This window comes from Micromonospora yongxingensis (assembly GCF_052601155.1).
In genome coordinates this window covers 1-113457 of the sequence record NZ_JBQXEO010000019.1, presented here as the reverse complement: position 1 = coordinate 113457, position 113457 = coordinate 1, and the positions used below count along the sequence as shown (strand labels likewise).

Annotated in this window: 108 protein-coding genes and 1 riboswitch (1 of these 109 only partly in view); of the genes, 48 read left to right on the top strand and 60 right to left on the bottom strand. The window is 72.5% G+C overall.

Annotated elements, in window-relative coordinates:
• Together ACTWLT_RS22235 and ACTWLT_RS22230 are read left to right on the top strand one after the other, a co-directional pair.
• Window positions 1-138: the final stretch of an SMP-30/gluconolactonase/LRE family protein gene (locus ACTWLT_RS22235; RefSeq protein ID WP_445320050.1), read on the top strand. It extends 747 nt beyond the left edge of the window; only the last 138 of its 885 coding nucleotides appear in the window; its start codon lies off the left edge, out of view; its stop codon occupies window positions 136-138.
• A gap of 191 nt (window positions 139-329) precedes the next feature.
• A complete protein-coding gene (locus tag ACTWLT_RS22230; protein WP_445320049.1) occupies window positions 330-779 on the top strand; it encodes an STAS domain-containing protein in 450 nt (149 codons plus the stop codon).
• On the opposite strand, the gene ACTWLT_RS22225 is transcribed toward ACTWLT_RS22230, so the two are convergent.
• The gene (locus tag ACTWLT_RS22225; RefSeq protein WP_445320048.1) at window positions 763-1455 is read right to left on the bottom strand and encodes a GAF and ANTAR domain-containing protein; all 693 of its coding nucleotides are present in this window, start codon (window positions 1453-1455) and stop codon (window positions 763-765) included. The genes ACTWLT_RS22230 and ACTWLT_RS22225 overlap by 17 nt on opposite strands.
• A gap of 242 nt (window positions 1456-1697) precedes the next feature.
• Window positions 1698-2093: an ATP-binding protein gene (locus ACTWLT_RS22220; RefSeq protein WP_445320047.1), complete on the bottom strand. Its 396-nt coding sequence runs from the start codon at window positions 2091-2093 to the stop codon at window positions 1698-1700.
• Between the two features lie 395 nt (window positions 2094-2488).
• Here ACTWLT_RS22220 and ACTWLT_RS22215 point away from each other — a divergent pair, with 395 nt between their 5' ends.
• The 3 genes from ACTWLT_RS22215 to ACTWLT_RS22205 all read left to right on the top strand — a co-directional run bounded on the left by ACTWLT_RS22215 (window position 2489) and on the right by ACTWLT_RS22205 (window position 5013).
• Window positions 2489-3214 (top strand): GAF and ANTAR domain-containing protein, encoded by a 726-nt coding sequence (locus ACTWLT_RS22215; protein ID WP_445320046.1) that lies wholly within the window; start codon window positions 2489-2491, stop codon window positions 3212-3214.
• Window positions 3215-3320: 106 nt separating this feature from the next.
• Window positions 3321-4424, top strand: coding sequence for an L-dopachrome tautomerase-related protein (locus ACTWLT_RS22210; protein ID WP_445320045.1), 1104 nt, complete (start codon window positions 3321-3323; stop codon window positions 4422-4424).
• Between the two features lie 70 nt (window positions 4425-4494).
• Entirely contained in the window at window positions 4495-5013 is a 519-nt protein-coding gene (locus tag ACTWLT_RS22205) for a DUF421 domain-containing protein (protein WP_445320044.1), read from the top strand.
• A 21-nt stretch (window positions 5014-5034) separates the two neighbouring features.
• Here the strand turns inward: ACTWLT_RS22205 and ACTWLT_RS22200 are convergent, their stop codons facing one another.
• A complete protein-coding gene (locus ACTWLT_RS22200; RefSeq protein ID WP_445320043.1) occupies window positions 5035-5790 on the bottom strand; it encodes a dienelactone hydrolase family protein in 756 nt (251 codons plus the stop codon).
• A gap of 162 nt (window positions 5791-5952) precedes the next feature.
• On the opposite strand from ACTWLT_RS22200, the gene ACTWLT_RS22195 reads away from it, so the two are divergent.
• Both ACTWLT_RS22195 and ACTWLT_RS22190 read left to right on the top strand, forming a co-directional pair.
• Entirely contained in the window at window positions 5953-6363 is a 411-nt protein-coding gene (locus tag ACTWLT_RS22195) for a hypothetical protein (RefSeq protein ID WP_445320042.1), read from the top strand.
• Between the two features lie 67 nt (window positions 6364-6430).
• Window positions 6431-6814 carry an SAV_915 family protein gene (locus ACTWLT_RS22190; protein ID WP_445320041.1) on the top strand — a complete coding sequence of 128 codons (384 nt, stop codon included), beginning with the start codon at window positions 6431-6433 and terminating at the stop codon, window positions 6812-6814.
• On the opposite strand, the gene ACTWLT_RS22185 is transcribed toward ACTWLT_RS22190, so the two are convergent.
• The 8 genes from ACTWLT_RS22185 to ACTWLT_RS22150 all read right to left on the bottom strand — a co-directional run bounded on the left by ACTWLT_RS22185 (window position 6715) and on the right by ACTWLT_RS22150 (window position 18343).
• Window positions 6715-8724 (bottom strand): FAD-dependent oxidoreductase, encoded by a 2010-nt coding sequence (locus ACTWLT_RS22185; RefSeq protein WP_445320040.1) that lies wholly within the window; start codon window positions 8722-8724, stop codon window positions 6715-6717. The two genes, ACTWLT_RS22190 and ACTWLT_RS22185, sit on opposite strands and share 100 nt — an antisense overlap.
• A 102-nt stretch (window positions 8725-8826) precedes the next feature.
• Window positions 8827-9507: a response regulator gene (locus tag ACTWLT_RS22180; protein WP_252416017.1), complete on the bottom strand. Its 681-nt coding sequence runs from the start codon at window positions 9505-9507 to the stop codon at window positions 8827-8829.
• Window positions 9504-12056 (bottom strand): sensor histidine kinase, encoded by a 2553-nt coding sequence (locus tag ACTWLT_RS22175; RefSeq protein WP_445320039.1) that lies wholly within the window; start codon window positions 12054-12056, stop codon window positions 9504-9506. The genes ACTWLT_RS22180 and ACTWLT_RS22175 overlap by 4 nt, the downstream gene beginning before the upstream one ends.
• Before the next feature lie 72 nt (window positions 12057-12128).
• On the bottom strand, window positions 12129-13010 hold the full coding sequence (locus ACTWLT_RS22170; protein WP_445320038.1) for a potassium-transporting ATPase subunit C: 882 nt from the start codon (window positions 13008-13010) through the stop codon (window positions 12129-12131).
• Window positions 13010-15205 (bottom strand): potassium-transporting ATPase subunit KdpB, encoded by a 2196-nt coding sequence (gene kdpB / locus ACTWLT_RS22165; RefSeq protein WP_445320037.1) that lies wholly within the window; start codon window positions 15203-15205, stop codon window positions 13010-13012. Before kdpB ends, ACTWLT_RS22170 begins: the two co-directional genes overlap by 1 nt.
• 20 nt (window positions 15206-15225) lie before the next feature.
• Window positions 15226-16881 (bottom strand): potassium-transporting ATPase subunit KdpA, encoded by a 1656-nt coding sequence (gene kdpA, locus ACTWLT_RS22160; protein ID WP_445320036.1) that lies wholly within the window; start codon window positions 16879-16881, stop codon window positions 15226-15228.
• Window positions 16881-16970 carry a K(+)-transporting ATPase subunit F gene (gene kdpF / locus ACTWLT_RS22155; protein ID WP_036390805.1) on the bottom strand — a complete coding sequence of 30 codons (90 nt, stop codon included), beginning with the start codon at window positions 16968-16970 and terminating at the stop codon, window positions 16881-16883. The genes kdpA and kdpF overlap by 1 nt, the downstream gene beginning before the upstream one ends.
• Before the next feature lie 332 nt (window positions 16971-17302).
• Window positions 17303-18343, bottom strand: coding sequence for a TRM11 family SAM-dependent methyltransferase (locus tag ACTWLT_RS22150; protein ID WP_445320035.1), 1041 nt, complete (start codon window positions 18341-18343; stop codon window positions 17303-17305).
• 72 nt (window positions 18344-18415) lie between these two features.
• Between ACTWLT_RS22150 and ACTWLT_RS22145 the strand changes: the two genes are divergently transcribed.
• Window positions 18416-19222, top strand: coding sequence for a zf-HC2 domain-containing protein (locus tag ACTWLT_RS22145; RefSeq protein WP_445320034.1), 807 nt, complete (start codon window positions 18416-18418; stop codon window positions 19220-19222).
• Window positions 19223-19232: 10 nt separating this feature from the next.
• On the opposite strand, the gene ACTWLT_RS22140 is transcribed toward ACTWLT_RS22145, so the two are convergent.
• Window positions 19233-19877 (bottom strand): TetR/AcrR family transcriptional regulator, encoded by a 645-nt coding sequence (locus ACTWLT_RS22140; RefSeq protein ID WP_445320033.1) that lies wholly within the window; start codon window positions 19875-19877, stop codon window positions 19233-19235.
• Window positions 19878-20261: 384 nt separating this feature from the next.
• Here ACTWLT_RS22140 and ACTWLT_RS22135 point away from each other — a divergent pair, with 384 nt between their 5' ends.
• The 8 genes from ACTWLT_RS22135 to ACTWLT_RS22100 all read left to right on the top strand — a co-directional run bounded on the left by ACTWLT_RS22135 (window position 20262) and on the right by ACTWLT_RS22100 (window position 28240).
• Entirely contained in the window at window positions 20262-21428 is a 1167-nt protein-coding gene (locus tag ACTWLT_RS22135; RefSeq protein WP_445320032.1) for an acyl-CoA dehydrogenase family protein, read from the top strand.
• On the top strand, window positions 21418-22632 hold the full coding sequence (locus ACTWLT_RS22130; protein WP_445320031.1) for an acetyl-CoA C-acetyltransferase: 1215 nt from the start codon (window positions 21418-21420) through the stop codon (window positions 22630-22632). Before ACTWLT_RS22135 ends, ACTWLT_RS22130 begins: the two co-directional genes overlap by 11 nt.
• A gap of 14 nt (window positions 22633-22646) precedes the next feature.
• The gene (locus tag ACTWLT_RS22125) at window positions 22647-24806 is read left to right on the top strand and encodes a 3-hydroxyacyl-CoA dehydrogenase NAD-binding domain-containing protein (RefSeq protein WP_445320030.1); all 2160 of its coding nucleotides are present in this window, start codon (window positions 22647-22649) and stop codon (window positions 24804-24806) included.
• Window positions 24803-25933, top strand: a complete 1131-nt coding sequence (locus ACTWLT_RS22120; protein WP_445320029.1) for a CaiB/BaiF CoA transferase family protein — start codon at window positions 24803-24805, stop codon at window positions 25931-25933. The genes ACTWLT_RS22125 and ACTWLT_RS22120 overlap by 4 nt, the downstream gene beginning before the upstream one ends.
• 154 nt (window positions 25934-26087) lie before the next feature.
• Entirely contained in the window at window positions 26088-26546 is a 459-nt protein-coding gene (locus ACTWLT_RS22115) for a hypothetical protein (RefSeq protein WP_445320028.1), read from the top strand.
• Between the two features lie 4 nt (window positions 26547-26550).
• Complete coding sequence (locus ACTWLT_RS22110; RefSeq protein ID WP_445320027.1) at window positions 26551-26892, top strand: WXG100 family type VII secretion target; 342 nt, start codon at window positions 26551-26553, stop codon at window positions 26890-26892.
• Window positions 26876-27955, top strand: a complete 1080-nt coding sequence (locus ACTWLT_RS22105; protein WP_445320088.1) for an IQM protein middle domain-containing protein — start codon at window positions 26876-26878, stop codon at window positions 27953-27955. Before ACTWLT_RS22110 ends, ACTWLT_RS22105 begins: the two co-directional genes overlap by 17 nt.
• A gap of 15 nt (window positions 27956-27970) precedes the next feature.
• Window positions 27971-28240, top strand: a complete 270-nt coding sequence (locus ACTWLT_RS22100; protein ID WP_445320026.1) for a hypothetical protein — start codon at window positions 27971-27973, stop codon at window positions 28238-28240.
• A 34-nt stretch (window positions 28241-28274) separates the two neighbouring features.
• Here ACTWLT_RS22100 and ACTWLT_RS22095 read toward each other — a convergent pair whose 3' ends face one another.
• Window positions 28275-29024, bottom strand: coding sequence for a cytochrome c oxidase assembly protein (locus tag ACTWLT_RS22095; protein ID WP_445320025.1), 750 nt, complete (start codon window positions 29022-29024; stop codon window positions 28275-28277).
• Window positions 29025-29152: 128 nt separating this feature from the next.
• Window positions 29153-29644: a DUF2243 domain-containing protein gene (locus ACTWLT_RS22090; RefSeq protein WP_445320024.1), complete on the bottom strand. Its 492-nt coding sequence runs from the start codon at window positions 29642-29644 to the stop codon at window positions 29153-29155.
• A gap of 199 nt (window positions 29645-29843) precedes the next feature.
• On the opposite strand from ACTWLT_RS22090, the gene ACTWLT_RS22085 reads away from it, so the two are divergent.
• The 4 genes from ACTWLT_RS22085 to ACTWLT_RS22070 all read left to right on the top strand — a co-directional run bounded on the left by ACTWLT_RS22085 (window position 29844) and on the right by ACTWLT_RS22070 (window position 33085).
• On the top strand, window positions 29844-31106 hold the full coding sequence (locus ACTWLT_RS22085) for a DUF2786 domain-containing protein (protein WP_445320023.1): 1263 nt from the start codon (window positions 29844-29846) through the stop codon (window positions 31104-31106).
• Window positions 31107-31255: 149 nt separating this feature from the next.
• Entirely contained in the window at window positions 31256-31612 is a 357-nt protein-coding gene (locus ACTWLT_RS22080; RefSeq protein WP_445320087.1) for a YciI family protein, read from the top strand.
• Window positions 31609-32862: an RNA polymerase sigma factor gene (locus ACTWLT_RS22075; protein ID WP_445320022.1), complete on the top strand. Its 1254-nt coding sequence runs from the start codon at window positions 31609-31611 to the stop codon at window positions 32860-32862. Before ACTWLT_RS22080 ends, ACTWLT_RS22075 begins: the two co-directional genes overlap by 4 nt.
• Entirely contained in the window at window positions 32822-33085 is a 264-nt protein-coding gene (locus tag ACTWLT_RS22070; RefSeq protein ID WP_445320086.1) for a dihydrofolate reductase family protein, read from the top strand. Before ACTWLT_RS22075 ends, ACTWLT_RS22070 begins: the two co-directional genes overlap by 41 nt.
• Before the next feature lie 60 nt (window positions 33086-33145).
• Here ACTWLT_RS22070 and ACTWLT_RS22065 read toward each other — a convergent pair whose 3' ends face one another.
• The 7 genes from ACTWLT_RS22065 to ACTWLT_RS22035 all read right to left on the bottom strand — a co-directional run bounded on the left by ACTWLT_RS22065 (window position 33146) and on the right by ACTWLT_RS22035 (window position 39309).
• Entirely contained in the window at window positions 33146-34615 is a 1470-nt protein-coding gene (locus ACTWLT_RS22065; RefSeq protein WP_445320021.1) for an alpha/beta hydrolase, read from the bottom strand.
• 124 nt (window positions 34616-34739) lie between these two features.
• Entirely contained in the window at window positions 34740-35009 is a 270-nt protein-coding gene (locus ACTWLT_RS22060; RefSeq protein ID WP_252416038.1) for a hypothetical protein, read from the bottom strand.
• A gap of 5 nt (window positions 35010-35014) precedes the next feature.
• Entirely contained in the window at window positions 35015-35362 is a 348-nt protein-coding gene (locus ACTWLT_RS22055) for an ArsR/SmtB family transcription factor (RefSeq protein ID WP_445320020.1), read from the bottom strand.
• A gap of 162 nt (window positions 35363-35524) precedes the next feature.
• The gene (locus ACTWLT_RS22050; protein WP_252416040.1) at window positions 35525-35698 is read right to left on the bottom strand and encodes a CsbD family protein; all 174 of its coding nucleotides are present in this window, start codon (window positions 35696-35698) and stop codon (window positions 35525-35527) included.
• A gap of 155 nt (window positions 35699-35853) precedes the next feature.
• Window positions 35854-38097 carry a heavy metal translocating P-type ATPase gene (locus ACTWLT_RS22045; protein ID WP_445320019.1) on the bottom strand — a complete coding sequence of 748 codons (2244 nt, stop codon included), beginning with the start codon at window positions 38095-38097 and terminating at the stop codon, window positions 35854-35856.
• A 12-nt stretch (window positions 38098-38109) separates the two neighbouring features.
• Window positions 38110-39084, bottom strand: coding sequence for a DUF8832 domain-containing protein (locus tag ACTWLT_RS22040; RefSeq protein WP_445320018.1), 975 nt, complete (start codon window positions 39082-39084; stop codon window positions 38110-38112).
• A 15-nt stretch (window positions 39085-39099) separates the two neighbouring features.
• A complete protein-coding gene (locus ACTWLT_RS22035; RefSeq protein ID WP_445320017.1) occupies window positions 39100-39309 on the bottom strand; it encodes a heavy-metal-associated domain-containing protein in 210 nt (69 codons plus the stop codon).
• A 154-nt stretch (window positions 39310-39463) separates the two neighbouring features.
• Here ACTWLT_RS22035 and ACTWLT_RS22030 point away from each other — a divergent pair, with 154 nt between their 5' ends.
• Complete coding sequence (locus ACTWLT_RS22030; RefSeq protein ID WP_088951268.1) at window positions 39464-39760, top strand: metal-sensitive transcriptional regulator; 297 nt, start codon at window positions 39464-39466, stop codon at window positions 39758-39760.
• Window positions 39761-39766: 6 nt separating this feature from the next.
• Here ACTWLT_RS22030 and ACTWLT_RS22025 read toward each other — a convergent pair whose 3' ends face one another.
• Entirely contained in the window at window positions 39767-41863 is a 2097-nt protein-coding gene (locus tag ACTWLT_RS22025; protein WP_445320016.1) for a copper-translocating P-type ATPase, read from the bottom strand.
• Window positions 41864-42174: 311 nt separating this feature from the next.
• Between ACTWLT_RS22025 and ACTWLT_RS22020 the strand changes: the two genes are divergently transcribed.
• Window positions 42175-43551: a YibE/F family protein gene (locus ACTWLT_RS22020; RefSeq protein ID WP_445320015.1), complete on the top strand. Its 1377-nt coding sequence runs from the start codon at window positions 42175-42177 to the stop codon at window positions 43549-43551.
• Between the two features lie 166 nt (window positions 43552-43717).
• Window positions 43718-43849: riboswitch (cyclic di-AMP (ydaO/yuaA leader) on the top strand.
• 3 nt (window positions 43850-43852) lie between these two features.
• Complete coding sequence (locus ACTWLT_RS22015) at window positions 43853-44872, top strand: coiled-coil domain-containing protein (protein ID WP_445320014.1); 1020 nt, start codon at window positions 43853-43855, stop codon at window positions 44870-44872.
• A 55-nt stretch (window positions 44873-44927) separates the two neighbouring features.
• Here ACTWLT_RS22015 and ACTWLT_RS22010 read toward each other — a convergent pair whose 3' ends face one another.
• Window positions 44928-45644, bottom strand: a complete 717-nt coding sequence (locus ACTWLT_RS22010; protein ID WP_445320013.1) for a carbonic anhydrase — start codon at window positions 45642-45644, stop codon at window positions 44928-44930.
• Between the two features lie 192 nt (window positions 45645-45836).
• On the opposite strand from ACTWLT_RS22010, the gene ACTWLT_RS22005 reads away from it, so the two are divergent.
• Together ACTWLT_RS22005 and mycP are read left to right on the top strand one after the other, a co-directional pair.
• Window positions 45837-46172: a helix-turn-helix transcriptional regulator gene (locus ACTWLT_RS22005; protein WP_445320012.1), complete on the top strand. Its 336-nt coding sequence runs from the start codon at window positions 45837-45839 to the stop codon at window positions 46170-46172.
• A 49-nt stretch (window positions 46173-46221) separates the two neighbouring features.
• A complete protein-coding gene (gene mycP / locus ACTWLT_RS22000; RefSeq protein ID WP_445320011.1) occupies window positions 46222-47463 on the top strand; it encodes a type VII secretion-associated serine protease mycosin in 1242 nt (413 codons plus the stop codon).
• A 72-nt stretch (window positions 47464-47535) separates the two neighbouring features.
• Here mycP and ACTWLT_RS21995 read toward each other — a convergent pair whose 3' ends face one another.
• From ACTWLT_RS21995 to eccCa, 3 genes are all read right to left on the bottom strand, one after another.
• Window positions 47536-47814 carry a WXG100 family type VII secretion target gene (locus ACTWLT_RS21995; RefSeq protein WP_252416051.1) on the bottom strand — a complete coding sequence of 93 codons (279 nt, stop codon included), beginning with the start codon at window positions 47812-47814 and terminating at the stop codon, window positions 47536-47538.
• Window positions 47815-47839: 25 nt separating this feature from the next.
• Window positions 47840-48148 (bottom strand): WXG100 family type VII secretion target, encoded by a 309-nt coding sequence (locus tag ACTWLT_RS21990; RefSeq protein ID WP_074316322.1) that lies wholly within the window; start codon window positions 48146-48148, stop codon window positions 47840-47842.
• A 334-nt stretch (window positions 48149-48482) separates the two neighbouring features.
• The gene (eccCa, locus tag ACTWLT_RS21985) at window positions 48483-52448 is read right to left on the bottom strand and encodes a type VII secretion protein EccCa (protein ID WP_445320010.1); all 3966 of its coding nucleotides are present in this window, start codon (window positions 52446-52448) and stop codon (window positions 48483-48485) included.
• Between the two features lie 166 nt (window positions 52449-52614).
• Between eccCa and eccD the strand changes: the two genes are divergently transcribed.
• Window positions 52615-54012 (top strand): type VII secretion integral membrane protein EccD, encoded by a 1398-nt coding sequence (gene eccD / locus ACTWLT_RS21980; protein WP_252416053.1) that lies wholly within the window; start codon window positions 52615-52617, stop codon window positions 54010-54012.
• 60 nt (window positions 54013-54072) lie between these two features.
• On the opposite strand, the gene ACTWLT_RS21975 is transcribed toward eccD, so the two are convergent.
• Complete coding sequence (locus ACTWLT_RS21975; RefSeq protein ID WP_445320009.1) at window positions 54073-55260, bottom strand: type VII secretion protein EccE; 1188 nt, start codon at window positions 55258-55260, stop codon at window positions 54073-54075.
• Window positions 55261-55421: 161 nt separating this feature from the next.
• On the opposite strand from ACTWLT_RS21975, the gene eccB reads away from it, so the two are divergent.
• From eccB to ACTWLT_RS21935, 8 genes are all read left to right on the top strand, one after another.
• On the top strand, window positions 55422-56948 hold the full coding sequence (eccB, locus tag ACTWLT_RS21970; RefSeq protein WP_445320008.1) for a type VII secretion protein EccB: 1527 nt from the start codon (window positions 55422-55424) through the stop codon (window positions 56946-56948).
• An 88-nt stretch (window positions 56949-57036) separates the two neighbouring features.
• Entirely contained in the window at window positions 57037-57405 is a 369-nt protein-coding gene (locus tag ACTWLT_RS21965; protein WP_252416056.1) for a hypothetical protein, read from the top strand.
• Window positions 57398-58672 carry a WXG100 family type VII secretion target gene (locus ACTWLT_RS21960; RefSeq protein WP_445320007.1) on the top strand — a complete coding sequence of 425 codons (1275 nt, stop codon included), beginning with the start codon at window positions 57398-57400 and terminating at the stop codon, window positions 58670-58672. Before ACTWLT_RS21965 ends, ACTWLT_RS21960 begins: the two co-directional genes overlap by 8 nt.
• A 198-nt stretch (window positions 58673-58870) precedes the next feature.
• Window positions 58871-59227, top strand: a complete 357-nt coding sequence (locus tag ACTWLT_RS21955) for a hypothetical protein (protein ID WP_445320006.1) — start codon at window positions 58871-58873, stop codon at window positions 59225-59227.
• Between the two features lie 232 nt (window positions 59228-59459).
• On the top strand, window positions 59460-60257 hold the full coding sequence (locus ACTWLT_RS21950; RefSeq protein ID WP_445320005.1) for a hypothetical protein: 798 nt from the start codon (window positions 59460-59462) through the stop codon (window positions 60255-60257).
• A 51-nt stretch (window positions 60258-60308) separates the two neighbouring features.
• Complete coding sequence (locus ACTWLT_RS21945; protein ID WP_252416060.1) at window positions 60309-60644, top strand: YkvA family protein; 336 nt, start codon at window positions 60309-60311, stop codon at window positions 60642-60644.
• A 31-nt stretch (window positions 60645-60675) separates the two neighbouring features.
• Window positions 60676-61083 carry a pyridoxamine 5'-phosphate oxidase family protein gene (locus ACTWLT_RS21940; RefSeq protein WP_445320004.1) on the top strand — a complete coding sequence of 136 codons (408 nt, stop codon included), beginning with the start codon at window positions 60676-60678 and terminating at the stop codon, window positions 61081-61083.
• Window positions 61084-61413: 330 nt separating this feature from the next.
• Complete coding sequence (locus ACTWLT_RS21935; protein ID WP_445320003.1) at window positions 61414-62076, top strand: C39 family peptidase; 663 nt, start codon at window positions 61414-61416, stop codon at window positions 62074-62076.
• Between the two features lie 12 nt (window positions 62077-62088).
• On the opposite strand, the gene ACTWLT_RS21930 is transcribed toward ACTWLT_RS21935, so the two are convergent.
• Window positions 62089-63414 (bottom strand): FUSC family protein, encoded by a 1326-nt coding sequence (locus ACTWLT_RS21930; protein ID WP_445320002.1) that lies wholly within the window; start codon window positions 63412-63414, stop codon window positions 62089-62091.
• A 151-nt stretch (window positions 63415-63565) separates the two neighbouring features.
• Here ACTWLT_RS21930 and ACTWLT_RS21925 point away from each other — a divergent pair, with 151 nt between their 5' ends.
• Entirely contained in the window at window positions 63566-64171 is a 606-nt protein-coding gene (locus ACTWLT_RS21925; protein ID WP_445320001.1) for a hemerythrin domain-containing protein, read from the top strand.
• Window positions 64172-64270: 99 nt separating this feature from the next.
• Here ACTWLT_RS21925 and ACTWLT_RS21920 read toward each other — a convergent pair whose 3' ends face one another.
• On the bottom strand, window positions 64271-64441 hold the full coding sequence (locus ACTWLT_RS21920; RefSeq protein WP_256482448.1) for an antitoxin: 171 nt from the start codon (window positions 64439-64441) through the stop codon (window positions 64271-64273).
• A 195-nt stretch (window positions 64442-64636) separates the two neighbouring features.
• On the opposite strand from ACTWLT_RS21920, the gene ACTWLT_RS21915 reads away from it, so the two are divergent.
• Window positions 64637-65770, top strand: coding sequence for an AI-2E family transporter (locus tag ACTWLT_RS21915; RefSeq protein ID WP_445320000.1), 1134 nt, complete (start codon window positions 64637-64639; stop codon window positions 65768-65770).
• Here ACTWLT_RS21915 and ACTWLT_RS21910 read toward each other — a convergent pair.
• Complete coding sequence (locus ACTWLT_RS21910; RefSeq protein WP_445319999.1) at window positions 65765-66442, bottom strand: dienelactone hydrolase family protein; 678 nt, start codon at window positions 66440-66442, stop codon at window positions 65765-65767. The two genes, ACTWLT_RS21915 and ACTWLT_RS21910, sit on opposite strands and share 6 nt — an antisense overlap.
• Before the next feature lie 171 nt (window positions 66443-66613).
• Between ACTWLT_RS21910 and ACTWLT_RS21905 the strand changes: the two genes are divergently transcribed.
• Window positions 66614-66793 carry a hypothetical protein gene (locus ACTWLT_RS21905; RefSeq protein ID WP_252416067.1) on the top strand — a complete coding sequence of 60 codons (180 nt, stop codon included), beginning with the start codon at window positions 66614-66616 and terminating at the stop codon, window positions 66791-66793.
• Between the two features lie 76 nt (window positions 66794-66869).
• Here the strand turns inward: ACTWLT_RS21905 and ACTWLT_RS21900 are convergent, their stop codons facing one another.
• The 10 genes from ACTWLT_RS21900 to ACTWLT_RS21855 all read right to left on the bottom strand — a co-directional run bounded on the left by ACTWLT_RS21900 (window position 66870) and on the right by ACTWLT_RS21855 (window position 80445).
• Entirely contained in the window at window positions 66870-69242 is a 2373-nt protein-coding gene (locus ACTWLT_RS21900; RefSeq protein WP_445319998.1) for a glycoside hydrolase family 65 protein, read from the bottom strand.
• Complete coding sequence (locus ACTWLT_RS21895) at window positions 69239-70030, bottom strand: beta-phosphoglucomutase family hydrolase (protein WP_445319997.1); 792 nt, start codon at window positions 70028-70030, stop codon at window positions 69239-69241. Before ACTWLT_RS21895 ends, ACTWLT_RS21900 begins: the two co-directional genes overlap by 4 nt.
• Before the next feature lie 61 nt (window positions 70031-70091).
• Window positions 70092-70556, bottom strand: coding sequence for a DUF4442 domain-containing protein (locus tag ACTWLT_RS21890; RefSeq protein WP_252416070.1), 465 nt, complete (start codon window positions 70554-70556; stop codon window positions 70092-70094).
• A gap of 65 nt (window positions 70557-70621) precedes the next feature.
• Entirely contained in the window at window positions 70622-71620 is a 999-nt protein-coding gene (locus tag ACTWLT_RS21885; RefSeq protein WP_445319996.1) for a hypothetical protein, read from the bottom strand.
• Between the two features lie 93 nt (window positions 71621-71713).
• Window positions 71714-73066, bottom strand: a complete 1353-nt coding sequence (locus tag ACTWLT_RS21880; RefSeq protein WP_445319995.1) for an ABC transporter ATP-binding protein — start codon at window positions 73064-73066, stop codon at window positions 71714-71716.
• Window positions 73067-73146: 80 nt separating this feature from the next.
• Complete coding sequence (locus ACTWLT_RS21875; RefSeq protein ID WP_445319994.1) at window positions 73147-75357, bottom strand: bifunctional glycosyltransferase/CDP-glycerol:glycerophosphate glycerophosphotransferase; 2211 nt, start codon at window positions 75355-75357, stop codon at window positions 73147-73149.
• Window positions 75358-75372: 15 nt separating this feature from the next.
• Window positions 75373-77433 carry a DUF5941 domain-containing protein gene (locus ACTWLT_RS21870; RefSeq protein WP_445319993.1) on the bottom strand — a complete coding sequence of 687 codons (2061 nt, stop codon included), beginning with the start codon at window positions 77431-77433 and terminating at the stop codon, window positions 75373-75375.
• Window positions 77430-78176: an ABC transporter ATP-binding protein gene (locus tag ACTWLT_RS21865; RefSeq protein ID WP_252416073.1), complete on the bottom strand. Its 747-nt coding sequence runs from the start codon at window positions 78174-78176 to the stop codon at window positions 77430-77432. Before ACTWLT_RS21865 ends, ACTWLT_RS21870 begins: the two co-directional genes overlap by 4 nt.
• Window positions 78176-79003 carry an ABC transporter permease gene (locus tag ACTWLT_RS21860; RefSeq protein WP_445319992.1) on the bottom strand — a complete coding sequence of 276 codons (828 nt, stop codon included), beginning with the start codon at window positions 79001-79003 and terminating at the stop codon, window positions 78176-78178. The genes ACTWLT_RS21865 and ACTWLT_RS21860 overlap by 1 nt, the downstream gene beginning before the upstream one ends.
• A 71-nt stretch (window positions 79004-79074) precedes the next feature.
• On the bottom strand, window positions 79075-80445 hold the full coding sequence (locus tag ACTWLT_RS21855; RefSeq protein ID WP_445319991.1) for an L-serine ammonia-lyase: 1371 nt from the start codon (window positions 80443-80445) through the stop codon (window positions 79075-79077).
• 442 nt (window positions 80446-80887) lie between these two features.
• Here ACTWLT_RS21855 and ACTWLT_RS21850 point away from each other — a divergent pair, with 442 nt between their 5' ends.
• Window positions 80888-81097, top strand: coding sequence for a PspC domain-containing protein (locus ACTWLT_RS21850; protein ID WP_445319990.1), 210 nt, complete (start codon window positions 80888-80890; stop codon window positions 81095-81097).
• 182 nt (window positions 81098-81279) lie between these two features.
• Here the strand turns inward: ACTWLT_RS21850 and ACTWLT_RS21845 are convergent, their stop codons facing one another.
• The 7 genes from ACTWLT_RS21845 to pdxH form a co-directional block, all read right to left on the bottom strand.
• Window positions 81280-82071, bottom strand: a complete 792-nt coding sequence (locus tag ACTWLT_RS21845; protein ID WP_445319989.1) for a DUF4230 domain-containing protein — start codon at window positions 82069-82071, stop codon at window positions 81280-81282.
• A 96-nt stretch (window positions 82072-82167) separates the two neighbouring features.
• Window positions 82168-83331, bottom strand: a complete 1164-nt coding sequence (locus ACTWLT_RS21840) for an acyl-CoA dehydrogenase family protein (RefSeq protein WP_445319988.1) — start codon at window positions 83329-83331, stop codon at window positions 82168-82170.
• Window positions 83332-83375: 44 nt separating this feature from the next.
• Complete coding sequence (locus ACTWLT_RS21835) at window positions 83376-83681, bottom strand: type II toxin-antitoxin system VapB family antitoxin (RefSeq protein ID WP_076470742.1); 306 nt, start codon at window positions 83679-83681, stop codon at window positions 83376-83378.
• A gap of 187 nt (window positions 83682-83868) precedes the next feature.
• On the bottom strand, window positions 83869-84471 hold the full coding sequence (locus ACTWLT_RS21830) for a nitroreductase family protein (RefSeq protein WP_445319987.1): 603 nt from the start codon (window positions 84469-84471) through the stop codon (window positions 83869-83871).
• A gap of 22 nt (window positions 84472-84493) precedes the next feature.
• Window positions 84494-85423 carry an aldose 1-epimerase family protein gene (locus tag ACTWLT_RS21825; RefSeq protein WP_445319986.1) on the bottom strand — a complete coding sequence of 310 codons (930 nt, stop codon included), beginning with the start codon at window positions 85421-85423 and terminating at the stop codon, window positions 84494-84496.
• 18 nt (window positions 85424-85441) lie between these two features.
• Window positions 85442-86740, bottom strand: coding sequence for an MFS transporter (locus ACTWLT_RS21820; protein WP_445319985.1), 1299 nt, complete (start codon window positions 86738-86740; stop codon window positions 85442-85444).
• Window positions 86737-87411, bottom strand: a complete 675-nt coding sequence (pdxH, locus tag ACTWLT_RS21815; protein ID WP_445320085.1) for a pyridoxamine 5'-phosphate oxidase — start codon at window positions 87409-87411, stop codon at window positions 86737-86739. The genes ACTWLT_RS21820 and pdxH overlap by 4 nt, the downstream gene beginning before the upstream one ends.
• A 280-nt stretch (window positions 87412-87691) precedes the next feature.
• Between pdxH and ACTWLT_RS21810 the strand changes: the two genes are divergently transcribed.
• From ACTWLT_RS21810 to sepH, 3 genes are all read left to right on the top strand, one after another.
• Window positions 87692-88798, top strand: a complete 1107-nt coding sequence (locus ACTWLT_RS21810) for a citrate synthase 2 (protein ID WP_234589034.1) — start codon at window positions 87692-87694, stop codon at window positions 88796-88798.
• Window positions 88799-89067: 269 nt separating this feature from the next.
• Window positions 89068-90195 carry a phosphoserine transaminase gene (serC, locus tag ACTWLT_RS21805; protein WP_445319984.1) on the top strand — a complete coding sequence of 376 codons (1128 nt, stop codon included), beginning with the start codon at window positions 89068-89070 and terminating at the stop codon, window positions 90193-90195.
• A 185-nt stretch (window positions 90196-90380) separates the two neighbouring features.
• On the top strand, window positions 90381-91463 hold the full coding sequence (gene sepH / locus ACTWLT_RS21800; RefSeq protein ID WP_445319983.1) for a septation protein SepH: 1083 nt from the start codon (window positions 90381-90383) through the stop codon (window positions 91461-91463).
• A 105-nt stretch (window positions 91464-91568) separates the two neighbouring features.
• On the opposite strand, the gene thpR is transcribed toward sepH, so the two are convergent.
• The 5 genes from thpR to ACTWLT_RS21775 all read right to left on the bottom strand — a co-directional run bounded on the left by thpR (window position 91569) and on the right by ACTWLT_RS21775 (window position 96204).
• A complete protein-coding gene (gene thpR / locus ACTWLT_RS21795; RefSeq protein ID WP_445319982.1) occupies window positions 91569-92147 on the bottom strand; it encodes an RNA 2',3'-cyclic phosphodiesterase in 579 nt (192 codons plus the stop codon).
• 12 nt (window positions 92148-92159) lie between these two features.
• The gene (locus ACTWLT_RS21790) at window positions 92160-92669 is read right to left on the bottom strand and encodes a hypothetical protein (protein ID WP_252416085.1); all 510 of its coding nucleotides are present in this window, start codon (window positions 92667-92669) and stop codon (window positions 92160-92162) included.
• 135 nt (window positions 92670-92804) lie between these two features.
• The gene (locus ACTWLT_RS21785) at window positions 92805-94088 is read right to left on the bottom strand and encodes an MFS transporter (protein WP_252416086.1); all 1284 of its coding nucleotides are present in this window, start codon (window positions 94086-94088) and stop codon (window positions 92805-92807) included.
• Window positions 94089-94159: 71 nt separating this feature from the next.
• Window positions 94160-94609 carry a MarR family winged helix-turn-helix transcriptional regulator gene (locus ACTWLT_RS21780; RefSeq protein ID WP_252416087.1) on the bottom strand — a complete coding sequence of 150 codons (450 nt, stop codon included), beginning with the start codon at window positions 94607-94609 and terminating at the stop codon, window positions 94160-94162.
• A gap of 116 nt (window positions 94610-94725) precedes the next feature.
• Window positions 94726-96204 (bottom strand): NCS2 family permease, encoded by a 1479-nt coding sequence (locus ACTWLT_RS21775; RefSeq protein WP_252416338.1) that lies wholly within the window; start codon window positions 96202-96204, stop codon window positions 94726-94728.
• An 89-nt stretch (window positions 96205-96293) separates the two neighbouring features.
• On the opposite strand from ACTWLT_RS21775, the gene ACTWLT_RS21770 reads away from it, so the two are divergent.
• Entirely contained in the window at window positions 96294-96539 is a 246-nt protein-coding gene (locus tag ACTWLT_RS21770; protein ID WP_252416088.1) for a DUF2530 domain-containing protein, read from the top strand.
• Between the two features lie 36 nt (window positions 96540-96575).
• Here the strand turns inward: ACTWLT_RS21770 and ACTWLT_RS21765 are convergent, their stop codons facing one another.
• The gene (locus ACTWLT_RS21765; RefSeq protein WP_252416089.1) at window positions 96576-97415 is read right to left on the bottom strand and encodes a DUF3027 domain-containing protein; all 840 of its coding nucleotides are present in this window, start codon (window positions 97413-97415) and stop codon (window positions 96576-96578) included.
• 87 nt (window positions 97416-97502) lie between these two features.
• Between ACTWLT_RS21765 and ACTWLT_RS21760 the strand changes: the two genes are divergently transcribed.
• Together ACTWLT_RS21760 and ACTWLT_RS21755 are read left to right on the top strand one after the other, a co-directional pair.
• Window positions 97503-99104, top strand: coding sequence for an MFS transporter (locus ACTWLT_RS21760; protein ID WP_252416090.1), 1602 nt, complete (start codon window positions 97503-97505; stop codon window positions 99102-99104).
• Entirely contained in the window at window positions 99101-99751 is a 651-nt protein-coding gene (locus ACTWLT_RS21755; RefSeq protein ID WP_445319981.1) for a futalosine hydrolase, read from the top strand. The genes ACTWLT_RS21760 and ACTWLT_RS21755 overlap by 4 nt, the downstream gene beginning before the upstream one ends.
• A gap of 47 nt (window positions 99752-99798) precedes the next feature.
• Here the strand turns inward: ACTWLT_RS21755 and ACTWLT_RS21750 are convergent, their stop codons facing one another.
• Window positions 99799-100719, bottom strand: a complete 921-nt coding sequence (locus tag ACTWLT_RS21750) for a helix-turn-helix domain-containing protein (RefSeq protein ID WP_445319980.1) — start codon at window positions 100717-100719, stop codon at window positions 99799-99801.
• 652 nt (window positions 100720-101371) lie between these two features.
• Between ACTWLT_RS21750 and ACTWLT_RS21745 the strand changes: the two genes are divergently transcribed.
• Window positions 101372-102220: a 1,4-dihydroxy-6-naphtoate synthase gene (locus tag ACTWLT_RS21745; protein ID WP_445320084.1), complete on the top strand. Its 849-nt coding sequence runs from the start codon at window positions 101372-101374 to the stop codon at window positions 102218-102220.
• Here ACTWLT_RS21745 and ACTWLT_RS21740 read toward each other — a convergent pair.
• A complete protein-coding gene (locus ACTWLT_RS21740) occupies window positions 102181-102567 on the bottom strand; it encodes a cold-shock protein (RefSeq protein WP_252416093.1) in 387 nt (128 codons plus the stop codon). The two genes, ACTWLT_RS21745 and ACTWLT_RS21740, sit on opposite strands and share 40 nt — an antisense overlap.
• Window positions 102568-102595: 28 nt before the next feature.
• Entirely contained in the window at window positions 102596-103219 is a 624-nt protein-coding gene (locus tag ACTWLT_RS21735) for an HAD family hydrolase (protein ID WP_445319979.1), read from the bottom strand.
• Window positions 103220-103302: 83 nt separating this feature from the next.
• Between ACTWLT_RS21735 and ACTWLT_RS21730 the strand changes: the two genes are divergently transcribed.
• A complete protein-coding gene (locus tag ACTWLT_RS21730; RefSeq protein WP_252416095.1) occupies window positions 103303-105789 on the top strand; it encodes a helicase-associated domain-containing protein in 2487 nt (828 codons plus the stop codon).
• 33 nt (window positions 105790-105822) lie between these two features.
• On the opposite strand, the gene ACTWLT_RS21725 is transcribed toward ACTWLT_RS21730, so the two are convergent.
• Both ACTWLT_RS21725 and ACTWLT_RS21720 read right to left on the bottom strand, forming a co-directional pair.
• Entirely contained in the window at window positions 105823-106059 is a 237-nt protein-coding gene (locus tag ACTWLT_RS21725; RefSeq protein WP_445319978.1) for a hypothetical protein, read from the bottom strand.
• A 95-nt stretch (window positions 106060-106154) separates the two neighbouring features.
• Window positions 106155-107057, bottom strand: a complete 903-nt coding sequence (locus ACTWLT_RS21720) for a L,D-transpeptidase family protein (protein WP_445319977.1) — start codon at window positions 107055-107057, stop codon at window positions 106155-106157.
• 173 nt (window positions 107058-107230) lie between these two features.
• Here ACTWLT_RS21720 and ACTWLT_RS21715 point away from each other — a divergent pair, with 173 nt between their 5' ends.
• Complete coding sequence (locus ACTWLT_RS21715; RefSeq protein ID WP_445319976.1) at window positions 107231-108910, top strand: DNA repair helicase XPB; 1680 nt, start codon at window positions 107231-107233, stop codon at window positions 108908-108910.
• 64 nt (window positions 108911-108974) lie between these two features.
• Here ACTWLT_RS21715 and ACTWLT_RS21710 read toward each other — a convergent pair whose 3' ends face one another.
• Window positions 108975-111845: a hypothetical protein gene (locus ACTWLT_RS21710; protein WP_445319975.1), complete on the bottom strand. Its 2871-nt coding sequence runs from the start codon at window positions 111843-111845 to the stop codon at window positions 108975-108977.
• 414 nt (window positions 111846-112259) lie between these two features.
• Between ACTWLT_RS21710 and ACTWLT_RS21705 the strand changes: the two genes are divergently transcribed.
• Window positions 112260-112562, top strand: a complete 303-nt coding sequence (locus ACTWLT_RS21705) for a hypothetical protein (protein ID WP_445319974.1) — start codon at window positions 112260-112262, stop codon at window positions 112560-112562.
• A 17-nt stretch (window positions 112563-112579) separates the two neighbouring features.
• Here ACTWLT_RS21705 and ACTWLT_RS21700 read toward each other — a convergent pair whose 3' ends face one another.
• Window positions 112580-113263, bottom strand: coding sequence for a hypothetical protein (locus ACTWLT_RS21700; RefSeq protein WP_445319973.1), 684 nt, complete (start codon window positions 113261-113263; stop codon window positions 112580-112582).
• Window positions 113264-113457 lie beyond the last annotated feature (194 nt).

Genomic DNA, 113457 nt, shown 5'->3' with positions numbered 1-113457 from the left:
GACCTGCGCCGGCTCTTCGTCGGCACCGCCCGGCACGGGCTGACGCCGGCAGGACCGGCGGACGGCGCCCTGCTCGCCGTGGACGTCCCGGTCCCCGGTCTGCCCACCGCGTCAGCCGCCGCCGACCCCGCGACCTGACGAGCGGTGCGGCCCCGTCGGGCCCGGCACCCACCGTGGTCCCATCGACGGGACGAAACCCGCGCGAATGGTGCGGCGACCGAAGCAGCGGAGTACGGTCGGGACGGGTCAAGACATGCGCCCTCCGCCGGCCGTCCCGCCACAGCCTCGCTGAGGTCGGGAAAGCCGTCCGTCGTCATGCGGGAGGCGCGATGTCACCCCACCAGCTTCCGTGCGGATCTCCCCACCAGGGGACAGGGCCGGAGGCGACCTCGTCCATCATGTCGCTGACCTGCGCCAGACAAGGTCCGACCACCCAGATCCGCGTCGCCGGCGAAATCGACATGAGCAACGCCCACCTGCTCGTCGAGTTGGTCGGCCGCCTGCCGGGCAGGCCGCCGCCCCGGATCGCACTGGACCTCTCGGAGGTCACCTACTTCGGCGCCCACGGGATCACCGCGCTGCTCCGTGCCCGTCACCTGGCGCTGCACCGGGGCGGTCAGTTCACCCTGCGGGACCTGTCGCCGACCGTGCGTCACATCCTGGCCCTGGCCGGAGTGCGGCAGGAGCTCGGTGTCGCCGACCCGCCCGCCGCACGCGACGGGCGGCGGGCACGCGAGGCCGGAGTCGTCGCAGGGTCGGCTCTCAGCTACCCGGGCTGACCCGCCGGACGAGCGATGCCGCCACGTCCCGTAGCTTCGAATTGGTCTCCTGCGACGTCTTCGCGAGCATCGCGAACGCCTCGTCGGCGCTGCATCGCCGCTGGCCCATGATGATCCCCTTGGCCTGCTCGATGACGGCCCTGCTCGACATCGCCGCCTGCATCTGTCGAGCCAGCGCGGCGGTGCTGTCGTACAGGTGGGCGTTGGCCAGCGCGACGGCCGCGTAGCCGGCGAACGTCCCCGCGAGGCTGACGGCCTCGTCGTCGAACGCGTGCGGGCGTTCGGCGTAGAGATTGAGGGCGCCGACCACCGCCTGCTGGATCGGCAGGCCCACGGAGAGCGAGCTGCCCACCCCGGCGGCCCGGGCGCGGTCGGCCCACACCGGCCAGCGCTCCTCGACGGTCACGTCGGGCACCCGCAGGTTGCCTCCACTGGTGGCAGCGTCGAGGCAGGGACCCCGATCCTGTGCGTACTGCCACTCGTCGAGTTCGCGGGCCAGCTCCCCGGTGAAGGCGGCGGTCTGCGCCCCGTCGACACGCACCAGGGTGACCGACACCTCCAGGGCGTCCGGCACGGTCTGCTTCGCAAGGTCGGCCACCCGCTGGAGCACGTCGGCCAGGTCGACCTCGCCGAGACGGATCCGGCCCAGTTCGGCGAACGCGTCAGCGGGGTCCATCGGCGGATGCGCCACGGCGTCGAGGTCCTTTGCGGAGCGGCGTTCCCGACCATGCCGGGGCACACGCGCGTTGGCAGCCCACGGTCGCGGACCGCTGCACGGGCCACCACCGGCGGCACCGGGACCGGCGCCCCACTCCGGCGTCGGCTCGCCACGCCCCGCGCGGGTGTGGGCTACAGGGGCCCCACCCTACGCTCCGGATCGAGATCGGCGTCGGCCGTGCGGCACGAGGTGCGGCCGGCTCAGGGCGCCTCGGGGAGGAGCTGGTCGGCGATCGAGATCTCACACCAGACGACCTTGCCGGGTGGGCGACCGAACCATCCCCACTTCGCGGCCAACGTGTCGATCAGCCACAGGCCCCGTCCGCCCAGTTCCCGGGCTTGCGGGCGCCGCAGCACGGGCGGCACCAGGCTGGAGTCGGTGACCTCCAGCCGGACCCGGTCCGGGTGCAGGCTGAGTTCGAGGCACACCGGCGGCGGGCCGTGTCGCACCGCGTTGGCGATGATCTCACTGACCAGCAGCACCAAGGTGTCCGCAGCCTGGATCGGCACCCGCCACCGCCACAGCTGCTCCTCGGCGAACTGCCGGCCCTCGGCGCAGGCGGTACCGGCGTTGGGTAGATCGTTCAGGACTGCCACACGACCACCCGACGGTGGCCGGGACATCGGCTGCGAAGGATCTGGCGACAACGTCGGTCCAGAGGCGGGACACCGCGGTGAGCGGCTAGCCTCGGGGGCGCCCACCGGCCTGCCGCCGAACGGCGGCACACCCGGCAAGTGTGGCACGCGGGGCGAACGGCCGCCGGAGACCGGCAGGCGGCCCGCCCTGTCATCCCGCGCACCGGTCGGGTCGTAGAGTATTGCTCCTGTAGCTGACGCCCCGATCGGGGCGTCTGGAGCGAGCGTCAAGCAGCGGCGCCGGTTCCCGATCCCCCGGATCGGCACAGCGGTCCGCGAACGCAGGCCGCCCCGCCCCGCGCTGTCCAGCTCCACCGGAGGTCGACCGCGCCGGTTCCGCAAGGATGTCAGACCGCATGCCGCAGACACCCCTGGACCTCACCGAAGCCCTGATCAGGCTCGGTGGGATCAAGCTCGACGAAGCTGATCTGGACACCGTGCTCACCAACGTCGTCGAGGTCGCCAAGCAGACCGTCCCCGGTGCCGAGCAGGTGTCGGTGACCCTGGTCCAAGGCAGCGAGGCCTACACCGCCGCGTACACCGGCGAGCTGGCGCTCGCCCTGGACACCTGGCAGTACGAGCAGGGACGCGGTCCCTGCCTCGACGCGGCCACCACCGGTACGGCCATGCTGGCGCCGGACCTGACGGTCGAGGGGCGCTGGCCGGAGTGGGCCAGCCGGGCCAGCGGAGCCGGGGTGGCCAGCTCGCTTTCGATCGGGCTGCCGATCCAGGACGCCGTGGTCGGGGCGTTGAACTTCTACGGCACCGACCGGTCGGCGTTCGATGAGGTGGTCGGCCTCGCGCAGGCACTGGCCGGGTACGCCGCCGTCGCGCTGGCCAACGCCCACCTCTACGAGAGCACCGCCACCCTCGCCCAGCAGATGCAGGCGGCGCTGCGCAGCCGGGCGGTGATCGAGCAGGCCAAGGGCATCATCATGGGCCAGCAGCGGTGCACCGCCGACGAGGCGTTCGCCATCCTGGCCCGGGTCTCCCAGGATTCCAACCGCAAGCTCCGCGAGGTCGCCGAGTCGCTCGTCGAGCGGGCCGCGTACGGCCCCGGGGTCGGGCGCCCGCACACCTGACAGGCGTACCGGGCGTCCGGGTGGGAATAGCGACACCGACGGTCACCCGCGACAGGCGCGGGGCAGACCGAGCGGCGGGAGGCGAGACGATGCGGGTGCGGGCGTCATGAACGGGCCGGTCGGCGACGAGCCGCTCGGCGAGCTGGAGCTGGTGCACACCTTCACCGGCCCGATGCCGACCGGGGTGAGCGTCTCGCACCGGGGCCGGATCTTCGTCAATTTCCCCAAGTGGGGCGACGAGGTGCCGGCGACCGTCGTCGAGCTGCGCGACGGCCGGGAAGTGCCCTACCCGGACCAGGCGTGGAACGACCCGTCGGGCGACGACGACGCCGGAGCGTTCGTCTCGGTGCAGAGCATCGTGGTGGACCCGGCCGACCGGCTGTGGGTGCTGGACACCGGGAGCCCCATGTTCCAGCCGACGAAGCCGGGCGGGCCGAAACTGGTCCGGGTCGACCTGGACACCGACACGGTCGCCCAGGTGATCACCTTTCCGGCGGACGTGGCGCTGCCGACGACGTACCTCAACGACGTCCGCTTCGACCTCCGGCGAGGCGAGGCGGGTGTCGCGTACATCACCGACTCGGCGGACTCGGGGCCGAACGGGATCATCGTGGTGGACCTGGCCAGTGGGGCGTCCTGGCGGCGGCTGCACGACCACCCGTCCACGAAGGCGGAGCCGCTGACGACGTTCCGCCCGGTGGTCGAGGGCCGACCGTTCCTGGAGCGGCCGGCGGACGGGCCGCCGAAGCCGGTGTCGATGGGCTCCGACGGCATCGCCATCTCCGCCGACGGCACCCGGCTGCACTACTGCCCGCTGGCGTCCCGCCGCTGGTACAGCGTCTCCACCGAGGCGCTGGCCGACCCGGCGGTCACCCAGGAGGCGGTCGCGGCGACCGTCGTCGACGAGGGGGACAAGGGCACCGCGTCGGACGGGCTGGAGTCCGACGACGCCGGGCGGCTCTACCTCACCGCCTACGAGCACAACGCGGTGCTGCGTCGGCGGCCGGACGGCGAGTACGAGACGGTGGTCCACGACCCGCGGCTGCTCTGGCCGGACACCATGTCGGTGGCGACCGACGGGTACCTCTACGTGACCGCCAACCAGCTGCACCGGCAGTCGCAGTACCAGCGGGGTCAGGACCTGCGGCGCAAGCCGTACGCGCTGTTCCGCACCCGGATCGACGCCGGGCCGGTGCTGCTGCGCCGCTGACCCGCACCCGAGTGCCGACCGTGGCGCGGATCGGCAGGCATGGTGGGGCGACCGGCGGGTAGCCCCACAGGTGGCCGACTGGGAGAAGCTGTTCGTCCCGGACACCCCGCTGTTGGAGATCGTGGTCCGGGGAAGCGTCATGTACCTGGCGCTCTTCGCGCTGTTGCGGGTCATCCTCAAGCGGGAGAGCGGCACCACCGGCGTCACCGACCTGCTGGTGATCGTGCTGCTCGCGGACGCCGCCCAGAACGGCATGTCGGGCGGGTACACCACGATCACCGACGGGGTGCTGCTGGTCGCGGTCATCATCGGCTGGTCGTACGTGCTGAACGCCGTCGCCTACCGCTGGTCGGTCGCCGCCCGGCTGATCCGGCCCGGGTCGCTGGTGCTGGTGCGCGACGGGCGGATCCTGCGGCGCAACATGCGTCGCGAGCTGATCACCGACGAGGAACTGCACACCCAGCTCAGGGAGCAGGGCATCAGCAGTCTCGAGGACGTCCACGAAGTGCGGATGGAGTCCGACGGTCGGTTCAGTGTCACCACCCGCACGCCCGGCCGGTCCCGCAACGGCGGCAGCTCGCCGGGCTGACGACCGGCCCGACGGGTTTCCTCAGCTCGCCGGCAGGGTCCGGTCCAGCAGGTCGAACAGGGCGGCCCAGTGTCGTTCGGTGGCCCGCTCGTCGTAGACGGCCGAGTCGGCCATGGTGAAGCCGTGGTGCGCGCCCGCGTACACCTCGGAGCGGTAGCGCACACCGGCCGCGTCGAGCGCCTTCTCCAGCGTCGCGATCTGCTCGGGCGTCATCGACTGGTCCTCGTCGGCGTGCCCGACGTACACCTCGCCGGTGATCGAGCCGACGCCCAGGTGCGGGCTGTCCGGAGCGTCGGTGACGATCCGCCCGCCGTGGAAGCTGGCCACCGCGGCGATCCGGTCCGGGTGCGCCTCGATGGCCCGCAGCGCGTTCGTACCGCCCATGCAGTAGCCGGTGATCACGACCGGACCCGGCCGGACGTCGTCACGGGCCGCCAGGAAGTCGAGGTACGCGGCGGTGTCCCGGCTGACCACGTCGGCCGTCAGCGAGGCGACCAGCGGCATGATCTTCTGGAGGATCGCGCCGCGCTGGTCGGCCTCGCCGAGTCGGGACAGGTCGAACAGGGGTGCCCGGCCGGCCCGGTAGAACAGGTGGGGCGTGAGCACGAGGTAGCCCCGGGCGGCGATCCGCTCGGCCATCTCCACGAGGCGGGGACGCGGGCCGAAGGCGTCCTGGAAGAGCAGCACCGCCGGGAACGGGCCGTCCCCGTCGGGCCGGGTGAGGGAGGCGTCCGCCACTCCGTCACTGGTCGGGATGTCCACCGTCGTCGTCTGCACCGGAGCCTCCTCGTACGCCGATCTTGGTCCGTCCGGAACGTTACCCGCCGTGTCGGCGCGCAGGCCGGCGCCGCGTGAACGCGGCGTCAAGAATTGGTGGTGGCCCGTCGAAACGGCGTATCAACGGGTGCACCGCCGTCGTCAGGTGATGACGATGGGCCCATGAGTCCTTGGCGGATGACACGCTGGGAACGCGGAAACCTGCCGCCCGGCACCGATACAGACAGCGACCCCGGCGAGCCCGCGACGGGGGCCGACGAGCCGGAGCGGCGACACGAGGCGCTGGTCAGCGTCCGGCTCGGCCCGTCCGCGCCGGGCAGTCACCTGGTGGAGTACCTGCGGCACGAGCCGTGCGCCGTCGCCGCGTGGTGGATCGCCGCCGAAGTCGACGCCGTGGTGCGGCTCTCCGCCGACAGCATGACCGTGCTGCACCGCGCCGTGGCCGACCTACGCCTGCGCGCCGGAGTGGAGGTGGCCGTGGCCAACTACGTCCTCCGGGCGCTCGACCTGACCTCGCCGGCGGACCCGCGTACCGCGAAGGACGCCCCGGCGTGGGTGGTGTCCGTCGCATGAGCCGCACAGCGGGTGCCCCACAGCAGACAAATGTCGCCTCCGCGGCAGGAATGAAGAGGACGAACCCATGGACGAGGCCCCGAGAATCTATGCCGTTCCGGTGCGCGATCTGCCGGGACGGCTGGTGCGGACGGTGCGGACCGGCCGTTCGCCGCAGGGGTTGCGGCTGGGCATCGCCTTCACGCGACCCGAGCTGCTGGTCGCCGCCATGGGTGCCGAGCAGCCCTGGGAGGAGCTCTGCGAGTCGGCACTGCGCGGCATGCTGCGCCCGCTCGGCATCGACGTGATCCAGGTCGACCCGCTGCTGGTGGCGCCGCCACTCGCGCGGGTCGACCCGGCACCCGCCCTCGGTCAGGCACGGACGAAGCGCACCGCGTCCGCGACCACGTGGCCGTCGGTGTCCTCGGTACGGATCAGCACGCTTCCGTCGCTGCCCGCCGTGAAGGGGTAGGTGCCCAGCGGCACCCACTGGCCCCCGGACTGTCGCTGGTTGACCGTCCGAGTGATCAACCCCCCGGAGTACGCGATGTCCACCGGCACGTTCGTCGCGCGGTTCGGATCGGCGGTCCAGCGCAACTGCACGGTCCACGACCCGGCGGCGGGCAGTGTCGGGCGGAACCGCAGCCGGTTGACGCCCTTGGCGACGTTGCCGTCGTGCTCGTAGTCGGAGCCGTAGTAGCCGCCGATGCTGGTGCTACGCAACCACGTCCCGGCCCGGGTGATCCCGCTGGCCGCCGCGTTGTCCAGGATCACCTCGCCGGCGGGCGCCCAGTCCAGCACCGCGCCGTCCTGGCGCAGCCGACCCTGCAGGGCGGGTACGGACACCGCCTGCACGGCGACGTTCCCGGTCAGCGCCAGCGACGCGGCGGTGGCGGCGGCCTGCCCGAGGATCATGAACACCGGTTCCATCCGGATCGAGCCGTACGCGATGTGGCTCGCCGAGAGACAGACCGGCACCAGCAGGTTCGCGCACTGGGCCTGGTGCGGCACGATCGCGCGATAGCTCACCGGGTACGGCGCGGGCACCCCGATCTGCACGTCCCCCTCGTTGCGCACCCGGCCGTCGACCACCACCCGCTGGCAGTTGTGCGAGTCCATCGTGTAGCTGGCCAGCCCCACCGAGTCGGCGGCGCGTACCCGGCCGCGGCAGTCGTGCTCGGTCATCACGTACGCGGAGACCATCCGGCGCGCCTCACGGATGTAGAGCATCGGCGGCCATCCACCGGTGGTGGTGAACTCGTCGACCGGCAGCCCCCACCGGGCGGTCGACTCGCGTACCGACGTCGGCAGGCGGGGGTCGTTGGCCAGGAACCACATCAGCCCCTGCTGGTAGGTGCGGTGCTCGGCGATGATGCCCTCCCGCGCCGCCCAGCTCGCCGTCGGGTACGAGTGGTTGGACCCGATGTGGTCGGTGGAGACCGCCCCGTTGTTGTTGGAGTCGGTCTTGCCGCCGCCGATGGAGTGGGTGGTGAAGTACGGCCCGGTGTAGCCGGCCTGGATGTGCCGCAGCAGCAGCTCGTACCGGATCGGGTCGTAGCCGGTCGGCCTGGCGAACGGGATACGGTTGGACGCCTGGGTCAGGCACATCCGGAAGCAGTACGCCTGGATCCGGTCGTCACCGCTGCCCTGCGGGGCGAGCGGCGTGGCGGAGATCCCCGGCAGCAGACCGCTGGCGGGCGAACCGGCCGTCACGTACGGGTCGACCGGGTAGGCGAACTGGTGGGTGTTGCGGGACTGCACCCCGTTGATCGTCTCGCCGTAGGTGTCGTTGGACTCCCGTCCGACGGTGAACCCCACCCCGGCCATGGCCAGCAGGTCACCCTCGTAGGTGGCGTCGACGAACACGCCACCGCGGTAGATCGACCCGTCCTCGGTGCGCAGCTCGGTGATGCGGTTGCCGCTGCGGCCGAGGCCGGACAGCCGGGCGTTGACGACCACCGGGACGCCCGCCTCGGCCAGCAGGTCGGCGAAGACGTCGGCGGCGACGTGCGGTTCGAACGTCATCCGCAGCGGCGAGGTCGGCGTGAGGATTCCGCCGTGGTACTTGACGTACACCCGGCGGTAGAACTCGGCGGCCAGGCCGCCGATGGACGCCTGGACTCCGGTGTCGGTGGCGCCCAGCCCGGCGGTGCTCAACCCGCCGACGTGGTTGGTGGGCTCGACCACCACGGCGGTGCGGCCGAGACGGCGCATGGTGATCGCGGCGGCCAACCCGCCGGAGGTGGCGCCGTAGACGACCAGGTCGGCGGTGGTGACGGCGGCGAGGGCGGGGCCGGCACGGAACGGGTCGGCGAGACCGGCCAGGACGAGGCCGGCACCGCCGGCGGTCAGCAGGCGGCGGCGGGACAGGGGCAGGGACACGGCGGGCTCCCGAGGGGTAACCGGTGAGGGGGACGGTTACAGAAGCACGCCGCTGCCGCTGCGAACGAAATTCTTCAATCTCTGCCGGCGGGTGTCAACGGGTCAGGGGCGGTAGCGGTAACCCATTCCCGGCTCGGTGATGAGGTGCCGGGGGCGGGCCGGGTCGTCCTCCAGCTTGCGCCGGAGCTGCGCCAGGTACTGGCGCAGGTAGTTGGTCTCGTTCTGGTACTCCGGGCCCCACACGTCCTGGAGGAGCTGACGCTGGCTGACCAGCTTGCCGGGGTGGCGCAGCAGCTTCTCCAGCACACTCCACTGGGTGGGGGTCAGCTTGACCTCGGTGCCGTCGTCCCGCCGCACGCTGTGGTCGGCCAGGTCGACCGTGTGCTGGCCGATCCGCAGCGCGGGCACCGCCTCGCTGGGCGTGCCGAGGCGCCGGGTGACCGCCCGGATGCGGGCCAGCAGTTCCTCCACCCCGAACGGCTTGGTGACGTAGTCGTCCGCGCCGGCGTCGAGCGCGGCGACCTTGTCCTCGCTGCCGGCCCGCCCGGAGAGCACGATGATCGGTACGTCCGTCCAGCCGCGCAGGCCGCGGATGACCTCCACCCCGTCGATGTCCGGCAGGCCGAGGTCGAGCACCACCAGATCGGGTGGGTGGCTGGCGGCGGCCTTCAGCGCGGCGGCCCCGGTGCCGGCGACGTCCACGTCGTACCGGCGGGCGCGCAGGTTGATCCGCAGGGCACGCAGGATCTGCGGCTCGTCGTCGACGACCAGGATGCGGGTCATTCCTGCGGCCCTTCCGAGCTGCTCTGCGTCGCGGCAGGCAGCCGCAGCACCATCGTGAGCCCACCGCCGGGGGTGGTCTCGGGGGTGATGCTGCCACCCATCGCCTCGGCCAGACCCCGGGACAGGGCAAGCCCGAGGCCGACGCCGGTCTGGTTGTCCCGGTCGCCGAGGCGCTGGAACGGCAGGAAGACGTGCTCCCACTGGTCCTCCGGGATACCCGGTCCACGGTCGATGATCCGCAGCTCCACCTGGCCGGCGTGGGCGCTCGCGGTGACCGTGGGCGGCTGCCCCGGCGGGCTGTAGCGCAGCGCGTTCGCGATGACGTTGACCAGGACCCGTTCCAGCAGGCCCGGGTCGGCGGTGGCGGCGGGCAGGTCGGCCGGGATGTCGGTGCCGACGGCGGCGGCGGGTGGCCCGATCTCGTCCAGCGCCCGGGGTACGGCGTCCTCCAGGCCGACCGCGGTCGCCGCGATGCCCAGGACGCCGGCCTGGAGCCGACTCATGTCCAGCAGGTTGCCGACCAACCGGGCGAGCCGGTCCAACGACTCCTCGGCGGTCTCCAGCAGCTCCTCGCGGTCCTGCTCGTCGAACTCGATGTCGTGGCTGCGCAGGCTGGTCACGGCCGCCTTCGCCGAGGCCAGCGGGGTACGCAGGTCGTGGCTGACCGCGGCGAGCAGCGCGGTACGCATCCGGTCCGCCGCGGCGAGGGGCCGGGCGGTGGCCGCCTCCTCGGCGAGCCGTTCCTGGCGCAGCGCGACGGCGGCCTGAGCGGCGAACGCCTCGACGATCCGCCGGTCGGCGGCCTCCAGCCGGCGGCCGCTGAGCACGACGGTGATCCGTTCGTCGACCGGCACCGCCGTCTCGCCCTCGTCAGGGGTGCAGGCCGGACGGTCACCGACGCTGGCGACCACGCACCAGGCGTGCTCCTCGCGGGCCCGCTCCGGGCGCCCACTGGCCTCCTCGGCCAGCTCCAGCACGCTCACCGCGCGCAGCCCGAAGGTCTCCCGGAGCTGATCCAGCAGGGCGGGCAGGGGACGTTCGCCGCGCAGCACGCCACCGGCGACGGCGGCGAGGGTCTGCGCGTCCGCGGCGGCACGGGCGGCCTCCCGGGTCCGCCGGGCGGCCACGTCGACGATCCAGCTCACCGCCAGCGCCACGCCGACGAAGACGGCCAGGGCGAGCAGGTTGTCCGCCTCGGCGATGGTCAACGTGCGGTACGGCGGGGTGAAGAACCAGTTGAGCAGCAGCGAGCCGCCGAGCGCGGCGACCAGGGCCGGCCAGAGCCCGCCGACCAGCGCGACGCCGACGACCCCGGCGAGGAAGAGCAGGATGTCGTTGGTCAGCGTCAGGTCGGGCAGCGTCCTCAGCAGCAGGGTGAGCAGTGGCATGCCGAGCACGGCCAGGCCGAACCCGAGCAGCCGCCGGCGCCGGGACAGGGCCGCCGGCACCGCCGCCGCCCGGCGACCCTTGCCGGCCTGCTTGTGGGTGACCAGGTGCACGTCGATCGACCCGGAGAGCGCGGTGGTGGTCACCCCGACGCCCCGGGCGAAGATCTGCGCGAGGCGGCCCCGCCGGCTGGCGCCGAGCACCAACTGGGTGGCGTTCACCCCCTGGGCGAAGTCCAGCAGCGCGGCCGGCACGTCGGTGCCGAGCACCTGGTGGTACGTGCCGCCCAGACTCTCGACCAGCACCCGCTGGCGGGCCAGTTGGGCCGGGTCGGCGCCGGCCAGGCCGTCGCTGCGCGCCACGTGCACGGCGAGCAGGTCGGCGCCCTTGCTGCGGGCCGCGACCCGGGCCGCGCGCCGGATCAGCGTCTCGCCCTCCGGGCCACCGGTCAGTGCCACCACGACCCGTTCCCGGGCCTCCCAGGTGGCGGCGATGCCCTGCTGGCTGCGGTACCGGTCGAGCTGCTCGTCGACCTTGTCGGCCAACCAGAGCAGCGCCAGCTCGCGCAGCGCGGTGAGGTTGCCGACCCGGAAGTAGTTGCCCAGCGCGGCGTCGATCTTGTCGGGGCGGTAGATGTTGCCGTGCGCCATCCGTCGGCGCAGCGCCTCGGGGGTCATGTCGACCAGCTCGACCTGCTCGGCCGCGCGGACGATCTCGTCCGGCAGGGTCTCCCGCTGGGTGGTGCCGGTGATCTGGGCAACCACGTCGTTGACCGATTCCAGGTGCTGCACGTTGACCGTGGACAGCACGTCGATTCCCGCGTCGAGCAGCTCCTGGACGTCCTGCCAGCGCTTGTCGTGCCGGGACCCGGGCACGTTGGTGTGCGCCAGCTCGTCGACCACCGCGATCTCCGGCCGGCGGGCCAGCACCGCGTCCAGGTCCATCTCGGTGAACTCGACGCCGCGGTAGGTCATCGTGCGGCGAGGCACCTGCTCCAGGTCGCCGAGCATGGCCGCGGTGTGCTGGCGGCCGTGGGTCTCGACGAAACCGATCACCACGTCGGCGCCGCGCGCGGCCCGCCGCTGGGCCTCCTCCAACATGGCGTACGTCTTACCGACGCCGGGGGCGGCCCCGAGGTAGATGCGCAGTTCTCCGCGTGGCACGGGGACCATCCTCCCTGGTCAGATCGGCGGGCGGGGCCGCGCCCGGATGGCACGGCCCCGCCCGAGGTGCGCTCAGCGTGCGGCGAACTGCTTGTCGAGGGCGATGTTGAGTTCCAACACGTTGACCCCGGGCTCGCCCATGAAGCCGAGCCCGCGCCCGTCGGTGTGCTCCTCGACCAGCTTGCGGACCGCCGCCGGGTCCGCGCCGCGCTCGCGCGCGACCCGGTTCACCTGCAACTCGGCGTACGCCGGGCTGATCTGCGGGTCGAGGCCGCTGCCGCTGGCGGTGACCGCGTCGGCGGGCACGGCCGGCTCGGCGGGCGCGCCGCCGCGGATCGGGGTGACCACCCCGCCGGCGGCCACGTAGTCCTCACCGGGCTGGGCCAGCTCCACCGGCACCCCCTGGTACTCGGTGACGAACGGCGTGGCCGGGGCGGCCTGGTTGACGCTGACCACCCGGGTGACCGGGCCGGTCAGACCGCCGGCGCGGAAGACGGCGAGCACGGCGCCCACACCGTCGTCGGTGCAGTAGGGGCGTCGGCCGTCGACGCCGTTGAGCTCGCCGACCTCCCTGCTTCGCCCGCACACCTGGGTGAGCAGGCTCTCGCTGGATTCCTCCGGGTCGGTGGCGAGGGTGTCGACCACACTCTCCGGTCCCAGGTTGCTGGCCGAGGTGGAGGTCGGGTCGTAGCCGTCGCCGGCGGCGGACGGGCGGGACTGGAAGTACCGCGGGACGGGGTTGCCGTCGGCGTCGGTGAAGGACTGGCCGATCAGCGCGCTGCCGACCGTCGTGCCGCCGGCGTCGATCAGCGAGCCGTCGGCCTTGTGGTTGAGGCCGGGCAGCTGGCCGACGGCGACCAGGGCCAGCGGGTAGACCAGCCCGAGCAGCACCGTGAAGACGAGCAGGGCGCGCAGGGCGGCGAGGTGTTGGGCGAGCCAGGTGGGTAGGCGCATCACGAAATCCCCGGGATGAACTGGATGAGCAGGTCGATGATCTTGATCCCGATGAACGGCACGATGATGCCGCCCAGTCCGTACAGCAACAGGTTGCGGCTGAGCAGCTTCGACGCGGCCGCCGGCCGGTACCGCACGCCGCGCAGGGCGAGCGGGATCAGCGCGATGATCACCAGGGCGTTGAAGATGACGGCGGCCAGGATCGCCGACTCCGGGCTGGACAGCCGCATGATGTTCAGCGCGTCCAGGCTCGGGTAGAGGCCGGCGAACATGGCCGGGATGATCGCGAAATACTTCGCGATGTCGTTGGAGATGCTGAACGTCGTCAGGGCACCACGGGTGATCAGCAACTGCTTGCCGATCTCCACGATCTCGATCAGCTTGGTCGGGTCGGAGTCGAGGTCGACCATGTTGCCGGCCTCCTTGGCGGCCGACGTGCCGGTGTTCATCGCCACGCCGACGTCGGCCTGCGCGAGCGCCGGAGCGTCGTTGGTGCCGTCGCCGGTCATCGCGACCAGCCGGCCACCCTCCTGCTCCCGCTTGATCAGCGCGAGCTTGTCCTCCGGCGTCGCCTCGGCCAGGAAGTCGTCCACCCCGGCCTCGTCGGCGATCGCCTTCGCGGTACGCGGGTTGTCACCGGTGATCATCACGGTCCGGATGCCCATCCGGCGCATCTCGTCGAACCGCTCCCGCATGCCGGACTTGACGACGTCCTTGAGGTGGATGACGCCGAGCGCACGGGCCGGTTCGCCGTCGACGTGCTCGGCGACGACCAGCGGGGTGCCGCCGGTGCCACTGATCGCGTCCACGATCTCGCCGACCTGCTCGGTCGGGTGGCCGCCGTTCTCCCGTACCCACTTCATCACGGCGGCGGCGGCGCCCTTGCGGACCCGGCGTGCCGTGTCGACCGCGCCGCCGTCCACGCTGGCGTCCGGGGCCATGTCGACGCCGCTCATCCGCGTCTGCGCGGTGAACGGTACGAAGGTGGCGTGCGGCATCACGCCGGGCTCGCGCTCGCGCAGCCCGAACTCGTTCTTCGCCAGTACCACCACCGAGCGCCCCTCGGGGGTCTCGTCGGCGAGGCTGGACAGTTGAGCGGCGTCGGCCAGGGTCGCGGCGGTGACCCCTTCGACGGGTACGAACTCGGCGGCCTGCCGGTTGCCCAGTGTGATGGTGCCGGTCTTGTCCAACAGGAGGGTGTTCACGTCACCGGCCGCCTCGACGGCCCGGCCGCTCATGGCCAGCACGTTGCGCTGCACGAGCCGGTCCATACCGGCGATGCCGATGGCGGAGAGCAACGCGCCGATAGTGGTGGGGATGAGACACACCAGCAGCGAGATCAGCACGATCCCGCTGACACCGGCGTCGGTGATCGCACCGCTGTCGGGCGCCGCGGCCTGATACGCCTTGGAGAAGATGGCCAGCGGCTGAAGGGTGACCACGGCCAGCAGGAAGATGATCGTGAGCGCGGCGAGCAGGATGTTCAGCGCGATCTCGTTCGGCGTCTTCTGCCGGTTGGCACCCTCGACCAGGGCGATCATCCGGTCGATGAAGCTCTCCCCCGGCTTCTGGGTGATCTTCACGACGATCCGGTCGGAGAGCACCTTCGTGCCACCCGTGACCGCGCTGCGGTCGCCGCCGGACTCCCGGATGACCGGGGCCGACTCGCCGGTGATGGCCGACTCGTCGACGCTGGCGATGCCCTCGACGATGTCGCCGTCACCGGGGATGATGCCGCCGGCCTCGACCAGCACGATGTCGCCCTGGCGCAGTTGCGGCGCCGGCACCGCCTCGTCGGTGTAGGCGTTGGCCCGGGCACCCGGCGTCCAGCCGATCAGCCGGGTGGCGATGGTGTCCTGCTTGGCCTGCCGCAACGCGGCGGCCTGGGCCTTGCCCCGGCCCTCCGCGACCGCCTCGGCCAGGTTGGCGAAGAGCACGGTCAGCCACAGCCAGATGGTGATCGCCCAGGCGAACACCGACGGGTCGGTCACCGCCAGGACGGTGGTGAAGGCCGCTCCGACCTCCACGATCAGCATCACCGGGTTGCGCCACAGGGTGGTCGGGTTGAGCTTGCGCAGGGCGTCCGGCAGGGACCGGATCAGCTGCTGGGGGTCGAGCAGTCCCCCACCGACCCGGTTGCCGTGGGTGGCTGGGGTACCGGGGAGTTGCTCTGTTGGGGCGGACGTGACGGACATGTCCTCGTTCCTCATGGTGGTCAGAGCCCTTCTGCCAGCGGGCCGAGCGCGAGTGCGGGCAGGAAGGTCAGCGCGACGAGGACCACCGTGACGCCGACGACCATGCCGATGAACAGCGGTCGGTGGGTCGGCAGGGTGCCCTCGGACGCGGGGGTGGGTGCCTGGCGGGCCAGTGAGCCGGCCAACGCGAGCACGAAGATGATCGGGAGGAATCGGCCGAACAGCATGCACAACCCGAGCGCGGTGTCCCACCAGGTGGTGTTGACCGTGATTCCGCCGAAGGCGGAGCCGTTGTTGTTGCTGGCCGAGGTGAACGCGTAGAGCACCTCGGAGAGGCCGTGCGGCCCGACGTTGAGCGCGGTGGAGTTGTTGCCGGTGGCGAACGCGGCCGCCGTACCGACGAGCACCAGGATCGGCGTGATCAGGAAGTAGAGCGAGGCGAACTTGATCTCTCGCGAGCCGATCTTCTTGCCCAGGTACTCCGGGGTCCGGCCGACCATCAGGCCGGCCACGAAGACGGTGATCACCGCGAGGATGAGCAGGCCGTAGAGACCAGAACCCGTACCGCCCGGGGCGACCTCGCCGAGCATCATGTTGACCATCGTCATCATGCCGCCGAGCGGGGTGAACGAGTCGTGGAACGAGTTCACCGCCCCGGTCGAGGTCAGCGTCGTGGCGGCGGCGAAGGTGGCCGAGTTCGACACGTCGAACCGCACCTCCTTGCCCTCCAGGGCGGCGCCGACCGCCTGCGGCACGGTGCCGTGGCCGGCCAACTCGAAGACGTTGGTGATGACCACACTGGCGAACGCGAGAATGCCCATCACCGCGGCGATGGCGTAGCCCTGGCGGTTCTGCCCGACCATCCGGCCGAAGACCCGGGGCATGCTGAACGGGATCAGGAAGATCAGGAAGATCTCCAGCCAGTTCGTCCACGTGGTCGGGTTCTCGAACGGGTGGGCGCTGTTGACGTTGTAGAAGCCGCCACCGTTGGTACCCAGCTCCTTGATCACTTCCTGGCTGGCCACCGGACCACCGGTGACGGTCTGTGAGCCACCGGTCAGCGTGGTCACGTCGGTGCCGCCGGAAAGGTTCTGCACCACCCCGCCGAGCATCAGCGCGAGGGCGCCGAGCACCGCGATCGGCAGCAGGATCCGCAGCGTGATCCGGATCAGGTCGACCCAGAAGTTGCCCAACTGCCCGGTGCGGCTGCGGGCGAAGCCACGCACCAGCGCGACCGCCACCGCGATGCCGACCGCCGCGGAGACGAAGTTCTGCACCGCCAGGCCGGCCATCTGCACCAGGTGACCCATGGTCGACTCACCCGAGTACGACTGCCAGTTGGTGTTGGTCACGAACGAGACGGCGGTGTTCCACGCGCCGTGCGGCACGACCGGGTCGAAGCCCAGCGACAGCCAGAGGTGGTTCTGCACCCGCTGGAACAGGTAGAGGAACAGGATCGAGACCGCGGAGAACGCCAGCACGCTGCGGGCGTACACACCCCAGGTCTGCTCGGCGGCCGGGTTGACCCCCACCAGGCGGAAGATTCCCCGCTCGACCCGGGACTGCCGGGTGCCGGAGACCGCCCGGAACATGTAGTCACCGAACGGCTTGTAGACGGCTACCAGGGCCGCCACCAGCGTCAACACGAAGATGACGCCCGCTGTCGTCATGGTCATCAGAAGCGCTCCGGAAACAACAGGGCGAACACCAGGAACGCGCCCAGGACGATCGCGAGCACCAGGCCGACGGCATTGACCGCGTTCACAGCTTCTCCACCGCCCGGACCACCAGGGCGAGCACTGCGAACAGCGCCACCGTCAGGATCACGAACACCACGTCAGACACGCTGACTCCTCATACCGGAAAGGTTCGTCGCGACCGCCTCCCGGTCGCGCCGGGCAATCAAAGCCCCGTCACCCAGCCAGCGACAGGGGTCATAACGCGACCATGACGGCGGCGGACCTTTTCTTGACGTGGTTTTCACACCTGCCCCCTGAACAGGTGAAATGCGGCACAGAGCAGGGCTGAGGGCACGCGGAAGTGACCGTCGGCGACCCAGCTGGGATGGCTGCCGCGGAGTGGTACGGGTGGGAGGCGCTAGGCCGGGCGGCGGGCCACCAGCACGTCCCGCATGATCGACTGGTCCACCCGGTGCCGCAGCGCCTGGTAGGGCTCCGCGTCGACCACGGTCAGGCCGGCCGCGGTCAGCGCCTCGGCGGCGTCGTCCCGGCTGGCGACGTGGGTGTTCCAGGAGATACCGAGCGCGCCGCCGGGGCGCAACAACCGGGCCCAGACCGGCACTGCGTCCGCGAGCAACGCCAGCGGGTCGCGGGCCAACCCATGGTCGGCGGTACGACTGCCGTGCTGGACGCCGTACGGGGCGTCGGCGACGACCAGGTCGACGGTCTCCGGCCGGAAGAACTCCCCGGCCCGCGTGGTGTCGGCGTTGACCACGTCCAGCAGTTGCAGGTTGCCGGCCTTGTGCTCCTCGCGGGTCGGCGCCAGCTCAATCCGTACCCGCCGGCCGACCACCTTGCGCTCCCGACGCACCGGCCCCGACTCCAGCACCCGGTGCTTGATCCGCTTCTGCTTCAGCCAGGTGGTGACGAACGCCCGGTACGCCTCGACGTCCTTCTGGTCACGCTCGATCCCGGCGGCGTCGAAGCCGTACATCAGCGCCTGGTTCAGGCTGGTGCCCCGACCGCAGAGCGGGTCGAGCACCCGGAACCGGCGGCTGGTCATCTCGGCGGCCCAGTCCGAGGCGAGCAGCGTGACGTTGAGCAGCAGCTTGGTGAACTGCTCGTTGGTCTTGCCCGGGTACTTCTGAATGGTGATCAGGTCGTCGTCGTAGCGGTCCAGCTGGCTCCACTCGATAGGCCGCAGCAGCTCGCCGACGATCTCGAACAGCGCGTACCCGGCGGAGAGATTGCCCAGGACGCCCAGGTCCCGCTCGGTCAGCCCGTCGCCCGTGAAGGTGAGGTAGGTGGCCCCACCGACGGTCGTCGTGTCCAGCTCGCCGACCCGGCCGTCGAGCGCGGACCGACCGAAGATCTCCAGCTCGGCCCGGGTGAGGTCGATGGCGGAGCGGGCGTACACCCGGTTGGTGGAGGGCAGGATGAGCAGGCCGTAGCGGTTCATGATCGGCCGAGTATTCCACAACCGGCCGCTGCCGCCGGGAACCGGAGTGGCGGCCGGACCGACTACCCGTACATGGGGTGTGAGCAGTGGCGGGAGGTCCTGTCGGCGCAGTTGGACGGCGAGGAGACCGCCGAGGAACGGGCGGCGGCGCAGGGGCACCTCGACGGGTGCGCCGAGTGCCGAGGCTGGTTCACGGCGGCGGCCGCGGTGACGCGCCGGGCGCGTACCCGGTTGGTCACCGAACCGCCCGACCGGACCGAGACGATCCTCGCGGCCGTCGCTACCGCGCCGCCGGCCCCCAGGTCACGGTGGCGGTGGCGGCCGGGGGCGGCCCAGCGCAGCCGGCTGGTCGTCGGGCTGCGCGCGGCGCTCGGCCTGCTCGGCGCCGTGCAGCTGGTTCTCGGCCTGGCTCAGGTGGGCCGTGGCGCGGCCTCCGATCACCTGCACCCGGCCGGCCAGCACCTGTGGCACGAGTCGGCCGCCTGGAACGTGGCGGTGGGTGCCGGCTTCCTCTTCGTGGCGGTACGCCGCAGCCCGCCGGCCGGCCTGCTGCCGATGCTCAGCGCGTTCGTCGGCACGCTGCTGCTGCTCTCGGTCAACGACCTGGCCACCGGGACGGTGAGCGGGGAACGACTGGTCAGCCACGGGTTCCTGGTGGTCGGCTATCTGATCACCGTGCTGCTGTCCCGGCCCGGCCTGCGTCCCGGAGGCCCCGCTCCACAGCGGCAGTCGACGCCGTCGCGCTGGCGGTTCCGCGCCGACGAGGTCGACCCGCCTCTGCGGGTGGTCCGTTCCGAGCCCCACCCGGCGCAGGCCGCCGATCGCCACGCCGCCCCGGCAGCGCGTACCGGTCCTGCCGGCAACCGCCGCGCCGCCTGAGCGGGCTCCCTCAGCCCTGCGGCCGACTCGTGTCGTCGCCGGCGATGACCTGCGGGATGACCTGTTCGACGATGGTCAGCAGGGTGGTGGTGAGCAGCAGGTGCACCTGGGCTCGGGTCAGCGCGCCACGCTGGAGCCACTCGCGGGCGGTCGACGTGGCCAGCCCGCCGTACGCCCGGACCATGCCGCGCAGCTCCTCGCGGTGCTCCGCCTCGTCGGCCAGGCCGACGGCGACCAGCATCCGGTCCGCGGCCACCTCCTCGGCCTCGGCGAGCACCCGCTCCACGTCGGCGTCGCCGCCCATCCCGCGCGCGGTGACGGCCGCCAGCCAGGAGGTGCTGTGCCGGGACACCACGTCGAGGAACCAGGTGACGCTGGCGTCGACCCGGGTCCGTAGATCACCCTTGGGCAACCGCTCGAGGGCGACCTCGGGGATGGTCACCATGACCCGGACGACCTCCAGGTAGAGGTCCTTCTTGGTGCCGAAGTAGTGGTTGACCAGGCCGCGCGCGACGCCGGCCTCCCGGGCGATGTCGGTGGTCGAGACGTCCGGGTACGCGCCCTCGCCGAACAGCCGGACCGCGCAGGCCAGGATCTGCCCACGCCGCGCATCCGGCTCCAGCCGGCGGCGGCGCGGCGCGGTCTCGACACTCATCTGCTCGACCCTATCGGCAGCTCACCGTCGCGGCCCAGGCTCGGGCACCGGCACAGGGCGTCGACCTGCCCACACGCAGAGTTGGACCCATTCGTCGTCACGAGCCCTCACCATGGGTCACCTCCGCGCCGAGGCCCCTGACCTCCACCTTCCCTTTGCTCTGCTTCACCCCGCGCAACACCGGCCGTGAGCAGGTGTTGTGCCGCCGCCGGCAGGTGAGTCGCCAGGTTGCCAGGATGAGCGCACGGTAACTGTTGCATCCGTTGAAGCAGAGCAAAGGACGGGAGGGTGGGAGGGGCCGGCATAGGGAATCGTCACGTTGTGTCACAGGCTGTTGATCGAGACTTATTGACATGCCGTCAACAGCGCGCCAGGGTGGTGCACATGCCGACGCTCCCATCCGACGGTCCCCCCTCGCCCTGGCGCGAACCGGAGCACGACGACCTGGCCGACCTGGCCCGCACCTTCTTCACCAAGGAGGTGCTGCCGCACGCCGAACGCCTGCTGGCGCAGGGCCACCCGGACCGCGAGCACTACCGGCGCGCCGGGGAACTGGGCCTGCTCGGCCTGTCCGTCCCGGAGGAGTACGGCGGCGGTGGCGGCGGGTTCACCCACGAGGCGGTGATGCTGCACGAGCAGGCGTACACCGGGGAGAGCAGCCTCGGACTGGCCGTCCACAGTGGCATCGTCACCGGCTACCTGGTGGCGTACGGCAGCGAGGAGCAGAAGCGGCGCTGGCTGCCCGGCCTGTGCAGCGGTGAGCTGGTCGGCGCGATCGCGATGACCGAGCCGGACGGCGGCTCGGACCTCCAGGCGATGCGCACCCGGGCGGTCCGCGACGGCGACGACTACGTGGTCACCGGCGCGAAGACGTTCATCACCAACGGCGGTCTGGCCGACCTCATCATCGTGGCCGTGAAGACCGACCCCGAGCAGCGGGCGGCCGGTGTCTCGTTGCTGGTCTGCGAGGTGGGCGACGACCCGGAGGGCTTCCGCCGGGGCCGACTGCTGTCCAAGATCGGGCTGCACGCCAACGACACGGCCGAGCTGTTCTTCGACGAGTTCCGGGTGCCGGCGGCAAACCTGCTCGGCGGGGCCGAAGGGCTGGGTTTCATCCAGCTCATGCAGCAACTCCCCCAGGAACGGCTGGTGATCGGCGTCGGCGCGGTCGCCGCCATGGAACGGGCGGTCGAGCTGACCGTCGCGTACGCCAAGGAGCGCACCGCCTTCGGCAAGCCGCTGATGGGCCACCAGAACACCCGGATGGTGCTCGCCGAGTGCGCCACCCGCACCCGGGTCAGCCGGGTCTTCCTGGACGACTGCATCGTCCGGCACACGCGCGGCGACCTGGACGTGGCCACCGCGGCGATGGCGAAGTCGTGGCTCACCGACGGGCAGTGCGAGGTCGTCGACCGGTGCCTGCAACTCTTCGGCGGCTACGGCTACACCACCGAGTACCCGATCGCCCGGATGTACGCCGACGCCCGCGTCCAGAAGATCTACGGCGGCACCAACGAGATCATGAAGGAGCTGATCGCCCGTGCCCTCTGAGGCGTACGTCTATGACGCGGTCCGCACCCCGCGCGGACGCGGCCGGGACACCGGCGCGCTGCACGGGGTCAAGCCGATCTCCCTGGTGGTCGGCCTGATCGACGCGCTGCGCGAGCGCAACCCCGGCCTGGACGTCAACCGGCTGGAGGACCTGTTGCTCGGCATCGTCACCCCGGTCGGCGAGCAGGGCGGCGACCTGGCACGCGCGGCGGCACTGCTGGCCGGGCTGCCCGACCAGGTGGGCGGGGTGCAGCTCAACCGGTTCTGCGCCTCCGGGTTGGAGGCGGTCAACTCCGCCGCCGCACGGATCCGCTCCGGTTGGGAGCACCTGCTGCTGGCCGGCGGGGTCGAGTCGATGTCCCGGGTGCCGATGGGCTCCGACGGCGCGGCCTGGGCCACCGACCCGCAGACCGCCCTGGCCACGTCGTTCGTGCCGCAGGGCGTCAGCGCCGACCTGATCGCGACCTTGGAGGGGTTCACCCGCGACGACGTGGACGGCTATGCCCTGCGCTCGCAGGAGCGGGCCGCCAAGGCGTGGGCCGGCGGGCACTTCGCCCGCTCGGTGGTGCCGGTCCGCGACGGGAACGGGCTGGACATCCTCACGGTGGACGAGCACCCCCGCCCGGAGACCACCCGGAAGGCGCTGGCCCGGCTCACCCCGTCCTTCGCCACCATGGGCGAGGCCGCCGGGTTCGACGCCGTCGCGTTGCAGAAGTTCCACTGGCTGGAGGCGATCGAGCACGTCCACCACGCCGGCAACTCGTCCGGCATCGTGGACGGCGCCGCGCTGGTGCTGATCGGCTCGGCTGACGTCGGCCGGGACCTCGGCCTCACCCCGCGCGCCCGCATCGTCGGCGCGGCGGTCACCGGTGCCGACCCGACACTGATGCTGACCGGCCCGATCCCCGCCACCCACAAGGCCCTCGCCGTCGCAGGGCTGACCCTCGCCGACATCGACCTGTTCGAGATCAACGAGGCGTTCGCCGCGGTGGTGCTCAAGTACGTCCGTGACCTGGGCCTGGACCCGGACCGGGTGAACGTCAACGGCGGCGCGATCGCTCTCGGCCACCCGCTCGGCGCCACCGGCGCCATGCTGCTCGGCACCGCGTTGGACGAGTTGGAGCGGCGCGACCTGCGCCGCGCCGTGGTGACCCTCTGCATCGGCGGCGGCATGGGCGTCGCCACCGTCATCGAGCGCTGCTGACCCGGAGGACGATCATGACCACCACCATCCGGTACGACCGCGGCGCCGACGGCATCGTCACGCTCACCCTGGACGACCCCGACCAGTCCGCCAACACCATGAACCGAGCGTACGCCGCGTCGATGAGTGCCGTACTCGATCGGTTGGAAGCCGAGCGCGACGACCTGACCGGTGTCATCGTGACCAGCGCGAAGTCCACCTTCTTCGCGGGCGGCGACCTGTCGGAGATGGCCCGGGCGACCCGCGAGGACGCTCCCGCGCTGGCCGAGCTGCTCGGCACCATCAAACGGGACCTGCGCCGTCTGGAGACGCTCGGCCGGCCGGTGGTCGCCGCGGTCAACGGCTCGGCGCTCGGAGGCGGCCTGGAGATCGCACTCGCCTGCCACCACCGGATCGCGCTGGACGCGCCCGGCAGCCGCCTCGGCCTGCCCGAGGTGACCCTGGGCCTGCTGCCCGGTGCCGGCGGCGTCACCCGGACCGTACGGATGCTCGGCCTTGCCGGGGCGCTGACCACGGTGCTGCTCACCGGCCGGCGGATGCGCCCGGCCGACGCCCTGGCCGCCGGACTGGTCGACGAGGTGGTGGCCACCCCGACGGAGCTGCTGGACCGGGCCCGGGCCTGGATCGCTGCCAACCCGCGCCCGACCCAGCCGTGGGACCGGCCGGACTACCGGATGCCCGGGGGCACCCCGGCCAGCCGGTCACTGGCCGCTCAACTGCCGGCCTTCCCGGCGACCCTGCGCAAGCAGCTCAAGGGTGCCCGGCTGCCCGCGCCGGAGGCGATCCTGGCGACCGCCGTCGAGGGTGCCCAGGTCGACCTGGAGACCGCGTTCACCGTGGAGACCCGGCACCTGATCGGCCTGCTCACCGGACAGGTCGCCAAGAACATGATCGGCGCGTTCTTCTTCGACCTGAAGGCCGTCAACGGCGGTGCCGCCCGACCGTCAGGAGTGGACGTGGCGCCGGTGCGCCGGGTGGCGGTGCTCGGCGCCGGCATGATGGGCGCGGGCATCGCGTACGCCTGCGCCAGCGCCGGTCTGGACGTGGTGGTCAGGGACGTCTCGCCGGAGGCCGCGGGCCGGGCCCGGGAGCACGCCCAGCGGCTGCTGGCCCGCAAGGTCCGCAAGGGCCGCGCGACGGAGTCGGACGCCCGGGCCGTGCTCGACCGGATCACCACCACCGACCAGGTGGACGCGCTGGCCGGCTGCGACGCGGTGATCGAGGCGGTCTTCGAGGACCCGGACCTGAAGCGGACCGTCTTCGCCGAGGTGCTGCCGGTGCTGGCGCCGGACGCGCTGCTCGCCTCCAACACCTCCACCCTGCCGATCACCGGGCTGGCCGCCGGGGTGGACCGGCCGGCCGATGTCATCGGCATGCACTTCTTCTCCCCCGTGGACCGGATGCCGCTGCTGGAGATCGTGGTCGGCGAACAGACCAGCGACGCCGCGCTGGCCCGGGCGTTCGACCTGGGTCGGCGGATCGGCAAGACCCCGATCGTGGTCAACGACGGGCGGGGCTTCTTCACCAGCCGGGTCATCGGCCGGTTCATCGACGAGGCGGTCGGCATGGTCGCCGAGGGTGTGCCGGCCGCGTCGGTGGAGCAGGCCGCCCTGCAGGCCGGCTACCCGACCGGGCCGCTCGCGCTGGCCGACGAGGTGAGCCTCACCCTGATCCAGCGGATCCGCCGGCAGTTCGAGGCCGCCGGCGAGGGCTTCGTGCCACTGCCCGCGCACCGGCTGGTGGACGAGCTGGTCGACGCGTACGACCGGACGGGGCGTGCCGTCGGGCGCGGCTTCTACTCCTACGACGACGGCACCCGGGGCCGGCTGTGGACCGGTCTGGCCGACCTGGTCACCGACGCGGGCCGCGCGGTGCCGTTCACCGATCTGCAGGAGCGGATGCTCTTCGCCGAGGCCCTCGACGCGCTGCGCTGCCTGGACGAGGGGGTGCTGCGCACCGAGACCGACGCGAACATCGGCTCGATCTTCGGCATCGGCTTCCCGGCCTGGACCGGCGGGGTGATCCGCTACGTCCGGCAGTACGCGGGCGGCCCGGCCGGGTTCGCGGCCCGCGCCACCGAGCTGGCCGCCCGCTACGGCGACCGGTTCACGCCCCCCGCCGACCTCGCCGACCGGCTCGCCCCCCGCACCACCGAGCCGGCGAGCGCCGCGTGACGGCCGACGAGCCGGCGCGCGGCGGGCCGCTGGCCGGGGTACGCGTGGTCGAGCTGGCCAGCCTCGCCCCCGCGCCGTTCGGCTGCATGGTCCTCGCCGACCTCGGCGCGGAGGTGGTGCGGGTGGACCGGCCGGGTGGCCCGGGTGCGGGGCGGTTGGCCGCGCCGACCGGCGGTCCGTTGCAGCGCGGCCGGCGGGTCACCACGCTGGACCTGAAGTCCCCGACCGGGGTGGCCGACCTGCTGCGCCTGGTCGACCGGGCGGACGTGCTGGTCGAGGCGTACCGGCCGGGCGTTGCCGAGCGGTTGGGATTCGGGCCGGAGGTCTGCCGTGCCCGCAACCCCCGGCTGGTGTACGCGCGGATGACCGGCTGGGGTCAGGACGGGCCGCTGGCACACCGGGCCGGGCACGACATCGACTACATCGCGGTCGCCGGTGCGCTGGAGCCCCTGGGCCGCGCCGGCGAACGCCCGTACGCGCCGATGAACCTGCTCGGCGACTTCGGCGGAGGTGGAATGCTGCTCGCCGTGGGAGTGCTGGCCGCGCTGTTGGAACGGGAACGCTCCGGCGCCGGTCAGGTCGTCGACGCGGCGATGGTGGACGGCTCCGCGCTGCTCACCTCGTTCCTGCACGGGCTGCTCGGCACCGGCCTGTGGGCCGCCCCGCGCGGGGGCAACATGTTCGACGGCGGTGCGCCGTTCTACGACACGTACCGCACGGCCGACGGCGGCTTCATGGCCGTCGGCGCGATGGAACCGGCCTTCTACGCCGTGCTGCTGTCCGGCCTCGGCCTCGCCGACGAGCCGGATCTGCCCGCCCAGTACGACCCGAGCGGCTGGGACGAGCTGCGCCGCCGGTTCACCGAGCGCTTCGCCGAACGGAGCCGGGACGAGTGGACGGCCGTCTTCGCCGACCTGGACGCCTGCGTCGCGCCGGTGCTCGCCCCCCGCGAGGCACACCGGCATCCGCACAACGCCGCTCGGGGCACCTTCGTCGACGTGGGCGGCGAGATCCAGCCGGCCCCGGCACCCCGCTTCGACCGGACACCCACCGGCCGACCAGCCCCGGCGCCGGACCCGGAGCGGGACGTCCTGCCGGTCGACACGATCCTCGACGACTGGCAGTGACCCGCAGCGGGGATGGCCGTCACCCGCCATCCCCATTCGAGGCGCGACGGCCGTCGGTTTGGTCCACACAGGACTTCGGGGGCCGCGACGGCGGGTGCGGCGTTGGTACTGTCGCTCACCCGGGAAGAGGACTGCGACTCGTAGGGGGACGAACATGGCGAGCGGGATCGATCCGTCGGGCCTGAGTCGCTCGCTGGAAGAGGCGATGCGACTGCTGAGCCAGGCCACGGGTTCCGCGGTGGCACAGCCGGGCGGGGCCGACGAGCAGAGCGGGCCCGCCGTGCCGGTTGCCGAGCAGATGGTGGGGCGGGGCACCGGGGGTGACGGTCTCGTCGAGGCCGAGGTGTCCGCCTTCGGCGGCCTGGAGACTCTGGTGATCGACGCGAGCCTGTCCCGCGCCGGCACCAGAGCGATCGCCGAGTACGTCCTGGAGGCGGTCAGGGCGGCACAGGCCGACGAGCGCGCCCGGCGTGCCGAGCTGACGGCCGCCGCCGGCGCCGACAGCGTGGCCCTGACCCGGCAGCTCGAACGTGTCTCGGCGGACGCGTTCCGCGGGTTCGAGCAGATGATCGGCGACCTGGACGCAGTCACCCGCCGGATGGACCGACGCTGAGCTTATGTCCGACGGGATTGAGGTCGACGTCGATGCCCTCCATGCCGCTGCGGGGTCGCTCGCGGCCATCGGCCAGCAGTTGGGCGCGGAGATCGCCAGCCTCGAGTCGACGGTGAACGGCGCGGGTAATCCGTGGGGCGCCGACGAGGCGGGCTCGCTCTTCGGAGCCGTGTACGTCGAGGTCCTGACGCACGCGCTCGACGTCTACCGGTCGATGGCGGATCAGTTGCTGGAGGCCGCCGGGAACCTCGACCTCAGTGCCGACGCACACGAGGCGACCGAGACGGCCAACGCGGAACTCTTCACGAGGATGGAGCTGCCCGGTGGGTATGCAGCTACCTCCTGAACTCGTCGAGGCTCTGGGCTGGGTCGGCTTCACCTGGCCGACCGCCGACGAGGAGTTGCTGTTCGAGGCGTCGCAGTTGTGGTTCGCGTTCGCCGGCCGGCTGCGTACGACGCTCGCGGAGGCGGATGCCGGCGCGGCGAAGGTCGGCGCGACCAACAGTGGGGACGACGTCCGCGCCTTCGAGCAGGTGTGGCGTAGCGAGGAGGGTGCGCCGCGCCGGATGGAGGACGGCGCGCAGGCGGCCGAGCTGATCGGCATGGCGTTACTGGTGATGGCCATCATCACCCTCACGCAGAAGATCCTCGTCATCGTCCAGCTGACGATCCTCGTGGTGCAGGTGGCGATCGCGCTGGCGGCGGCGGCTCCCACCCTCGGCGCCTCGCTGGCCCAGATCCCCGTCTCGATCGGCCTGGCCCGGATGGCGATCCAACGGATCATCAAGGAGGTCGTCGAACGGGTCGTCAAGGAGATCGTTCCCCGGTTGCTGAAGCGGGCGAAGACGCTGTTGCGCCGGTTCACCCGCAAGGGCCCGGGACGGGGCGGCCCGGCACGACCGGGGGTGCCCGGCCCGCACACCACGCCCCGCTACCACAACACGAAGCCGATGCTCGACAAGTACCGGAACGAGCACCTGCCGGGAGGGCACTTCCCGACGGCGGTGCGCCGGCTCAGTCCCGAGGAGCTGGAACAGCACCGGGTGTTCTTCGACGGCAACGGCGTCCTGCGCAGCGCACGCAACGGCGAGCCGTTCGACACCTCGAGCGCCCAGACCGTGTTCAGCGGCAACGGCCAGGCGATCTTCGTGATGGACCGGAACGGCAACCTGTACGCGTCGAACTACCAGAAGGTCGGCGACTTCCACCACTCGACGCTGGGCAACGGGCAGCCGGTCGCGGCGGCGGGCGAGCTGGTCGTCAAGGACGGTAGGGTCCAGTACGCGACGGCGCGCAGCGGTCATTACCAGCCCGACGTGAGCCACATGGGCAACCTCGACGCCGAGTTCAAGCGCAACGGCCTCAGTGGCGTCCCGATCCACGCCTGGGACGGGAGCCAGATCTTCTAGGGGAGTCGAACGAGCATGGGTACGGACAGCTGGAAGGGCCACGTCAACGGGATCCTCTACGGGGTCCAGTTCGACCGGACGCTCGACGACACGGTGGTGACCCGGGTCGCCGACGGGGTGGTCGGCGGGCTCTACCCGGGGGACCGGGCCGAGACGCTGGACGCGCTCGACCAGGCGCTGCGCTACTCGGGCCCCCTCAACGACCAGGCCGAGACGCACCACAGCGAGGAGAGCATCCGCGCCTTCCTCGGTCGGCTCTCCACCGCCCTCGCGGCGCGCGGCTGAGCGACGAGCGCACCGGTCCCCGAGTCGAGCGGGATCAGGCCCGCGTGGGCGGGGATGGGGTCGGCGCCGGGCCGAGCGTGCGGGACCTCGTGGCCGGGCGGAGGGTGCGCGGTGTCCGGCGGTGGTACCAGGTGGCGAAGAGGGCAACGGCGAGCAGCAGCTCGGCGACGTCGCCGCCGTAGTACATGAGCTGGGCGGCGGACCGAAACGCCGCCGGGTCGGGGTCGGTCAGCCCGGGCGGCAGGGTGCCGGCGTGCGCGTAGAGGTACTTGGCGAGCGCGGCGTGCCCGGCCGCGGCGCCCAGCAGCGCGCCGACCCGCACGGCCAGCCCGGGGCGTCGTGGCGCCGGGTCCGGCCCGGCCAGCGACCAGGCGAACAGGTACCCGGCGGCCAGGTAGTGCAGGTGCAGCGCGTGGTGCAGGGCGGGCTGGCGCTCCGCCGCCGCGTACAGCGGGGTGAGCAGCACCAGCGCCAGCCCACCGGTGCTCAGCAGGGCCGCCATGATCGGATGCGCGAGCAGGTGCACCGGGCGCGCGCGCAGCAGCCGGCCGATCAACCGGCGCGTGGGCGTGGTCGAGATCCGCAGCAGCAGGGTCACCGGGGCGCCGAGCACCAGCCCGAGCGGGGCCAGCATGCCGAGCAGCAGGTGCTGCACCATGTGTCCGCGCGGGTCGTCGGGGAGCTGTGCGAGCGGCCCGACCCCGACCGCCAGCACGGCACACCCGGCCAGCCAGGCGGCGCTGCGCCGATGGTCCCAGCCGCGGGTGTCTCGCGCGGCGGCCACGAGATAGCCACCGGCCAGCAGGCCGACCGCCGCGAGTGGGAACCAGCCCGGGCCATCGGCCGCCGCGTGCCCATGCTTCCCGTGAGCGACCACTGGCGACGCAAGCCACGCCGGGGCGAGCGTCGCTGTCACCGCTGGCCGTCGCGTGACCGTCGGGACCGCGCCCGCCACACCAGAGCAGCGCCCGCCAGCAGCAACACCGCGCCCCCCACGTTCCAGAGCACGTCGTACGGCACCAGGTGCACGCCGTAGCGGATCTGGTGCAGCCGGAGCACCTTGTGGTCGACCAGCCCGTCGAAGACCTGGAATCCCCCGGCGCCGAGCAGGAAGCCGCCCCAGGCGTGCCGGGTCGCCAGAGCCGCCCTCCGGCGCAGGTCGGCGAACCAGACGAACCCGGCGACCAGGCCGATCAGCTCGGCGGCGTGCAGCAGCCCGTCGGAGAGCAGTGCCACCGACGGGGTAGACCGGTCGTAGAAGTGGTGCCAGGCCAGTAGCTGGTGGAAGACGATCTCGTCCACCGCGGCCATCACCGCGACCCCGATCAGGGCACCGGCGAGGAGGGAGGAGCGGACGTCCGGCACGGCGGCGGTGCGCGCGTCCGGCGGGCGGGGACCGGCCATCTCACACCTCCCATCGCCTGGGCCTGTTCCGAAACTACCCTGATAGGAACGAAAGGTGCACATGGTGCGACGACATCCCCGTTCGGCGCCCCGGAGGCGGCTACCGGCATGATCATGGAACGGGGGCGGCCGGAGCCACGCCCGGTAGCGGGATCCGCCCGACCCACGCCGGCAGCGGAAGCCACAGGAGGAGGTGCCCGTGCCGGACGCGGACGAACTGGTCGCCGAGGCGCTCGCGGCGGTGCGCGGCACCGACGTACGCCAGGCCGAACGGCAGCTGGACCGTCTGATGGTCGGCACCGGGACGGCGGACGGCACGGCGGCGGTGGACCTGGCGCTGCTGCGTCGCCTGGTCCGCGGCGTGGGCCGGCTCTGGCCACGCGGCTGGCAACCCGCCGACCTGGACCGTCTCACCACCCGGCGGCTCGGCCCCCGCCACGCCCGGCTGGTCCGAGACGCGATGGCCGGCCAGCGGCGCGAGCAGCCCGGGCCGGTCCCGGCCTGGTGGGACGAGCAGCTACGCGAGCTGGCCGCCGAGGTCTGGTGGGACGACGACCGGGGCGTGCTGGCCGGCTGGTCCGCCCGGGAAGGGCTGGACCGGGTCGACGCGCTGCGCGCGGCGGTGGACGCCCTCGTGCTGGTGGAGAGCCTGCCGCCGATCGCGGTGCTGCGCCCGCCACCCGGCACGACCGGTGCGGCGACCGCCCGCCGACCGGCCGGCGGTGCCAGTCGCAGCGGGTCGGGGATGCTCGACCGCGTACGGGCGCTGCTGGCCAAGGCCGAGTCGACGACCTTCCCGGCCGAGGCGGAGGCGTTGACCGGCAAGGCACAGGAGCTGATCGCCCGGCACAGCATCGACGAGGCGCTGCTCGCCGCCGGGGCTGAGCGCGGCGACGTGCCCGGCGGGGTGCGCCTGGGCACCGACGCCCCGTACGCGGGGGCCAAGGCCCTCCTGGTGCAGGAGGTGGCGGCGGCGAACCGGTGCGAGGCGGTCTGGTCCGACGACCTCGGTTTCGCCACCGTGCTGGGCTGGCCGGCCGACCTGGTGGCCGTGGAGCTGCTGTACACCTCTCTGCTGGTCCAGGCCACCGCCGCGATGCTGCGCGGACGCGCCGAGCGGCGGCCGGGGGCCGGCCGGCGGACCCGGGTCTGGGACGAGTCGTTCCTCAACGCGTTCGCGCTGCGGATCGGCGAGCGGCTGCGGGCGGCCACCGAGGCGGCGGACCAGGCGGCGGCCGAGACGGCCGGTCCCGAGCGGCTGCTGCCGGTGCTCGCGGCGCGCGGCGAGGCGGTCCGGGAGCGGCTGGACACGCTCTTTCCCGGTGTCACCCGGCACCGGCTCAGCGTCCGCGACGCCGAGGGCTGGTCGTCCGGCACCTCGGCGGCGGACCGGGCGTCACTGGACGTCGGCGGGAAGCGGCCGCCACCCCGACAGGTGCCCGGCCGGCCCGACCCGCGCTGACCGACCCGGCGTGGGACCGCCACGACCCGGGAATTTCTGCGATTTTCTTCGGTACGCGGTAGGGAACGGGGTTCTGGCTCCGACCCTCCGGTGGAACCGCACCCCGACCGGGGTGCGACCAGGACCCGAGGAGCATCGCCGTGAAGTACATGCTGCTGATCTGGAACCGCCCGGGCTTCACCGAGGAGCTGACCGAGCGGGAGCGCACCGCCCTGTTCGGCGAGGTCGACGAGATCATGAAGGAGCTGACCGAGACCGGCGAGCTGGTCGGCGGCCAGGCACTGGCCAACCCGTCGCAGACGCTGACTGTCCGGCTCGCGGGCGGCCACCCGGAGGTCATCGACGGGCCGTTCATGGAGAGCAAGGAGCAGTTCGCCGGCTATCTGACCGTCGACTGCGCCAGCCCGCAGCGGGCCGCGGAGATCGCCGCCCGCTGGCCCGACGTGCGCTTCGGCGGTGCCATGGAGGTCCGCCCGATCATGGATGACGCCGGGACGGAGATGTGACCGACGACCGGACGGTCGAGGACCTGCTGCGCACACTCGCGCCGCAGGTCCTCGGCCTGCTGGTCCGCCGGCACGGGCAGTTCGACCGGTGCGAGGACGCCGTCCAGGAGGCCCTGCTGGCAGCCGCGACGCAGTGGCCCGGGCAGAGCGTGCCGGACAACCCCCGCGCGTGGCTGCTCACCGTCGCCACCCGCCGCCTCACCGACGAGTGGCGCAGCGAGCGCGCCCGCCGGGACCGCGAGGTGGCGGTGGCGCTGCGCGAGCCGGCGTACGCCGGGGTGGCACCGGCGGCCGACGCGGAGCCGGCGGTGGCGGACGCCGACGACACGCTCACCCTGCTCTTCCTCTGCTGCCACCCGGCGCTGGCCCCCGAGGCGCAGGTGGCGCTCACCCTGCGCGCGGTCGGCGGTCTCAGCACCGCCCAGATCGCCCGGGCCCACCTGGTGCCGGAGGCGACGATGAGCCAGCGGATCCGCCGGGCCAAACAGCGGATCGAGGTCGCCGGCGCCCGGTTCACCATGCCCGCCCCCGGCGAGCGCAACGAGCGGTTGCGGACGGTGCTCCGGGTGCTCTACCTGATCTTCAACGAGGGGTACACCGCGTCCAGCGGTCCGGACCTGCACCGGGCGGAGCTGACCGGCGAGGCGATCCGACTGGCCCGCATCCTGCACGGACTGCTGCCCGACGAGGGCGAGGTCGCCGGGCTGCTGGCGCTGATGCTGCTCACCGACGCCCACCGGGCCGCCCGGGTGGGTGCGGACGGCGAGTTGGTGCCGCTGACCGAGCAGGACCGCGGCCGGTGGGACCGGACGGCCATCGCGGCCGGGATCACGCTGATCACCGAGGCGCTGACCTGGTCGCCGCCCGGCCCGTACCAGCTCCAGGCGGCGATCGCCGCGGTGCACGCCGAGGCCCCGACGGCGGCGGCCACGGACTGGCCGCAGATCGTCGCGCTGTACCGGCTGCTCGCCCGGATCGCGCCGAACCCGATGGTCACCCTCAACCAGGCGGTGGCGGTCGCCATGGTGGACGGGCCACGGGCCGGGCTCGCCCTCCTCACGCCCCTGGACGCCGACGAACGCACCGCCGGGCACCATCGCCTCGCCGCGGTCCGGGCCCACCTGCTGGAGCTGGCCGGGGAGTTCGGGGCGGCGCGGGACGCGTACCTGGCGGCGGCGCGGGGCACCACCAGCCTGCCCGAGCAGCGGTATCTGGAGTTGCGGGCCGCCCGACTGGCGGCGCAGCGATGAGTTCGGGCGGTCACCGGAGTCGACCTGGCATGGGAATGGCGGCGCGAGCACGGTCCGGCAGTACCTGGCCGCCGGGCTGATCGACACCCTGGATCTGCACCTGGTGCCTGTCGTGCTCGGGGCCGGTGAACGGCTCTTCGACGGGATCGCGCCGCGGCTGGAGCAGGTGGCGGTGGTGGCCGGACCGACCGTGGCCCACCTGCGCTACCGCGTCCTGCGCTGACCGGGTCACCGGCCCCGGTCGCCGTGAGACGACCGGGGCCGGCAGTGGGCCAACGGTCGGTCAGACCGGCGGGTCGACGGCCGCGCAGGTGGTGCCCGGGCGGGGCACCACCACGCTGGTCAGGTAGCGGTCGACGGCGCCGCCCACGCACGGGCTGGTGGTGTAGCTGCCGTGCCCCCATCCCTCGTAAGTGAGCAGCAGGCCGTGGTCGCCCAACTGCCGCGCCACGTTCGTGGCCCAGTTGTAGCCGCTGGCCGGGTCGTGCCGGGTGGCCGCGAGCAGCAGCGGCACATCGGTGCGGACCCGGAGGCGGTGCTGCGGGTTGGCGACCGGCGTCGGGGTGCCCAGGCAGGTGACGAGAGCGAACAGGGCCGGTGCGTAGCGCAGGTCGGGCGCGAGGCGGGCCACTCGGCGCAGGTGTCCGGCGTACTCACGGTAGTCGCGGACGGGCAGGCTCCAGTCCTGGCAGAAGACCGCGAACGGGTACGGCGCCACGGCGTCGCCCGTTGACCGTCCGACCGGTGCGACGGCGCTCGGCGTGGTGGAGGCGTCCAGGGAGGCGATCCACCCCGCCAGCTTCGACCACCGCGGACCGTAGAGCTCCCGGTGGGCGAGCCGACTCAGCTCGAAGGGCGTCAGCACGACCCCGGGTCGGGCCGGGTCGGTGAGCACGCCACGCTCGGCGCGGGCGTGCAGCCCGGCCCACACGGAACGAACGTCCCGCCCGTGCAGCGCGCAGGCGGCGGCCCGGTCGCACCACGCGACGAACTCGTCGAACGAGTCCTCGCCGGTGACGGCCTGGGTGTCCAGGAAGGCGCTGGTGCCGAGGCTGTGGTCCACCGTCGACTCCAGCACCATGGCCCGGACGCGGTGCGGGTACAGCTCGGCGTACCGGGTGCCGAGCAGCGTCCCGTACGAGCTGCCGTGGAAGGTCAGCCGCCGCTCACCGAGCGCGGCGCGGACCGCGTCGAGGTCGCGGGCGGCGCTGGTCGTGTCGACGTGGTCGTAGAGCGGGCCGGTGCGGGCCCGGCAGTCGGCCCGCAGCAGCGCGTTGCCGGCCAGCGTGGTGTCGAACTGGGCCTGGTCGGTCAGCAGTTGTGGTTGCCGGGCGAGCAGGTCCTTCGAGCAGACCACGGGGTGGCTGCGGCCGGTGCCGCGCGGGTCGAAGCTGACGATGTCGAACCGTCGGCGCAGGTCGGCGCTGAACCGGGAACTGCCGGTCACCACCCGGTCGACGCCGCTGTCGCCCGGCCCGCCGGGGCCGAACACCAGCGTTCCGGTGCGGGCGGACGGGTCGGTGGCGACCCGGCGGGCCAGCGCCAGGTCGAACCGCTCACCGCCGGGCCGTCGCCAGTCGACCGGGAGCGACAGGGTGCCGCACTCGGCGGTGGCGTCGCCGGTGCAGGGCTGCCAGTCGATGCTCGGGAGCGGTCGTGGTCGGGCGGTGGCCGGGCTCGCCGGCGTCAGGCCGGTGGCCGCGACGGCCAGGGCGACCGCCCATCCGACGGCGGATTTGCGTACGCGCAGCATGAGGTGCTGTCCTCTCCTCGAAGGAGCGTCACGGGAGAAACTCGCCCATCGGGCGAGGTGGTGCTGCTTCCACCCGGGCCGTCGAGTAGCCGCTCGACGGCCCGGGGCCTCTGGCACACAGGGATCAGTCGACCTCGCGCAGGACGCGTTCGAGCGTGGTCATCCGGGTCTCCATTCCGCCGAGCCGGCCGTCGAGCGCGGCGAGCAGGCGGGCGTTCTCCGCCTGCGCCTGCGCGGCCGTCTCGGCGAGCCGGCGGTAGTCGTCGGCGCGGGCTCCGTCGAACCGGGCCCGTCGGGTCTTGGCCAGCTGGACGACGGTCACCGCGAACACGGTGATCAGCAGGGCGAAGATGCCGATCGCGCCGACCACCTCGGTCCAGTCGTGTTCGCTCATTCCGGTCACCGGTCCGCTCGGGGCTGCTCGGCCGAGTCGGGGACGGTCAGTGTCTCGACCGCCGCCGCGATGACCTGGGGCGTGAGTGTGAGCACGAACGGCTCCACCTCGTAGTAGTTCATGGCCTTTCCGTCCTCCGACAACTCCAGGCGGGCGGTGACCAGCCCGGCCGCCGCCAGCTTCCGTAGGTGGACCTGCAACAGCGCCCGGCTGATGCCCAGTTGCCGGGCCAGCCCGCTGACGTAGGCACGCTCCCGGGCCAGCGCGGCGACGACCCTCAGCCGGTGCGGGTTGGCCAGGGTGGCCAGCACCCGGACCAGGTCGTCGCCGGTCGGCGGCGGAGCGCCACTCATAACCAGCCCTTGCACATGCCAACAGAAATTAGCGGGTGGCGCACACGGAGGCCAGGGATGCCGGGCGGGATCAGGGGGATCTCAGGGTCGCCGACGGAGGCGGACAGACAGCACGCCGGGCCGGTGATCGATCACCGGCCCGGCGTGGGAGTGCGTCGTACGTCAGCTCTTGAAGGCGTCCTTGATCTTCTCGCCCGCCTGCTTGAGCTTGGCGCCAGCCTGGTCGTTGCGACCCTCGGCCTCCAGGCGCTCGTTGTCGGTGGCCCGACCGGCGCCTTCCTTGATCTTGCCGGCCGCGTCCTCGCTGGCATTGTTGATCTTGTCGTCGATACCCATGTGCCAACCTCCATTGCGAGTGTCGCTACAGGATCAGCAGTACCCCCACGGTCGCCCGCTCAACCATTCCAGTGGACTCCGACCTCACCGAGGGTCACCGTCTCCACACCAGGCCGGTTGTTGGCCGTACCGACCAGGGCGAGAGTTCGGGCAGGTCAGGCGGCCGGGCGGAACCGGCGCAGGCGCAGGCTGTTGGCCACCACGAAGACCGAGGAGAGGGCCATCGTGGCGCCGGCGATCATCGGGTTGAGCAGCCCGGCGGCGGCCAGCGGCAGGGCCGCCACGTTGTATCCGAACGCCCAGAACAGGTTGCCCCGGATGATGCCGAGCGTGCGTCGGGACAACCGGATGGCGTCCACCGCGGCGTCCAGATCGCCGCGGACCAGCGTGAGGTCGGACGCCTCGATCGCCACGTCGGTGCCGGTGCCCATGGCGAGACCCAGGTCGGCCTGGGCCAGCGCCGGAGCGTCGTTGACCCCGTCGCCGACCATCGCCACCGACCGGCCCTCGGCCTGGAGCCGCTTGACCACGTCGACCTTGCCGGCCGGCAGGACCTCGGCGATCACCTCGTCCACGCCCACCTCGGCGGCGACCGCCCGGGCCACGGTGGTGTTGTCCCCGGTCAGCAGGACCGGTGTGAGCCCCAGGGCGCGCAGCCGGGCCACGGCCGCCCGGCTGGTCGGCCGAACCACGTCGGCGACCGCGAGCACGCCCCGTGCCCGCCCGTCCCAGCCGGCGACGATCGCCGTCCGGCCGCCGGCCTCCGCGTCGGCGACGGCCCGCTGGACCTCCGGCGGCACGTCGAGCCCGCGCTCCCTCAGCAGCCGGAGCCGGCCGACCAGCACGGACCGTCCCTCGACCGTGCCGGTGACACCCAGCCCTTCGAGGTTGGCGAAGCCGGTCACCGGGGGCAACGTCTCCGCGTCGGCGGCGCCCGCGGCGACCGCCCGGGCGATCGGGTGCTCGGAGGCGGCCTCCACCGCCCCGGCGAGCCGGAGCAGCTCGGCGCGGTCCGCACCGGCCGCCGGCAGCACGTCCACCAGCGTCATCCGGCCCGTCGTCACGGTGCCGGTCTTGTCCAGCACCACCGTGTCCACCCGGCGGGTCGACTCCAGCACCTCCGGTCCCTTGATCAGCACACCGAGCTGGGCGCCCCGGCCGGTCCCGACGAGCAGCGCGGTCGGCGTGGCCAGGCCGAGTGCGCACGGGCAGGCGATGATCAGCACGGCCACCGCGGCGGTGAACGCGGCGGTCGGCCCGGCACCGGTGCCGAGCCACCAGCCGAGGGTGCCCACGGCCAGCGTGATGACGATCGGCACGAAGACGCCCGAGATCCGGTCCGCCAGCCGCTGCACGGCCGCCTTGCCGCTCTGCGCCTGCTCGACCAGGTCGGCCATCCGGGCGAGCTGGGTGTCCGCGCCGACCCGGGTGGCGGTGACGACCAGCCGGCCACCCGCGTTGATCGTGGCGCCCACCACCCCGTCGCCCGGGCCGACCTCGACCGGCACCGACTCGCCGGTGAGCATGCTGGCGTCGACGGCCGAGGTGCCCTCGTCCACCACCCCGTCGGTCGCGATCTTCTCGCCGGGGCGGACCACGAACCGGTCACCGACGGCGAGCCGGTCCACCGGGATCCGGGTCTCCACCCCGTCACGCAGCACCGCCACCTCCTTGGCGCCGAGTTCGAGCAGGGCGCGCAGGGCGGCGCCGGCCGTCCGCTTGGATCGGGCCTCGAAGTAGCGGCCGGCCAGGATGAACACCGTCACCCCGGCGGCCGCCTCCAGGTAGATGTTGCCGGCGCCGTCGGTGCGGGTGATGTCGAAGCGGAACGGGTGCGTCATCCCGGGCATCCCGGCGTCGCCGAGGAAGAGCGCCCAGAGTGACCACCCGAAGGCGGCGAGCGTGCCCAGCGACACGAGGGTGTCCATGGTCGCCGCGCCGTGCCGCAGGTTGGTCCAGGCCGCCCGGTGGAAGGGCAGCCCGCCCCAGACCACCACCGGGGCGGCCAGGGTCAGCGACAGCCACTGCCAGTAGTCGAACTGCCAGGCCGGCACCATGGCCAGCAGGACCACCGGCACGCTGAGCGCCACCGACACCCAGAGCCGGGTACGCGGCCCGCGCAGCACGTCCACCGGCTCCTCGGCGGCGGCCGGCGGGGACGGCAGCGCGGCCGTGTAGCCGGTCTTCTGCACAGTGTCGATCAGGTCGTCCGGCGTGACGCCGTCGTCGTACCGGACGGTGGCCTTCTCGGTGGCGTAGTTGACCGTGGCGCTGACCCCGTCCATCCGGTTCAGCTTCTTCTCGATCCGGGCGGCACAGGCGGCGCAGGTCATACCGCTGATCGCCAGCTCGATGCGGTTCGGTGCCTCGGGCAGCGGTCTGCTGCTGGTGGTGGTCATCGTCATGTCCCGTCAGTTGTGCCCGTGCCCGGGCGTGCCGTGGTCGGCGCCGCCGGTCGGTGCGGGTCCGCTCGGGGTGGGCGCGGTCGTCGGCGTACCGGCCGTTGGCGTGCCGGCCACGACGGTGAACTCGGCGGTGTGCACCGCTCCGCCGTGCCGGAAGTCGAGATAGAGCCGGTAGCTGCCGGCCGAGGGCACCTCGGCGAGGAAGGTGACGGCCGGACCGGGGCGGGTGCGTCCGTCGCCGGGTGTCCCGTCCGGGTGCACGTGCAGGTACGCGAGGTCGCCCCGGCGCAGCGCCACCAGGTGCCCGTACGCGCCCAGGTAGGGCTCCAGGTCGGTGACCGGCTGCCCGTCGCGGCTGATGGTCAGGGTGAGCGGTGAGGTGCGGCCGGGCTGCGGCGTGCCGGTCAGGGTGACCGTGTAGCCGTCGACGGTGGTGCTGCTCGCCGGGGCGGGCAGCGGTCGCTCGGTCAGTGCTCCGGGAACGGTCACGTCCACCCCGAGGGTCAGCGGCTCAGCCCCGGTCGGGGTGAAGTCGGCGAACGCCCGCCACTGCCCGGGGCCGGCCAGCGGGCTGGCGACCCGCCAGGTGCCGTCCGGGGCGAGGTCGGGGTGCACGTGCCGGAAACCGGAGAGGTCCCGCCGGGCGACGATGAGGTGCATCCGCTTGTCGTGCGCCACGTCGTAGCGGGTCACCGGGCGGCCGTCCGGCCCGCCGATCCGGAAGGCGAACTCGCCGGCCGGCGCGGTGAGCGGTTCGAGGGTGTAGCCCCGGTCGGAGACGAGCAGGCCACCGGGGATCCGGTCGACCGACTCGTCGTGCTCCCCGGGGTCGCTCGCGCCCGGCTCGTGGGCGGCTCCGCCGTCGTGCCGGCTCTCGGCGACCGGGGCGGCGGGACCGGCCACCTGGCCGATCCCGTACGCCGCGCCGAAGACCGCCGCGAGGCCGAGGGCGAACCCGCTGAGTCTGGTCACCGTGTTCATGCCGGCCTCCCGCGATCAGGCGTCGACGAGGTCGTAGCCGGCCTCGTCGACGGCGGCCCGGACGCTGTCCACGTCCAGTGGCTGGTCGCTGGTGACGGTGACCCGGCCGCTGGCCAGGTCGACCTGGACGTCGCTGACCCCGGCGATGGCGCCCACCTCGGCGCTGACCGCGCTGACGCAGTGCCCACAGGTCATGCCCCGCACCTGGTACGTCGTGTTGACCATCGGACTGATCTCCCCTCTGCCACCTCCGAGCCTATACCCCCGGGGGGTAACTCGGAGACGAACCTCTGCCCATGTCACTTACCGGTACCCGGTGGGGGTATCCCGGCAGAGACGACCGTACCATACCCCCCAGGGGTACGCTATCCTGGTTCTCATGACCGCACCCACCCCGATCCGCGGGTACACCGCCAGCAAGGACCAGCTGCTCACGCGGCTCCGCCGTGTCGAGGGGCAGGTCCGGGGCATCGAGAAGATGGTCGACGACGACCGCTACTGCATCGACGTGCTCACCCAGATCTCCGCGATCCAGGCCGCACTCGACAAGGTGGCGTTGGGCCTGCTCGACGGGCACGCCCGGCACTGCATGCACGAGGGAGCGGCCGAGGGCCGGGCCGACGAGATGGCCACTGAGATGATGGCGGCGGTCGGCCGGCTGATGAAGCGCGGCTGAGGGCTCTCAGTCGCGCCCCGGGTCGAGGCGCACCCGGCGCAGCAACTGGGCGTTGAGCGCCACCACGATGGTCGACGCGGACATCAGCACGGCCGCCAGCGCCGGGCTCAACGCCACCCCGGCCCAGGCGAACACCCCGGCGGCCAGCGGCAGGGCCACCACGTTGTAGCCCGCCGCCCAGGCCAGGTTCTGCCGCATCTTGCCGTACGACGCCCGCGACAGCCGGACCACGGCGGCGACCCCGCGCGGATCCGACGACGCCAGCACCACCCCGGCGGACTCGATCGCCACATCGGTGCCCGCCCCGATCGCGACACCCACGTCGGCGCGGGCCAACGCCGGCGCGTCGTTCACCCCGTCGCCGACCATCGCCACCGACAGCCCGCGCCGCTGCAGTTCGGTTACCCGGTCGTCCTTCTCCGCCGGCAGCACCTCGGCGAAGACCTCGTCGACGCCCGCACGGAAGCCGAGGTCGGCGGCGACCGACTCCGCCACCGAGCGGGCGTCCCCGGTGATCATGGCGATGGTCCGGACGCCCTCGGCGCGCAGCTCGACGATCGCCTGGCGAGCCTCCGGACGCACCTCGTCGGTCAGCGCGAACGCGGCGAGCACCGCATCCGGCAGCCGCACCAGGTGCAGCACGGCGGCACCCCGCGCCGACCACGGCCCGGTCGCCGCGTCCAACCCGGCCGGCAGCGGCAGGTCCAACTCCCGTAGCAGCGCCGGCCCGCCCACCGCGTACTCCCTACCGTCGACGGTGGCCCGCACACCCCGGCCCGGCATCGACCGGAACCCGGCGGCCCGGGCCGGGCCGGCGTCCCCGGCCGCCGTCACGATCGCCCGTGCCAGGGGATGCTCGCTGTCGGACTCCACGCCGGCCGCGATCCGCAGCACCTCGTCCCGCTCGACGCCGGGCACCGTCGCCACGTCGGTGACCACGTGCTCGCCCCGGGTCAGGGTGCCGGTCTTGTCGAAGAGCACGGCGGCCACGGTCCGCATCCGCTCCAGCGCCAGCCGGTCCTTGACCAGGATCCCGGACCGCGCGGCCAGCGCGGTGGAGAGCGCCACGACCAGCGGGATGGCCAGGCCCAGCGCGTGCGGGCAGGCGATCACCAGGACGGTCACCGCACGGACCACGGCCTCGTCCGGCTCGCCCAGCGCGGTCCAGACCAGCACGGTCAGCACCGCGGTGCCCGTGGCCAGGTAGAACAGCGCGGCGGCGAACCGGTCGGCCAGCAACTGCGCCCGCCCGCCGGAGCGCTGCGCCTGCGCGACCATCCGCTGGATGCCGGCGAGCGCGGTCTGCTCACCGAGCGCCTCGACGCGGACCCGGACCGCCGAGTCGGTGACCACGGTGCCGGCCACCACCCGGTCCCCGGCCGATCGGGCGACCGGACGCGACTCCCCAGTGATCATCGACTCGTCCAGCTCGGCGCTGCCGTCGACGATCCGACCGTCGGCCGGCACCCGGCCCCCCGGCCGGACCAGCACCACATCGCCGACCCTCAGTCCGGTCACCGGTACGGCCTCGACCCGCCCCTCCGCCGTCACCCGCTCCGCCTCGTCCGGCAGCAGCGCGGCGAGCGCCGCAAGCGCACCGCGGGCCTGCCCGATGGCCTTCATCTCCTGCCAGTGCCCGAGCAGCATGATGGTGACCAGCGCGGCCAGCTCCCACCAGAAGTCCAGGTCGAAGGCACCCAGGCTGGTGGCCAGCGACGCGGCGTAGGCGACGGATATCGCCATCGCGACCAGCAGCATCATCCCCGGCGCGCGGTCCCGCACCTCGCGGACAGCACCGACCAGGAACGGCCAACCGCCCCACCAGAACACCACCGATCCGAGTACCGGCCCGACCCAGGAGCGCCCCGGAGCGTCCAGCCGGAGGCCGATCCGGTCCAGCACCAGGTGGCTCGTCAGCACCACCGGCACGGTGAGCACCAGGCAGACCCAGAACCGACGGCGGAACATCGCCGGGTCGTGCCCGGCGTGCTTGTCGTGCCCGGCGTGCCCGTCGTGCTCCGCGTCCGCCTTCGGGCCGGCGGAGTCGGTGTGCTGCCGGTGGCCGCCGTGGCGGTCGGGGTCGGGCGGTGACGGAGCGGACATGACTCCAACATGCCGGTCCGGTCACCGCCGCGCGGGCGGTTCGACCGCGCGACACTCCGCCACGACCTGCGTCCACGGGTCGGGCTGGTTAGCATCTCCCACGATGGCCCTCCGGACCTCGCCGCGCAGTCGGGCATCGGTGTCGCCGAGACATGGCGTCGCCGCCAACCGGCCGAGCCCGGCACTCACCGTCGGTGATCAGGCCGTCGCGCTCCAGCGATCCGTCGTGTCCGTCGCCGCGTTCCCGCGGCGACGGTGAACCGACCGGCCCGCCGGCACGTACCCCGCACCGGATCGTTGGGAGTCACACATTGGGTTCCGACCACAGCCGTTCGGCTCCGTCCGCCCCGCCCCGGGTGCGACGGATCCTCATCGCGACGGTGGTACCGCTCTTCGTCGCCACCGTGCTCGCCGCGGTGGTGCTCTGGCCACGCGACGGGTCACCGCAGACCTCCGCCGGCACCGACGTGCCGCGCTACCACGGCACCGTCACCCGCGTGGTGACCGAGCCGTGCCCGCCGGCGGCACCGGGCCCGGAGGGCACCCCGGATGTCGGGGACGGGCCGTGCGGCACGGTCGATATCCGGGTGGCCGACGGGCCGGCCGCCGGCCAGCAGGTCCAGACCCCGGTGCCGGACGGACCGGGCGCACCGCGCGTCGAGGTCGGCGACGAGATCGTCCTGGTCGAGCTGACCGATCCCACCGATCCGACCGCCAGCAGTTGGAACATCGCCGAGCACCAGCGCGGCACGTCACTGATCTGGCTGGCGGTGGTGTTCGCCGCCGCGATCGTCGCGTTCGGCAGGTGGCGGGGCCTGGCCGCGCTGGGCGGGCTGGCCGCCAGCTTCGCCATCCTGCTCACCTTCGTGCTGCCGGGGATCGGCGCCGGCCGATCACCCCTGCTGGTGGCGGTGGTCGGTGCCGCCCTGATCATGTTCGTGGTGCTCTACCTGACGCACGGGGTCACCGCGCAGACCTCGGTCGCGGTGCTCGGCACCCTGGGCAGCCTGGTGCTGACCGGCGTGCTCGCCACCATCGCCACCGCCGCCACCCACCTCACCGGCTTCGGCAGCGAGGACGCCACCACCCTGTCGATGTTCCAGGCCAACGTCGATCTGCACGGCCTGCTGCTCGCCGGGATCATCATCGGCTCGCTCGGGGTGCTCGACGACGTGACGGTCACCCAGGCGGCCACCGTCACCGAGCTGGCGAACGCCAACCCGGGGCTGACCCGGTTGCAGCTCTACCGGGCGGCCACCCGGGTGGGCCGGGCGCACATCGCCTCCACCGTCAACACCATCGTGCTGGCGTACGCGGGCGCCTCGCTGCCGCTGCTGCTCCTGCTGACCGCCGACACGCGGCCGATCGAACAGATCCTCACCAGCGAGTTCCTCGCACAGGAGATCGTCCGCAGCGCGGTCGCCACGCTCGGCCTGATCGCCGCCGTACCGCTGACCACCGGCCTGGCCGCCGTGGTGACCGCGGCCGGCGCGGCCGGTAACACCCCGGTCGCCGACCCGCCCGCCGGACGACCCAGGCCCGATCGCGCGGAGGCACTGGCGGCACTCAGCTCCCCCCGCACGGGTCGACAGGACCCGACCGGACCGGATCCGGCGGGGGCCACACCCCCATCCACCGCCACCGACCGGTGGCCCGAGCCCGACAGGAGCACGGATACGGCATGGTGACACTCCTCAGCGTGACGAGGTGGGGCATCCGCCCTGAGAACCGCGTCACTGGTCACTCAACGCCATGGCGAAATGACGCTTTTAGTCGGCATCAGGACGTAGCTCAGCCGGTCGCCTCTCGGGTAACCTCGCTGCCGGTCACCGCCGAAGGCGCGACGCAGCGCCTGCGGTGCCACCGCCCAATCGCCAGCCGGCGAGCCGGGGACCCAGGTATGTGGGGTGAATCCGCGTCAGCGGTAGGGGCCACTTCCGCCCCGAACCCGTCAGCTAACCCGGTCGGCGGTCGACGGAAGGGAATACTGTGACGGCACCCCTACGCCGCTGGTTGACGCCCGTGGTGGCCGTGATCGCCGCACTGACCGTGCTCGCCGGCCCCCTCCCGGCCCACGCCGCCCCGACGACGCCCACCCCGTCCGGGCACGAGGAGGACGGCGAGCCCAAGCTGCTCAACGACGTCATCGAGAAGGCCAACCGCGACTACTCAGCCGCCAAGTCCAAACTGGACAAGTCCAAGAAGCGGCAGCTGGAGCTGGCGCTGGAGGTCGACAAGGCCAATGCCGAGCTGGAGGCGCTGGCCCCCCAGGTCGGGCAGATCGCCTCCCAGTCGTACCGGACCGGCCGGATCGGCGCCATCGCGATGTTGCTGGAGAGCGACGCCCCGGACTCGTTCGTCCAGCGCGCGGCGGTGCTCGACGAGATGAACATGGTCAACGAGAAGAAGCTCTCCGAGGTCAACGCGGTGAAGTCGCGCGCCGAGCAGGCCAAGCTGGCCCTCGACGCGGAGGTCCGCGAGCAGCAGAAGCAGACGGCCCTCATGGCGAAGGAGAAGCGCGACGCCGACAAGGCGCTCGCCCTGGTCGGTGGGAAGGGTTTCACCGGCGGGCTGGTGTCGGCGACCTCGCCGGTCGCCCGGCTCGGCCCGGGCCGGACCGCCGACGGTGACTGGAAGTCCGAGTCGTGCAGCGAGAACGACCCCACCACCTCCGGCTGCGTCACGCCGCGCACGCTGCACGCGTACAAGGAGGTCAAGCGGGCCGGCTTCAACCGGTTCGTCGGCTGCTACCGCTCCGGCGGGCCGTGGGAGCACCCGAAGGGTCGCGCCTGCGACTGGTCGTTGCAGAAGAGCGGCTTCAGCCCCTGGCACAACGAGGACACCCGGACGTACGGCAACAACGTGGCCGCGTTCCTCATCCGCAACGCCGACCGACTCGGCATCTACTACGTGATCTGGAACCGGCAGATCTGGTTCCCGGCGACCGGCTGGAAGTCGTACAGCGGGCCGTCGAACCACACCGACCACGTACACATGTCGATGCTCTGACCCGCGTGCAGAACGTCGAAGGGCCGTCCCGCGTCGCGGGGCGGCCCTCGTCGCGTCAGGCGGCGGCCGGACCGGGTGCGGTCGGCACGTCGAGCGGCGTGGTGCCGGCCGGCACCGCGGTCACCGGGCGCACCGCTCCGGCGGCGAGCCGGTACGACATCCCCACGACCGCGCACCGGCCCCGCACCACCTCGTCCGCCAGCACGGGCGACTGGGCCAGCAGCGTCTCGACGGTCTGTGCGATGTGGACGTCGACGATGCCGTCGATGTCGTCGATCCCGTCGGCGGCGGCGCGGCGAAGACTGGGCAGCACGGCGTCGACCACGGCACCCAGGTGCCCCTGGGGCGACGTGCCGGTGGTGACCGCTTCCCGGGCCGCCTGGACCGCACCGCACGAGTCGTGGCCGAGCACCACCACCAGCGGGGTGCCGAGCACGGTCACGGCGTACTCCACGCTGCCCAGGACCTCGGGGCCGGCCGTGTGCCCGGCCGTGCGGACCACGAAGAGGTCGCCCAGACCCCGGTCGAAGATGATCTCGGCGGCCAACCGGGAGTCGGAGCAGCCTACGATCACCGCGAACGGGTGCTGTCCGTCGGCGACCGCAGCGCGGTGCCCGGCGTCCTGGTTGGGGTGGCGCGGGGCACCGCTGACGAAGCGCCGGTTACCGGCGGTCAGCTCGGCGTACGCCCGGGCCGGCTCGCTGATCGCCGGCGCCCGGCCGGTGGTCCGCTGCGGCCCCGGCTGTCCGCCGGGTGTACCGGTACGATCCATCCCCGCACCTCGTCTCACGCGTTTGACCTGCTCAACAGGCATTTCAGCCGGGCCGGCGGTGGGCGGCGGCTCGGCTCCACCGTCACACGCAGCGCAAGACGCGTCAAGATATGCGTGATATAGATTTCATACGTTGGCCCCGCTCCGGCGACGCCCGGCGGCGGGGCGGACAACCGGAGAGGCGGTCAGACGATGGCGGGCACGACGGCAGGTGACACCGGCGGCGGCCGGAACTGGACGTTCCTCACCAACCACGGGCACGTCCTGCTGGCCATCGCCCGCAACCCCACCGCACGGCTGCGTGACGTGGCCGCCGAGGTCGGCGTGACCGAGCGGGCGGCACAGGCGATCGTCGCGGACCTGGAGGCGGGGGGCTACCTGCACCGCACCCGGGTCGGGCGGCGCAACGAATACACCCTCAACCCTGCCGGCCGGTTCCGGCACCCCGCCGAAGCCGACCGTCAGGTCGGCGATCTCCTCGCGCTCTTCGCCGACACACCCACCGAGGCGGCCGCCCGCCCGTCCTGAGCGGGTCGCCGGGCCGCAGCGCGCGGCGGCACAGCGGTAATCTCTGCGGGTGCGCGAATGCCTGCCGTCGAGCGCGACCGATCCGTCCCGCCACACCCGGCGAGCCGTCCGGGCGGTCCTCAGTGGAACACTGGCGGCCCTGCTCGGCGGCGCCCTGGTGGTCCCGTCCCCGGCGACCGCGGCACCACCCACCTGCGGCCCACCCGGCGAGGACATCCTGACGGAGATGCCGTGGGCACTGCGCCGGCTGGAACCGTCCTCGGCGTGGCCGCTGTCCCGGGGATCCGGGGTGACGGTGGCCGTGATCGACTCCGGGGTCTCAGCCCTCCACCCACTGCTCAAGGGCCAGGTGGCCGAGGGCCGCGACTTCAACGGTCTGCCGGCCAACCAGGGCCAGTGCGACCTGGTCGGGCACGGCACGATGGTGGCCGGCATCATCGCGGGCCGGGAGGGCACCGGCGTCCCGTACAGCGGCATCGCCCCGGCGGCCCGCATCCTGCCGATCCGCGTCCTGCCCGACACCAAGGACACCAGGGACGAGGCCCTGCCCGGGCAGATCGCCGCCGCCATCGACTGGGCGGTCGACAACGGCGCCGACGTGATCAACCTGTCCCTGATGACCCTCCCCCGCCCCGAGCTCGCCCAGGCCGTCGAGAACGCGCTCGCCAAGGGTGTCGTGCTCGTCGCCGCCGCCGGCAACCGGCAGGAGCAGCAGGAGAACAGGCCCGCCTACCCGGCCGCGTACCCCGGGGTCATCGCGGTCGCCGGCGTGGACGAGCTGGGCGGCCACGTGGGCACCTCGGTCAGCGGCTCGTACGTCGACGTCGCCGCCCCGGGACTGGCCATCGTCGGCCCGGCCCCCGGCGGGAGCGGCTACCGCGCCGAGCCGACGGGCGGCACCAGCTTCGCCGCCGCGTACGTCTCGGGGGTGGCCGCGCTGGTCAGGTCGGCCTACCCGGACCTCAGCCCCCAGCAGGTCGCCGAGCGGCTGGAGAAGACGGCGGACGCCCCGCCGGACGGGCACAACGCGGAGGTCGGTTACGGGGTGGTCAACCCGTACCGGGCACTGTCGAGCCTGCTGGGCACCCGCACGGACCCGCCCGCCGGCGCGCTCGCGCCGCCCACCAGATCGGACGACCCGCTGAGCTGGCAGCGCACCGTCGCGATCTGGGTGGCAGCCGTCGGCGGCCTGCTGACCGCACTGCTGCTGGCCGCCCGGCCGATCATGATCCGGGGTCGTCGGCGCGGCTGGCGCCCCGGCCGGCGCACCGACACACCGGTCACCGGCTGACAGCGTCGAGCGGCACAACGCAATGCGGCTCCGGCCCGGTGGAACCGGACCGGAGCCGCACTGACGTCAGGCTCAGCCCCACACCTTGGCGTTGCTCATCTCGGTGGAGACGTAGTTCTCGCGGGCGATGCCGACGGCACCACCGATCTCGTTGAGGATCCGGTTGATGTCCCGGACCGACGTGTCCCACTTGGCCTGGTGCTGCTCGTAGGCCGCCCGGTCCTCGCCGTCCCACTGGAGCTTGGACAGCATCGACCGCAGCGTGTCCAGCTTCTCGTCGATCGTCTTCGAGATGGCCTGCATCTGCTGGTTGCTGCTCTCGAGGACCGCGTAGTCAACCTTGATCGTCACGATTTCCTCCTCTGCTGGCTACGGATCACGGGTTGAGAGCAGAGTGGAACTTGTCCAGCATCTGCTGCTGCTCTTCGTCGTTGACCTGGTGCGTCGTACCCGACTTGTCGAGCAGGTCAGCGATGCTGTCCATCGCCGTCAGCAGGTTGACGGTGTCCTCGTTCCACCGCTGCATCAGCGACTGGAAGCCCGTGGACGCCTGACCCTTCCACGCCATGGCCAGGTCGTCGACTACGTTCCACAGCTTCTTCAGCTCGCCGTCGACCTCGCTGCGCGTGGACCGCACGTCACTCGCGGCAGTATGCAGAGTCGCAGCTTCGACCTCGAACGCCATGCTTCACACCCTTCCGTCATGTTGTGGCGGCGGCTTTGCCGCACCCCTCCCCCGCGGCAAGGCAGCAACACCCCACCGACGGACACTCCAGTGAAGACCGTAGCGGAAGCGGTCCAGCCCGCGCAGCCCTGACCGGCCGCCTTCGATGGATGGTGGTGAATCGGGTCAGGCGGATCGGGAGCACGACCGGACGCGCGTCACCACGCTTACCGTGGTCAGCGGTGGAACCGGTCGTCCCCGAGGTGGCTGATCCCGACCCCCACGGTGGCGGGGCCGGTGTCCACGCCGGCCAGACCGGGACGGGAATCCGACACAGCCACGAACCCGGCGCCCGTCACGACGGCTCGGACCACGCGGTCTGGATCAGCTGCTGACCGTCACGACGGCGGACCAACGTGCCGCGGCCCGGCGGCTGCGGGCTCGGCCGCAACGTGCCGAAGACCGCCCCCTCCTCCCGGTTGCCGGACATCAGCAGGCCGGGGGAATCCAGCTCACGCAGCCTCTGCAGCACCGGCTCGTAGAGCGCCCGGGACACCCCGCCGACCCGGCGCGTGATGATCAGGTGCAGGCCGATGTCGCGGGCCTGCGGCAACAGCTCGTGCAGAGCGCTGAGCGGGTTGCTGCCGCCCGAGGCCACCAGGTCGTAGTCGTCCACCAGGATGTACAGGTCCGGGCCCTTCCACCAGCTGCGGTCACGCAACTGGGCGGTGGTCACGTCCGGGCCGGGCAACCGGTTGCTCAGCGCGCTGCGGATCGAGCCGAGCCCCTGGGCGAACGCCTGGTTGGACGGTGCGTAGTCGAGCAGGTGGTCGCCCTCCACCGCGCCCAGCAGCCCGCGGCGGTAGTCGGCGATCACCAGCCGGGCCTGGGCCGGCGTGTACCGCTCGGTGATGCCCCGGGCGATCAGCCGCAGCAGGTTCGTCTTGCCGCACTCGGCGTCACCGAAGACCGTCAGGTGCGGCTCGTTGGCCAGGTCCAGGTAGACCGGCGCCAGCGCCGACTCGTTCACCCCGATCGGCAGGCCGGGCGCCGACCGGTCGATGATCCGGGCGAGCTCGGCCACCGGCAGCCGGCGCGGCAGCAGCCGCACCTTCGGCGCCGGCCGGCCCGGCCAGTTGGCTGCCACGTGCCCGGCCAGGGCGATCGACGCCTCGCTCAGGTCGTCGATGTCCCGGCGGCCGTCGATCCGCGAGATCGCGGTGAGGAAGTGCAGCTTGTCGCGGGTCAGACCGCGGCCGGGCGACTTTTCCGGCACGTTCATCGCCGACCGACGGTCGATTTCGGACTCCGAGGCGTCACCCAGGCGCAGCTCCAGCTTGGTGCCGAGCAGGTCCCGCATGTTGATCCGGATCTCCGCCCAGCGCACCGCCGTGAGCACCACGTGCACGCCGAAGCCGAGACCCCGGTTGGCCAGCGTGGTGATGGTCTGCTCCAGCTCCTCGTATTCCTGGCGCAGCGTGTTCCAGCCGTCCACCACGAGGAACACGTCACCGAACGGGTCGTCGGCGAACTCACCGGCGGCCCGGCGACGGCGGTAGCTGGCCACCGAGTCGATGCCGTGCTGGGCGAACCGCGTCTCCCGGTCGTCCAGGACGGCGACCACCTCGGCCACCGTCCGGCGCACCGCCTCCACGTCCCGCCGACCGGCCACGCCCGCCATGTGCGGCAGCCGCTCCAGGCTGCGCAGCGCGCCGCCGCCGAAGTCGAGGCAGAAGAACTGCACCTCGCGCGGCGTGTGGGTGAGCGCCAGCGAGGCGAGCAACGAGCGCAGCATGGTGCTCTTGCCGCTGAGCGAGCGGCCGACGATGACCACGTTGCCGCCGGCACCGGCCAGCTCGACCATCATCGGGTCACGGCGCTGCTCGTACGGACGGTCCACCACGCCCACCGGCACGGTGAGCCGCCCCCGGCCCGGCCAGGACGCGGTGCACAGCCCGTAGGTCGGGTCGACCGCCAGCGGGCCGAGCAGCTCACCCAGACCCGGAGGGTCGGCGAGCGGCGGCAGCCACACCTGGTGCGCCGGACGGCCCCGGCCCTTGAGCTGCTCGATCAGCACGTCGAGCATCGCCACGGCCTTGCCGTCGGCCGGCTGCTCCGGCTCCGGAGCGGTGTCCACCGGCATCTGCGGAAGCTGCGCCGGGATGAAGTCGAGGCCGTACGGCACGATCCGTCGCTGCACCAGGGCCTGCGACGCGGAGGCCTGCTGCCCCGGCGCCCGGTACGGCCCCGACACGTACGCGGCCCGGAACCGCAGCATCGTGCTGGTGTCGGTCTTCAGATAGCCGTGGCCCGGCGCGTTCGGCAGCTCGTACGCGTCCGGTACGCCGAGCACGATCCGGCTCTCCACCGCGGAGAAGGTACGCAGACCGATCCGGTACGACAGGTGGGTGTCCAGGCCGCGCAGCTTGCCCTCTTCCAGCCGCTGGCTGGCCAGCAGCAGGTGCACACCGAGCGACCGGCCCAACCGGCCGATCATCACGAACAGGTCGATGAAGTCGGGCTTCGCGGCGAGCAGCTCGCTGAACTCGTCACAGATGATCAGCAGGCTGGGCATCGGCGCCAGCGGTTCGCCGGCCGCCCGGGCCTTCTCGTACTCGAAGCGGGAGACGTAGTTGCCGGCCGCCCGCAGCAGCTCCTGCCGGCGCACCATCTCGCCGGCGAGCGCGTCGCGCATCCGGTCGACCAGAGGCAGCTCGTCGGCCAGGTTGGTGATCACGGCACTGGTGTGTGGCAGCGCCTCCAGCGAGGCGAACGTCGCGCCGCCCTTGAAGTCCACCAGGACGAAGTTCAGCTCCTCCGACGAGTGGGTCACCGCCAGCGCGGCCACCACCGTCCGCAGCAACTCGCTCTTGCCGGACCCGGTCGCACCGATCACCAGGCCGTGCGGGCCCATGCCCTCGTGCGCCGACTCCTTGAAGTCCAGTTCGACCACGTTGCCGTCCGGGCCGACGCCCAGCGGGATGCGCAGCCGGTCGCGGTGACCGCGCGGGCGCCAGGTCTGGTGAACGTCGACCGCCGCGGCGTCGCCGACGCCGAGCAGGTCCGGCAGCTCCATGCTGCGGGCCAGCGGCTCCTCGCTGCTGGTCTGCTGCTGGGAGAGCCGGAAGGGCGCGATCTGCCGGGCCAGCCCCTCGGCGGCCTCGGCGCTGAGCCGGTCGGGTCGGCCGAGCTGCGAGGACGAGGTGCCACGCACCAGGTCGAGGGTGCTCCCGTCGCCCACGTCGAGGCAGAGCAGCCAACGGCCGGCGTCGCGCGGCACCGTACCGGAGAGGTCGATCATGGTGGCGCCGAGCAGCCCCTGGCCGACCAACTGGCAGGTCGGCGAGATCTCGCCGCCGTCGACGACCACGACCAGGTGCGGCGCGGTCGTCAGGGGCTTGGCCTCCGGCGCGAACCTGGGCCGCCCGGCCAGCTCGCCGGCGAGCGACTCCTCGGCCTCCGCCAGGCTGGCGAAGACCAGCCGGCGGGCGCCGGCGGCGTCGGTACGTCCACTGTGGTGCGCGTGGGGCAGCCACTTGACCCAGCCCCAGGCGGACTGCCGGTCGGGCGCGGCGACCACCGCGATCACCAGGTCCTCCGGGGCGTGGAACGTGGCGAGCTGACCGAGCGCCGCCCGGGTCAGGTCGAGCACGGGCTCCCGGTCGCCGCGCAGCACGACCCGGCTGAACGCCCGCACCGACAGCGCGGTCGGCAGGTCGGGAACGGTGGAGTGTGCGCGGACGAACCGGCGCAGCGCGATGGCGCTCATCGGCTCCAGGTCCTCGACCGGCTTGGTCTCGGGCGGGACGATCTCCACCGCCAGCCGCTGCGGGCCGAGCGCGATGCGGGTCTCGCCGAAGTCGTCCTCGGTGATCCGCCGTTCCCAGAGCCGCCGCGACGCGGCGATCGACCAGAGCGCGTCGGGCTCCGGGTGCCGCCAGGCCATCGCCGCCCGCTGCTGCTCGGCGGCGCGCCGGGTGCGCTTGCGCATCTGGGCCAGGTAGCGCATGTAGTCGCGGCGGTCGGCGTTCAGCTCGGCCTTGTCCTTGCCACCACTGTTGCTCAGCGAACCGATCGCCATCCCGAGCATCGAGACGCCGAACAGGCCGCCGGCGACGTACGTCATCATGCCGCCGCCCCTGCCGGCGTAGAGGAAGGCCATCGCGCCGACCCCGCAGAACATCGGCAGGATCATGAGCAGCTGCCCCATCCCGCGGGGCGTCGGCTCGGGCAGCTCAGGCGGGGATTCCAGCAGCACCTCACCGCGCGGCAGAGCAGGCCCCGGCTGACGCGGAAGCCGACGGAACACGACCGTGCTCACGGCTGTCTCCTCCCCAGAAGCGGCCCTGATGACGTGCCGTCGCGAACCAAAGTCCGCGGGTGGGCATCGTACGTGCCCGTCATCGTAGGTAATCTCCCGTGGGCGCGGTGGACCCGCACCGCGGCACCGCGGCCCGCTGATCGTAGACGGACACCTGGAGGCCACTGTGGCGACGAAGACGGCGACCGGTGGTCTGAGCCGGATCACCATCGTGGCTCCCCGTACCCGAATGGATCTGGCCCTCCCGTCGGACGTGCCGATGGCCGACCTGCTGCCCACCCTGCTGCGCTACGCCGGGGAGGACCTGGCCGACGACGGGGTGCGGCACGGCGGCTGGGCACTGTCCCGGTTGGGCGGTGCTCCCCTGGACGGCGGGCGCACCGCCGCGCAGCTCGGCGTCCGTGACGGCGAGGTCCTGTACTTCAATCCCCGTTCGGCCGCCGCGCCGGAGATCGTCTTCGACGACGTGGTGGACGCGGTCGCCACCGCCACCAACCAGCGTCCCGGCGCCTGGCAGGTCGCCTCGACCCGGTCCTTCGCGGTGTTGTTCGCGGCGGCCGCGCTCAGTGCCGGAGCAGTCGCCGCGCTCTTCGCCGGCCCGCCACACCTGCCGGGCGCGCTGGCCGCCCTGCTCGTCACGGTGGCGCTGCTGGTGGGCGCGGCGGTCCTGTCCCGGGCCGCCGGTGACAGCCGGACCGGGGCGGTGCTGGCCGTCGTCGGCCTGGTGCACGCCGGCACCGGCGGTCTGCTGCTGCTCGCCGGCGACCGGTCGCTGACCGACCTGGCCAGCCCGCACGTCCTGCTCGCGGCCACCGCCGTGGTGGTCGCCGGAGCGGTGGCCGCGCTGGCCGTCGGTGACCGCTACCCGCTCTTCTTCGCCGCGATCGGGGTGGGTGCCGCGACCGGACTGGGCGCGGTGCTCTGCCTGGTCTTCGGCATCGACGCGCCGGCAGCGGCGGCGGTGGTGGCCGCCGTCGCGTTCGGGGCGGTGCCCGCGCTGCCGATGGCGGCCTACCGGCTGGCCCGGCTCCCGGTGCCGTCGATCCCCACCGGTCCGGAGGACCTGAAGACCGACAGCGAGTCGGTCGACGGCCGGCAGGTGCTCCAGCTCAGTGACCGGGCCGACCAATTCCTCACCGGTCTGCTGTGGACGGTGTCGCTGCTGGTGCTCGGCGCACAGCTGGTGCTGGCCCTGGACGGCCGACTGCCGGCGGTGCTGTTCTGCCTGGTGCTGGCCCTGCTCTCGCTGCTGCGGGCCCGCCCGCTGCTGGGCCGCGCCCAGCGCACCCCGGTGCTGCTCGCCGGCACCGTCGGGCTTGGCCTGGCCGCGGCGGCCACCTACGCCGGCGGATCGCTGCCGGTCCGGCTCGGCCTGGTTCTGGGCGGTCTACTGCTGGCCGCCGTGGTCAGCCTGATCTACGGCCTGACCGTGGCCGGCAAGCGCATCTCCCCGGTGTGGGGCCGGCTGCTCGACATCGTCGAGATCCTGCTGATCATCTCGCTGGTGCCGCTCGCCGTCTGGGTCTGCGGCCTGTACGGCTGGATCGTCAACCTGCGCCCCTGACCCGACGGGGTTTCCGCCGCGCCGACCGGCCCGTTCAACGGCCGGTCGACGGGCGGACGGTCAGCGGGGTTGCGGACGGGGAGAGCCGCCCAGCGTCGACGCGACCGGCGCGCTGGCGTACACGCCGGGGGCGTGCTGCCCGTCCACCGGCCGGGCCGACGCGCCGGCCCGGTGCGCGACGTCCTGGACCACCTTGACCAGCGCCTCCACGTGGTTGTCCATGGCCGCGACGCGCAGCAGTGGCGCCGCCACCCGCCCGTCCGGCGACACCGCCGCCGCCACGGTGTGCGACGGCGCGGAGGTCGCGGTGATCGCCTCCACCAGCGGGCCGAGCGGGGCGTCCGACCCGCCCCGCAGGGCCAGGCAGCGGTGCGTCCAGCCGCCGCCGCGCAACCCCCGCCAGGTCTCCGTCGGCGGCTCCGGCACGAGGTCCAGCCCGGCCGCCGAGACCACGGCCGCGCGCAGCTCGTCGCGGCCCAGTGGCCGGTGGGCCAGCCCGGCGGCGGTCAGAGCCTTGCCCAGCCGGCCGATTCCGGCGGCCAACGTCCGGTGTACGCCGGGCAGCCCGCCGCCCCGGCTCACCGCCTCCACCCGGGCGTCGCGCACGGTGAGCCGCAGCGCCACCCAGACGGTCCGGTGCGCCGCCGGCGGAGCACCGGGCGCCGGATACCAGACCAGGGTGTGCGCGACGACCTGTGCCCGGGAGACCGGCGCGGCGAAGTCCGTGAGCACCCGCAGCGCCCGGTCCACCGCCGACGCGTCCATCGAGCCGACCGTCGTGCCGGGAGCGGGTTGCAGGGCGACCGCGGCGAACCAGCCCAGGGCGTCCTGCCCGATGCCCAGGCGCGTACCCCGGTCGGTCAGCTCGATGACGCTCAGCTCGGGGGCGAGCGCGGCCAGCCGGGGATCCACCGCCGTGCCGTCGGCCAGCGCCGCCGTGGCACGCTCGCCGCGGAGCCGCAGCCGCCGGCGCAGCAGCAGGTCCTCGAACCACCAGCGGCCACCACGACGGGCGAACGCGGCGAGGACGACCAGCGCCGCCATCGCGCCCACCGCGGCGAGCAGCCAACCGGGCCCGGCCGTCGCGGCCCAGACGGCGACCGCGCACAGCTCCAGCACGACGAGCTGCCCCACCAGCATCGGACCGACCCGGCCCCGACCGGGACGCTCGGCCGGCGGCGTCGCCCTCGCCGGGACGTCGGACGGGTTCGTGGTCACTCGGGCGGGTGGCGCCTGAACCTGCGTCATCGGTGACTGTCCCTCCTGCACGGTACGGCTCTGCACCGGGTCGTTCCGGCGCCGGCCACGGGCGGTGGTCCCAAAGACCCGCCGTCGGCCCCTTATCGTAGGGAAGCCCGCGACGGCGTTCCGACCTGATCGTCGCGGATCCACCCCGCCGGAGGTAAGTCATGCGGACCCGCCGCGATCAGGTGCAGGCGTACCGCTTCGTCACCCGCCGGATCGTCTCCGCCTTGCTGTCGGGCGATCCGGAGACCACCAACCTGCCGATGCGACGGCTCGGCATGGCCATCTTCGGCAGCGTGATCGCCGCGGCCGTGGTGCTGGGCGGGGTGGGCGCGTACGGCCAGCTGACCGGGAACACCGCGCCGCTGGAGGACAACACGCTGGTCATCGAGCGGGAGAGCGGCGCGACGTACGTGTTCATGGAGGGCAGGCTGCTTCCGACGCTCAACTACACGTCGGCCCGGCTGGTCCTGGACACCCCTGACCCGACGGTGCGGACGATGTCCCAGGCGTCGCTGCGGGACCGGCCGCGCGGGCGCACCGTCGGCATCGTCGGCGCACCGGACGCGCTGCCGGACCGCAAGTCGCTGACCGGTCTGCCCTGGTCGGTCTGCGACGTGCCCGACCCGGCCGACCCGCGCCGCTCCAGCACCCGCCTGGTGATCGACCGGGCGCTGCCCGGCGGCACGCCGCTGGGTGACCGCGCGGTACTGGTCACCGTGGACGGTCAGCGGTACCTGCTCACCGGTGGTTCCCGGCTGCAGGTGGTCGGCGGCGACCAGGCGATCGCCGCCCTGCGGATGACCGGCACGGCACCGCTGCCGGTCGGGCAGCAACTGCTCAACGCCGTGCCGGCCGGGCCGCCGTTGCGGAAGCCGTCGCTGCCCGGTGAGGGCGAGCGCAGCGGCCTGGCCGTGGCCGACCAGCCGGCCAACATCGGTCAGGTGTTCCAGGCGGCCGGGCAGCACTACGTGCTGACCCGTGAAGGGCTCGTCTCAATCACTGAGATAACCGCGCTTCTGATGATCGGCGGTGGCGGTCAGATCACCGACATCACGCCGGATCAGGCCGGGCGGCTGCTGACCGAGCAGCGGGTCGACGAGGAGGGCCTGCCCCTGAGGCTGCCCGAGCTGTACGCGGCCCGCTCCGGGCAGACCGTGCTGTGCGCGACGTACCGGGCGGGCAGCGCAGGCGGCCCGCCGACCACGACCGTAGAGGTCTTCGACCGGGCGCCGGCGGAGCTGACCTCGAACGCGTCGGGCCCGGTTCCGGTGCGACAGACCGCCCGCGATTCGGTGCGGACGGCCGAGGCGGTGCTGCTGCCCGGCGGCAAGGGTGTGCTCGCGCAGGCCGCTCCCGGCGCCGGGACCAGCGGATCTGCCGCCGCCGGGTCGACGATCTACCTGATCAGCCCGCAGGGCGTCCGCTACCCGCTCGGGTCGGCCGAGACGATGGCCGTCCTCGGCTACGGAGGGGTCACCCCGCTGGCGGTGCCCGGCTCACTGCTCTCGTTGATCCCGACCGGGCCCAACCTGAACCGGAAGGACGCGTCGGTCTTCTTCTCGCCCGGCGGCTCGTCGCCGGCCGCGCCAGCGCCGGAGGCGACCTCCCCCGCCTCACCCAGCACCACTCCGGAGACGGGCGGGGCTGGCGGCGGGGTGGCCACGGCATCGACCGGAGCCGACGACTGAGCGGTCCGGACGGGTCGCCCCGCGTCGCACCCGTGGACTAACCTGAGAGCCGCTGACGGTTGTCAACCAGAACGACGGGGATGTTGCCATGACCGGGCGTACGGAAGTCGACCTGTTGTCCCTTGAGGACTTCCAGCAGCATCTGGCCGCACGGCTGACCGAGGCCGAGTCGGTGCTGCGCAAGCTCAACACCGAGATGCAGTGCCGTCCTCCGGCGTTGGGCTCGTTCACCGACGCCACCGACAACGCCCGCCGCTACAGCGACGTTCACCAGTCCTATGTGGTCCAGGCCGAGCGACTCCGGCAGGCGGTGCAGGCTGCGCAGCAGGCGACCAGCACGATCCTGACCAACTACCGCACCGCCGAGGCGCGCAACGCGGCCAACGCCACCGACATCACCGCCGCGCTGACGGGGGTCGACCGGGCGCTGGCCCCGAAGGGGGATGGGCGTGTCTGAGTACACCCAGCGCTACCAGGGCCACACGCACCAGCAGCTCTACGACGGCGTGATGGCCGGCAAGCCGGAGCAGATCGAGGACGTGGCTGCCCAGTGGGCCGCCCTCAAGGGCATCCTGGACGGTCTCGCCCGTGAGCTGAGCGGCGACCTGGAGAAGCTCGGCAACACCTGGACGGGTTCGGCGGGCCGGGAGTTCCAGCGGCGGCTGTCGCTGATCGTCGCCCACACCACGGCGCTGGGCGAGGGGATGGCCGGTGTCAAGCAGGGGCTGACCATGATGGCCGGCCAGTTGCGCACCGCCCACAAGCAGGCCGAGAGCCCCGAGGCGACCGACGACAACGACCAGGCGATCTCCGGTGCGCTCCGGGGTGCCGCCACCTTCGGCCTGCCCGGCGCGGTGGTCGGCGGCATCATGGGTCACCAGCAGGACAAGGCAGAGCAGGAGAAGGCCCACCAGCGGATGGTGAACGTGGTGGCCGAGCTGGCAGCCGGCTACGACCTCTCCGCGTACGACCGGGTGGTCGACCCGCCGCCTCCGGACCCGGAGACGCCGAAGACGGCCCGCGAGGACCCGACGACGCCCCGCAGCGTTCCGCCCACCGACACCCCGAGCGCCGCGCCCACCGCCACCAGGCTCACCGCACACACCGGCGACGCCACCATCACCACGCCCGACCGTGTCACCCCACCCCCGGTTGTCGGCGGCGGGTCCGGCACCGGCCAGGACGGCGCGGGCACCGGTGGCACGCCGGGTGTCGTCACGGGCCCGGGCAGTGGCTCCGCCACCGAGGGCGGCACCTCACTGGCCAGCGCGGACCCGGTGCTCGGCGGGGCGCTGCTCGCTGGCGGGGCCGCCGGTCTGGCCGGCCTGTCCGGGCCGACCACCGTGACCGCCAGCGCCGGCGCCGGGCCGGGTCTGCTCTTCGGGGCGCAGGGCGGGGCTCCGGCCGGCGGGGTGCTTCGCACCGCCGCGCTCGCCGGTTCGGGCAGCACGCCCACCGCCTCGGTCCGGCCGGCCGCTGGCCCGCCCGCAGCCGACAACCGCCCCGCCGCCGGCGTCGGGCGCAGCATCGACGGTCGGCGTGGTGAGACCCCGGGTCGCGCGGCGGCCGGCGGCGCGGGCGCGAAACGCCCCGGTGTGCTCGGCGGGCACGGCCGACCGACCGACGACGAGTCCGACGAGCGGCTGACCTGGCTGACCGAGGACGAGATGGTGTGGCGCGACAGCGGGGACGCTCCGCCGCCGGTGCTCGGCACCGCCGACTGACCGATCCACCGCCGACGCGCGACAGCGTCGGTGGCGCCGAACGTACCGTGGCCCCGGCCGGACCCGATCCGACCGGGGCCACCGTCATGCCGCGACGCGTGCTGTCCGTCCGTCCACAGTGAGCGGCGTGGCGACGGTCACCCTCGAACGGTCCCCCGCCGAGCTGCGCCGCCGCGGGACGGGCGTTAGGTTGGTCCTGTGTCCTCTGCAGCGCTCGTCCGCCCAGCCCGGTGGGCTGTGCTGCGGTCGGTGCGTGAGCTGACCCGGCTGGCATTCACCGCGCTGGTGCTCGCGGTCGGCATCGGAGGCGCGCTCGCCGCGACCCCACCTCCCGCACCGACGCAACTGCGGCCCAGCGCCGTGAGCAGCCGGGTGGACACCCTCCGGCCCGAGGCCGTCGCGGCCACCGAGCGGGCGAGCCAGCCCGCCCCATCCCGACCGGTCAGCACCGTCGCCCCCGTGGCGACCGGTCCTGTCACCGCCGGTCGGCAGCACGCGGCGGCCATCGAGCCGGGCCGCGGCACTCCGGCCCGACGCGGCCCGCCCACCCGCTGACCTCGGCCGACCACCGGCGCCCGCGACCCACGCGGTCCGGTGCGGGGCGCCAGTCCCGCTACCGAAGTCGCCGTGACCACGCCGGCCGAAGAGCACCCGAACGCTGACCCCACCGGCAGACGCCGCACAGCGGTGACCGCCCCGAGGTTCGGCAGTTCACCCGGCCCGTGCCGCCGGGACACCCGTCCGTCGCCACCGTCGATACCCGTCGTTCGACCGCGAGGTGCTGATCATGCAGACCGTCCTCTCCGCCTTCCTGCCCGACGTGCCCCGGGCCGCCGCCATCTGGCTGGGCCTGCTCGGGGTGGTCGTGGTCGCTGTCGCCGCCCTGCTGCTGCGTCCCGGCAGGTTCCGCATCGACCCGGGTTCCCGGATCCGTCGCGCCGCCATGCCCAGCCAGCTCGAACAGGCGCACGAGGAACGGGAGCAGAGCCGCTACGCGCAGGAGGTCGCGGTGGCCGCCGAGCGGGCCACCACCACCGCCCAACGCCGCCGCTCGGAGTGGCTGGCCGCGCAGGAGACCGTGGAGACCGCCTGGCAGGCGTACGAGGCGGCCGAGGCGGCCGTCCGACGACTCGGTGCCGCGGCCGCGATGCCGCTGCCGCACACCGCCCGGACCCCGGCCGAGTACGCCGACCGCGAGCGCTACCTGCACCGGGCCGCGCTGGACGCGTACTGGCGGCGGGAGCTGTCGGTGGAGCAGCTCAGCGACGTCTTCGCGCATCGTGGCGGCTGGGACCCGCGGCTGCACCCGGTCGAGCAGGAGTTGGTGCTGCAGCGGGCGATCCGGGACAATCTCGCGGCTCGACACGCTGCCGCCGTGGAGCGGGAGCAGGCCGCCTGGCGGGCTGCGGAGCTGGCCGTGGCGGCGGCCCGCAGCCTGCGCGAGGAGGCCCACGCGGCGACCGGACGGCGGGTGGCGGAGTCGGCGTCGCTGCTGCCGCTGAGTGAGGTCGTCCGGCCCGCGGTCGAGCAGACCCGGGAGAACGCGGTGGTCGCCCGCGGTCGCGCGACCGTACCCGCCTTCTGATCCCTTGGCGCGCCGGTTCCCGCACCGGTGCGGGTGGGTTAGCGTGACGCCATGTCCCGACAGGCGTGGGTCCTCGTGGTGGTCGCCGGCATTCTGGCCATCGCCACACTGGTCGGCGCGGTGGTGCTGGCGGTGCGGGTGGTGCGGACCCGCCGCCTGCTGACCGGGCTCGGCGCGGGGGGCAAGGTCGCCTTCTACGGCGCGCTGATCTACACCATCTTTCCGGTCGACCTGCTTCCGGACCCGATCTACCTGGACGACATGGGCGTCCTGGCCGGCGCACTGATCTACCTGACCCGGCTGGTGCAGCAGCGCCGGGCGGCCGAGCGCCGGCTACCAGGACAGCCGGACGCGCCGCCGGACCGCGTACGCCGCCGCGTGAAATGATCGAGGTCGGTTCGGTGGACGGGGGACGGGCATGGCGGGCGATCATCGGCTGGACGTGCACGACGACCGCGTCACCGCCTTCTGCGCCGAACGGCACCTCGCCACGCTGACGACCCTGCGCGCCGACGGCACCCCGCACGTCGTACCCGTGGGGGTCACCCTCGACGCGGCCGCCGGGCTGGCCCGGGTGATCACCTCCAACACCTCCCATAAGGCCCGTCAGGTGGCCGCTGCCGGCGCGGCAGGCACCCCGGTGGCCGTGTGTCACGTCGATGGCCGCCGCTGGCTGACGATCGAGGGCCGCGCGGTGCTCAGGTCGGATCGGGCCGCTGTCGCGGAGGCGGAACGCCGCTACGCCGAGCGGTATCGCACCCCGCGCCCGAATCCGGAACGGGTGGTCATCGAGATCACCGTGACGGGCCTGCTGGGCAGCCTCTGACCCATCGGCATCCTCTCGCCGGTCGCACGAGCCGAGGACGTTTGTCCGGTTTATGCCTGCGTTATCCGTTCCTCCCGGTCGCTGTCGGAGCCGTGAGCAGCGGCACGTCGGGCCCGGAATCCCGCCCGACCAGCAGCCGTTGCACCAAGTCGCGACGTTCGTAGCGGCAACCGGTGGCGGAATGCACGCCGGAGCAGAGCCGTTACGTCCCCGGTACGCCCCACGGCCGAGCCGCCGAGGGTCGTCGCCCACCTGATGAGCCGAGCGCCCTTCCCGGTGCTGCTGCCCTCCGCCCGTCGGAGGCCCCAACCCCCGAACGGAGACTCGACCATGAACCCGATCATCCAGAAGAGCGGTCTGTCCGTCGCCGGCCTGCTGGTCGCCGGCGGCTGCGCCCTCGGCCCCGCTGTGGCCGCGCAGGCCGCGCCGGTGCAGGGCATCGGCGCCCCGACCTCGTCGAGCCAGGGCGACCGGGGCAACCAGCGTTCCGCCGAGCGGATCCTCGGCATCGACTACCAGGCCCAGCCGAACTTCTACTACTGCGGCCCGGCAGCCACCCGGATCGCGCTGTCCGCGCAGGGCAAGGCTGTGTCCCAGGACGAGGTCGCCAAGCTCCTCGGCACCACCGAGGCCGGCACCCCCTCGGCCCTGGACACCACCCGGGTGCTGAACGAGCTGACCGGCGGCACGTACCGGACCACCGAGATCCGTGACTCGGTGGCTCGCCCCGAGCAGGTCGATCAGCTGCGCCGGGACGTGCTGGCCGCGGTGGACGCGGGGCGGCCGGTGGTGGCCAACATCAAGGGCACGGCCGTGGACACCGACGGCAACCCGCACTCGTACGAGGGCGGCCACTACCTGACCCTGGTCGGCTACCGCGACGGCGGGGACCTGATCCGGGTCGCCGACCCGGCCAACCCGGCGCTGGGCGAGTACTGGATGAGCCTGCCGAAGGTCGCCAACTGGATCGCCGAGCGGGGCTACTCCTCCTGACCCCGACGGTTTTCACCGGGCCGGTTTCCCCCTGTCGGGGAGGCCGGCCCGGTCGCCGTTCCGGTACCGGGCGCTGAGGCGTGTCCGTCGGCGGATCCGGGCGGCGCGGTTGGGCGGGGCCCGGTGCATCTGCCGGTGAGGTGGCGGATGGATTTTCGCCTCACCGGCGCCGGCCGCTCGGCGCGCCATCCGGTTGGCGTCGTCCGGTTCACAACCGGTGGCGCGGAGCAGGTCGCTGCACGCCGTACGCAGGCCGGTAACCAGCGCGTCGCCGAACTCGCGCACCCCGATCGCTGCGGACCGACCAGCCAGTTCGGCGCACTCCCGGACGAACCGGCGAGTCCGCTCGGGGTCCTCGCCGGACCGGTGCTCGGACTTCAGCTCAGCCACCGCCTGGCCCAGCCGGGCCACCGCATCCGGCAGCTCGTCCGGGATCGGCTCACCGTACTGCAGGGCGGTCGCCGACCAGCGGGCCAGCGCCCGGCTGTCCAGCGTCAACCGCTCCAGGTGCTCGGCTGCGTGGGCGTACCGGCGGTACTGCTCACGCCGGTGCCAGCGGGCCGGCGCGATCGTCACCACCTCCTCCGCACCGCTGAGCGACTCGTGCAGCCGACCCAGGTCGCCCTCGGTGGCGCGCAGCCGCTCCAGGACCCGCACCGCCCGGTCGGCGTCGCGCTCCCGCAGCGCCTGCGCCAGTTCGGCGAGTTGCTCACGGAGGACCGTGACGATCGGTGCCACGGCGCGATCCAGTACGCGCATCGGGTTGATCGGCAACAGCAGCGCGACGACCACCAGGCCGACCACCCCGCCCACGAGGGCGTCGAAGATCCGAGGCAGCTCCAGACCACGTTCCATCGGGGCCAGCGTGGCGATCAGCACCGCGGTACCACCGGCCTGACCCACCAGCGGACCGCCCCTTCCGGCCACCAGCAGCGCGCTGGCGATGGCGAGCGTGACCACCGCGCCGGTCTGCCACGGGCCCGAGCCGAGCAGGTAACGCAGCGCGTCGCCGATGACGATGCCGATGCCCACCCCGCCCAGCAGCTCGAAGGTGCGCCGCGCCCGCTGCCCGATGGCGGTGGCGATCGTGGCGACGGCGGCCGCCGGGGCGAAGACGTGCGCTCCGGGGCCGAGCAGGTGCTGGGCGATCAGGGCGGCGAGCGCCGCCGCCAGCCCGGCCTGGATCGCGATCACCAGGGTGATCTCCCACTGCCGGGCCCGGATCCGACCAGCCTGCCCTCCCCGGCGTCGCACCCGTTCGACCGCCTGGCCGCTGCGCTCGGCGGCCTGGCCGAGCCGCGACCGGTCGCTGTCGGCTGGTGGACGGTCATCGGCCATGGCGGCGCTTACCCCGGCGTCGGCCGGACAATCGTGCCCTTCGGCCCCGCTGACCACGGCAACACCATCGGCCTCCCTGGATTTGCCCAGCCCCTGGGGGGTACCAGGGCCGCACACACCTACCGATCCGCAACCGGTAAGGGGCCGCGACATGACCAATCCACCGACCACCGACGGCCAGGACGTCATCGACATCCTGACCGCCGACCACCGTGAGGTCGAGACACTGTTCATCGAGCTGGAGACCCGGCAGGGCACCCCCGAGCACCGCCGCCAGCTCGTCGACGTGGTGATCGCCGAGCTCGTCCGCCACGCGGTGGCCGAGGAGACGTACGTCTATCCGCTCGCCCGCAAGGCACTGCCCGACGGCGACGAGATCGCCGAGCACGAGATCACCGAGCACGCCGACGCCGAGCGGACCATGAAGGACCTGGACGCACTCGACCCGTCCGATCCGCGCTTCGACGAGTTGCTAGCCCACCTGACCAGCACCATCCGGCACCACGTGGAGGACGAGGAGAGCGAGCTCTTCCCCCGGTTGCGTGCCGCGGTGGCCGGGGAGGAGCTGGCCGAGCTGGCCGGCAAGGTCACGGCGATCAAGAAGATCGCGCCGACCAGGCCGCACCCGGCGGCGCCGGACCGTCCGCCGGCCAACAAGATCGTCAACCCCGGCACCGGTCTGGTCGACCGTCTCCGCGACGCGCTGGACGGCCGCCCGACCTCGATGAGCGAGCTGCGCGACAAGCAGCAACCCTGACCCAGCGGGAGTCAGGCGCGAACATCGGGTGACGAACAGTCCGCACAGGACGATCCCGGGTCGCCACGGACGTGGCGACCCGGGATCACGTCCGGTGCGTCAGCGAACCTGGTCGCCTTCGCCGGTACGCGCCTGGGCCTGGTCCACACCCTTGTCGATCTGGTCGTCGTACTTTCCACCGGTGCGCTTGTCAGCCATGTCGCCGGCCTTGTCCAACCCCTGGTCGACCTGCTTGTCGTGCTTGTCGGCGAAATCCTTGGCCTTGTCCATGAAGTCACCCACGGTGGTCCTCCTCCAGTCAGATGCACTCCCCGTTCGGGTTCCCTGTGCCGGAGGGTGCAAACCGGTTGATCTCGCCCCACGACTCGTCGCTCGGACCGTCCCCTGTACACCGGTGTCGAAGCGGTACGGGTGTCGGCGCGCCGCTGGCCGGGTACGACGTCGCGGAGATCGAGGAGGACCGACATGGCGGTAGACGAACCCGGGCCGGGCACCGGGGCGACGACGGGCGGCTCGGGGCCGCGCCAGGCGTGGGCCGCCCTGCCCTGGCTGGTCCGGACCGCGGTGCTGTGGAGCGCCTGCCTGGTGGTGGTCGTCGCCGGTCTCTATCTGCTGGGCCGGATCGCCGTACTGCTGGCGCCCCTGGCCATCGCGCTGGCCGCCACCATCTTCCTCACCGCGCTGCTCGACCCGGTGCTGCTGCGGCTGCGCCGCCTGCGGCTGCCGGCGGCGCTGGCCGCGCTGCTCACCGTGCTGCTGCTCCTCGGCATCCTGGTGGGGGTCGGCGCCTTGGTGTGGAACCTGACCGCCAGCCAGTTCGACCAGCTCAGCCAGGAGCTGACCCAGGGGCTGGACCGCAGCCGGGACTTCGTCACCTCCACCCTGCCGGTCACCGACGCCCAACTCGACAAGCTCGTCGACCAGGCCCGGCAGGGGCTGAGCGGCAGCTCGCCGGACCCGGTCGCGGGTGCCCGGACGGCCAGCGAGGTGGTCGGCTCCGCGCTGCTCGCCCTGGTGCTGCTCTTCTTCCTGCTCAAGGACGGCCGGTCCATGTGGCACTGGGTGCTGTCCCGGATGACCGGCCCGAACCGGCCCGTGGTGACCGAGGCCGGCCGCGCCGGATGGCAGACGTTGGGTGCCTACAGCCGGGGCACCATGCTGATCGCCGCGATCGACGCGATCGGCATCGGCCTGGCCCTGGTGGTGCTCCGGGTGCCGCTCGCCCTGCCGCTGGCGCTGATCACCTTCCTCGGCGGCTTCGTGCCCATCATCGGGGCCACGGTGGCCGGCGCGGTGGCGGTGCTCGTGGCGCTGGCCGCCAACGGGCCGACCACCGCGCTGCTCACCCTCGCCGCGGTGATCGCCGTTCAGCAGATCGAGGGCAACCTGCTGGAGCCGCTGGTCATGAAGCGGCAGGTCCGGCTGCACCCGGCGGTCATCCTGGTGGCGGTCACCGCCGGCACCCTGATCGCGGGCATCGCCGGGGCCTTCGTCAGCGTCCCGATCACCGCCGTCCTCTGGCGCATCATCGACACCGTCCAACGTCACCACTCCACCCCCGCCACCACGGACGTGGCGGACGCCCCGTCGGCCTCATGAGCGACGCGACGGTGCAGGCGCAGGGGTGAGATGGGTGGTGAACCAGGTGCCGGCATGGTCGGCGACCTGCTCGAGGGTGCCGGGCTCCTCGAAGAGGTGGGTGGCACCCGGGACGATCCGCAGCTCGCCGACCTCCCCCATCTCGGCCAACGCCTGCTCGTTGAGCGCGATCACTTCCTCGTCCAGCCCACCGACCAGCAGCAACGTCGGCGTACGCACCTGCGCCAGGGCGGCACCGGCCAGATCCGGTCGACCGCCCCGGGAGACGACGGCGCCCACCCGGTCGGCGCGGTACGCCGCTGCGACCAGGGCGGCGGCGGCACCCGTACTGGCCCCGAAGAGACCGATCGGCACGTCACCGGCGGGACGCTCGGCCGCCAACCAGTCGACGATGCCGGCCAGCCGGCTGGCCAGGAGCCCGATGTCGAACCGCAGTTCGGCGGTACGGGCGTCCACCTGGTCCTCGGCCGGGGTCAGCAGGTCCACGAGCACCGTGCCGAGGCCGCGCCCGTTCAGCGTCCGGGCCACCGCCACGTTGCGGGGGCTGTGACGGGAACTGCCGCTGCCGTGTGCGAACAGCACCACGCCGACCGGCTGGGCGGGCACCATCAGGTCGGCGGGGAGCTGGGCGTCCCCGATCTGGATCGTCACCGTGCTGCGCTGCTCGTCCATACCCCACCTCCGCGTGCTGGCCGTCCGTCCCGGGTACCCCGCCCGCCGCACCGCACGCCCGGAGCCGCCCACCGGACCGCTCCGCGTTTGCCGGGTAGGTCCCCGGGTACGCGACGAGCGACCGCAGACCGTGTCGGCGCAGCCGCGCCCCGACGGATCGCGAGGATCGCCATGGCTGAGCAGCAGTCGCCCCGGCAACAGCAGATGAGCGAGCGTGACCGGCGCCAACAGGACGCCGAGCGCAACCGGGACTGGGCGGACGACGCCGCGCAGGCCCGCCTGCCCGATGATCCCCGGGCGATGGCGCCCCGGGACGCGATCGGGCGCCCGTCGACCGGCGAGCCCATCTGATCTCGTAGTCGACAAACCGGGCGGGCGCAGGTTCGCTCGTCGGCGGCCGGGGCGGGGATTATTCCCGCCCCGGCCGTCACTGGTCGTGTTCGGGCAACCGCAGCAGTGGCGAGCGGCCCGGCGGCTGCTCCGGCGGTGGCCCGGACGGGTCGGCCGGTGGGACGGGCACGGTCACCGGCTCGTCACAGGTGACCCGCAGCGACTGGTCGTGGTGGCGCAGCTCCACCACGTCCTCCGGGCCGCCGTGGCGCAGCGAGTACGTCGTCTGGTGCGGTCGGACGTCCACCCGCAGGGCCAGCCCGCGCCACTGGAGGGAGAACTCCAGCCGGCTGAGCCGGCTGGAGAGCCGGGGCGCGAACGACAGTTGGCCGTCGTGGTCCCGCAAACCGCCGAGCCCACCAACCAGGGCGAGCCACGCACCGGCCAGCGAGGCCATGTGCACGCCGTCGCGCGTGTTCTCGTTGAGGTCGTGCAGGTCCATCAGCGCGGCCTCGCGCAGGTAGGTGTGTGCCAGCTCCGGAAAGCCCACCTCGGCGGCGAGCACCGCCTGGGTGCAGGCCGACAGCGACGAGTCGCGCACGGTGCGGCGCTCGTAGTAGAGGAAGTTGCGGACCTTCTGTTCCGGGGTGAACGCGTCCCCCCGCCAGTGCATGGCCAGGACCAGGTCGGCCTGCTTGATCACCTGCTTGCGATACAGCTGGAAGTACGGGTAGTGCAGCAGCAGCGGGTACTTCTCCGCGGGTGTGTGCGCGAAGTCCCACTCCTGGAGACGGGTGAACCCCTCCACCTGCTGGTGGACGTCGAGCTCGTCGTCGTACGGGACGTGCATCGAGATGGCCGCGTCCCGCCAGCTCGCCGCCTCCTCGTCGGTGACCCCGAGGTGGAACGCCTCGTCCCGGTAGCGCATCACCACCTCGGCAGCGGTGAGCAGGTTCCGCTGCGCCATCAGATTGGTGTAGATGTTGTCGTTCTTCACCGCCGTGTACTCGTCCGGGCCGGTGACCCCGTCGATGTGGAACTGCCCGTGCCGGTCGTGGTGGCCGATCGAGCGCCACAGCCGGGCGGTCTCCACCAGCAGTTCCAGCCCGATCTCCCGCTCCGCCTCGGTGTCCCCGGTGACCAGCACGTAGCGGCGCAGCGCGTCGGCGACGTCGGCGGCGATGTGAAAGGCCGCCGTGCCGGCCGGCCAGTACCCGGATGATTCCGGGCCCTCGATGGTTCGCCAGGGGAAGGCGGCGCCCTTGAGACTGAGCGTCTCCGCCCGTTCACGGGCCAGCTCCAGGGTGCTGTGCCGCCAGTACAGCGCGTTGCGCACCGCGCTCGGCTGCGTGTAGGTGAGCACCGGCAGGACGAACATCTCGGTGTCCCAGAAAGCGTGCCCGTCGTAGCCGGGCCCGGTCAGCCCTTTCGCCGAGATCGGCCGGCGCTCGGCCCGGGCACCGGCCTGGAGCACGTGGAAGAGGCCGAACCGGACGGCCTGCTGCACCTCCGGGTCTCCTTCGACCCGCACGTCCGCCGCGTCCCAGAACTCGTCGAGGTAGCCGCGCTGCTCCCGGCAGAGCCCGTCCCAGCCGTCCAGCCGGGCACCGGCCAGCGCCGCGCCGACCTGGTCGCGCAGGGCGGGCAGGGAGCGCCGGCTCGACCAGCCGTACGTCAGGTACTTGACCACCCGTAGCTTCTCGCCGGGCTTGAGTACGCAGCCGATGGTGGTGCGGACCCAGTCCTCGTAGCCCTCGGACTCGATGGTGGTGTGGTCCGGGCCGTGCACCTCGTGTTCCATCGCGGCCGCCACTCGCAGGCCGGAGACCTTGGTGCGGTGGATCAGCTGCCCACCGTCGGGGGTGGTGAGTTCCTCCTCGGCCTGCAACGGCGACTCGAGCACCGCCGCGACCCGGGGGTCCTTGCTCTGCGGGGGGAGCGTCTCGTTGGCCACCAGCTCGGACTGCACGATCAGCCGCAGCGGGCCGTCGACGGCCTCCACCTCGTAGTTGATGGCGGCGACCGACCGCTGGGTGAACGACACCAGCCGGGTGCTGCGGACCTTGACCTCCCGGCCGGCCGGTGAGCGCCAGTGCAGCTCCCGGTGCAGGGTGCCGGCCCGCATGTCGAGGATGCGCTCGTGGCTGAGCAGCTCGCCGTAGCGCACGTCGAGCGGTTCGTCGTCGACCAGCAGCCGCACCAGTTTGCCGTTGGTGACGTTGACGATCGTCTGCCCCGACTCGGGGAAGCCGTAGCCGGCCTCCGCGTACGGCAGCGGGCGCAGCTCGTAGAACGAGTTGAGGTAGGTGCCGGGCAGGCCGTGCGGCTCGCCCTCGTCGAGGTTGCCGCGCAGCCCGACGTGCCCGTTGGAGAGCGCGAAGACCGACTCCGACTGGGCCAGCACGTCCATGTCCAGCCGGGTCTCCCGGACGTGCCACGGCTCGACCGGATAGGCCCGCTCCCTGATCACGCGGGACCCCGTTCGGTGGTCGGGTGCGTCGCCACCGGCGGGGCGTCGGGCGCTTCGAGCAGGTCGGCGAGGTCCTTGACGACGATGTCGGCGCCGTGCGCGCGCAGCTCGTCGGCCTGCCCGACCCGGTCGACGCCGATCACGTAACCGAAGCCTCCGGCACGGCCGGCCGCCACCCCGGACAGCGCGTCCTCGAAGACGGCGGCCTGGGCCGGATCGACGCCGAGCATGGTGGCCCCGGCCAGGAACGTGTCGGGGTGCGGCTTGCCGCGCAGCCCCTGCGCCCGGGCGACCAGCCCGTCGACCCGCGCCTCCAGCAGGGGCTCCAGCCCGGCGGCCGCCACCACCTCGTGCCCGTTGGCGCTCGCGGTCACCACGGCCCGACGCAACCTGGCGGCGGCGGCCGCCTGCAGGTACAGCACCGAACCCGGGTAGACCTCGACACCGGAGGTTCGCAGGCGCTCCAGGAGCAGGACGTTCTTGCGGTTGCCGATGCCGTTGACCGTGTCGGCGTCCGGTGGGTCGTCGGGGCTGCCCTCCGGCAGCACGATCCCCCGGGAGGCGAGGAAGGACCGGACGCCGTCGGCCCGGGGCCGGCCGTCGACGTAGCGGTTGTAGTCGGGGCCGGGGTCGAACGGCTGGAACGGCTGGCCGGTTGCCGTGGCGCGCTGCCGCAGGAACTCGTCGAACGTCTGCGTCCAGGCGGCGTTGTGCACCCGGGCGGTCTGCGTCAGCACACCGTCCAGATCGAAGAGACAGGCGGTCACGTGAGCAGGTAGGCCCAGCACGCTACGAATCTAACCACCCCGCCGGGCCGCGAAACCTCGTTTCCGCCGCCGTCGGCGCGGCTCAGTTCGGCCGCAGCGTCCAGATCACGGTCATGGCCGAGGTGGGCGTGCCGTCCTCGGTGGTGATCTCCACCTCGACCGGGAACTCGGGCCGCCGGCCGGCCTCCAGTTCGTCGATGACCTCGAGAGCCGGCCGGCCGAGTCGCGCGGTGGCCAGCACCGAACCCCGGGCCAGCTTGCGGTAGGCGATCTCGGCGCGGACGGCGAGCGGAACGGCGCGGTCGAACAGCTGCCCGAAGGCGGCCACCACCACCGCGCCGGAGGCCGTCTCACCGAGGGTGAACATGGCCCCGGCGTGCGGCCCGCCGACGTGGTTGTGGGTGGCCGGAGAGTCGGGGAGCCGGACGACCGCCCGCACCCCGCCCTCCGCCTCAGGTGCCACCTCGACGAATTCGAAGCCGAGCGTGCGGGCGAACGGCACGGCTTCCAGCATGCCGGCCGCCACCTGGCGGGAGTCGATGGTCATGACCCCGACGTTACTAGCCGGTAACCACCCCGGCAACCAGGCATTTCCCAGGTTTCGCCCACTGCTCAGAGGTTGGCGATGGTCCGCAGGATCTCCGCGTAGAAGTTGCCGTCGATGCTGCGGAACAGGGCGAAATCCTGCTCGGGGTCACCGAAGAACGGACGAAGGGTCCAGGCCAACTGGGTGCCGACGAACCCGAACAGCAGGATCCAGATGTAGAGCAGCGTCATGCTGGCCGGCCGCTCCGCCGGCTGGGCGGACCGCGTCGGCCGGGCACCCCACGGGTGCTGCGACGCCGGGTGGCCGGGCGGCAGCATGCCGGGCGGGAACGAGACACCGGCGGGCTGCCCGGGCCACTGCGCCGGAACCTGCCCCTGGGCCTGCGCAGGAACCTGGGCCGGGGCCGCCACGGCGGGTGACGCGGCGTCGGGGGCGGCGCCGTTCGGGGCCGTACCGGCCGACCCGGCCACCGTCGCTCCGACCGGCACGGCGACCGGCTCGGCGACCTGGGCGGAAACCGGCACGGCGGCCGGAGCCGCCTGGGCCCGGGCCGTCTCCGGCGCGAGCAGGCCGTGATCGTTGAGCACCTGCATCCCACCGGTCAGGAAGCGCAGCCCGACCACCGCCGACAGGGTCAGGATCGCCACGTTGAGCAGTTTGAAGAAGCCGTAGTCGGGCGCGGTGATCAGGAAGAAGAGGCTGATCGGTGCGAACGCCACCGCGAGCATCGAGGTGACCGTGATCGCCACCATCACCAGCGCCAGCGACTGGCGCACCGAGAGCCGGGCGCCGAAGACCAGGTTGAACAGGTAGAGGGTGGGCAGGCAGATCGCCAGCGTGACCAGGAACAGCAGCGGCAGCTTCAACGCGGAGGTCAGCGCCATCAACGGGCTGTGGAACGCGCCCAGCACCGCGCCGTAGCAGGCGAGCGCGATGGCGGAGCTGGCCAGCATCCGCCCGGTCAACGCGTTCAGGTCACGTTCGGCCACGATCTGCTGCCAGATGCCCTGCCGATCGCGGAGGATCCGCTCGATGACGAGCGGGCTGGGACGGTCACCCGACACGGGTGGACCCCTCTCGGTGGTGTTTCACAGTGGACTGGGTGCGCAGACGGTAGGACACCGGCGGCGTCGCCGCCACCCCGCTCCGGCGTGGTGTCAACGCCACCCCACGTCGATCCGGGCGCCGCGCTCGTCGAAGAAGTGCAGCGCGTCCATCCGGACCGAGACGGCGAGCGGGTGACCGGCGGCGACCGCCGGGTACGGCGCCAGCCGCACCGCCAACTCCGCCGGGCGGCGGTGGTGCCGGCCCGGGTCGGGAAGCACGCTCGTCCGGGTGCCACCACCCTGCGAGTCGTCCGCCTCCACCGGCCTGCCGGTGAGTCGCTGCATGACCGAGCCGAACCGGCGCAGGCCGCGCTGGCCCAGCGGTGGCGGCTCCAGCGGTGCGCCCATCTCGTCGACCACGATCGCCGTGGCCCCGATGTCGAGGAACGCCAGTGACTCGTGCCCGTGGTGCTCCAGGTAGCGGATCCGGCCGCGCAGCACGTCACCCGGGCTGTCCGGGCTGACCGGGGTCAGCGCCTCGGCCCGCATGCCGACCACGATCCGCTCGCCGTGGTAGTGCGCCACCGCCCGGCTGCGGATGTCGTCCCAGGGCAGGTAGAGCGACTGCTCGCCGAGGTTGAGCGTGACGTACCGGTCGAGGTGGACGTAGACCGACGCCTCCAGCAGGTTCATCCGCGGGCTGCCCAGGAAGGCGGCCACGTAGAGCGTCGCCGGCCGGCCGTACACCTGGGTGGGGGTGCCCACGTCCTGGAGCACGCCCCGGCGCATGATCGCCACCCGGTCCGCCATGGTGAGCGCCTCGGCCTGGTCGTGGGTGACGTAGACGGTGGTGACGCCCAACTCCCGGGTCAGGCCCGAGATCTCCGCGCGCAGCTCGGCGCGCAGCCCACTGTCGAGGTTGGACAACGGCTCGTCCATCAGGAACAGCCCGGGCCGGCGGACGATCGCCCGGCCCATCGCGACCCGCTGCCGCTGCCCGCCGGAGAGCTGGCCGGGCTTGCGGGCGAGCACGTCGCCGATGCCCAGCGCGCTGGCCACGTCGCCGACCCGCTCACCCCGCGGCGTCGGCTCCACCCCCGCCAGCCGCAGCGGGAAGGCGATGTTGTCGCCGACGGTCATGTGCGGATAGAGCGCGAAGTCCTGGAAGACCATCGCGATCTTCCGATCGCGCGGCGGCAGGTCGTTGGCGAGTTCCCCGTCGAGCAGCACGGCGCCCTGGGTCGGATCCTCCAGACCCGCGATCATTCGCAGCACCGTGGATTTGCCGCAGCCCGACGGGCCGAGCAACACCATGAACTCGCCGTCGTTCACGTCCAGGTTGATGCTGTCGACGGCCAGTGTGCCGTCCTTGAAGATCTTGCTGACATCCTTGAGCGCGACGGTGGTCACCGTCTCCTCCCCCAGCTCGTCGGCCGAACCCCACAAGACTGTGACCAGGATCATTCGATAAGCACATCGGGTGAACGTCTCATGTTCGATCGATGACGCCGCTATTAATCGACACACGCCGGTGCCCGGCGCGATCAGCAGCGCGGCGACAGCCCGATCGGCTCGTCCAGGAACACCCGACGCACCACCCGCTCCGCCGCGTGCCCGTCCTCCAGCGCACAGAACCGACCCCGGAAGTGCTCGCGGGCCTTCACCGCCGCGTCCGAGCGCACCGCATCGGTACGGAACAGGTCGAGCAGGTCGGCGAAGGTGGTCGCCACCGCGCCCGGCGGCTCCGCCGTGACGTCGAAGTAGACCCCCCGCGCCAGCCGGTACGCCTCCCAGTCCGGGGTGTAGAGCACGATCGGCCGATCCAGGACCGCGTAGTCGAACATCGCCGAGGAGTAGTCGGTGACCAGCACGTCGGCGATCAGGTAGAGATCCTCGACCCGCTGGTGGCCGCTGACGTCACGGACCCGCTCCCGATCCACCTGCCGTCCCGGGCGGCGATCCCGGTCGTGGAAGTAGTGGCTGCGCATCAGCAGCCGGCCGGATTCACCCAAGGCGTCGACGAACCGGTCCGGGTCGAACGGCGGCCGGTAGCCGGGCAGGTGCTCGCGGTGGGTCGGGGCGTACAACACGACCTGCTCGTCGGGGCCGATGCCGAACTCCGCGCGCAGCCGGCGCACCTCGTCCGGGCCGGCGGTGACCAGCCGGTCGTTGCGCGGGTAGCCCACCTCCAGCGTGGTGTACGTGGCCGGGTAGGCCCGATCCCACATCTGGGTGGAGAAGCTGTTCGCGCTGACGCTGTAGTCCCAGCGGTCCACCCGGCGCAGCAGCCCCGGAAAGTCCATCCGGCCCGCCCCGATCGGGTAGCGCTGCTGGTCCAACCCCATCACCTTGACCGGCGTGCCGTGGTGGGTCTGCACGTGCACCTGCTCCGGCCGCTTGCGGACGAAGTCCGGGAAGTTGACGTTGTTGACCAGCCACCGGGCGCGGGCCAACGCCCGGTAGTACGCCGGAGTGCCGGCCACGACGTACTCCGCCCCGGCCGGCACGGTGTCCACCCGGTCCCGGCGCACGATCCACACACCCCGCACCCCCGGAGCCAGCCGGCGGGCCACCTCGTAGATCGCCGCCGGGTTGCAGGCGTAGCCCCGGTACCAGTAGGCCGCGTAGACCGCGAGCGTCGGGTCCACCGGCCGGCGCAGCTCCGCCCGGTAGTACTCGCGCAGCAGGCCGTCCCGGGTCAGCCGGGCGCCGCGCCGGGCGGCCGGAGCGACCCGGCGCCGCGCGGTACGGGCCTGTCGGCGGGCCACGTCGCGGGCCCGGCTGGCGGTCCGCAACGCGCTGAACGTCCGCCAGCGGCCGGTGGCGACCAGTCGGTGTTTGATCCCCTCCACCCCGTCCGGCACGGGATAGCCGCCCTCCGGCAGCCACCGCGCGTAGTCGGCGGTAATCTGCGCGAAGAAGGCCGGCCGCAGCTCCGGGGCGATCCGCTGGCCATTGCCGAGCACGGTCAGGTAGTGCCAGATCATCCGCTCGAAGACCGCCGGCCGCAGATCGCCCACCGCCGGCCCCCAGGAATCCATCAGGTGGAAGACCCGGTGCCACTGCGGGAACACCTCGAAATGCCGGTCACCGCGGGTCCGGGTGATCGCACCGGCGCGGCGCTGCCGGTAGTTGACGCAGACCAGGTCGAGTACGCCGATCCGCTGCGCCGCCATCAGCACCGGGTAGCTGAACGAGACGTCCTCGTACCAGCCGGGCGCGAAGCGCAGCCCCATCTCGACCAGGAACTCCCGGCGGACCACCCGGTTCCACGCGGTGTGCAGCAGCCGCATCGCCTCCGGCCGCTCCCGCAGCCGGAAGGTGGTCGCGCCGGGCGGCTCCGGGAAAACCTCGGCCATGGCGCTGCGGGTGGCGGTGTCGTTCCAGTGCGTCCGGACGTGGTCGACCAGCAGCACGTCCGGTCGGGTGTCCCGCAGCCGCTCGGCGACGGCCGGCAGGCACTCCGGCGCCAGCCAGTCGTCGCCGTCGAGGAACCACACGTACTCGCCGACGGCCCGGTCCAGCCCGATGTTGCGGGCCGGACCGAGGCCGGCGTTCTCCGACAGCCGGACCGAGCGGACCCGCTGGTCACGGGCCGCGTACTCGTCGATGATCTCGCCGCTGGAGTCCGGTGAGCAGTCGTCGACGGCGATCACTTCGAGGTCGGTCTCCGGCTGGCCGAGGATCGAGTCGAGACACTCGCGCAGGTATCCCTGCACCCGGAAGGCCGGTACCACGAAACTGATCAGGGTCATCCGGCCGTCCCTCCGTCAGCGCGGCGCGGCCCCTCCCGCGCCCGCCGGCGCGGCCGACGCCCGCGCGCTACGGGCCGGCCGGACGAACCAGGCCAGGACGACGCTCGCCACGAAAACCACGAGAAGGTACGCACCGAGTGTAGCCATGCCGATACTCACGATTCCGGCAATCGCCGCGAGGGCCACCAGCACGGAGCGACCCTCCCAACCCAGCGTGGCCGGGTGCAGTGGGGGTGCCGCCTGCCGCTTCTCCAGACGCGCCGTCAGGTCGTAGTGGTGCACCGTCAGCACGAAGACGTAGCCGAAGATCAGCCACCCCGGCGCACCGCCGACCACACCGACCGCGATCGCGAACAGGTACTCGGCGGCCCGCAGCGCGGCGGGCACCAGCCAGTCCAGCGGACCGTTGTGCGCGGCTCCGGAACCCAGGCCCCCGACCAGCAGCACCAGCAACGCCACCGGCACCGCCCAGCGCAGCCCACCGGGCGCGTCGGTCAGCAGCGCCGCGACCAGGAGAACCGCCGGGCCGAGCGCGGCGATCACCGCCAGGGTCAGCGGCCCCATCGGGCGGACCACCGGAAGCCGGCGGGCCAGCGGGCCGTCGTCGCGGTGCAGGGTCGCGTCGACGGTGTCCAGCACCGGCACCCACATCCAGCGCGCCCGCAACGTCCGCAACGCCCCGGTGTACGCGAACGCCAGCGCACCCCAGACCAGCACCGCGATCAGGCTGACCAGCGGGTTGAACAGCGCCACGGTCAGCGCGATCAGCGCCCACCGCTCGCCGATCGGGAAGACCACGGTCCGCTTCAGCCAGTACGACACCGAACCCGTGTCCGCCTGCACCCGGGTCGACGCCGCGTTCAGCCGGTCACCGATCCCACCGCTGGCACCCGTCGCCGTCCGTGGACGGCGGGCGGCCTCGTCGTGCAGCACCCCGTACCAGGTGTCGGTCATGTGCCGGACGGTCTGCAACGTCATCGCGGCGATCGCCAACGCCCAGCCGTTGCCCAGCCCGGCGTGGCTCACCCCGAAACCCAACCCGGCGTAGACCAGATACTCCTTGGCCCGGTCCGCCATCGTGTCCAACCAGCCACCCCAGGCGCTGAAGTGCCGGGTGTAGCGGGCCAGTTGGCCGTCCACGCAGTCCAGGACGAAACCGAGGTAGAGCAGCACCGCGCCGCTGACCAGCGCGACCCGACCACCGACCCCGAACAGCACCGCGGCGGCCACCGCGAAGAGCACCGAGATCACCGTCACCCCGGTCGGGGTGAGGCGGAGCCGCGCCGCCAGCCGGACCACGTACGGCGACCAGGTGCTGACGAAGTAGGTGGAGAAGAAGTCGTCCTTCTCCTTCACCGACAGCCGCAACTCGGCCCGGTCCTCGTCGACCGCCGTCACCGCCGCCTCGGCGGCCGCCAGCCCGGCAGTATCGTCCACCCGGTGCGCCACGAGCAGGCGTACCCGCTGGGCGAAGATCAGGGTGCCGAGCGCGGCGAGACCCGCGACGAGCCGGTCCACGGCGGACCCGGGGCCACCGGCCGCGACCGACGCGCCGGTCCCCGCCCCGACGGCCGGTGACAGCGGCGCCACGTCACCGACGGGGCCGACGGGAGCGGCGACGGGCAGCACGCCGGAGGCCGCGGCCCGGGCGGCGGCGGCGAGGGTCGGCAGGTCGTCCACGCCCACCCGCAGCGCACCGCCGAACACGCCCGTGGCCGCACCGTCGAGGGCGTCCAGCCCGCCCGCGTCGACGATCTGGCCGCGCTCCTCGCGCACGGCGGTACGCCCCGGGACGGGCGGGTCGGCGAGCACCAGCGCCACCGTCGGCCCGACCGGGCTGGTGGCCAGGTGCCGCAGCACAGCGGTGTGTGCCACCAGGTCGGTGCCCGTCACCAGCAGCGGGCCGGTGGCGGAGTCGGCCAGCGCGGCCAGTTCGTCGAGGTTGGCGGCGAAGCGCACCTCGTCCGCCCCGGCCCGACGCAGCTGGGCGGCGAGCCGGTCGGCCAGCGGCTCCCCGGTCGCGGTGGTCAGGCCCGCCGCGGGCGTCCCGGCGGCGAGCACGATCGCGAGCGTCACCGCGGGACCGCGGCGTGGTACGCGTCGAGCGCCTCGGCGATGGTGCCGTCGAGCGTCAACCGGCCCGCGTCGAGGTACAACCCCCGACGGCAGAACCGGGTCAGGTCCTTTTCGTTGTGTGACACCAACACGAGCGTGCGCCCCTCCCCGAGCAGACGATCAATCGTCGCGTAACACTTCTTGCGGAACTCCGCGTCGCCGACCGCGGTCACCTCGTCCATCAGCAGGATCGGGTGCGGCAGGTGCGAGATGATCGCGAAGCCGAGGCGCACCTTCATGCCCGACGAGTAGTGCCGCACCGACGTGTCGATGGCCCGTTCCACCTGCTCACCGGCGAACTCGACGATCTCGTCGAAGTGCCGCTTCAGGTAGCCCGTCGACAGCCCGTGCAGGCCACCCACCAGGTGCAGGTTCTCCCGCCCGGTCAGATCGTTGGAGAAACCGGCGGAGAGTTCCAACAGCGGGGCCACGGCACCGTGCACCCGGATGCTGCCCTCGTCCGGTATGAGCACCCCGGCGATCAGCCGCAGCAGAGTGCTCTTACCGGTGCCGTTGCGGCCGATCACCCCGACGGTCTCGCCCGGCTCGACGGTGAACGACACGTCGCGCAGCGGCCAGAACTGGCCCGGCAGGGCACCGCGGGCACCCCGGTGGATGAACAACTCGCGCAGCCGCAACTGGCGGCGGCGGTTGCGGACGAACCGGATGCCCAGACCGTCGGCCTCGATGATCGGCGCGGCCATCAGAGTTCCTTGAGCACGGCGGGTTCCAACCGGCGGAACGACCACCAGCCGGCGGCCAGCACCAGCAGGCTGCCGACGACCGTGGTCGCGAGCAGCCGGGCGTCCGGGAACTCGTCCGGGTACCAGATCGCGTGGTGCAGCTGGAAGATTCCGACCAGCGGGTTCAGCTCGTACACGACCTTCAGCCAGCCCGGCAGGCCCGACTCGCGGACCAGGCTGAGCGGATAGATGATCGGCGTGGCGTAGAAGAGCACCCGGATGATCAGCCGCATGAGCCGTTCCACGTCGCGCATCAGCACGTTCCACGCGGAGAGCAGCAGCGCGAGCCCGGTCAGCAGGACCGCCTGGACGGCCACCGCGAGCGGCAGGGAGAGCAGCGACCAGCCGGGGTGGATCCGGCCGTGCACCACGTAGATCACCGCGATGGCGATCAGGATCGGCAGGCCGGCCGCGTACTCGGCGAACCGGCCGGTGACCCGGCCGATCGGAAAGACCTGGCGCGGCACGTTCATCGTGGTGATCAGCCGCGACTGGCCGGTCAGGGCGTTGGTCGCCTCACTCAGCGCCGAACTGGTCCACATCCAGGCGAAGATCCCGGTGATCAAAAACAGCGGGTACGACCCGGCCGCCTCGCCCAGGTGCCTCCCGGTGTCCCGGGAGTAGAGCACGCCGAAGACGAACCAGTAGATGGCGCCCATGCCGAGCGGCTCGATCAGCGACCAGAAATAACCCAGCACCGACTGTTGGTACTTGACCGCCAGGTCCCGCCTGACCAGGATGCGCAGCGAGTTGCGGTGCGACCACAACGCCGCGACGCCAGAGGTCACCGCAGCCTCCCGCCTCCTGAAACGGACGACAGGTTAGCAGTCGGTGAACGAATGCCCCGAATCGGCCGGACTCAGCACTCGATCACGTTGACGGCCAGACCGCCACGCGCCGTCTCCTTGTACTTGACCTTCATGTCGGCGCCCGTCTCCCGCATGGTCTTGATGACCTTGTCCAGCGACACCTTGTGCACACCGTCGCCGCGCAGCGCCAGCCGGGCGGCCGTGATCGCCTTGATGCTAGCCACGGCGTTCCGCTCGATGCAGGGGATCTGCACCAGGCCACCCACCGGGTCACAGGTCAGGCCGAGGTTGTGCTCCATCCCGATCTCGGCGGCGTTCTCCACCTGCTCCGGGGTGCCCCCGAGCGCCTCGGCGAGCCCCGCCGCGGCCATCGAACAGGCCGAGCCGACCTCACCCTGGCAGCCGACCTCCGCGCCGGAGATCGACGCGTTCTCCTTGAACAGCACGCCGATGGCGCCGGCCGCCAGCAGGAACCGCACCACGCCGTCCTCGGAGGCGTCCGGCACGAACCGGGTGTAGTAGTGCAGCACCGCCGGGATGATCCCGGCCGCGCCGTTGGTCGGCGCGGTGACCACCCGACCGCCGGCGGCGTTCTCCTCGTTGACCGCGAGGGCGAACAGCGTCACCCAGTCCATCGCGTGCAGCGGGTCGGTGGTGCCGGCGTCCGCCTCCAGGCTGCGCCGCAGCTCGGCCGCGCGCCGCCGGACCTTCAACCCACCCGGGAGTACGCCGTCCCGCTCACAGCCGCGCTCCACGCACTCCCGCATCACCCGCCAGATCTCCAGCAGGTCGGCCCGGATCTCCGCCTCGCTCCGCCAGGAGCGCTCGTTGGCGAGCATCACCTCGCTGATCGACAGGCCCGTGGTGGTGGTGACCTCCAGCAACTGCGCCCCGGTCAGGAACGGGTACCGCACGCGGGTGCTGTCCGGCTTGATCCGGTCCGCGCCGGCGGCCGCCTCGTCGACCACGAAACCGCCACCGACGGAGTAGTAGGTGCGGCTACGCAGCTCCACGCCCGCCCCGTCGTACGCCACGAAGGTCATCCCGTTCGGGTGGTACGGCAGCGACCGGCGACGGTGCAGCGTCAGGTCCCGGCCCGGGTCGAAGTCGATCTCGTGCGCGTCCAGCAGGCTGATCCGCCGCTCGGCCCTGATCCGCTCCACCCGAGGGCCGACGGTGTCCGTGTCGACCGTCTCCGGCGCCTCGCCGGCCAACCCCAGCAGCACGGCCCGGTCGCTTCCGTGACCGTGGCCCGTGGCGCCCAGCGAGCCGAACAGCTCGGCCTGCACCCGTGCCGTGTCGGCGAGCAGCCCGTCGGCCTTGAGCCCCGCCACGAAGGTGCGAGCGGCCCGCATCGGACCCACGGTGTGCGAGCTGGACGGCCCGATGCCGACGCTGAAGAGATCGAAAACACTGATCATGGCTGCGCTTCCTCGCCGTCGTCCCGTGGTACGGGATCCGGCCCTGTCGTGGCCACCGGTCAGGCGGCCCCGCTCGTGGCCGCCCGGTCGGGTGGCCGCCGGTCACCCGGGGTGTGGGTGCCCAACCAGCGAGCCTACCCGCCCAGTTCACGCCCCACCCGGCCACCGGGACGTGGACACCTGCCCGCCGCCTCAAGATCACGCACGATCCACGATCCGGTGGCCTCCTCCCCGACCTGAGGCCACCACATCCAGGATCGAGCACGATCTCCCACGTACCGGCCTGCGCCCGCCCGCGGAAGGCGTCGGGGAGGGGTCCCCCGGGTAATGCACCTACGGGTCCACGGTCCGCCGATCGTCCTCGGGACCGAGGGCGAGCTGGTCATCCCTTTCTACCGTGGATTGCAGACGCGGCGTACCGCCGCAGAGTGGGAGTACGACGATGAGTCGCAAACTGGTTCGGCCCCGCCAGGGGCGCATGATCGCCGGTGTCTGCGCCGGCCTCGGTCAGCGGTTCGGCATGTCCGCCGGGATGGTCCGGCTGCTGTTCCTGCTGTCGTTGCTGCTGCCCGGCACCCAGGTGATCGTCTACGTGATCCTCTGGTTCCTCATGCCGAACGAGGACCGCTACCTCGCCTCCACCGGGCACTGACCCTTCCCCTCCGGACACCGCGCGGCGTGAGGCAGCAACTTCAACGTGCTGCCCCACGACCGCCGGAGACCTCACCATCCCTGAGGTTGCGTGGATCTTGCCCGGCGCGGCGCGGGGGGGTCAGCACGGAAGCGCCCGCCCCGACGGTTGTCGGCGCGGGCGCTTCCGTGTGAGGTCGTGGATCAGGGTGCGGTGTAGGTGACCGTCACCTGCTGGTAGCCGAGGGAGCGCAGCAGCCCCTCCAGCATCTTGCGGGTGTTCTCCTCGGCCCGGGCGGACAGCCCGCTGTCCCGGGCGGCGGCGGTGATCCGTTCCTCGGCGAGCTGGTAGACCTGCTGCTGCCGGTTGGGGTCGTTGCCGACCAGGTCGCCGAGTCGGTTGAGCAGACCCCGCTGCTCGGCGAAGACGTAGCTCTTCTCCAGGTCGAGGTTGGTCTCGCCGAGCTGCGGTGCCGGCAGCTTGATCTCGACCGACGTGCCGTCGGCGGACTCGACGACGGCGCCCTCACCGATCTTGCCGAAGTCGACGTACGCCTCGACGCTGCCCGCCCCGACGAACAGGGTGCGCTCGTTGAGCAGGAAGTCGGGAACGTTGCGCCGGTCGTTCTGGGTGTCGACCACGACCTGGAAGTTGCCCTCGGCGGCCACGTAGCGGCTGAGGTCCTGGATCGACTTCAGCAGCGGCGGCTGGCTGCGGTCGGTCTGCTCCTTGGCGAACGGGTTGCGGAACTCCGGAAGGAGCCCGGTCGCCTGCACGCCGAGCAGCACCACCACGGCCAGCGCGGCCGCGCCGAGCAGCACGAGCAGGCCGCGCGCCGGCCCACCGGCACCGCCGGTCGTCGGGCCGCCGGAGCCCCCCGGTGTGTCCGAGGTCGGCTCGGATGTCGAGGCCGACCGCTCCTTGAGGTCGTCGCCGGTCGGGTAACCGGGGAACTCCCTCGTGGGCTCGTTGATGCCAGCGTCGCGGGCCATCACCCTCACCGTCCTCGTCAGACACGTCGTCTGGCATTGACGGTACGGCCCCCGTACGACAGCCGCGCGTCGAGCGCCCGGAATGCACAAAGGGGCAGGTCAGGCGAAGGCGGAGACCCCTGTGAGCCGCTGCCCGACGACCAACTGGTGGATCTCGGAGGTGCCCTCGTACGTCAGCACGCTCTCCAGGTTGTTCGCGTGCCGCATCACCGGGTACTCACCGGAGACGCCGTTGGCACCGAGGATGGTGCGGCACTGCCGGGCGATGGCCAGGGCCTCCCGCACGTTGTTGAGCTTGCCCACGCTGACCTGCTCCGGCTTCAGTCGGCCGGCGTCGGCGAGCCGGCCCAGGTGCAGCGCGAGCAACTGCCCCTTCACCAGCTCGACGGCCATGTCGGCGAGCTTGGCCTGGGTGAGTTGGAACCCGGCCAGCGGGCGACCGAACTGGGTGCGGGTCGTGGCGTACGCCAGCGCGGTCTCCAGGCAGTCGCGGGCGGCACCGACCGAGCCCCAGACGATGCCGTAGCGGGCCTCGGTGAGGCAGCTCAGCGGGGCCTTGAGGCCGACCGCCTCGGGCAGTTGGGCGTCCGCCGGCAGCCGGACGTCGTCGAGCACGATCTCGCCGGTCACCGACGCGCGCAGCGACATCTTGCGGTGGATCTCCCGGGCCGTGACACCGGGCGTGTCCATGGGTACGGCGAAGCCCCGGACGCCCTCGTCGGTGCGCGCCCAGATCACCCCGACGTCGGCGATCGGCGCGTTGGTGATCCACATCTTGCCGCCGGTGAGCACCCAGTCGTCGCCGTCGCGGCGCGCCCGGGTGGCCATCGACGCCGGATCGGAGCCGTGGTCCGGCTCGGTCAGGCCGAAGCAGCCGATCGCCTCGCCGGTCGCCATCGACGGCAGCCAGCGTTGCTTCTGCTCCTCGCTGCCGTAGCGCCAGATGGCGTACATGGCCAGTGAGCCCTGCACCGAGACCAGGGAGCGGACGCCGGAGTCGCCGGCCTCCAACTCCTGGCAGGCCAGCCCGTAGGCGACCGCGGAGGCGCCGGCGCAGCCGTAGCCGGTCAGGTGCATGCCGAGCAGCCCGAGCTTGCCGAACTCCCGGGCCAGCTCGCGGGCCGGCACCCGGCCCTCCTCGTACCAGTCGGCGACGTGCGGGCGTACCCGGTCGTCGACGAGCTGGCGTACGACGTCGCGGATCTGCCGCTCCTCCTCGGTGAGCGACGGATCGAGGTCGAGCAGGTCCAGTGGAGCGGTCATGGACGCCACCTTAACGAAGACTCAGGCCGGTGGGTGGTGTCGCGTCACTCGACCGGTTCGGAGAGCACCAGCACCCGGGCGTGGATCTGGTTGCGCTGCTGGAGCGCGGCCCGCAACGCCCGGTGCAGCCCGTCCTCCAGGTAGAGCCCGCCGTTCCACTGCACCACGTGCGGGAAGAGGTCGCCGTAGAAGGTCGAGTCCTCGGCGAGGAGCTTGTCGAGCGCCAACTCACGCTTGGTGGTGATCAACTGGTCCAGACGCAGCGGTCGCGGCGGGATCTCCGCCCACTGCTTGAGCGTCAGGTTGTGCTCCGGATAGGGACGCCCGTCCCGGACCGCTCTGAAGATCACGACGGCACGCTCCCCTCCCCGTGGCCGGGCCGACCGACGGCGCCGAGCCGGGCCGCGGCGGGCACCGCGCGGCGCGGCACCGATGACCGTGCCAGCCTAGCGGCCCAGCGCACCCTACGTTCTGCTCCCTGATGTCAGTTTCGCTACCGCTCGTCCGATCCTCAACTGGACAAACAGGATTGCACGCTCAACTCCACCTGCCCCGCCGCACCACCTCGTCCACCGGACGACGCCCACGGCGCAGCGACGGTGACCGATGGTCGGGTGCCCGGTAACCGATTGTGACGGCACCGATGGGTTGGTACTCCGCCGGCACGCCGAACGCGTCGCGGTAGGCGGACAACCGTTGCGGCGGAATGCCGAAGAAACACGCTCCCAGCCCCTCGTCCACGGCGGTGAGCAGCATCAGCAGGGCGGCGAAGCCGGTGTCCACATGCCAGTACGGCACCGGCCAGCGGTCGGTGGACCGGTCCGTCCAGCCCTTGTCCGGCTCCGCGTACCGCTGCAGGTAGGCCGACTCGTTGGCGTGCGGCACCACGATCAGCGGTGCCCGGCGCATCCCCACCAGCCAGCGCTCCCGCCCGCCACCCTCCGGGGTGGTGGCGGCCCAGAACCGTTCCCGGTCGGCCGCCTCCTCCAGCACCAGGAAACCCCAGCCCTGCGCGAACCCGGCCGACGGCGCGCGGACCGCGTGGTCGAGCAGCCGGTCCACCACGTCAGGCGGGACCGGACGGTCGGGGTCGTAGTTGCGCACCATGCGCCGACGGCGGACGACCTCGGCGAACTCCATCCCGCTCCCTCCGCCGGCCCGGTCAGGCCCCGGGCCGGATGCCCCAGGCACCCCGCCAGGTCGTGCCGGGCTTGAGCGTGAGCAGGTCCTTGCCGGAGCGGAACGCGTCCGGCGGGCAGGTCATCGGCTCGATCGCCACCGAGCGGCGGTGTCGTTCGCCCGTCAGCGCGTCGCCGGTGAACACCTGCCACCAGCCGAACTCCTGGTCCGCCCAGATGCGCACACCGGCCGAGCCGTCCGGCGCGGCCAGGCTGACCGACGATCCACCGTCGGCGTCGGCGATCACCTGACCGAAGCAGAGGTCCAGCTTGGCCGCGCCGATCCGGCGCGGGCTGGTCCAGTCGTACTCGGTGCCGGCCACCGGGGTCACCCCGACCGGCAGCAGCCGCCCGTCCACCAGCAGCCGGCCACGGGTCGGCAGCCGCATGACCAGGTCGTCGACCGCGACGCCCGGCACCTGCAGGTACGGGTGCACGGAGAAACCGAACGGCGCCAGCTCACCGCCGGTGTTGGTCACCTCGTGCTCGGCCCGCAGCCCGTCCTCGCCGACGCTCCACCGGCTGCGCAGCCGCAGCGGCCACGGGTAGCCGGGCTGCGGCGGCAGGTCGTAGCCGACCGTCACCGCGTCCGCCGACTGCTCCAGCAGCCGCCACGGCACCCAGTTGACCAGCCCGTGGATGGCCACGTGCCGCTCCGGCTCGGTCAGCGGGAGCTGGTGCGTACGGTCCCCGAACGCGTAGCGGCCATCCCGGATCCGGTTCGGCCAGGGCGCCAGCACCTGCCCGGCGCAGCCGGGGCAGACCTCGTCCGGCTGGTAGCCGTCGACCAGGTCGACACCGTCGTGCCGGTACGTCCGCAGCCCGCCGCCGACCTCCACGATGACGGCCTCGTGGCCGGCGGCGGAGATGGTCCACTGGGCGCCGGAGAACGGGCGCTGATCGGGGCTTTCCATGCCGGCGACCCTAACCGGTCACGTCCGGTCACCGCTCGATGCCGTCGCCGCCCGGTAGCGCAGCAGCGCCGGGAAGGCGACCGCGAGCACCACCACGAGCACCGCCGAGGCGAGCCCGCCGGCCACCCAGGCCACGCCGCCGCCGAACCCGGCGGCCATGGTGCCGGCGCGCAGGTCGCCGAGGCGCGGGCCACCGGCCACCACCACCGTGTTGACGCCCTGGAGACGGCCACGCATCCGGTCCGGCGCGTACACCAGCAGCATCGACTGTCGCAGCACGGCGCTGACCAGGTCGGCGGCGCCGGCCACGGCGAGCAGCAGGACCATCAGCCAGAGCTGGTGGGCCAGCCCGGCGGCGGCGATCGCGAGGCCCCAGGCGACCACCGCGACCACCAGGCCGAGGCCCTGCCGGCGGAGCCGACCGATCCAGCCGGAGGTCAGCCCGCCGATCATCGACCCGATCGCGATGGCGCTGTAGAGCAGGCCGACCGCGCCGCCTCCGCCGAACCGTTCGTTGGCGATCTCCGGGAACAGCGCTCGCGGCATGGCCAGGATCATGGCGATCAGGTCCACCCCGAAGGAGAGCAGCAGCACCGGCGTCGTGGCCAGGTAGCGGAACCCGTCGACCACGCTGGCCAGGCCGGCGCGGCGGGCCTGGCCGTCCTCGGTCGGCTCGGGTGGCAGCGCGGGCAGGCGCAGCGCGGCCCAGAGCATCGCGGTGAACAGGACCGCGTCCAGCCCGTACGCGATCGGCAGGACGACCGCGACGTTCGGCGAGGCCGCGAGGATCAGGCCCGCGGCGAGCGGACCGGCGACCGAGGCGGCGGTGAACGTGGTGTAGTTCAGGGTGCTGGCGGCCGGGACCAGGTCGTCCGGGACCAGCCGGGGCAGCATCGCGCTGCGAGCCGGCGAACTGATCGCGAACGCCACCGACTGCACCGCCATCAGCACCAGCAGCAGCACCGGGCTGCGCACGTCCAGCAGTGCCTGGACCAGCAGCCCGAGGGTGGACGCCCAGAGCAGCAACGACCCGCCGAGCAGCACCACCCGGCGGTCGCGGGCGTCGGCGACCGCGCCGCCCCAGAGCCCGAAGACCAGCAGCGGCACGAAGGCCGCCACGCCCAGCAGGCCGACCCAGAACGAGTCCCTGGTCAGGGCGTACATCTCCACGGGTACCGCGACGGCCGTGAACTGGAAGCCGAACATCGCCACGGTGTTGCCGAGCCAGAGCCGCCGGTACGCCGGCACCCGAAGCGGACGCACGTCGATCGCCCAGCGGCGCGCTCCACGCGGCCGGGCCTCCTGCACACCGGTCACGGCGCCAACCGCTCGACGACCCAGCTCGACGACCCGGTGGGCGCGCCACCGGGACCGTCGTCGGGTGGACCGCCGTCGGCGGTGCGGCGGAAGCGGAGCCGGTCGTGCAACCGGCTGGCCCGGCCCTGCCAGAACTCCACCGACTCGGGCCGGACCCGCAGGCCGCCCCAGTTGGGCGGCGTCGGGATGACTGCTTCGCCGTCGAACCGCTCGGCAGCCGCCCGGTAGCTCTCCTCCAGCGCCGCCCGGTCCGGCACGACCTGCGACTGAGGGCTGGCCCAGGCGCCCAACTGGGAGCCTCGCGGGCGGCTGGCGAAGTACGACTCGCTCGTCGCGCGGTCGACCGGCGCGATCCGCCCGGTGACCACCACCTGACGCTGCATCGGGAACCACGGGAAGACCAGGCTGGCGTACGGGTTCGCGGACGCCTCGACGCCCTTGCGGGAGAGGTGGTTGGTGAAGAAGACGAAGCCCTCCGGGTCGTACCCCTTCAGCAGCACGGTCCGGCCGCTCGGCCGGCCGGCGGCGTCGGCGGTGCCCACCACCATCGCGTTCGGTTCGGGCAGCCCGAAGGCCACCGCGTCGGCGAACCAGCGGTCGAACTGGGTGTGCCAGTCGGCGGCCAGATCGGCTTCGGTCAGGCCCAGGTCCGCGGCGTACTCGTTACGCATCGCGGCCGGGCCGGGTGTGTCGCCCGTCACGTACCCACTCCTTCTCGGCGGCCCCGCCGGCGCCCTCCCGCGCTGGCCAGCACGCACCGCCCAGTCTCACCGAGCGGCGCGCAGAATGCGCGTCCGGGGATGTCGTGTGCAGCACAGTCGCAGCGGGTCGCGTATCCGGTTACTCAGCAGGCAAGATGTTCCGAACACATCCCTGAGGGTCGCCTAAGGCGCTCGGCCGACCGGGCCGGATGAGCTGATCGGGCGCACCGAGCAGATCCAGGAGAGCGACATGGCCGATTTCAAACCCGGGCTGGAGGGCGTGGTCGCCTTCGAGACCGAGATCGCCGAACCTGACCGTGAGGGTGGCGCGCTGCGCTATCGCGGAGTCGACATCGAGGATCTGATCGGCCAGGTCTCGTTCGGCAACGTGTGGGCCCTGCTGGTCGACGGCCGGTTCGGGCCGGGCCTGCCGCCGGCGGAGCCGTTCCCGGTGCCGGTGCACTCCGGCGACATCCGCGTCGACGTGCAGTCCGCGGTCGCCATGCTGGCCCCGTACTGGGGGCTCAGCCAGCTGCTGGACATCTCCGACGAGCAGGCCCGCGAGGATCTCGCCCGGGTGTCGGTGACCGCGCTCTCCTTCGTCGCCCAGTCCGCCCGGGGCCTCGGCCTGCCGGCGGTACCGCAGAAGGAGATCGACAAGGCGCAGACCATCGTCGAGCGGTTCATGAAGCGCTGGCGGGGCGAGCCCGACCCGCGGCACGTCAAGGCCGTCGACGCGTACTTCATCTCGGCCGCCGAGCACGGCCTGAACGCCTCCACCTTCACCGCCCGCATCGTCGCCTCCACCGGCGCGGACGCGGCGGCCTGCATCTCGTCGGGCATCGGCGCCCTCTCCGGCCCGCTGCACGGCGGCGCACCGTCCCGGGTGCTCAGCATGTTGGAGGCGGTGGAGCGCAGCGGTGACGCCGAGGGCTACGTCAAGGGCGTACTGGACCGCGGCGAGCGGCTGATGGGCTTCGGTCACCGGGTCTACCGGGCCGAGGACCCGCGCGCCCGAGTGCTCCGGCGCACCGCCAAGGAGCTGGGCGCGCCCCGCTTCGAGATCGCCGAGGCGCTGGAGAAGGCGGCACTGGCCGAGTTGCAGGCCCGCCGCCCGGACCGGGTGCTGGCCACCAACGTCGAGTTCTGGTCGGCCGTCGTGCTGGACTTCGCCGAGGTGCCCGCGCACATGTTCACCTCCATGTTCACCTGCGCCCGGATGGGCGGCTGGAGCGCGCACATCCTGGAGCAGAAGCGCCTGCAGCGGCTGGTCCGCCCGTCGGCCCGCTACGTGGGCCCGAACACCCGCAAGCCCAGCGACGTCGAGGGCTGGAGCGCCATCCCGCACGGCGTCTGAGGTGTGCGAGGGGCCCCTCCCGACGGCTGCCGTTCGGGAGGGGCCCTTTCCTGTCCGCCGTCGGCGGGCGGGCACCCCGATGTGGCGAACGACTCAGGCCGGCCGGCGGGACCCCCACATCCGCCGCCGGCCCAGGGTGCGAGGATGAGGGCCGGCAGTGTCGCCGGATCACCGGTACGGATACCGGCCCGCGTGCGCGCCCACCGTCGGTCCGCACCGGGCCCCCTGACCGGGCCCGCCCTCGCCCATGCGGAAGGACCTTCAGAACCGTGGCTGACGCACCGACCATCCGGATTCCCGACGAGATCAAGCCCGCCGACGGACGCTTCGGCTGCGGCCCGTCCAAGGTCCGCCCGGCGGCCGTGTCCGCCCTCGCCGAGGTGGCCACCAGCTACCTGGGCACCTCCCACCGGCAGAAGACGGTCCGCGACCAGGTGGCCCGCCTGCGCGCCGGCATCGCCGAGTTCTTCTCGCTGCCCGAGGGCTACGAGGTGGTGATCGGCAACGGTGGCACCACCGCGTTCTGGGAGGTCGCCACCTTCGGCCTGATCCGGGACCGGGCGCAGTTCGCCAGCTTCGGGGAGTTCGGCGCCAAGTTCGCCAAGTCGGTCAAGGACGCCCCGTTCCTGGGTGAGCCGACCGTCCGCAAGTCGGACGCGGGCAGCGCGCCCGCCCTGGTCGCCGAGGCCGGCGTGGACGTCTACGCGACGCCGCAGAACGAGACCTCGACCGGCGTCGCCGTGCCGATCAGCCGGGTGGCCGGGGCCGACGAGGGCTCCCTCCTGTTGGTCGACGCCACCTCCGGCGCCGGTGGCCTGGAGGTCAACGTCGGCGAGACCGACGTCTACTACTTCGCGCCGCAGAAGTGCTTCGGCTCCGACGGCGGCCTCTGGCTGGCCCTGATGTCGCCGGCCGCGCTGGACCGGGCCGCCGAGATCAAGGCGTCCGGGCGGTACATCCCGGCCTTCCTCGACCTGGTCACCGCGATCGACAACTCGCGGCTGGAGCAGACGTACAACACCCCGGCGCTGGCCACCATCTTCCTGGCCGCCGAGCAGACCGACTGGATGAACGCGCAGGGCGGCCTGTCCTGGGCCGCGAAGCGCACCGCGGAGAGCGCCGCGACGGTGTACGGCTGGGCGGAGCGGTCCACGGTGGCCAGCCCGTTCGTGACCGACCCGGCGCTGCGGTCCAACGTGGTCGCCACGATCGACTTCGTCGACGGGGTGGACGCCACCGCGATCGCCAGGGCGCTGCGCGCCAACGGCATCGTGGACACGGAGCCGTACCGCAAGCTCGGTCGCAACCAGTTGCGGGTGGCGCTCTTCCCGGCCATCGAGCCGGCCGACGTCGAGGCCCTGACGGCGTCCATCGACTACGTGGTCGAACGACTCTGAAGATCGTCACGGACGGTGTTCGTCGGGGCCCCGACGGACACCGACCGTGATCATCGTTGCAGCTCAGTCGCGACATGCGGGGTGTCGCTTCCCCCACCCCGAAGCAGATGCGCGTACGGTGGTCCGAGACGCCTGGGTGGCCGACTCGTGGCGTGCGGCCAGCGAAGCGGGACGGAGGCAACGCAATGCGCCCAGTACGCTTCGTCGCCCTCTCCGAGGACGGCCATGCTCTGGTTCTCGCCGACGAGGTGGGGCGACTGCTCGCCCTGCCGATCGACGACCGGATCGCCGGCGCGTTGCACGCCGAGCCGGGTGCCCCGCCGCTCGCGGTGGCGCCGGCCGCCGCCGACCCGATCCCCTCACTGTCCCCTCGGGACATCCAGGCCCGCATCCGCTCCGGTGAGTCCGCCGAGGACGTCGCCCGGATCGCCGGGGTGCCGGTCGACCGTGTGCTGCGCTACGCCGGCCCGGTCCTCCAGGAGCGGGCGATGCTCGCCCAGCACGCCCGCCGCACCCGGCTCAAGGGTGCGGAGAAGCCCACCCCGCTCGCCGAGGTGGTCAACGGCCGGCTGAGCCAGCACGGCATCGACACCGAGAAGATCTCCTGGGACGCGTACCGCCGCGACGACGGCACCTGGCGGATCATCGCCACCTGGCCGTCCGGCAAGGCCACCGCGCAGGCGATCTGGGATCTCGACAAGACCCGCCAGGCCGTCACCCCGCACGACGACATGGCGCAGTACCTGTGCGCCGAGCGGCCCACGCCGATCCTCGGTCAGGAGCCGGCGCCGGAGCGGGGCGGGCACGCCCTGCCCGGTCCGTCGCGGGGCGAGCCGAGCCGCGGTGGGCACGGGCTGCCGGCGGCGTCCGAGCACCCACGCCCCGGCCGGGACCCTATCCGGGCCGGCAGGGACGCGCTGCTCGCCTCGCTGGACCGCCCGCTCGGGGCCTCGTCGGGTCGCGGCCTGGAGCCGCGTAGCCCGGCTGCCCTTGCCGGTTCGGACGCGCCCCGGCAGCGCCCGGTCGGCGGTGGCGCGGCGGCCCTGCTCGGCGGCGGCCAGGGGTCGGCCTTCGACGACGACTCGGACGCGCCCAAGGAGGTGCCGGCCGTGCCGTCGCTGGCGGTGCTGCGGCCCCGCCGGACCGGTGCCGCGGCGGCCGCGGCCGGCGGCGAGTCCACCGATGCCAACGGCAAGCCGCGCAAGCGGCTGCCGAGCTGGGACGACGTGCTCTTCGGCAGCGGTCCGGCCGCGCGCGAGTCCTCCTGACGCTTCGCGTTGACGGGTGGCGGTTCGCCACCCGTCGGCGCGAGGCACGCGAAGTGAACCTGCGGCAGTGTGGGGTTTAGCGCGAAACTCCACCCGCTGAGCGAGTCAGAGTGGCCAGGCGGCGAGGCGGTCGTACCGGGGCTGAGGGCCGAGGTGACTGCGCACCAGCAGCAGTTCGGTCGCCGGCCACGATGGACCCTGGTAGGCGTCCAGGGTGGCCTGGTCGGCCTCGACGTCGGCCGGGTCCACCCGATCGCCGGGCCGCGCCACGGTCAGGTGCGGGCGGAACGGCTTGTCGTCGTGCGGCACCCGGGCGTGCCGCAGCCGGGACCGGATCAGCCGGGCCAGCATGTGCAGCAACTCGACCTCTCCCCGGAGATCGACCCAGAGCACGGTGAAGCGGCCCCGGCCGAACCGGCCGCCCCCGCCGAGGCTCAGTCGCGGCGAGGCGTCCCGGCCCTCTCGGAACCACTCGGCGGCCAGCCCGAGCGCGCTCTCCACCTCGACCAGCCGGGCAGTCTCGACCTCACCGAGAAAGGCCAGGGTGAGGTGCAACTGGGCCGGGTCGGCGAGCCGGACGTTCGTGCCGGCGGCGGCCGCCGCGCCGACCCGCAGCCGGGCGACCTGCACGCCAAGGTGGGTCACCGCCTCGATGGGCGGGTAGACCGCCACGAAGAGCCGCAAGCGTCGTGCCGCTCAGTGGTGCCGTTGCCGGTGCCCGGCCCGCGCCGCCGGCAGGGCCAGCCCGGCCGCGTGCAGCACACCCTCCACCCGTACCCGCTCGATCTCCTGGTCGACGCCGGTCAACTCGCCGAGGTGCTCGGTGATACCGAGGGCGCGGCAGGCCAGCCGCAGCCGGTCGTCGTACGCCTGGAGCACCGCGCCGTGCCAGACCATCGACCGGCCGGTGCCGCCGATCCGCTGGCCGCCGAGGCGGCGCAGGTCGGCGGCGAGCTGTTCGAGAGGGCGCCGGTCGGTGCGGTCGAAATCGCTGAGGTCGATGTCCCGGGTCAGGGCGTCGGCCTCGATGGCGCGGTCCAGACGGGCGATGGTGCGTCTTTCCCGCCGGCGCTCACGCCACTCGGACCAGCCGCAGACCACCCGGTCCAGGATCTCGTCGGCGCAGAAGAGCAGGGCGAAGGCCGCCGGCAGACTGGCCACGGCGAGGAACGCCAGGGCCAGCATCAGCGCGCGTCCGACACCCACGTATCGACGCTAAGCCCCGTCGTGCCGCCCCGCCACCGAATTGGCCGCATCCGCGCCATCCGCTCAACGGGACGCCCGCCGGTGGGGGTGCGGCGGCCCCCCGCCCCGGAAGGGCGAGGGGCCGGTTCAGCGGTCTCAGCAGTCGGTGGAGGTCACGTAGAAGCGGGGCATCGGCAGCACCCGGAAGCGCAGCCGGGCACCGGAGCGGCGCAGCTGCCAGGTGAGCGCGATCAGCGCGGTCGCCAGCGAGATCAGCCCGCCCATCCAGATGCTGGCGCCGGCACCGAAGTGCTCCGCGACCCAGCCGATCAGTGGCGCGCCGACCGGGTTGGTACCCAGGAACACCAACACCCACAGGGCCATCACGCGCCCCCGGAAGGCCGCGTCCACACCCAACTGGACCCGCTGGTTGGCGGCCTGCGCGAAGAACACCATGAAGAAGCCGGTGGGCACCAGCAGGGTCACGACCAGCCAGTACGTCGACGCGAAGCCGACCAGGGTGCCGAAACTGGCGCAGGCGATCGCGGCACCGAGCACCAGCCACACCGACGGCCGGCTGCGCCGACCGGTGCCGCTGAGCGCGCCGCCCAGCGCGCCGACCGCCAGCGCGGTGCTGAACAGGCCGAACGAGGCGGCGCCGGTGTGGAAGACCGTCTTGGCGAGCGCTGCCAGGGTGAGCTGGAAGTTGAACAGCGACATGCCGATCACCGACATCACCGCCATCGGCAGCAGCAGGTCCGGGCGGCGCCACACGTACCGCAGCCCGTCGACCACCCGGGCCGATGCCCGCTCGTCGCGGGGCAGCAGGGCGTCGCGGTGCAGCTCTGCCGTGCGCATCCGGACCACGTTGACCAGGGGCGCGACCGAGCTGAGCGCGGTGAAGAGGAAGACCGGCCCCACGTCGAAGGCCGCGATGGCCAGACCGGCGACGGCCGGGCCGACGATCCGGGCGGAGTTGAACACGGCCGCGTTGAGCGACAGCGCGTTGGGCAGCAGTGGCGTGCCGACCAGCTCGGAGACGAACGCCTGGCGGACCGGGGTCTCCACGGCGTTGGCCGTGCCGAGCAGCGCGGCGAAGGCGAAGACGTGCCAGAGCTGCACCAGGTCGGTGAGGACCAGCAGGGACATACCGAGTGCCAGCACGGTCCAGAAGGCGTTGGCGGCGAAGAGCAGCACCCGCTTGTCGTACCGGTCGGCGAGGCGGCCGGAGAGCAGGGTGAGCAGCAGCACCGGGGTGAACTGCAGCGCGGTGACCACGCCGAGCGCGGTGGCCGAGTTGTCGGAGAGCTCGAGGACGAGCCAGTCCTGGGCGATGAACATCATCCAGACGCCGATCAGTTTGATCAGCTGCCCGGATGCGAAGAGCCGGTAGTTGCGGACCTGCAGGGACTGGAACATCGTGCTCAACTTGGCCTGCACTCTTGGTGCGCCTCCTCCGGACGTACGCGTCATCGACACGTGACGGCACGGCCCGGTGGCGCGGGCGCGGCTCAGGCGCGAGCGAGCTGCTGGAGAATCTCGGCGGCCCTGTGCAGGGTCTCCCGTTGGTCCTCGTCGAGCGCGGCCAGCCGGTGGGCCAGCCACTCATCGCGGGCCCGCTCGAACTGGTCGAGCACGGCCTGCCCTCCTTCGGTAGCCGCGAGGATGACCTGCCGACCGTCGGTCGGATGGGGTGTGCGCTGCACGAGGCCGCGCTCCTCCAACTTCGCGACGATCTTGGTCATCGTCGGCGGCTGCACCCGCTCCACGTCGGCCAGTTCCCGGGGCGTCAGCGCGCCCGCCAGCCGCAGGCTGGTGAGCGCGGAGACCTGGGTGACCGTGAGGTCGCCGACCGGTCGGGCCTGGCGGACCCGCCGGTTGAGTCGGGTGATCGCATCACGCAACTGGGGAGCCAGTTGCGCCGGTGGCACGCGTTCCGCCGTCACCGTCCGCTCCGTCACGATAGTTAGCTTAACTAATGAGCCTGGCTAACGACATCGGTTATGACCAGGCTCACGAGGAGGTTTGTGCTGGTCCGGGCGGGGAATCCGATTCGGTCTCCCCGCCCGGACGTGCATCAGAGCACCAGAGACTCGATCGGCCCGCGCAGGAAGTACAGCACGAACAGCGCGGCCACCCCGTACAGCAGCGGGTGGACCTCCCGGGCCTTACCCCGCGCCAGCTTGACCACCACGAAGGTGATCAGACCCGCGCCGATCCCGTTGGAGATCGAGTAGGTGAACGGCATCAGCACGATGGTGAGGAACGCCGGGATGGCGATCTCGTAGTCGGACCAGTCGATCGTCCGCACCGCGGTCATCATCAGGAAGCCGACCACCACCAGCGCCGTCGAGGCCGCCTCGAACGGCACGACCACCACCAGCGGCGCCAGGAACATCGCCAGCAGGAAGAGCACACCGGTGACCAGGTTGGCCGCACCGGTCCGGGCACCCTCCGCGACACCGGCGGCGCTCTCGATGTACGACGTGTTGCTGGAGGTGCTGGCCGCACCGCCGGCCGCGGCGGCGATCGAGTCGACCAGAAGGATCTCCTTGGCCTTCGGCGGAGTGCCCTTCTCGTCGAGCAGGCCGCCCTCCTGGCCGACCGCCACCATCGTGCCCATGGTGTCGAAGAAGTCCGTGATCAGCAGGGTGAAGACGAACATCAGCACGACCAGCCAACCGGCCCGGCCCCACGAGTCGAGCACGTTGAACTTGCCGAGCAGCGACAGGTCCGGCAGGTCCACCACCGTCTTCGGCAGCTCCGGCACGTTCAGCGCCCAGCCCTTCGGGTTGGGCTTGCCGTCGACGAACGACGGGCCGATGTTGGCGACCGCCTCCACGATCACCGCCAGCACCGTCGAGGCGAGGATCCCGATCAGGATCGCGCCCTTCACCCGACGGACCACCAGCACCAGCGTGAGCAGCAGACCCACCACGAAGACCAGCAGCGGCCAGCTCACCAGCTTGCCGCCGATGCCCAGGCTGACCGGGACGGTGGTGTTCTGGACGTCCGGGACGCGCCGGACGAAGCCGGCGTCCACCAGGCCGATGATGGTCAGGAAGAGACCGATGCCGACGCCGATCGCGGTCTTCATCTGGGTCGGCACCGAGCGGAACACGGCGGTCCGCAGGCCGGTGAGCACCAGCACCGCGATGATCACGCCTTCGATCACCACCAGACCCATGGCGTCGGCCCAGGTCATCTCGGGGGCGATCTCGTACGCCACCAGCGCGTTGACGCCCAGACCGGCGGCGAGCGCCAACGGGAACCGGCCGACCACACCCATCAGGATGGTCATCAGGCCGGCGACCAGCGCGGTCGCCGCGGCCAGCGCGGGGATGGGAAGGGTCTTGCCGTCACCGTCGACGGCACCGCCCAGGATCAGCGGGTTCAACACCACGATGTACGCCATCGTGAAGAAGGTCGCCAGGCCACCACGTACCTCACGGCTCAACGTCGAGCCGCGGGCGGAGATCTCGAAGAACCGGTCGAAGCCGTTACGTGGGTGAGCGGGGTCGGGTGGTGTGCCGTTCTCGGGCGGCGCTACTGCCATCAGGTCCTCGCAGGTGATCTTCCGGTTGTCGCGCGCATCGTCCCAGATCACCGGTGGGCAGGGGAAGTGGATCGCGTACGCTTGCCCCCGTGCCGAACGAGCAGCCCCCGCGGCCCGCACCGCTGGACCCGCCGATGGTGCCGTTCGCCGTCGCCGGGCTGATCGCGTGGGCGGTGGCCGGGCTGGTCCTGCTGATCTTCTTCCGTGGCTGGCTCACCGACCACGATCACGAGAACTGGCTGTGGACCTGCCTCGCCGGTTTCCTCTGGGGCTTCCCCGGCCTCGCCGTGATGATGCGGCACGACGCCAACCGACGCCGCCGCCGCGCGAGCTGACCCGGACGGCCGCGCCCGGACAGCCGGGGCGGAAGGTCAGGGGTGCCCGTACGGCTCCGCCGGCTCGGCGGCCTCCACCGAGCCCGGGGCGCGGCTGACCGACATGGCCTCCACCGCGCTGTCGTCGTACACCGTCGGCAACTCCTCGACGGCGGTCTCGGCCGCCTCGATCAGCGTCTCGGAGTGGGCGCCGCAACCGTGGTCGGCACTCACCACCCGGCCGTCGTCGGGGGCGTAGAAGTTGCCACACGCGCCGAAGGCCTGCCGCATGGCGCCGGCCAGCGGCAGGTAGAACCCGCAGGTGCCGCAGCGGGCGGCGGCCGGAGCGGCGGCGGAGATGGCCGCGGTGGGGCCGTGGTCGCCGTCGTACCAGCGCTGCGCCGCCTCGGCGCGACCCTCCCGGGAGAGCACCCGCGCTCGGCCGAGACCCAGCTCCCAGGCCGTCTCCTCGACCGCCGGGTCGTCGGAGAGCAGGTAGCCGGGGGCGAGCCGGTCGTCGTCGGGCGGGGTCGGCAGCAGGTCGCCCGGGCCGAGGTCGCCCGGCTTGAGCCGCTCCTGCCAGGGCAGCCAGCCGGGCGCGAGCAGCGCGTCCGGGCCGGGCAGCAGCACCGTCTCGCAGATGGTCACCGTGCGGCTGCGCGGCACCCGGGTGACGGTGACCGCCCACCGCCAGCCCCGGTAGCCGGCGAGACGACATTCGAAGTAGTGGGTGACCAGCCGATCGCCCTCAGCCACGACCTGCAGGTGGTCGCCGACATCGTCGGCGTCCACCTCGGTGATGCCAGCGCGGGCCACCTCGACGGCGGCGGCGCAGACCTGGTCGAGACGGGCGGCGCGGGTGGAGGCGGGCCTGGTCACCTCACCATTGTTCCCCATGCTCCCCGCAGAGGTGACAGGGACTCCCGGGGAAGCTTTCGCGCAGTGGTGCGGCGTAGCCGGATCAGATGGGCGAGGATGGTGCACATGCCGTCGTACTCCCGCTCCGGGCGTTCCGTCCTCGGGCGGACCGTCGGCACCGGCATCCGCGCCATCCGGCTGCTGTTGCGTGGCTCGATGGGCGGCGGCCGTTGGATGACCCGCAGTGCCGGCCGGGCGCGGGCCCGGGGCGCCGGCGGCGAGGTCGGCATGGTCCGCCTGTTCGACCTGCACGCCCTCTCCTGCGCCGGCGACACCCTGATCGCCATCGGCCTGGCCGGGACGATCTTCTTCAACGTGCCGCTGGGCGAGGCCCGCAGCAAGGTCGCGCTCTACCTGCTGGTGACCATGGTGCCGTTCGCGATGCTCGCCCCCGTGGTGGGCCCGCTGCTGGACCACTTCCGGCACGGCCGGCGGTACGCGCTGGCCGCCACCATGCTCGGCCGCGCGTTCCTGGCCTGGTTGATCTCCGACTACATCCACGGCTTCGGGCTCTATCCGGCCGCTTTCGGGGTGCTCGCGCTGTCCCGGGCGTACGGCGTGGCCCGGTCGGCGGCCGTGCCCCGACTGCTGCCCGAAGGGCTGGGCCTCTCCCAGGTGGGTGCCCGGGCCAGCGTCTACGGCACGGTGGCGGGCGCACTGGTGGCGCCGATCGGGCTGGCGGCGTTCTGGTTCGGGCCGCAGTGGCCGCTGCGGGTCGCGTCGGTGATCTTCCTGGTCGGAATGGTGATCTCGCTGCGCCTGCCACCGAAGGCCGACTCCGAGCCACCGGAGCGGGTCCCCCGGGCGCTGCGCGCGCTGGGCCGACGCCGCGGGGACCGGCCGCTGGGCCGGGGCCGCCCCGCGGGCCGGCTGGTGATCGCCACCCTGATCGGTGCCGCGACGCTGCGGGCGGTGTACGGCTTCCTGCTGCTCTTCCTCGCCTTCGCGATCAAAAAGGGCGACCTGACGACCGTCGTGTTCGGCCGGGACCTGGGTGCCGAGTGGGCGCTGGGCCTGGTCGGCGGCGCGCTGGCGGTCGGCAGCTTCCTGGCCACCGCCGTCGGCACCCGCCTGCGCATCCACCGGCCGGCCACCATCCAGTCCAGCAGCATGGTCATCGTGGCCGGGGTGGCCGTGCTCGCCGTCATCCAGTTCTCGCTGCCGATGGTGGCCCTGCTCTGCCTGGTCAGCGCGCTGGCCAGCGGCGTGGCCAAGCTGGCCGTGGACGCCTCGATCCAGGAGCGCATCCCGGAGCGGCTGCGGGCCAGTTCCTTCGCCCACTCCGAGACGGCGCTGATGCTCGCCTTCGTCGCCGGCGGCGGGCTCGGGCTGGTCCCGTTCGACGGCCGCATGGGCATCGCGGTCGCCGCCGGGGCGGGCGTACTGGCGGCCACCCGGGGTGTGCTGGTCGCCGCCCGGCTGCGCGGGGAGAAGCTGGCCGGCAGGCCGCTGGGTGACGACGAGTTGGCCGAAGACGAGGCGGCCGACGAGGCGGCCGACCCGACGCCCACCTCGCCGGCGCCCAGCCAGGCCGGCTCACCGCACTACGACGACCCGGGGCTCGCCCCACCGGGCTACCACATCTACCGTCCCTCGTCCGCGGTCGGTGGGCCGGGTGGCGGCGCGGACGACGACACCCGCCGGGAGTCCCCCGGCTCCCTCTCGTGACCGGTCTGCTGGTGGTGACGGCGGTGCCCGCGGAGGCGGACGCGATCCGGGCCGGGTTGACCGACGCCACCGTGACGGTGGCTCCGGTCGGCGTGGGCCCGGCCGTGGCCGGTGCCGCCACCGCACGGCTGCTGGCGCTGGCCGAGGCGGCCGGCCGCCCGTACCGCGCGGTGGTCAGCGCCGGCGTGGCCGGCGGCTTCGCCGGTCAGGCCGCCGTCGGCGACACCGTGGTCGGCACCGCCAGCATCGCCGCCGACCTGGGCGCCGAGTCACCGGACGGCTTCATCCCGATCGACGAGCTGGGCATGCCGCCCGCGCTGCTCGGCGGAGGCAGCGTCGTGCCGGCTGACCCACGGTTGGTGGCGACGCTGCGGGCCGCCCTACCGCGGGCCACGAGCGGCCCGGTGCTCACGGTCAGCACGGTCACCGGCACCGCCGCCAGCACCGAGGCGCTGCGCCGGCGGCATCCGGAGGCGGTCGCCGAAGCCATGGAGGGGTACGGCGTGGCGGTGGCCGCGGCGCAGGCCGGGGTGCCCTTCGCCGAGCTGCGCACCATCTCCAACCCCATCGGCCCCCGCGACCGGGACGCCTGGCGGCTGCGCGAGGCCCTGACCGCCCTGACCACGGCCGCCTCGGCGCTGCGCTGACACCAGTCGCCGCCTCGACGCGGCGCTGGTGTCGACCCGGCGGGCACTCAGCCGTACCGCCGCCGGCCCGAACTCAGCCGTAGCGCCGCCGGCCGGCGTGCCTCGATCTCGAACCCGCAGGCGAGCAGCAACTCGATGCCGAAGTTCTCGGCGAGCGCAGCCGCCTCGTCGATCCCCTCCTGGCGCATCTCCGTGACGAGTGCCGTCACGAGCCGACGCCCGAGCCCCAACCGCCGGTACCGTGCGGCGACGAGCACTCCGTCGAGGACCATCTCCCGCTCCGGCTCGCCCGGGTACCACTCCCCGTGATCGAGGTGCGGGCTGCGCTCGTGGGCCCGCACCTCACCGACCAGCTCACCGTCGGGCAGCTCGACGACGAACCGCCAGCACGTACCCGGCAGATCACCGCCGGTGACCCGCCGTACCCGGGCCGTCCGGCGCACCTCGGCACCCCAGCGACGGTTGTCCCGGTACCGCCGGTTCAGCTCGTACGCGGCCGGCGGCAACGGGAGCGGATACCGTTCGGGTGGCAGCCGGTACCACTCCGCCCACCAGGCACCCGGCCAGTCCCGGGGCTCGTGGACCGGCCAGACGTCCAGGTGAGCCGGGTACCGTCGTCCTGCCTCGTCCCGCATGTCGTCGTGCGGAACCGGCGCCGCGGCCGCGGTCCGCGGTGACACACCGATTGCCACTTCCCCACCCGCTGCCCGGACCAGCCGCTCCACGGTTCGGAACCTGGGATCGACCGCTCGCCCCGACTCGATTCGGGCGAGTGTCGCCTGCGGTACCCCGGATTTCTCGGCCAGTTGCCGCTGACTCAGGTCGGCCCGGCGGCGGAGTGCCCGAAGCACCCTGCCGAGATCGGCCCCGCCACTCTCGTCGGTGAGGTCGGTGAGGTCGGTGAGGTCGGCGACGCCGTCCATCTCCGGCGCACCGGTCTGCTCCGTGCCGTAGGTCGCTTCGGTCACAGGCCGATGCTCCAGCCCAGCCGTCGAGCTATCAACACCCTCGCTGGAGCTGTGGATAACCCTGTGGACAGGCCCGGGCCGGTAGACGACCCGCTCCGCACAGTCCCTTTGGAGCTGAATCGTTTACGACATCACCCGGAATACGACGATCAGCCGGCACATTGACGAGCGCCCGGAACCCCGACGATCAGCCGGGGACACCGACGAGCGCCCGGAACCCCGACGATCAGCCGGCACATTGACGAGCGCCCGGAACCCCGACGATCAGCCGGGACACCGACGATCGGCCCGGAACATTGACGCGCCACGGTCCCGCTCGCTGAATCGTTTGCGACATCAGCTCCAAAGGGAGTCCGGGGTGGTCACGCAACGCCGATGAAGGGGCACCGTGCAGGGCCCGCTGGGAGCGGCGTTTGCTGGACCGTGATGCCGGGTCGCGATGGTGACCGCTCGAGCAATCGCGCCGGCCGCTTCTAGCAGGCGCGCCCGCCGCGAGCAGCGCGCCGGACCGGTCGGCTTACGGCGGGACGAAGGCCCCGCGGGTGGTCGTAAGCGTTCGTGGGCGTTCGCTGGCGCGTCCGGGCGCTCGGGTCCGGGTCACAGTCGGTGGGTGAGCGCGAGTGCCGGGCGGGGGCGGGGCTACCGTGGGGACGTGGCGCTCTCCCTGGCGATCTCGCCCTGCCCCAACGACACGTTCGTCTTCCACGCCCTGGTGCACGGTCGCGTGCCCGGCGCGCCCCCGGTCGAGGTGACGTACGCCGACGTGGACGTCACCAACACGGCCGCCGAGCGAGGTGCGTTCGACCTGGTGAAGGTGAGCTTCGCGGCGCTGCCCTGGCTGCTCGACGACTACCATCTGCTGCCGTGCGGCGGCGCGCTCGGGCGCGGCTGCGGGCCCCTGGTGTTGACCAGGGGCGACCGCACCGGCGGGCCGGACCGCACCGACCTGACCGGGGCAACGGTGGCGGTGCCGGGCGACCGCACGACCGCCTACCTGCTGTTCCGGCTCTGGTCGGCGGGGCGGCCGCCCGCCCGGATCGAGGTGGTCCCGTTCCACGAGATCATGCCCGGCGTCGCAGCCGGCCGTTACGACGCTGGGCTGGTCATCCACGAGGCCCGGTTCACCTACCACCGGCACGGCCTGACCGCGCTGGTCGACCTCGGCGAGTGGTGGGAGGCCGACACCGGCCTACCCATCCCCCTCGGTGCGATCCTGGGCCGGAAAGGCGCGGTGGACCCGGAGGCGGCGGCCGGCTGGGTCCGCGAGTCGGTCCGGCAGGCCTGGGCGGACCCGGCCGCCAGCCGGGAGTACGTGCTCGCGCACGCCCAGGAGATGGAACTGGACGTCGTCGACCGGCACATCGGTCTCTACGTCAACGAGTTCACCGCCGACCTGGGCGAGGCCGGGTTCGCAGCGGTCACGGCCCTGCTCGACCGGGCCGCCGACGCCGGGCTGGTGCCTCAGACCTCCAGCTCGCGCGCCACCGCGTGGACCAGCTGAGCGATCTTCTGCGCGGCCTTCTTGTCCGGGTACCGGCCACGGCGCAGATCCGGTTGGACCTTCGCCTCCAACACCTTGATCATGTCTTCGACGAGGCCGTGCAGCTCCTCGGCCGGCCGCCGGCGCAGCTCCGCCATCGACGGCGGCGCGTCCAACAGCTTGACGCCCATGGCCTGCGCGCCCCGGCGGCTGTCCACCACGCTGAAGTCGACCCGCTGGCCACCCTTGAGTTCGGTGACACCCGCCGGCAACGCGCCCTTGGGCAGGAACACGTCGCCGCCCTCGTCACTGGTGACGAAGCCGTATCCCTTGGCCGTGTCGTACCACTTCACTCGACCCGTAGGCACCTGAGATCCCCTGCTTCACTTGAGCCGTCTACTGCTCCAAGGCTAGCTGGATCATGCCGTCGAGCGCCGCTGGGAATCCGGTGAGATCGTCCAGCACCACGTCCGCCCCGGCCGCGAGCAGCTCGTCCGCGGAGCAAGGGCCGGTCGCGACGCCGATCCCGGGCACCCCGGCCACCTCCGCCGCCACCATGTCCGCCACGTGGTCCCCCACGTAGTGGGTGGCCTCGTGCTCCCGCAGGGCGGTCGCCTTCTCCTCGGCGAACAGGTCGCCGGCCAACTCGTCGACGACCAGGCCGAGGTGGTCCAGGTGCAGGCGGGCCAGTCGCCCGATCTTGGAAGTGACGACCAACACCCGGCCACCCCGGGCCCGGATGGCCTCGATCGCCTCCCGGGCGCCGGGCAGCGGAATGGTGGGGGTGATCGCGTACGCCGGGTACAGCTCGCGGTAGACCTGCACGGCGGACTCGACCTCCTCCGGCGGGAACCAGTGCGCGATCTCGGTGCGCAGCGGCGGGCCGAGCCGGGACACCGCCAGGTCCGCGTCCACCGGCACCCCGGTCCTCGCCGTCAGCGCCCGGTAGGCCGCCGCGATGCCGGGGCGGGAGTCGACCAGGGTCATGTCGAGATCGAATCCGACGGTCAGTGCGGGCATGTCGAGAAACGTACCCGGGGACTCCGGCCGGGCGGACGTCCGAGGGGCGCGACGGGCCGATGCCGGGCTAGCGTGGGAAGACGATGACCACCTCACTCGCCGACCACCTGCGGTCGCTGCCCGACGAGTCGCTGGCCGCCCTCCTCCAGTTGCGGCCCGACCTCGTCGTGCCCGTGCCGGCCGACATCTCCGCCCTGGCCATCCGCGCCCAGTCCCGGGTCTCGGTGGCCCGCGCGCTGGACGGGCTGGACCAGTTCACCCTCCAGATCCTCGACGCCGCCCGACTCACCCGGGACCCGGACGAGGGCACCACGGCCACCGAGGCCGTACTCGCCATGGCGACCGCCGGGCCCCGCCCACCGGCGCCGACGGCCATCCGGGCCGCCGTCGGCCGGCTGCGCGCGCTCTTCCTGCTGTACGGCCCGGAGCACGCGCTCCAGGTCGTGCCCGCCGTCGACGAGGTCTCCCCGTACCCCGCCGGGCTCGGCCACCCCGCCGCGGAGCTGGACCCGCGCACGGCCGCGCTCTGCGCGGACCCGGCGAAACTGCGTCGGACGCTGCTCGCCGCACCCCCCTCGGCCCGGGCGATCCTGGACCGGTTGGCGGCCGGGCCGCCAGTGGGCAGCGTGCCCCCGGGCGCGTTGCAGGCCCCGCCGGTCGGCGCGGAGGACCCCGTGCTCTCGGACCCGACCAACGGCGGTGCACCCGCCGGGTCCCCGGTGCGCTGGCTGGTCGACAACCGGCTGCTCGTCCCCGTGTCGAACGGCTCGTCGACGGCCAGCGGCACGGTGGAGCTACCCCGCGAGGTCGGCCTGCTGCTGCGCCGCGACAGCGGCCCGCTCGGGCCGCTGCGCACCAGCCCGCCGCCGGTGGCCGCCGCACCTCGCGAGGCGAAGGCCGTCGACTCGGCCGGAGCCGGGCAGACCATGGAGGTGGTGCGGCAGACCGAGGGGCTGCTGGAGCAGCTCGCCGCCGAGCCCGCACCGGTGCTGCGCTCGGGCGGCATCGGCGTCCGCGACCTGCGCCGGCTGGCCCGCACGGCCGGGTTGGACGAGCCGAACACCGCGTTGCTGCTGGAGGTCGCGTACGCGGCGGGGCTCGCCGGCGAGCTGGAGATGCCCGGCGCGACCACCACCCGGTACGGGGCGGACCAACAGGTGTTGCCGACCGGCGGGTACGAGGTGTGGCGTGCCGCCTCCCTGGCCCAGCGCTGGGAGCAGCTGGCCCGCGCATGGCTGACGATGAGCCGGCAGGTGGGGCTGGTCGGCCGTCGTGACGACCGGGACCGGCCGATCACCGCGCTCTCGGCCGAGGCCGAACGGGCCGGCGCGCCGGCCACCCGGCGGGCGGTGCTCGGCGTACTCGCCGATCTGGAGCCGGCGACCGCGCCCACCCCCGAGGAGGTGCAGGACCTGCTGGACTGGCGGGCGCCGCGACGCAGCCGGGGTCGGGAGGCCGCCCACCGGGAGGTGCTGGCCGAGGCGGCGCAGCTCGGCGTCACGGGTCTGGGGGCGCTCACCTCGTACGGGCGGCTGCTGCTGGCCGACCTGACTTCTGCCGACGAGCGGGGCGGCGACGACCCGCTGGGGTTGCACGCGGACGTCGAGAGCGGCGATCCGTCGGGTGCGGCTCGGGCGCTGGACGCGCTGCTGCCCGCCCCGGTCGACCACTTCCTGGTGCAGGCCGACCTGACCGTGGTGGTGCCCGGGCCGCCCGAGCCGGCGCTCGCCGTCGAGTTGGAGGCGATGACCGAACCGGAGTCGGCCGGCGGGGCCAGCGTGCACCGGGTCACCACGGCGAGCGTGCGGCGCGCGTTGGACGCCGGCTACTCGGCCGACGACCTGCACGAGCTGTTCCGGCGACGGTCCCGTACACCGGTGCCGCAGGGCCTGAGCTACCTGATCGACGACGTGGCCCGCAAGCACGGCGGGCTACGGGTCGGCTCGGCCGGGGCGTACCTGCGCAGCGACGACGAGGCGCTGCTCACGGAGGTGCTGGCCGACCGGCGGTTGGAGTCGCTGACGCTGCGCCGGCTCGCGCCGACGGTGCTGAGCACCCCGTACCAGGTGGGTCGACTGCTGGGCGCTCTGCGCGACGCCGGGTACGCCCCGGTGCCCGAGGACTCCAGCGGCAGCACCGTGCTGTCCCGGCCACGGGTCCGGCGAGCGCCGGCCCGGGTGCCGATGACCACCCGGACGCTGGACCCGCTGGCCGTCCAGAAGCTGCCCATGCCGAAGCTGTTGGGTGTGGTGGAACAGATCCGTCGGGGTGAGGCGGCGGCGCGGGCGGCCCGACGGGCACCGGCGGTGGTGCGTGGCGGCGCGGCGGGGCTGGGCGGCGGCCCGGTGCCGGCGCACACCCACAGCGAGGCGCTGGCCGTGCTCCAGCAGGCGGTCCGCGACCGGGCGCTGGTCTGGGTGGGGTATGTCGACGCGCACGGGGCGACCGCGTCGCGGCTGGTCAAGCCGGTCTCGATCGGCGCCGGCTACCTGCGGGCCGAGGACGAGCGGACCGAGATGCTGCACACCTTCGCTCTGCACCGGATCACCGCGGCGGTGCTGGCGGACTGACCGTGGACGTCGCCGGCCGCCGCGGAGGGCCGGTCAGCGGCGGCTGCGGCGTACGGTGCCGACGACCGAGATGATCAGCAGCAGTGCGAAGCCGGCGCCGGCGGACTCCCCCACCGAGTCGACGAAGCCCTGCCGCAGCACGAGCCAGCCGAAGAGGAACCACGCGACGAGGAGTGCCGCCGCGACGGCGTACGCGACAACGGTCGCGCGGGAAACCTCGTCGGGTGATGCCTGCTCGTGTACTTCGATCACGTCACGGTCGACCGTCATACCCAGCCTCCCCGCCCGGTCCGGTCCTGGACTCCCAGGGTGACACTCGCAGGACCGGTCGGACAGGGGGTTATCCCCGCGTTTCGCGGGGTGGCTCAGGTGCCGGGACGGCGGCCGATCAGCACCACCCGGGTGCCCACCTTCCCCAACTCCCACATCCGGACGGCGTCGGCGTGCAGCAGGTTGACGCATCCGTGCGAGCCGATCGACTTCTCGTGCAGGTAGGTGGTGGTCTCGTGGAAGCCCATCCCCTGGGTGAAGTGCTGCCAGTACGGCAGCCACACCTCGTACGGGTCGGACCACTCCTTGGGGTTGCGGTAGTTGACGGTGTACGTGCCGGCGGGGGTGCGGTAGCCGGACATTCCGGTCCGGGTCACCGTCGGCGCCATGATCACCTTGCCGTCGCGGACCGCCCAGACGGTCTGCCGGGTCAGGTCCACGCAGAACGTGGTGCCCTTGCCGGTCTTACAGCGCGCCGGATCTGTGGTGGCGAGCCGCTGGGCCACGTCGTGGGTGGTCGGCCCGGCGCGCCCCTCGACGGGGCGGATGCCGTACCGGCGCTGGAACTTCTTGATGGCGGCGCAGTCGGCGGCGGACTGGCGGCCGTCCACGGTCACCGACCCGAACCCGCCCAACCGGGCCAGGTAGGTCTCCACCGCGCGCTGGTGCTCGCCCTGCGGGCAGCCGGCGGCCGGTGCGACGGTGCTGGTGGTCGGCTTCGGCGTGGCGCTCCGGGTAGGTTTCGGCGTGGCGCTGGCCGTCGGTTTCGGCGTGGCGCTCCGGGTCGGCTTCGGCGTCGACGCGGTCGGCGTGGGCCGGCCGCGCTGGTCCGGCCCGGACGTGCCGCTCGCCCCCGTTGTCTGTTCCGCCGCACCCGCAGGGGCGGCTCCCCCGCCGCCACCCCCGCCGGCCTGCGGATCGAACGCGCACGCACCGGCGCCGACCAGCGTGACCACCATCAGGGCGACGAGCCGGGAAGTGATCCGGACATGCTTCATGGTGCCTCCCCTGGACAGTCGTCCCTTTCCTAGACGTTCGTGAGTGCCATCTCGGTTGCGCCCGGTGAGCATCTTTCTTCCGACATCCCGCACCGTGCAACACTGGATGGTCGGCCGGCGGCGGGTAAGCAGACGCCACGACCGGACGGCCAACCGGAGGAGAGGACGCTGGCGTGAGCGGTGGACCACTGATCGTTCAGTCGGACAAGACCCTGCTGCTGGAGATCGACCACCCGGACGCGCAGGCCTGCCGAATGGCGATCGCGCCCTTCGCCGAGCTGGAGCGCTCTCCCGAGCACGTGCACACCTACCGGCTGACCCCGCTCGGGCTGTGGAACGCCCGTGCCGCGGGGCACGACGCCGAGGGCGTGGTCGACTCCCTGATCAAGTACTCGCGCTACCCGGTGCCGCACGCGTTGCTGGTGGACGTGGCCGACACGATGGACCGCTACGGCCGACTTCAGCTCGCCAACGACCCGGCGTACGGCCTGGTGCTGCGGGCGCTCGACCGGCTGGTGCTGATCGAGGTGGCCAAGAGCAAGAAGCTCGCCGGGATGCTCGGCGACAAGATCGACGACGACACCATCCGGGTGCACCCGTCCGAGCGGGGCCGACTCAAGCAGGCGCTGCTGAAGCTGGGCTGGCCGGCGGAGGACCTGGCCGGCTACGTCGACGGTGAGGCGCACCCGATCGAGCTGGCCGAGGCCGGCAAGGACGGCCGCAAGCCGTGGACGCTGCGGTCGTACCAGCGGGAGGCCGTGGAGGCGTTCTGGGCCGGCGGGTCGGGCGTCGTGGTGCTGCCCTGCGGCGCCGGCAAGACCCTGGTGGGCGCGGCGGCGATGGCCGAGGCGAAGGCGACCACGCTGATCCTGGTCACCAACACGGTGGCTGGTCGGCAGTGGAAGCGGGAGTTGATCGCGCGCACCTCGCTGACCGAGGAGGAGATCGGGGAGTACTCGGGCGACCGCAAGGAGATCCGGCCGGTCACCATCGCCACGTACCAGGTGCTCACCTCGCGGCGCGGCGGCGCGTTCACCCACCTGGACCTGTTCGGGGCGCGCGACTGGGGCCTGGTCGTCTACGACGAGGTCCACCTGCTGCCCGCGCCGATCTTCCGGTTCACCGCGGATCTCCAGGCCCGACGCCGGCTCGGCCTCACGGCCACTCTGGTCCGCGAGGACGGCCGGGAGGGCGACGTGTTCAGCCTGATCGGCCCGAAGCGGTACGACGCGCCGTGGAAGGACATCGAGTCGCAGGGCTGGATCGCCCCGGCCGAGTGCACCGAGGTCCGGGTGACGCTGACCGACGCGGAACGCATGTCGTACGCGACGGCGGAGGCCGAGGAGCGCTACCGGATGGCGGCCACCGCGCGCACCAAGCTGCCGGTGGTGAAGGCACTGGTCGAGCGGCACCCCGAGGACCAGGTGCTGGTGATCGGCGCCTACATCGACCAGTTGCACCAGCTCGGCGAATACCTGGATGCCCCGATCATCCAGGGCTCGACGACGAACAAGGAGCGGGAACGGCTCTTCGACGCGTTCCGGTCCGGGGAGATCCGCACGCTGGTCATCTCCAAGGTCGGCAACTTCTCCATCGACCTGCCCGAGGCGGCGGTGGCGATCCAGGTGTCGGGGACGTTCGGCTCCCGGCAGGAGGAGGCGCAGCGGCTGGGCCGGGTGCTGCGCCCGAAGGCCGACGGTCGGCAGGCGCACTTCTACACGGTGGTCTCCCGGGACACGATCGACACCGAGTACGCCGCGCACCGGCAGCGCTTCCTGGCCGAGCAGGGTTACGCGTACACGATCATCGACGCCGACGACGTCCTCGGCCCGAAGCTGCCCAGCGTGGACTGAAGCTGACGCTGCTCGACGCGGTGGGCCGTCCGATCCGGGACGGCCCACCGCGTCATCGCCCGGGTCAGGAGAAGTTGACCAGGAAGTAGTAGTTCGTCGTGTCGGTCCATGCCCCGTCGGCCGTACGCCCGCGCACCCTCATGGTGTGCGAGCTGGCCGATGTCGGCGCGTAGCTCACGGTGGCGACTCCGGCGGCATTCGCCGCCACCGTCGCCGGCTGCCCGTCGTCGACCGTGTACTCGAACTCCACCACGCCCGGACTGCCCTGGGTGAAGGTGAAGTCACCCGGTACGCCCACGCCACCGGCCCACTGGTTGTTGTCCGGGTAGGTGCTCGACGACACCAGCGGCGCCGTGCCGACCAGGAACGGGTAGTCCGTCTGTGGCGTGTACTCGCCCGCCCCGGTCCGACCCCGCACCGAGAACACGTTCGCGCCGTTGCGATCCATGGTCACCGAGATGTCGGTCACCAGCGCGTCGGGAGTCTTCGGCACGCTCTGCCAGGCGCCGCCGTTGAGCTGGTACTCGAAGGTCGTCACCTCGCCGATTTCGGTGTAGACGCCGAACCCACCGATCGCGCCGATCCCGCCCCGAGGGGTGTACTCGTCGTAGGCGCTGTTCACGTTCACGCGCGGGTCGCGTACGCGGAAGAAGTACCGCCGTTCCGCGCTGACCGTGCCATCGGCCGCCCGGCTGGTGACCGTCAGCAGGGTGTACCCGGGATGGGTCGGGGTGACCTCGATCGTGGCCCTACCGTCCGTTCCGGCGGCCACGACCTGCTCCTCGCCGCTGTACTCCAGCACGTAGCGGTACTCCACCACGTCGGAGCGGCCAGGGTTGAAGGTGACCCGACCGGTCTGGCCTGGCTGGCCGGCGGAGTCGCTCTCGGGGTAGTCGCTGGAGGTCACCACCGGTGCGTCGCTGACCTCGAACGTGTACGTCCGTGTCGGCGAGAAGGTCCCGTCGAGGAAGCGCGTACGCACGGTCAACGTGTTCCTGCCGGAGTGGTCAGGGGCGAGCGTCACCCGAGCCCAGCTGTACTCCGGGTCGATGGTCTGCTCGGGCCCGTCGTTGAGCCGGTAGAGGTAGGCGTCCACGTCCGGCATCGCGGTGTCAAAGTTGAACTCACCGGGGATGCCCACGCCGCCCCACACGCCGCCCTCGTAGTACGTGCTGGAGTAGACGGTCGGCTTGATGTCGATGACATTGAACTGATACTGCACGACCTCCGAGACGGTGCCGTCGGCGCTGATGCTGCGCACGTTCAGCACGTACCAGTTCGGCTCCGTCGGCGTCCAGCGCAGCACCGCGGTGCCGTCCGCTGCCGCGTCGACGCGTTGCATCCCGTCGTAGAGGAACCCGTACTCGTACGCCACCACCCCGACTCGGCCCGGCCGGAAGGTGAAGCTGCCGGGACGGTCCACCACACCGTCGTGGTCCGGGAAGGCGAAGTCGGTCGACTCCACGAACGGGGTGTCACGGACCGACAGGTCCTCGGTGTGTGCGCCGACGAACTCGGTGCCGGCGTAGCTGCGCACCTGGAGCTTGATGACACCAGCCTGCGTGAACACCACGGGGACGTCGGTTGTGCCGTCGGCCTTCGCCGGGACCCTGACCTCGTCGCCGTCGCCGATCCGGTAGCCGAACTCCGTGACCCCCTCGACATTGGTCGAGATCGCCAGTTGGCTCGGCAGGCCGACACCACCCATCGTCACCCGCACCTGCGGTGCCGTGGATTTCACCAGGAACCGGTACTCGGTCACCTCCGAGGAGTTCGACGCGCTGTCCACACTGCGGACGCTCAGGTACTCGACGAACGAGGTCGGAGTGTATTCAAGGGTGACGTCCGCGCCGGGTGCGGGCGCGGGGAGGTAGTTGTACGTCTCGCCGAAGCGCCCCCAGTAGTAGCCGACCACGTCCGGCGTGCCGTTGGCCTTGAAGGTGAACGTCCCCGGTACTCCCGAACCACCGTGCGACTCACCGTCATCCGGGTACTTGGCCGAGGTGACCACGGGTGCGGCCGGCCGCTGCCCGTCCACCTTCACGTAGCACGGCTTGGCCCACGGCGAGTAGTCGTGACCGTCGTAGGCGCGGGCGGTCCAGGCAACCACTGTTCCGTGCGGGTACTGCCCCATCTCCCAGGCGACCTTGGAGAGATGGCCTCCGTAACTCGATCCGAACCGTTCGGAACGCTGGTCCTTCTGGCCGACCGGCCAGGCCGCGAACTGTCCGTTGTAGTTCGCATCGTTGCTGTTCGCATCCGCGCCCCGGACCATGAAGGTGTAGCTGCGCGCCCCCACCGGCTGCGGGTTGTCCTTGGTGCCGCAGGACCACGACGGAAACTCGAGCCCAATCTGCGCCACCGTCGGTGCGTGGTTGGCCTCGCTGCGGATAGCCGGGAACGGGCGGAGCTTACGGCCGTGGGAGAGGTTGCCCTCGTGGACCTGCGGCACGCGGATTTCGACGGTGAGAGTCTGTTGGTCCTGATTCGCCAGCTTCTGCAAGGCGGGCATGATGTCCCAGACCAGATAGCCGGGGCAGGTGGCTTCGCCGCCGGCCTGGACGGTGCCGAGCAGCTCACGTCGGCGCGGCGTTGCCTGCCAGCTCGTGGTCGCCTTGATCGGATCGGTGCGCCAGAGCTCGACCGGCTGGGCCGATGCGCAGTCAGCGGCCGATCGCTCCGCGATGACCAGGTCCGCCTTGTGGATGACGGCTTTACGGAAGCGCGAGATGTCGAAGGTGAAGTAGGACCGGGATTTGTGCTTGTTTCCGGCCTCGTCCGCCCAGGCGCCGATTGGCGCGTCACCGGAAGGGTTGACGAACGACTGTTTCGGAAGGTGAGAGTCGGTGTACGCCCAGCCGGACCTAGTTACGTCCCACTGCTCGTAGGCCTGTGCAGGCGTGGCGGTGACGCTGACGAGCCCCGCACCGAGCACGATCCCGAGTGATGCGGCCAGTAATCTTCGTGCGCGCGCGATCAATGTGTCCCCCCGTTGACGATGGCGTACGTCGCCATGGCGGGGCCGAGCATATCGAGGTGCGGCAACGCGCCGTGTACCCGTTTTCACGTCGTCTCCGACGATGACCCGGCCCAGGTCAAGGGATGAAAGCCGTGCCTCTGCCCGGCTCAGATCTTTGGTGTCAATTGGCCCTTATGAAGTGGTCGGCCCGTTGGGTTTCCGGCGATCTGAGTGACCAGGAGATCGAGGCGCTCCTCTTCACCCTGCCCTAGCAGCGTCGCCACCGCGCGGTGGACCAGGCGGTGCGAGACGCACGGGGTAGGACCACGGGCTTCGGCTGACTAGTATCGATCCGATCACCCGCCCGGTGTACACGCAGGAGGCAGAGCCGTGATTGTGCTGTCGCGCTTCACGCATCTGCTGTTCGGGCCGATGTTCGTCTTCGCAGGCGGCCTGCTCATCTGGCTGCGTGAGCCCGTCGGGCTCGTCGTCTTCGGGGTGGTGCTCCTCCTCGTCGGCCTGTACAGCCTGTGGCAGTCGTATCTGGGCTTCAAAGCTGGCCTACCGTGGTTCGAACCGGAGACGACGGACCCCCTGGCGAAGGGTTCCTGTCGACGATGTGCAGGTAGTGGCTGGGTTCGTGGCCGCGTCAACGGTGAACGCTGCTCCTGCGTACAAAAGATCGATTTCTAGACCGCGAGGTCGACCGGTCACGAGGTTGGCGGTGGGCACCGGTCGGGGAGCGTGACCTCGCCCGGCCGGTGCTCGAACGTGGTCATGGTGAACCACTCGTCCAGCTCCGGGTCGAAGAGGTTCTGCAGGCCGAACTGCAACACCTGCCACCACCGGCTCGGGTCCCGCTGGTCGACGTAGATGTCACCGAGCGCGATCGGGAACCGGAAGAACTCGCCCGGCACGGTGGACCCCCCGACGACACCGACCCGCCAGTGGTCGACGTGCCGATCCTTCTCACCCTGGAGGATCTCCCGTCCCACGAAGCGCGCGGTCTTCAGCTTGTCGTTGAAGATCTGGCGGTTGAAGAACCCGGGGATCTTGCTGCACGCGCGTGGCGGGTAGAGCGGGATGTTCGGCCACCTGTAGGTGAGCGTGTAGAGCGTGTTCTCGTAGATCAGGTTCGTGAACCAGATCGGATGCTCCGGGCCACCGGCGATCATCTGGCTGTTGCCGTCGCGGCCCTGCCAGGAGAACGGCACGTCGATGCCGAGGTCCCGCACGATGTACCGGCCGGTGCCCTGGAAGTCGGCGGGAAGCAGCGGCGGGCGCGGCTCGCGCGCTTCGGGGGCCACCGAACCGTCGGCCTGGGCGGCGCGGGGCAGCGGCGCCGCCGCCGGACCGGGCGCGATCACCCCGAGGGCGAACAGTGCGCCGGCCACGGCCGACACCACCATCCGACGTGTACGCCTCGACGCCACCATTGCCCTCCGCCGGGTGTGAGAATGCCACCTGCCTTCGGCGCAGCGTATGAGCAGGCAAAACGTGAGAGATGACGGAACGCGTCGGCTCCACCGGACGGGTGAGGCGACGCGGGGGAGGGGAGGGAGGAGAAAAAACGCCGGAGAGACCCGCA

Coding starts and splice junctions, on each gene's coding strand:
- ACTWLT_RS22195 (WP_445320042.1), top strand. CDS start 5,953: ATGAGTCCTTGGCGGATGACACGCTGGGAACGCGGAAACCTGCCGCCC.
- ACTWLT_RS21990 (WP_074316322.1), bottom strand. CDS start 48,148: ATGGCGTTCGAGGTCGAAGCTGCGACTCTGCATACTGCCGCGAGTGAC.
- ACTWLT_RS22080 (WP_445320087.1), top strand. CDS start 31,256: ATGCTGCTGATCTGGAACCGCCCGGGCTTCACCGAGGAGCTGACCGAG.
- ACTWLT_RS22010 (WP_445320013.1), bottom strand. CDS start 45,644: ATGGATCGTACCGGTACACCCGGCGGACAGCCGGGGCCGCAGCGGACC.
- ACTWLT_RS22100 (WP_445320026.1), top strand. CDS start 27,971: ATGGGTACGGACAGCTGGAAGGGCCACGTCAACGGGATCCTCTACGGG.
- ACTWLT_RS21880 (WP_445319995.1), bottom strand. CDS start 73,066: ATGATCCTGGTCACAGTCTTGTGGGGTTCGGCCGACGAGCTGGGGGAG.
- ACTWLT_RS21865 (WP_252416073.1), bottom strand. CDS start 78,176: ATGGCCGCGCCGATCATCGAGGCCGACGGTCTGGGCATCCGGTTCGTC.
- ACTWLT_RS21775 (WP_252416338.1), bottom strand. CDS start 96,204: ATGGCAGTAGCGCCGCCCGAGAACGGCACACCACCCGACCCCGCTCAC.
- ACTWLT_RS22150 (WP_445320035.1), bottom strand. CDS start 18,343: ATGAACCGCTACGGCCTGCTCATCCTGCCCTCCACCAACCGGGTGTAC.
- ACTWLT_RS21840 (WP_445319988.1), bottom strand. CDS start 83,331: ATGACCGCTCCACTGGACCTGCTCGACCTCGATCCGTCGCTCACCGAG.
- ACTWLT_RS21930 (WP_445320002.1), bottom strand. CDS start 63,414: ATGGCCGATGACCGTCCACCAGCCGACAGCGACCGGTCGCGGCTCGGC.
- ACTWLT_RS22210 (WP_445320045.1), top strand. CDS start 3,321: ATGAACGGGCCGGTCGGCGACGAGCCGCTCGGCGAGCTGGAGCTGGTG.
- ACTWLT_RS21940 (WP_445320004.1), top strand. CDS start 60,676: ATGGCGGGCGATCATCGGCTGGACGTGCACGACGACCGCGTCACCGCC.
- ACTWLT_RS22115 (WP_445320028.1), top strand. CDS start 26,088: ATGGCGAGCGGGATCGATCCGTCGGGCCTGAGTCGCTCGCTGGAAGAG.
- ACTWLT_RS21725 (WP_445319978.1), bottom strand. CDS start 106,059: ATGACGGTCGACCGTGACGTGATCGAAGTACACGAGCAGGCATCACCC.
- ACTWLT_RS21765 (WP_252416089.1), bottom strand. CDS start 97,415: ATGGGGAACAATGGTGAGGTGACCAGGCCCGCCTCCACCCGCGCCGCC.
- ACTWLT_RS21915 (WP_445320000.1), top strand. CDS start 64,637: ATGGCGGTAGACGAACCCGGGCCGGGCACCGGGGCGACGACGGGCGGC.
- sepH (WP_445319983.1), top strand. CDS start 90,381: ATGCGCCCAGTACGCTTCGTCGCCCTCTCCGAGGACGGCCATGCTCTG.
- ACTWLT_RS22140 (WP_445320033.1), bottom strand. CDS start 19,877: ATGAGTGTCGAGACCGCGCCGCGCCGCCGCCGGCTGGAGCCGGATGCG.
- ACTWLT_RS21945 (WP_252416060.1), top strand. CDS start 60,309: ATGTCCCGACAGGCGTGGGTCCTCGTGGTGGTCGCCGGCATTCTGGCC.
- eccB (WP_445320008.1), top strand. CDS start 55,422: ATGCGGACCCGCCGCGATCAGGTGCAGGCGTACCGCTTCGTCACCCGC.
- ACTWLT_RS22025 (WP_445320016.1), bottom strand. CDS start 41,863: ATGTCCGCTCCGTCACCGCCCGACCCCGACCGCCACGGCGGCCACCGG.
- ACTWLT_RS22035 (WP_445320017.1), bottom strand. CDS start 39,309: ATGGTCAACACGACGTACCAGGTGCGGGGCATGACCTGTGGGCACTGC.
- ACTWLT_RS22215 (WP_445320046.1), top strand. CDS start 2,489: ATGCCGCAGACACCCCTGGACCTCACCGAAGCCCTGATCAGGCTCGGT.
- ACTWLT_RS21810 (WP_234589034.1), top strand. CDS start 87,692: ATGGCCGATTTCAAACCCGGGCTGGAGGGCGTGGTCGCCTTCGAGACC.
- ACTWLT_RS22225 (WP_445320048.1), bottom strand. CDS start 1,455: ATGGACCCCGCTGACGCGTTCGCCGAACTGGGCCGGATCCGTCTCGGC.
- ACTWLT_RS21720 (WP_445319977.1), bottom strand. CDS start 107,057: ATGAAGCATGTCCGGATCACTTCCCGGCTCGTCGCCCTGATGGTGGTC.
- ACTWLT_RS21920 (WP_256482448.1), bottom strand. CDS start 64,441: ATGGACAAGGCCAAGGATTTCGCCGACAAGCACGACAAGCAGGTCGAC.
- ACTWLT_RS22065 (WP_445320021.1), bottom strand. CDS start 34,615: ATGCTGCGCGTACGCAAATCCGCCGTCGGATGGGCGGTCGCCCTGGCC.
- ACTWLT_RS21730 (WP_252416095.1), top strand. CDS start 103,303: ATGACCACCTCACTCGCCGACCACCTGCGGTCGCTGCCCGACGAGTCG.
- ACTWLT_RS22105 (WP_445320088.1), top strand. CDS start 26,876: ATGCAGCTACCTCCTGAACTCGTCGAGGCTCTGGGCTGGGTCGGCTTC.
- ACTWLT_RS21910 (WP_445319999.1), bottom strand. CDS start 66,442: ATGGACGAGCAGCGCAGCACGGTGACGATCCAGATCGGGGACGCCCAG.
- kdpB (WP_445320037.1), bottom strand. CDS start 15,205: ATGTCCGTCACGTCCGCCCCAACAGAGCAACTCCCCGGTACCCCAGCC.
- ACTWLT_RS21850 (WP_445319990.1), top strand. CDS start 80,888: ATGAGTCGCAAACTGGTTCGGCCCCGCCAGGGGCGCATGATCGCCGGT.
- ACTWLT_RS22040 (WP_445320018.1), bottom strand. CDS start 39,084: ATGAACACGGTGACCAGACTCAGCGGGTTCGCCCTCGGCCTCGCGGCG.
- ACTWLT_RS21735 (WP_445319979.1), bottom strand. CDS start 103,219: ATGCCCGCACTGACCGTCGGATTCGATCTCGACATGACCCTGGTCGAC.
- ACTWLT_RS22145 (WP_445320034.1), top strand. CDS start 18,416: ATGGGGTGTGAGCAGTGGCGGGAGGTCCTGTCGGCGCAGTTGGACGGC.
- ACTWLT_RS22005 (WP_445320012.1), top strand. CDS start 45,837: ATGGCGGGCACGACGGCAGGTGACACCGGCGGCGGCCGGAACTGGACG.
- ACTWLT_RS22050 (WP_252416040.1), bottom strand. CDS start 35,698: ATGGGTATCGACGACAAGATCAACAATGCCAGCGAGGACGCGGCCGGC.
- ACTWLT_RS22190 (WP_445320041.1), top strand. CDS start 6,431: ATGGACGAGGCCCCGAGAATCTATGCCGTTCCGGTGCGCGATCTGCCG.
- ACTWLT_RS22170 (WP_445320038.1), bottom strand. CDS start 13,010: ATGCGCCTACCCACCTGGCTCGCCCAACACCTCGCCGCCCTGCGCGCC.
- ACTWLT_RS22230 (WP_445320049.1), top strand. CDS start 330: ATGTCACCCCACCAGCTTCCGTGCGGATCTCCCCACCAGGGGACAGGG.
- ACTWLT_RS22135 (WP_445320032.1), top strand. CDS start 20,262: ATGCCGACGCTCCCATCCGACGGTCCCCCCTCGCCCTGGCGCGAACCG.
- ACTWLT_RS21905 (WP_252416067.1), top strand. CDS start 66,614: ATGGCTGAGCAGCAGTCGCCCCGGCAACAGCAGATGAGCGAGCGTGAC.
- ACTWLT_RS21925 (WP_445320001.1), top strand. CDS start 63,566: ATGACCAATCCACCGACCACCGACGGCCAGGACGTCATCGACATCCTG.
- ACTWLT_RS21935 (WP_445320003.1), top strand. CDS start 61,414: ATGAACCCGATCATCCAGAAGAGCGGTCTGTCCGTCGCCGGCCTGCTG.
- ACTWLT_RS22110 (WP_445320027.1), top strand. CDS start 26,551: ATGTCCGACGGGATTGAGGTCGACGTCGATGCCCTCCATGCCGCTGCG.
- ACTWLT_RS21890 (WP_252416070.1), bottom strand. CDS start 70,556: ATGACCATCGACTCCCGCCAGGTGGCGGCCGGCATGCTGGAAGCCGTG.
- ACTWLT_RS21950 (WP_445320005.1), top strand. CDS start 59,460: ATGCAGACCGTCCTCTCCGCCTTCCTGCCCGACGTGCCCCGGGCCGCC.
- ACTWLT_RS21875 (WP_445319994.1), bottom strand. CDS start 75,357: ATGACCCTGATCAGTTTCGTGGTACCGGCCTTCCGGGTGCAGGGATAC.
- pdxH (WP_445320085.1), bottom strand. CDS start 87,411: ATGCGTAACGAGTACGCCGCGGACCTGGGCCTGACCGAAGCCGATCTG.
- ACTWLT_RS21825 (WP_445319986.1), bottom strand. CDS start 85,423: ATGGAAAGCCCCGATCAGCGCCCGTTCTCCGGCGCCCAGTGGACCATC.
- ACTWLT_RS22125 (WP_445320030.1), top strand. CDS start 22,647: ATGACCACCACCATCCGGTACGACCGCGGCGCCGACGGCATCGTCACG.
- ACTWLT_RS21855 (WP_445319991.1), bottom strand. CDS start 80,445: ATGATCAGTGTTTTCGATCTCTTCAGCGTCGGCATCGGGCCGTCCAGC.
- ACTWLT_RS21760 (WP_252416090.1), top strand. CDS start 97,503: ATGCCGTCGTACTCCCGCTCCGGGCGTTCCGTCCTCGGGCGGACCGTC.
- ACTWLT_RS21830 (WP_445319987.1), bottom strand. CDS start 84,471: ATGGAGTTCGCCGAGGTCGTCCGCCGTCGGCGCATGGTGCGCAACTAC.
- ACTWLT_RS21965 (WP_252416056.1), top strand. CDS start 57,037: ATGACCGGGCGTACGGAAGTCGACCTGTTGTCCCTTGAGGACTTCCAG.
- kdpA (WP_445320036.1), bottom strand. CDS start 16,881: ATGACCATGACGACAGCGGGCGTCATCTTCGTGTTGACGCTGGTGGCG.
- ACTWLT_RS21975 (WP_445320009.1), bottom strand. CDS start 55,260: ATGACGCAGGTTCAGGCGCCACCCGCCCGAGTGACCACGAACCCGTCC.
- ACTWLT_RS22045 (WP_445320019.1), bottom strand. CDS start 38,097: ATGACCACCACCAGCAGCAGACCGCTGCCCGAGGCACCGAACCGCATC.
- ACTWLT_RS22180 (WP_252416017.1), bottom strand. CDS start 9,507: ATGACCCGCATCCTGGTCGTCGACGACGAGCCGCAGATCCTGCGTGCC.
- ACTWLT_RS22090 (WP_445320024.1), bottom strand. CDS start 29,644: ATGGCCGGTCCCCGCCCGCCGGACGCGCGCACCGCCGCCGTGCCGGAC.
- ACTWLT_RS22030 (WP_088951268.1), top strand. CDS start 39,464: ATGACCGCACCCACCCCGATCCGCGGGTACACCGCCAGCAAGGACCAG.
- ACTWLT_RS22060 (WP_252416038.1), bottom strand. CDS start 35,009: ATGAGCGAACACGACTGGACCGAGGTGGTCGGCGCGATCGGCATCTTC.
- ACTWLT_RS22055 (WP_445320020.1), bottom strand. CDS start 35,362: ATGAGTGGCGCTCCGCCGCCGACCGGCGACGACCTGGTCCGGGTGCTG.